We start from the raw sequence: 115343 nt of genomic DNA, 5'->3' as shown, positions 1-115343 counted from the left end.
CGCCACCCGCGCCGACTACCAGGTGGGGCCCGTCTTTCTGCCGCTGGTGACCGCCACCGCGATGGAGAACAAGCAGGGGCGAAAAGGCGGCCGGACGGAGGTGAAGGACATCGCGGTGGCCCTCGGCCTGCCCCCGGACATCACCGGCCTCACCAACCCGACGACGGTCACGCTGGGCCTGGCGGGCGCGAGTCCGCTGCGGATGGCCGGTGTTTACGCCACGATCGACAGCCACGGCAAGCGCGTCACACCGACCATCGTGAAGTCCGCGCGGCGCGGTGACGAGACGGCCGGGCCGCCGGGAGCCGTCGGCGACCAGGCGGTCACCCGCGCGACCGCCGACTTCCTCACCGCCGACCTCGTGAAGAACGACGAGGGACCACGGGCGGCGCGCTCCCTCGCCCGGCCCGCCGCGGGCATCTCCGGCACCTCCGACGACAAGAAGGCCTCCTGGTACGTCGGCTACACCCCCGACCTGGTCACGACGGTCGCCTTCTTCGGGGAGGGCGCGAAGAGCCGGAAGCAGATCCGGCTGAAGGACACCGGGACGGAGGTCCCCGAGAAGGTCTGGAGCACCTATACGCGGGAGGCGCTGCGCGGTACGCCCGCGTCGGGGTTCGACCTGGAGGAGGCATTTCCCGCGGTGGCGGAGCCGGATCCGGTGTTCCGGCGCTGATCCCGTGCCCGCACCGCCAGCCGGGCGGGTCATGACCCGCCCGTCACGTCCCGCCCGGCTGGCAGTGGGGGCACCAGGCGGTGGTCCGCCCGGCCATCCGGCTGCGCCGCAGCGGGCTGCCGCACCGCGGGCAGTGCGGGTCGGGGTCGTCGCGGCGGCCGGTGAGCCAGGAGGGGCTGGTGGGCACGTGCCCGGCCTGGACCGAGGTGAGCAGCACACCGCGCATCGCGCGCTCCAGCCGGGCGCGTTCCTCGGGGGTCAGCTCGTCGGTCCGCCGCGCCGGGTTGATGCCGGCGCGCCACAGGATCTCATCGCCGAGCAGATTGCCGAGCCCGGCGACGACGGACTGGTCGGTGAGGGTCGCCTTGACCCGTCCGTGCCGCCCCGCCAGCCGTTTGTCGAGTTCGGCGCGGGTCACGGACAGCGCGTCCGGGCCCTGGTCGCCCATGATCCGGTCGAGGTCGGCGTCGGTGGCGGCCAGCCACAGGCCGCGCAGCTTGCGCTGGTCCCGGTAGCGGAGGTCATGGCCGTCGTCGAGGACGATGGTGACGCGGTCGTGCGGATGAGGCGGGTCGTCGTGCACATGGCACGTCAGATCTCCGGTCATCCCGAAGTGCAGGAGTACGGTGGGACCGTCGGTGCGAGCGATCAGCCATTTGCCATGCCGCTCCGGTGCGTCGAAGCGGCGGCCGGTCAGCTCCCGCCGCAGCCGCTGAGATGTCACCCCGCGCAGCACCCCGGCGTCGCCCACCTCGACTCCCTCCACCCGGCGGCCCTCCGCACAGGAGGCCAAAACCCGCCGAAAACCCTCCACATCCGGCAGTTCAGGCATAGCGCTACATTACGCCCGAATGGCCGACCTTACCCCTCAAGACGCAGGACATGACATAGGGCCCCCGCACTCCACCCGCCTTCCATGATTCACTGCCTTTACCGCCCGTTAACGCCTGAACGTGCAGTAATCCGATTAAAGTAGCTGGTTATGCGATTCCTCCGCTCTTCAGCGGACCGAGGAGCCAACGGCCACAGCCGTAAGCTCTTCGTGATTGCCCGGTGCCTGCCCTTCGTGGCCCTGGTGGCCGTGGTCACGATCGAGCTGTCACCGGTGCACGTGGTGTACACGGGCCCCCTGCTGTCCCCGGCCCCGGCCCTGGCGGCGGTGACCATGGGGCCGCTGGGCACCAGCGCGGTGGCCGGTCTTGCCCTGCTGGTGAGCTCGACCACCGCGACGGTCAACCACGCCTGGGGCACCCAGCAGGTGTACGCCAACATGGCCGCGCTGCTACTGGTGGCGATCGCGAGCGTGGTGAGCAGCGCCGTACGGGTCCGCAGAACGCGTGAGCTGACGCAGGTGCGGCGGATCGCCGAGGTCTCGCAGAACGTGGTGCTGCGGCCGCTGCCCACCCGGATGGGCATGGTGATGGCCGCCAGCGTGTATCTGGCGGCCGAGCGGGGCGCGCAGATCGGCGGCGATCTCTACGAGGCGATGGCCACCCGGTTCGGGGTGCGTCTGATCGTCGGGGACGTACGGGGCAAGGGGCTGGCGGCCGTGCGGTCGGCCGCCGCGGTGCTGGGAGCCTTCCGCGAGGCGGTGCACTACGAACGCGACCTGGCCGAGGTCATGCACCGCTGCGCGGCCGCGCTCCAGCGGGAGTACGCGCTGCTGGACCGGACGACCGATCCGAGGGACTGGGAGGAGCAGGCCGAGCAGTTCGTCACCGTACTGCTGGCGCAGGTGCCGGACGATGCGACCATCCAGCTGATCAACCGCGGTCATCCGCCGCCGCTGATCGTTCAGGGCGGCTGCGTACGGACCCTCGACCCCACCCGCCCGCTGCCCCCGCTCGGCCTGGAGGAGTTCCTCACCGGCCCGCCCATCGCCACCGAGACCTACCCGTTCACCGCGGGCGAGCGGCTGCTGCTGCACACCGACGGGGTGCTGGAGGCGCGCAACCGCTCCCACGAGTTCTTCCCGCTGCCGGAGACCCTGGAGATACTGGACGGCGCCACCCCGGAGGAGTATCTGGACCGGCTGCGCCAGGCGCTGGTCCGGCACGCCGACGGGCATCTGACCGACGACGCGGCGATGATCCTCATCGAACGGACCGATACGGCCCCCGGGATCGTCCTGCCCGGCGCCCCGTAGGCCCGGCCCCGGCGGGCTCGGGCCGGGGCCGGGCTCGGAGCCGGTGATGGCTCAGCCGGGGGCTCAGTCGCCGGCTCAGCCGGCGGGCACCACCGCCCGTCCGTAGGGCACCAGGCGGACCGGCCCGATCAGGCCGTACCGCTGCCGCTTGGCCGCCCCGAACTCCGCCGGGCGGACGGTCCGCAGCCGGTTCAGCAGCGTGGTGGCCACCTCGACCTCGATCGTGTTCTCACCGCGCCGCAGCAGGCCCCCGAGGTCCACCACGCCCGTGACCTGGTCCACCGGGCCCAGCGCGGTGCCGTTGACGGTGACCCGGTAGGTGTCGAAGACCTCCCCCAGCTCCAGCCGGGCGCCGGTGGCTCCGGTCCAGCCGCGCCCCAGCCGTACGGTGGCGCGGTAGCGCCCGACGCCGGAGACGTCCTCCAGACCGGGGAGGTCCGGCCAGGCCGCGAGGGCGTCGAGGTCCAGCCGGTGGTCCACCGTGACATGGCGGTCGGGCGTGCGGCCCGGCCGCCAGTCGGCCACCCGCAGCGACCAGCGGTCCAAGGTGAGCGGCGCGGGCAGCTCGCCGATGCGCGCGACGACCTTCCGGCCGTCGCTCAGCACGGTCTCGCGGGCCCCGGGCCGGGTGTCGAGCACCTCCAGCACACCGTTCGCGATCCGCGCCGACTCGGCGTCGGTGCTCAGCGCATGGAGCGGTCCGGCGCCGCGCGCGAGCGCGACCAGAGCCGTGGCCCCGGGCGCCAGGGTGATCCGCAGCGTGACCCGGCCGCCGTCGTCGCGGTGGACGGCGAGGGGCGCCACCTCGCCGGTCCAGGCGTCGAGCGCGTACGGGGTGGCCTTGGCCCACGGCGCGGCGATGGCCACCTCGTGGTCCACCGCCGCGGTCGCCGAGCCGTTGGCGAAGAAGTGGTAGGCCACGTCCCGCCCCGCCCGGTGGGCGTGCAGCAGCGGCGAGCGCGCCGCGTACGCCACGTCGGGCTCGATGCCCAGGTCGGCCAGGGCCGCGGGGATATCAGGCCGGTCGGCGACGCGCCGCACCCCGGGGACGGCGAGCAGCCGGGTGATCAGGGCGCCCAGCCGCTCGTCGTCGCCCTCGTGCGGCAGCCCGGGCACATGCCCGTCCGACCAGTCCCCCACCACGATCATCGGCAGGCCGTCCTCGGCCAGTTCGATCAGTTTGCGGGCGGTGTCCAGCTCCAGGGTGTGCTCACGCCCGATCATGACGTCGCCCTCCAGCACCAGGACCTTGAAGGCGGGCCCGTCGGGCGCCAGCCGCCCGCCCCGCACCACGGCGCTCGGCAGGCCGAGCGAGCGCGGGCTGAGGAAGGTGTGCGTCCAGCCGAGCGGCACCCCGTCCGGGGTGAACCAGGGCGCGCCGAGCCCGGAGCCCGCGTACCCCTTCTGGCGCAGCACGGCCACGTCGACCCGGTGGGTGCCGGACTGGAGCACCCCCTGGATCCGGCCGAGGTATCCGGCCACGTCGGACACATGGCGCCAGGCCGGGGTGCGCGGCCCCCACGCCTCGCCGTATCCGGGGCCGCCGTGGTACGGGGAGAAGGCGGCGAAGCCCGGCCAGGCGGCGCCGGGCGCGGTCGCGTAGCCGAAGCCGTGCAGCACCGCCTGGTTGACGCCCGCGCAGTACTGGGTGACCAGCTTGCGCAGCGTGGCGTCCCAGGTGGTGGCGTACGCACCGCCCGCCGTGGCGCCCGCCTCGTTGGACAGCACCCGCCCGCCGCCCATGTCCCGGCCACCGGCCAGACAGCGGAAGTCGTCGAGATTCTTGAAGCCGAGCGATTCGCCTTCGGGGATGTCCAGGAGCGAGGCGCTGTGGATCGCGTCGGTCTCCAGGCCGTACGGCTGGACGCGCAGGGCGAGGCCCAGCGAATGGGCCCAGTCGCGCAGCGGCAGCAGGTGGTGTTCCAGATACAGATCGGTGATGACCTGCATATAGTCGCGGCGCACGGCCTTGTTGGTGGCGGCGTCGAAGGCGAAGACGTATTTCTCGTCCTTCTCGATCACCGCGGCCAGATACGGCAGCAGGGGGTGGCCGATGCGCCGCTCGAACTCGTCCGCCAGGCCAGGGGTCCACAAGGTGGCGTCGGTCTCGATCTCCAGGGAGTCCTCGAACAGCGCACCCCCGGCCCGGCGCAGCAGTTCGCGCACCCGGCGGGTGAGGATGTGGCGCTCCCAGAAGTCGGTGACCTCGCGGGTGCCGGCGGCGCTGAAGTGGTCGACGACATAGGCGAGTGGGGAGGTGTGGGCGGGGCCCTCGGGCCGCTGCCCGGAGCCGCGCTCCCAGTACGAGATCAGCGCCCACTGTCCGTCGTCGGGCGCGGTCCACTGGAGGGCGCCGTCGCGGACCAGCGCGGTCAGGTCGGTCACCGAGTCCCGGTCCAGCTGCAGTGGCGCCGGGGCCGCGGCGGCCGCGCCGACGCGGGCCGCCTGCACCCACAGCAGCCGCCGGTCGGTCACGCCCTCGGCCGCGGGCACCACCGGCGGCGGCACCGGGCCCGCGTAGGAGCCCTGAGACCCCTGGAAGACGACCAGGCCGTGGGCCAGCTCCGAGGCCGCCGCCGCGCTGTCCGGGGTGACGGTGGGCACGGCGGCGGGCCAGGCCGGGCCGATGGTGACATCGACGGTGAGGCCCCGCCGGTCGGCCTGGCGCAGGGCGCTCTCCAGACCGGCGACCCAGGCCGCGGTCCCCCAGCCGTAGCGCTCGGCGTCGATCGGTTCGCTCAGGCTGTGGGTGACGGCCGCGATCTCCACCCCGCCGAACCCGGCGTCGGCGATCTGGTCGACCTCCCGGGCCAGCTCGGCCGGGTCCACCAGGCCGTCCGGCCACCACCAGCGGAACTTGGGCCGCACGGCGCGGCCCGGCGAGGCGAACGCGGCGGCGAAGCCGGGCCGCGGGGCCGTGCCGCGCGCCGCGGCGGCGGGAGCCGCAATCGCCGCGGTCGTCGGGAGGACCGCCGCCGCCCCGGCCGCGGCGCCCAGGCCGAGCAGCGTCCGGCGGCGCGGGCCGCCTCTGTTGTCTCTCATGCGTCGCTCCCGGTCCGCGGCTCGGATACGGATTGGTATACGGACGTGAAGCTCCAGGTCCCGGAGGGCACTTCGTACACCCGCACACCGTCGTCCGTGCGCAGCGGCCGCGCCCCGTCCGGCGCGCCCACGGCCCCGGAGGTGGCGGGCACCCGCACCTCGGCGGTGGTCCCGGCGGGCACCGTCACGGTCAGCCGGTACGCGGAGCCGTCGCGCCGCCAGGAGCTGCGAGCGGGGCCGTACGGCGTGGTGTACGAGGCTGCCGCCGAGGTCAGATCGCCGACGACGGCGGGCGCGAAGAGCAGCCTGCGGTAGCCGATCGAGTCGTCGGTCTGCCGGATCCCGGCGAGGGAGCCGGTGAACCAGCCGTCGATCACGCCGAGCATGAAGTGGTTCTGGGACTGGCCGGAGCCACCGTCCCAGGTCTCGCCGAGCGTGGTGTTGCCGTGCTGGACCTGGTAGCCGTAGCTCGGGCTGTCGGTCCTGGTGGCGATCCGGTAGACCACGTCGTCGCGCCCGGCGGCGGAGAGCACCCGGAAGGCGGCGGGCAGCGAGATCTCGCCGAGCACCAGATGGTCGCCGGCCTGCTCGACGCTGTGCACGAAGTGGTCGAGCAGCCGCTGCCGCTGTCCGTCGGGCACGGCCCCCATGTCCAGCGCGAGCGCTTCCGCGCCGTGTCCGCCGCCGCCGAAGGTGCCGGTGGTGGCGTCGTAGTACTTCGCGGACAGGGCGGCGACGGAGGCGTCGGCCTTCTCCCGGTACGCGGCGGCGTCCTCGCGCTCGCCGAGCACGCCGGCGATCCGGCCGAGCGCGTCGACCACCCGCCAGTAGCCGTAGGTGCCCGCGACGGCGCGCGGGAAGGTGCGGTCGGGGGTGATCCAGTCGCCCAGGCCGTAGTCGAGGATGCCGTCGGCGACCTGCCGCTCGAGGAAGGCCGCGTACTCCTTCATCCTCGGGTAGTAGGTGCGCAGCGTCTCCTGGTCGCCGTAGGTGGTGTAGAGCTGCCAGGGGACGAGGACGAACGCCCCGCCCCAGTTGGCGTCGTTGCGGTAGGCGCCCGGCAGCAGGGTGTAGTCCGGCACGGTGCTGGGGATCAGGCCGTCCGAGGTCTGTGCGTCGGCCATGTCCCGGACGATCTTGCGCAGTTGGGACTGCATGTCGTAGTTGGCGGCCAGGGCGGGGAAGACCAGCTGGTCCTGCTCCAGCCAGCCGAGCTTTTCGCGGCTGGGGCAGTCGGTGAGGACGCTCATCATGTTGCCCTGGATGGCACCCCGGATGAGTGAGTGGATGCCGTTCAGCAGCTCGCTTCCGCTGCTGAACTCCCCCGCGGAGGCGTTGTCGGTGTGCAGGACGAGGCCGCGTACGGACACCTCGGCGCCCTCGGGCAGGCCCTTGAGCTCCAGATAGCGGAAGCCGTGGTAGCTGAAGCGCGGATGCCAGGTCTGCTGCGCGGTGCCGGCCGTGGTGTAGCTGTCCCACAGCGGCGCGCCGACGTTGCTGATGGACTGGTGGGCGTGGCCGTCCTTGAGGCTTTCGGCGGGGTGGACGCGTACCGCGGTGCCCTCGGGCGCGCGCACGGTGATCTCGGGCCATCCGGCGATGTTGCGCCCGAGGTCGAACACCCGGCTGCCCTGCGGGGAGTTCGCGACCTCGGTGCCCTTCAGTGTCTCGGTCACCCGGATCGGCTCGGTCTCGCGGGCGCTGACCTGGGCCGGGTCGGTGGCGGTGCCGGGTGCGGCAACGGCGGTGGCGGCGCGCCAGCCGGTGCGGTCCCCGCCGGGCCGGTCCCAGTTCGGGAGCTCCCGGCGGGCGTCGTAGTCCTCTCCCCCGTACCAGTTGGAGGAGGTGGTGGGGCCGAGCGTGGTACGCCAGTCGGGGCCGCTGGCGATGCGCCGAACGGTGCCGTCGGCGAGGGTGATCTCCAGCTGGGCGAGCAGCTTGGGGTCGCTGAGGTTGCCGTAGAGCTTGCGGTAGCGGTCGGCGGTGCTCACGACGTTGGCCATGCCGTTGCCCAGTTCGACCCCGATGGTGTTGGCGCCGCGCCGCAGCCGCTTGGTCACGTCGTAGGTGGCGTACTGCACACGGTCGGCGAAGTCGGTGTTGGCGGGCTCCAGTACGGCGTCGCCCACCGGGCGGCCGTTGATCCGGGCGTCGTACACGCCGAGGCCGGTCAGGTAGAGGCGGGCGGAGCGGATGTCCTTCAGGACGGTGAAGTCCTTGGCGAACAGCGGGAGTCCGGCCGGGAGATACGGCTTCGGCGGCGTCTGCCCGCTGACGCGGGTGGCCTCGGTGAACGGGCCGGTGGCCGCGTCCGCGGTGGCGACGGTGTAGTCGACGGGGAAGCCCGGCACCCGGCCGTCGGCGGTGAGGACGTCGGCGCGCGGGTAGAGCAGCACCCGGTCGAAGCGGGCGGTCTGTTTGAGGTCCAGGGTGAGGGTGATCGGCGTGGCGGACACATCGGCGTCGGGGTGCGGTTTGCTCGCGTATCCGGCGGCGGTCTGCGCCCCGCTGTTGGTGAGTCCGTCCACGGCGAGGGCGGGCTCCCAGGTCTTGCGTACGGTGTTGCTCTCCGAGGCGGTGACCGCCGCGCCCTTGGCGAGGTCGGGTCCTTCGGGGTCGGCGGAGTCGCGCACCTCGACCTCGGCCAGTTGCAGCCGCCGGGTGAGGGCGGGGAAGTCGCCTTCGGCGAGCGGCAGTCCGAGCCGGGTGACGTCGAGCCGTACGTAGCGGGCGGTGGTCTTGGGCAGATCGACGACCACGGGCGTGACCCGACGGCCGCTCAGCTGCCAGTCGGGGTGGCCGATCCACTGCGCGGACCAGTCCTTCGGTGAGGTCAGCCCGGTCTCGAAGACGGACGGGGCGCTCCAGCCGGACGCCCGGCCCGCGCCGCCGCCGGCCCACACCTTGACCCGCCAGTACACGCGGGTGCGCGGGCCGAGCCGGTCGCCCGCGTAGCCGGCCCGCGGCGCGGCGGAGCCGACCTTGCCCGAGTCCCACAGGTCGGGGCGGCCCGCCTCCAGCCGGGCCGCGCTGGTGGCGGCCTGTATGCGGTAGGCGCGTTGCACGGTGTCCCTACCGGTGGTGGTGGGCCGCCAGCTGAGCTCGGGCGTGGTGTCGTCGATGCCGAGCGCCTGCCGCAGGGCCCCGGTGCGCAGCGCGGTGGGGCGGCCGGCCTCGCTCGCCTCGGCGGGGGCCGCCGAGGGCAGGGTGGTGGCCAGGGCGGCGAGGGCCGCGAGGGCGGTGGTGGCGAGCCGGGCCAGAGGTCTGCGGAGCAGCGGTGGCCGCGGGGGTCGGAGGGTTCGGTCCATGGGTTCTCCATGAGTGGTCGGGGGCCCGGCAGGGAAACGGGCAGAAGTCGGGCACGCTCGAACGCGAAACGGGCGTCAGGCGGGCGCGGGGCGGTCCGCGGCCGGGCCCGGGTCAGGCGGTGCGGATGAGCCGGACCGTCAGCGGGCGCAGCGGGCGCAGCGCCACCGGCCCCAGCAGCCCGGACGGCAGCGCCTTGCCGCGCTCGTTGGCGAGGGTGTTGGCGACGCGGACGGCGATGGTGTTGACGCCGGGGCGCAGTTGGTCGGTGACGTCCACGGTGTACGGGGCCCACAGCGCGGGCGGCAGCGCGGCGCCGCCCACCGTCACCCGGGCCACCTCGCGCACCTCGCCGAGGTCGAGGTGGATGCGGCGGCCGTCCAGGTCGGCCCGGGTGAGGGTGATGTCCTTGGTGTAGGTGGCGCTGCCCGAGAAACGCGGGTCCAGGTCGGTCCAGCTGCCGAGCGGCCGTACGACGGGCTCGGCGCCGTCCCGCTCCAAGGCCACGGTCCAGTCACCGTCCAGCGGAATCGCCCGCAGCGGATCGGTGACCTCGGCCTCGCCACCGTAGGCGTGGCGCCCGTCGGTGCCGCTGAACACGTACCGGCCGGGGGCGTCGGCCAGCGCCTTCGCCAGCAGCCGGCCGCCCTCGGCGGTCACGGCGGTGACCGGAAGGTCCGCCCGGGTCAGATGGGGGCGGGTCGTGGCGCCCGCGCGGAACACCACGGCCAGCGTCTCGTACGGGCGCAGGCGCAGCGGCACCCGGGTGGCCTCGGCGCCGGGCCGGCCGGCCGACTCGTGGACGGGGGCGGCGGTGACCGCGCCGGTGACCGGGTCGCGCAGCTCCGGTGCCCCGCCGACCGGGAACACCACGTCGGTGACGACGGTTTCCGCGCTCTCGTTGTTGAGCAGGAAGGCCGTGTCCCGGCCGGAGGTGGTGCGCAGCACCAGCACCGAGGCGGCGGGGGGATCGAGCACGGCTGCCGCGGCGCCCGCGGTACGGGCCGCCTCGCCCAGGCCGGCGGCGTCCGCGACCCGCACGGCCCGGCCCCGGCCGACCCGGCGGCTGCCCGGGGCCTGCTCGGGGAACAGGGCCCGCAGGGCGCGGCGCAGCGCGGCGTCGTCGCCGCCCGCCTCCTGGTCGGGCAGTTCGCCGACGGCGAGGACCGTGCCGCCGCCGCGGGCGAATTCGGCGAGGGTACGGACGGTGGCGGCGTCCAGGACCGGGGTGTCCGGCAGGACCGCCACCTCGTAGCGGGCGTGGCCGACGGCCAGGGTGCCGCCGTCGGTCCTGGCGTGGTCCCGCAGGCCCCGGTCGCCGGACAGGGCGCCCTCGTGGACGAGGTCGAAGTCGGTCTGGGCGCTCTCCAGCGCCCGGGCCGCCGCTCCGAACGCGGTGTCCAGCGCGGTGCCCTGATCGGTGCCGCGCCACTGCTCGGCGGCGCGCTGCGGCTGGATCAGGGCGGTGCGGGCGGCGGAGGTGCCGCGGACGGACTCCATCACCCGCCCGGTCCAGTCCGCCAGCGGGCGCATCGCCCACCACCACGGGGCGCGCGGGCCGAACGGCGGCGGGAAGTAGACCCGTGTCTCGTCGGTCCACAGTGCGTGCAGCACGGTCAGATTGACGCCCCGGGCGGCGGCCGCGCCCAGCAGTGCGTGGGCGAAGGCGGGCGCGACCTGCCAGCCCATGTTGCCGAACGCCTCCAGCAACACCCGCTCGCGGCCCGACTGGTGGGCGGCGCTGGCCGGGTTGCGCGGGATCATGGTGGGCTTGCCCGCCTCGTACTCGGCGGTGATGATGTCCCCGCCGGGGATCTGCGCCCACTGGTTGATCTTGTGCAGATCGCCGGTGGAGGCGATGCGCTTGGCGGGGGCGGTCTCGTCGTAGAGCGGGTTGGTGATCAGCGCGACGCGCCGCTCGGCGTACCAGCGGGCCTGTTTGCGGAAGGCGAGCGCGAACCGGTCGGACACCGCCTGCCAGAAGCGCCCGCGCAGCACCCGGCCCTCCCGGCCGAGCCCGTCGTCGAAGAGCGCGGCGTACGCCCGGCCGGGCTCGGCGCCGACCGCCCGCAGGGCCGCCTCCAGTGTGGGCGACCAGGGCAAGCGTTTGAAGTGCGGTTCGGCGGAGGCGAAGAACGGCTCGTCGTCCCAGAAGCCGGGCACGACGCTGCCGAAGTAGCGGCCGAATCTGCGGTGGTACTCGCCGGGCACCATGTCAAGCAGCAGCTCGATGGGTTTCTCGTCGAGCAGGTCGATGTAGGCGCGGCTGTAGCCCTGGGTGTCGTCGGCCAGGACGGTCCCGCCGAACACATCGATCTGCCACCGCCCCGCGGGCACCTCCCAGCGGCGGGTGGTCCGCAGCCGCTCGGTGAGCTCGACCAGCCGCGCGGCGTCGTCGGCGCCGACCGGGCGGGCGACGGCCGCCACCGGCGCGGCGGTCCCGGGTGCGCGGCGCGTGGCGAACTCACCGGGGGTGGCCGGGTCGGCGAAGTCCTCGCGGTAGAGGACCGTGCCGTCGGCCGCGGTGACGGTCAGGTCCTCCCACAGGGCGCGCTGGGTGCCGGTGGCGTGCACACCGACGCTGCCCGCCGGGTGGGCGTCATCGGTGACCGTGCCCTTGTCCTTGTCGTCCAGCCGGACGGTGAGCGTGGCGCCGCTGACGGCCACCCGCAGGGTGTGGAACTTGGTCCGGTTGAATCCGTCCGTGCGGGTGCTGCGGGCGAGTTCGGTCCGCTCGCCGCCGCTGCGCCGGGAGATGGTGACCACCCCGGTCTGATCGAACTCGACCAGATAGCCGTCGTCCCCGGTGGCGGAGGCGCGCAGCAGCAGACCGGCGGCGCTCGTCTCGGCCTTGACGCTGCCGGTGACCGTACAGTCGCCCCAGCGGGCCCCGCGGCGCAGCACGGCCGCGCCGCCGAGCACCGCGGCGTCCGCCACCAGCCGTCCGCTCTCGACGCCGACGCCCGTGGTGTCGTACAGATCGACGGTGGCCGGGCCCTCCACCACGGTGGTGGACCGCCACAGCGCCTTGAGCCGCAGCTCGGGGCGGGCGGGGTAGTGGCGGGTCCCGACCGTGCCGCCGTTCACGATCAGCCCGGCGGCGCGGCCACTGGGGAAGTGGTTGTCGTTGAACACCCACACCCGCATCCCCGTGCGCTCGGCGACGGCCAGGACGTGTCCGACCACGTCGAACCAGTCCTCGCTGAAGAACACCGGGCTCATCTCGGCGTTGTCGAAGGGGAAGACGACGACCTCGTACATGCCCTTGTCGCGCAGCTCGGCCAGTTGCCGGTCGATCAGCTCATGGGTGACCGGTCCGTTCCAGTACCAGTAGACCGTGGGGCGGCTGTCGCGGCGGGGGTCGGTGAAGTGGCCGGCGGGGAAGCCGGCCGCGGACTCCGCGTGGGCCGCGGGCAGGCCGGTGCCGAGTGCGGCGACGACCGCCCCGGAGGCCACGACGAAGTGGCGCCTGGTCGGTCGGATCGGTCTTTCGGGCTCTGGGGTGCCGGTTTCAGACATGGGGGTGCTCCCGTAGGGACAGGGTGTGCGGGCGGGGGTGGAGGTTCGGGGGTACGGGTCAGCCGTTGGTGCGGTGCAGCGCGGCGACCTCGGCGGCGGTCAGGGCGTGTCCCAGGACGCGGAAGTCGGCCACGGCGCCGTGCAGGTAGGGGTGGGTGGGGTTCTGGGAGCGGCCGAGGTAGTTTCGGGTGGTCGCGCCGAGCAGCAGCGGTCCGGACACCACCGCGTCGTTGCGCCCGGCCTCCGCGCCGTCCACGTACAGCACGCCGCTGCCGCCGCCGAGGGTGAGCGCCAGATGGGTCCACCGGCCCGGCTCCAGGGCGGCCGAGGCGTCGATGTAGTCCTCCGCCTCCATGCCCGCGATCTTCCACGCCGCGCGGGCCTTGCCTGCTCCGGTGCGCGGGGTGAGGAACAGATAGGTGTTCTTGTGAAAGCCGAGGTCGAAGACGCGGGCGGAGTTGACCACGCTGTCCAGGAACACCCTTACGGAGAGGGTGAGTTGGGGCAGGCCCGTCAGCAGCCCCGGTGGCAGCGCGATATGGCCGTCCTTCCCGTCCAGCGCCACCGCCCGCGGCCCCGCGGTGGTCCAGGTGGCGCCGCCGGCCAGCCGGGCGTCCGGGAAGCGGCGCAGCGCGTCCGCGCTGGTCGCCCCGGCGCCCTCGGCCAGCGGGAAGTGGGCGATCTCGCGCCGCCCGGGGCCGCGCGGCGGAACGGCGAAGTAGACGTTGTAGCTCTGGTGGTGCACCCGGTGGAAGGGCAGCAGCGGCACCTTCTCCCCCTCGGCCACGGCTGTGAACTCCGGCCCGCCACGCCCCGCCATCCGCTGCACTGACGACGGCTCGATGTCCGGGATGGTGCGCGGGCCGTGCTCCCCGTACGCGCCGGCCAGCACCAGCGGGCCGTACGACACCGCCTTGATGTGCGGGTTGTCCGGCGCCGGGCGCCACACCAGCTCGCGCGGGAAGGTCAGCTCGACGGTGTCACCGGTGCGCCAGCGCCGGTCGAGGGTCAGATAGCGGCCCGGCACCGGTGTGGCGGCCGGGTCGAGCAGGGGGTGCCCGCCCACCAGCACCCGGGCCCGACGGCCCCCGTCCGCCAGCCAGCCGGGCACCCGCACCTTGAGCGCGAGCCGCCCGCCGCCTTCGGTGACGGTCAGCCGGACGGTGTCGGTGTCGGGGTAGCCGGACCGCTGGACCAGCCGGAATCCGCGCTCGGCCCACGTCACTTCGGAGGGGATGAAGAGGTTGACGTACAGGGCGCCGGCGTCCTCGTCACGGAAGTAGATGGTGTCCGCGAACTTGGTGTGGGTCTCCATCCCGGTGCCGTGGTCGCAGGAGAAGTTGTCGTAGTCGCCGCTGTAGCTGCCCGGCGCCGAGCCCAGGCCGCCCTTGGGCTGCCGGCGCGACCCGGCCCACAGACCGGTGTAGTAGGTGACGAAGCCGTGGTCGGAGTCGGGGTCCTGCTCGCCGAGCATCTGGTTGTACAGGGTCCACTCGTAGTGGTCCATGTACGCCGCCCTGCCGGGCTCGTGGAGGAACAGCTGACGGCCGATCTTGAGCATGTTGTAGCTGTTGCAGTTCTCGCAGGTGTCCTCCGACAGCCTGCTGACGATCTGCCCGGGCGGGCCGAAGAACTCCTGGTTGGAGTTGCCACCGATGACATACGAGTGGTCGCGCACCACGATGTCCCAGAAGTTCCGCGCGATCCGCAGATAGCGCGGGTCCCCAGTGGCCCGGTACTCCTCGCCCGCGCCCACGATCTTGGCGATCTCGGTGTTGGCGTGGCGCCCGTCGAGCTCGTCGCGCCCCTCGTCCAGCGGGCCGTAGAGCGACTGGTGGTCGAAGCGGCGCGCGGTCCGCAGGTGGACGGGGTCGCCGGTGACCAGGTACAGCCCCGCCAACACCTCGTTCATACCGCCGAACTCCACACCGAGGAGCCGCTGCATGGTGGCCTCGTCGAGCGGGGCGGTGCGGGAGTCGACCCAGGCCGCCATCCCCCGCAACACCTCGAGGGCCTGGTCGTTTCCGCTGAGCCGGTGCTGGTCGAGCAGCCCAGCCATGATCTTGTGGATGGTGTAGTACGGGGCCCACGGCTTGCCGCCCGCCTCGAGGTCGTCGAAAATCCGCTCGGGGAACGCGGACAGATATCCCGTCCGGTAGCCCGCACCGGGCGAGGCGGCCTGACACTCGGCGAGCGCCGCCACGATTCCGCGCGCCTTGTCCGCGTACGTCTGCTCGCCGGTGTTCGCATGGGCGAAGGCCAGCGCGGAGAGCAGATGCCCGGTGCTGTGGCCGCGCAGCAGCACGTTCGGCGCCTCCCAGCCGCCGCACGGCTGGGCGGTGGAGGGGAGTTGGACGTTCAGCCGGAAGGTGTGCAGCAGCCGCTCCGGGTCAACGAAGCGCAGATAGGACAGGGTGCGCCGCATATTGGCCAGGAACGGGCTCTCCAGCAGCCGTACGGCGGAGAGCGGGAAGGGCGCCAACCGGGCGGGGGCGGCCTCGACGTCGGTGGAGGCGGGGTCGGGGGCATCGGCGAAGGCGGGGGTGGGCAGCCCCACGGCCCATGCGGCGGCGGCCGCGCCACCCGCGGCCAGCGCCCGTCTGCGGCTCATACGGGGCCCTGCGACTGATCCGGATCCGGTCATGGCGTGCGTCTCCTTCGGGGGCAGGGCGGTCCCCGAGTCGCGACCTGCCTGAAGTTGAAACGTTTCGATTTGATGGCCAGGAAGCTATGGGCGTACGCGGCCGTGCGTCAAGGGTTGTGCCACCCAAAGAAGTTGACACGATTCATCCATGGCACCGACACTGGCCGACAGACCGGTCGATGGACCAGCCGACAGACCGGTCGACCGCCTGGCCCGCCCACCGGACCTCGAGCCCCGCGCCCGGGCGGCGGTCATCGGCACGGGAAATCCTCCCCGTGTGTCGGATATTGAGCGGTACGACATTCGGTGCGAATTTCTCCCGGAGGCGCCGTCCCCCGGGAAATCAAACCACCATCTGTTTACGCATCATGCCTATCCCTCGTGTATGCGGGCCGAGTAGCCTGTTCTAGCTTTGGCTACTGTCGTGCTTGGGAGGCTGAGAGCCAGTGATCGTGCTCGGTTACAACGGATTCAGCAGAGGCGCGGAGCTTTTCGGACGTCTCTACGGCGCGACCGGTGTCGGCCGTAATCTTTTGGTGGGCCATGACGCCGCGGCGGCTCTTGTGATCGACGGCGAGTTGGTTGCGGCAGTCGAGGAGGAGCGGCTGAGCCGGGTCAAGAAGACCTCCGATTTTCCGGCCCAGGCAATCAAGTGGTGCCTGGACTCCGCCGGTGTCGACCTCGATCAGGTGGACGTTTTCGCTTTCCCCTGGCGATTTTCGCCCGCCGTGGCCGAGGAGATGATTTCGCAGATATGTGACTCCGACCTGCCGGTCACGGCCAAGTTCGACGCCCTGCGCAGCGCCGGCGAGGTCTACACCGGCATGTTCAGCCGCGAGGCGGTGTACAGCGACTTCGTCCAGCGCACGGGCTATGAGCTGGATCCCAACAAACTCACCCTGGTGCCCCACCATCTGGCCCATCTCATGTGCGGGGCCTACCTGGCCGGCGGGGGCGACGCCGCCTTCCTGGTGAGCGACGGCCGGGCGGAGACCCTGTCCGCCGTCATGGGCGAGCTGCGGAACGGCGTGGTCAGCCTGTTCGAGGGCGGCACCGTGCCCATGACCAGCTCGCTCGGCGTGGCCTACGGGCGGATCACCCGCTATCTGGGGTTCGTACCCAACAACGACGAGTACAAGGTGATGGGCCTGGCCGCGTACGGCCCGCCGCCACAGCACAACCCGCTGCTCGAACGCGTGGTGCGGCTGCACGAGGACGGCTCGTACACCATCTCCATCCCCATGGACATCGGGGCCTACTACGCGCTGTTCGACAGCCTCTTCGGCGGCGACAGCGAGAAGCGCGAGCAGTTCGACTTCCGGGTCAAGGTCGCCGGGCTGGCCCAGCACATGGTCGAGGCCATCACCGCTCATCAGCTGCGGACGCTGACCGCGGCCTCCGACCTGGACACCCTGCTCTTCGAGGGCGGTCTGGCGCTCAACTGCGTGGCCAATACGAAGATGCTGGAGAGGTCGTCGTTCACCGGGATGGAGGTCAGCTTCGGGGCCAGCGACCCGGGCGTCGCCATCGGCGCGGCCGTGTACACCGCCGGCCTCAGGAACCGGCCCGCCGACGCGGTCACCACCCCCTATCTGGGGCCCTCATACGACGAGACGCAGGTCCTGGACGCGCTGGCGGAGTACGCGGATCGAGTCGAATGGCAGGAGGAGCCCGACGCCGCCGCGGTCGCCGAGCGGACGGCTGAGCTGCTGGCCGGGAAGAACGTCGTGGGCTGGTTCCAGGGCCGCGCCGAGTTCGGCCCGCGCGCCCTGGGCAACCGCAGCATCCTCGCCAACCCGGCCTTCCCCGACATCAAGGACATCATCAATCTCCGGGTGAAACACCGGGAGCCCTTCCGCCCGTTCGCGCCCGTCGTCCTTGAATCCGAGGCTCCGCGCGTCTTCGAGCTGGGCAAGAAGACCTCATCCCCGTATATGACCTTCGTCTTCCCGGTGCGGAAGGAGTACCGGGAGCGGATCCCCGGCGCCTGTCATGTGGACGGCACGGCGCGGATCCAGACGGTCGACGAGCGGCAGAACCCCGAGCTCGCGCGGCTGCTGCGGGCCTTCACGGCGCGTACGGAGGTGCCCTGCCTCCTCAACACCTCGTTCAATGTGGCCGGTGAGCCCATCGTCTGCTCACCGCGGGACGCGCTGGAGTGCTTCCTCGCCACCGAGATCGACTACCTGGTGATCGACCGGTTCGTGATCACCAAGAAGGAAGGCTGAACGGTCGGCCCGCAGGGCGGTTTCGCCCTGCGGGCCGGTACGTCTCAATCCTCTTCAGAGCTGAATGGGCTCGTTGGGCCCGCCCTTTGTCTCGATGGTCAAGAACGACAGAACCTCATCGCCGATGTTCTTCAGATCGTGCAGGTGATATTGCCCCTCGGGGCAACAAAAATGCCGGGTCTGGCCGCGGACATAGGAAATCTCCCGCGTACTGCCATCGCTGTTGTGCTGACGGGCCAGGCCGTCTGTGAGGGCTATCCAGTGGTAGTCCAGGACATGCCGGTGGACAGGAATCCGCTCTCCCGGCTGGAGATGGGTCTCCCAGATGCGCAGCGAATCGGTCTCTTTCAACAGTGACTGACCAACGCGGCCGTTATGGGCGTTGTTGTCGAATTCCTTCTTCAGCTCGGGGCTCCAGCGATCGAACCCTTCGGCGACGACAGTGCTGGAAAGAGGGGAATCGGAGCAAGAATCGCTACCCACGACCGGATCCTTTCGGCTGAACGATATGGCTCACAGAGCAGAGGAGAGTGCTTCGAGCAGGGCGGCGTTCGCATGCTGATCGCCGATGGTGATGCGGCAGGTATCGGGGACGAGACGCCCCACGTCGGCGACGAGAATTCCCGCACCGCTGAGCTGATCCACGACGCGTTCGTGCTTGTGAAACCGGACCAGCAGGAAGTTGGTCTCCGAGGGGAACACCCGGTCCACGGCGGGGTGGTCGGCCAGTACCCCGGCCATCCGATCACGCTCGGCGCGGATGCGCCGGATGCCGTCGAGCACCGGTTGGGAGTTGGTCAGCCGGTCCCGTGCGGCGCGCTGCGATGCGTTGGTGAACCCGAAGGGCACCTGCACCCGCCGCAGTGCCTCGATGATGCCGGGGTCGGCCAGGGCGATCCCGCAGCGCGCTCCGGCCAGGCCCCATGCCTTGGAGAGCGTCCTGAGCACGATGAGGTTGTCGTGCTGGGCAACCAACCCGGCATACGAGGGCTTCTCGCTGAATTCGACATAGGCCTCGTCGATCACCACCAGTCCACGGCCGCGTGTCACCAGGGCATGCACCTGTGCGGGATCGATCCTGGTGCCAGAGGGGTTGCCCGGATCGCACAGGAAGGTCACCCGCGGATCTGCCGCCAGGATCCGCTCGGTGTCGACCTGGGACAGATCGTCGCCACCCAGCGGCACCTCGGTGACGGGCAGGCGCAGGACGCGGGCGAAGTGGCTGTAGAGCGGAAAGGTGGGGGGCGTGACGCAGACGCCCTCGCCCGGCGAGGCCAGCGCCGCCAGGAGCAGCAGGACGCCGTCCACCGCCCCGCTGGTGAACAGCAGGTGTTCCGCCGTCAGCGCATCGACGCCGTCGTGACCGGGCAGCTGCGAGATGGTCGTCAGATATGTGTGGGCAAGCTCTGCCGTGTCCAGGTCGGGATAGTTGCCATCGGTACCCAGAAACGGGTTGGTGTTACTCGACAGGTCGATCTGGTCGAACCGCGGCACAGCTCGAAAGCGGGCCGGACCCGGGACCGGGACCGCCGCGACGGGGGGCGTCGCGAACTCCGACAGCGCCTGCTCCTCCGCCTTCTCCGGGGCCGCGAGTCCGGGAGCGCGGAGCCAGTGGTCGAGGGGGACGAAAAGGTCCGCCCCGAGGCGCCGCATGTGGTGCGCCTCCCCCCGGCCGAGGTGGACCCAGTCCAGGCCGGAGTGTCGGGCGTGGAGGTACAGCCGGTACGCGGACGCCAGGGAGAAGTCGCGGCGCGCATCGGGATCGTCGTGGCCGAGGGCCTGGGTGAGGACGTAGAGCCCCCTGCCGTTGTGGGACCTCGTGATGAGCCCGGCCCCGGCCACGGTGTTCTCTCTGCGGCACACGAACATCTCGGTGCGGTCCGCCAGCACTCCCTGTGCCAGTACGTCGAGGGCGTCGGCGTTGTAGAGGTTGTCGTGGCCCTCGTCGCGCTCGGCCTGGCGCTGATGCAGCTCCACGAAGGCATCCCGCGCCCAGGGCTTCCCGTCGAGGTCACTCAGCGGGATGTGCTCCCAGGTGACGTCACGGGACACCTCCTCGTGGCGGCGGCGCAGTTCGCCGAGTTGCTGGGTGCCAAGGCGCTCCCGCAGGACATCGTCCAAAGCGCCCGCCGCCGGCTCCCTGGGCAGCCGGACGACACACTCGCTTTCGGCGGCGACGGGGACGAGCCCTGCCGCCCGCAGCGGGCCGGTGTCATCACTGCGGCGCACGCCGGGCACCAGGATCTGGGACACGTCCAGCGCCTCGGCGCGGCGGAGCAGTTCTTCGAGGGCATGAGGGGTGGGGGCGGGGCTCGTCGGAAGGTACGGGGCCCCGCCGGCGACGAGAGTGGAGCGCTCGAGCACCGCAGGGTCCAGGTCGGCGAACGCGCGGGCACCTTGGCCAAGGCGGGCCAAAGAGCACACAGGCGCGCGGGAGCCGAGGGCTGCGCACAGTACCTGCTCAAGCGCGTCGATATCTGCGGACCTGCGCATGCTCGAATCCCCACTCCTCTTCGTCACTTGGATGTTCCGTGTGCGGCGATGTGCTCGTCGATGCGGTCGCGGTACTCCTCGAACAGGTCGGACAGGGTGCGGGCGATACCGGTCTTCCAGCCGATGGAGCAGTCGCCGATCAGGCCGCGGCGGACGTCGTGGTCGAAGATCGCCGTTTCCCGGCTGTAGTCGCCGCGGTCCAGTCGCACCGGCACTCCGGTGAGCTCGGACATGTACTCCAGCAGGTCGGTGATGCCGACCTCCTCGTCGCCGCCCCAGTTCACCACCCGCGCGGGCGCCTGCGCGACGCCCCACAGCAGCGGTACTTGGCGGACGACGTCATCGGTGTGCAGCAGGTTGCAGTAGTTCTGCCCTTCGCGGGGCACCGCGCACGCCTGTCCCCTGCGCATCTCCCTGAACAAGATCATGGGCACGCCGCCGTGACCGTACGGACCGTAGGCGATGTTGAGGCGGGCTATCACCGTCGGCAACCTGAGTGTTTCGGCCAGGCCGCGCACCACCCCTTCGGCCGTGATCTTGGCGACGGGGTACGTCGGCAGCCACGGCGCCGCCCCGCCCAGCGGGTCGCTCTCCCGGTATCGATGTGTCCGATCGGCCCGGTTGTAGACCACGCCGGACGAGACGTACAGGAACGACTCGGCCTCGGAGCAGTGGGTCATCAGCCGTGCCGTGCCGACGGCGTTGATGCGCGTGGTCTCCTCGAAGTCATGGCCGTCGCCCCGGTGCACCGCCGAGTGCAGTACGTGGGTGAAGTCGCGCGGCAGGCCCTCCAGATCGTCGGTGGCCATGTCCCAGGTGGCGGTGCGGACGCCCAGTTCTTCGAGGGCCTTACGGGCGTCCGCGTCGCCGAACCGGCCCAGGCACCACACCTCGTTGTCGGAGGCGAGCGCCTCGGCGACGGGCCTGGCGACCTGTCCCGTTCCACCGGTGATGAGAATCTTCTTGCCTTGCATGTTCAGCGGCTCCTGGTCGTATGAGCGGTTGCCTCTGCCGGTCCTCAGCCGAGCGTCGGTTCCTGCCGGGCACCGGTCCTCAGCCGAGCGCGCGGGCCAGTTCCTGCCGCAAGGTCGCCTGGAACGTGTGCACATGCTGCGGACTCATCAAGGTGTAGTGCTCCCCGTCGACCTCGATAAAGGTGTTGGCGCCGCGAGTGAACTCGTTCCAGTGGCTCAGCTGGTCGTCCAGCCACTCCTGTTTGGTACCGCGCAGCGGGGTGCAGTAGAAGACCTTGACCTGCCCGACCGACCCCGACGGCTCGTAGTCGCGGCCCAGGTGCACCATGCTCTGGGCCAGGTCGACCCAGGCGGTGAACCGCTCGAGGGTGAGGTCCAGTTCGGTCAGCCGGCGCTTCGGCGCGTGGTCGATCAGATAGGCCAGCTGATCGGGCTCGGGCAGCGGGCGGAGCGTGGCGGTCAGCTCCTCGATATCGGCGGCGTTGATCAACTCCAGGAACAGCGCCAGGTTGATGGCGCCGTCGGTGAAGCTGATCTCGTTCATACGGCCGGAGATCCGCGGCGGCAGGTTGAAGACCCCCACGAAGTCGACCTGGTCGCCGTCGGCCTCCAACCGCTTGGCGATCTCGAAGGCCACCGCCCCACCGTAGGAGTACCCCGCGACGGCGTACGGGCCGCTGGGCTGCACTCGCCGGATGGCCTCCACATAGGTGGACACCATTTCGTCGAACGATGCGAAGTGGGTCTCGCCCTGGCCGAACCCGCGTGCCCGCAGCGCGTAGAACGGCCGCTCGCCCGTGAAGTACTTGGCGAGGTTGATGAACACCAGCACCTCCCCCAGGCCGGGATGGACGCAGAACAGGGGCGTCCCGTCCCCGGTGACCTGAAGCGGCACCAGCGGATCGTAGGCGGAGTCCCCGGCAGCGTCGACGACCCGCCCGCCCCGCAGGCGGCCGGCCAGCGCTCGTACGGTCGGGGCCTGCAGAAGCGTCGACATGGGCAGATCGTCGATGCCGAATTCGAGCTGAGTCTCCAGTTTGAGCCGCAGCACGTCCAGCGAGGTCCCGCCCAGATCGAAGAAGCTGGCGGTCGCCGGCACCTTCTCGGTGTTCAGCACGCGGGCGTAGATAGCGGCCAGGGCGGTCTCGACGTCGCCCTCCGGCGCCACATAGCCGCCGAGGAACCGGGTGCTGACCTCGTCCGACCGACGGGCCGCCGCGTCCAGGCTGCCGTCTTCGACGGCCGCGCGCAGCCGCGACCGTTGGATCTTGCCGAGGTTGCCGCGGGGGAGATCGGCCTCGGCGACGGGGAGGATCAGCTGCGGGCGGAACCCCCAGTGCATCACCGTGGAGCTGCGGATCGACACGATGGCCCGGTAGACGGCCGTATCATCGGCGGGGTCGCCCGCCGGTACGAACGCGACGGCGAGCTGTTCGGAGTCGGCCCCCTCCGGCCGGATCGGGAAGGCCGCGACCTGCCCGCGCTTCACCCCGTCCAGCTCGTCGAGGACCGCTTCCAGGTCGTGGCTGTAGTAGTTGACGCCGCTGACGATGATGGAGTCCTTGGTGCGGCCGACCAGCATCAACCGCCCCTCGGAGTCGAGGTATCCCAGGTCGCCGGTGCGGAACCAGCCGTCGGGGGTGAAGGCTTGGGCGGTGGCCTCCTCATTGCCGAAGTAGCCGGCGGAGACCATCGTGCCGCGCAGCTGCACCTCGCCCGGCTCGGCCGACGCGGGCTCGTCGGTGGAGGCCAGCACCGCGCCGTCGCCGCCCGTGATACGGATCCGCAGGCCCCGCACCGGGCGGCCCAGCGGGGGGAACTCCGTCTCGAGGTCCTGGGTGGCGAAGTCGCGGTTGAAGATGGAGCCCGCGCATGTCTCGGTCATGCCGAACGCGGGCACTATCACGTCCTCGCGCAACCCGTAGCGGGCGAGCGTACCCAGGAATGTCCGCACGGTGGCGGTCACGGTGGCCTCGCCGCCGGAGATGATGTGCCGCACCCCTGACAGATCCAGCTCCTCCGGCGAGGGCTGCCGCCCGGAGAGGGCCTGGTTGATCTGTCCGAACAGGAAGTTGGGGGTGAAGGTCACGCGCACCCGATGAGCCGCGACCAGCCTCAGGAACTCCACGGGGTCCGCCAGCACCGTGGCCGGAGTTGTCATGACCTGATCGGCCCCATTGAACATCGGCAGCAGATGTGCCTCGATCGCGGCGATGTGATCGGCCGAGATCCAGTTCAACGACTTGTCTTCGGGCCCCAGTTCCAGCGCCCCCGCCTTTCCGGCCTGAGCCGCCAGCAGATTGGCGTGGGTGAGCCTGACCGCCTTGCTCGATCCGGTGGATCCGGAGGTGAGCATCAGCAGGGCGAGATCGTCCGGGGCGGGCGTATGGAGCTGATCGTGCTCGGCCGAGGCATGGCTCAACTCCTCGACCGTCACGGTCCGCAGCCCGATATCGGGCAGGTCTCCATGGGCCGACTTGGAGACGACCATCAGCGGGTCGCCCAAGAGGGTGCGCAGATGCTCCAGTTGGGCGCGCCATCGGGAGGGGTCGGCCGGCGGTGCGATCGGGCACGGCACGACACCGGCGAGCACACACCCCCAGAAGGCGCGGAAGAAATTCTCCGGATCATTGGCCTCGATCAGCACCCGGTCGCCCGGGGCGGTGCCGTAGTCGCGCAGCCCTTGGGAAATCCGGCAGGCGCACTCCCGCAACTCGGCGTACGACAGGAACGGACCACCAATGAATGTAACGCCGTGCGTGGTGTCGGACGAGGCACGTTCAAGCAGCTGAGGGAGCGTCGCAGCAGGAAGTCGATCCGGCATGGGGAAGTCCTCCGATCGGAAGTCACGGAAAACAAGAGGGAGCAGAGGCTCGGGCGCGGCGTGTCGCGAACGACACGGGGCCTGGCGCTGAATTCCCATCACGGACGGATGGTTATGGGGACCCTGGGGATGTCACGGATCTTGGGCGGGTCACAGGCGGTGAGTCACAGGTGAATGCGGCCGGGGCCGGACGCGGCGTGGCGCCCGCGGCGCAGAGGAGCGCGGCGAGGTGATCTCATGGGCGCCGGACGTTCCGGGCCGACGGCTCGCTCCGGGGGGGCCGGCGGATCAGGTGGACCCGGTCTCGTTGAAGCGCACGATGTCCTCGATCTTTTTCTGCAGTTTCAGCTCGTCCGGGTCGGATACGATTGCCTTGCCGACGAGGCCGTATGGCCCGATCGGCGCATCAGGAGATGAATTGTAATCAATCTCATCGAAGACGAAGTTGCGTTCGAAGTCCGCTTGGGTCAGCTTGCCGCCCTTGCCGGGGCGCAACAGAATGCAGCCGTGGAATCGATCCGGCGTCCTGTTCTTGCTCAGTTCTTGAGATGCCCCTTCCCCGAGCGCGAGGCTGATTTCGACGTCGAAGAGGTCGACGCCGAATGTCAACTGGGTCATCTGCGGGGTCAGCCCTCCTGGAATACGGATGGCACACTCGCCGAAAGTCAGCCCCGCCTCCGTGGTGAAGATCTCCAAGTGGAATACGCAATCAGGCGCATTCAGGCTGGTGAGTACCTGGTCGGCGAGTGTCTCCGACTCATGGAAAAGTGCCGAATGCCGCCTTTTGTCCAGTAGATAGGCGGCCATGATGCCGCCTTGCGCGGCCGTCAGCGGTGATACGTGGTAATTGCTCATGGACGACCATCGGAGATCGCCGTTCTCCCAGACCCCGTCGATATAAACTTCCGGGGCGTCTATGAAGGATTCGGCGACGATCTGGACATCCGAGTGGCCCGGGAACGGCTCCAGGGCTCGTGAATACTCCCCCGGGGAACGGACGATGCTGGTGCGGAGCGAGCCGGCGCCGGTCGCCGGCTTGACCACGAAGACGCTCCCCAGGTCGTCGGCGAGATCCGCGAACGAGGTGTCCTGTGACACGTATCGACAGCGGGCCCGCTTGATATGAGGCGGCAGCTTGCTCTTCTGAAGGTACTTGTCCCGGAAATAAAGAGCCGTCTTTGAATCTGTATTCCCGGGCAGATTCAGCTGCTGCCGCAAATAGATTGCCCCGAATACGCCCATTTCATGGACGCTCAGCGCCCCGACCACGTCATCGATGCCCGCGGAGAGCACCGCCCGCAATACTTCCTGGACGTTCTCGATGTCGATGACACGCTTGAATCGTCGATCCTTCGGGGGGATCGCCGGTTCCTGCGCGATATAGAAGGGATCCAAGCCTCGGCGCCGCAGAGCCTGGTCGAGATCGGGTCTATATCCGATAACAATCACCGTCGGCATTTCTTGCCTCCCCGTATGACGGCCGACCAAAACGCTTAGTCACTTCGTCGAGGCCAACACTGTGGCATCGTCGCACAGGGATACAGAGTTGTGATCCTTTGCCGATGGGCTGTGACGCAAGTCACAAGTTGGGCCATGGGTGGGAATGGAATCGTTTAGTCCATTCCTGCTCCACGGGGTGCATTTTGCCGACCTCAACCGAAACGCGCAGGCGAGGGCCTGTCGTCAATGGGGGCGCCGAACTCCCCCATCGCCTGCCGGACGATCTCCTCCAGCCGGGCGTGGTGCGCGCCGCGCCAGTACACGCGCTCACAGACCGTGCACTGGGCGAAGACGTCATAGGTGCGCCGCGTGCCGTGCTCCAGGCGCTCGCGGACGGCGTCCTTGTCGGCGTCCTCGAGCGGGCCGTTGCACGCGGTGCACCGCGTCCAGGGGGCGAGCTGCGGGGTGAACCGGCCGAGCACATCGCGCAGTTGATCGTCGGGGCGGTCGCTGTAGACGAACGCGCCGGCCCACAGTTCGCGCCGGCGCAGCAGCCCCCGGTCCCGGGAGAGCAACACCCGCCGCTGAGCGGCGGAGAGCGCGGCCAGGGCGGGGTCGCCGATGTCCTCGCTCTCGTACGCCGCGTCCACGCCCAGCAGCCGCAGCCGCCGCGCGAGCGTGCCCAGGTGCACATCGAGCAGAAAGCGCAGCGGTGCGCCGGGCACCCGCTGCGGCCGCACGACCGCGCGCACCTCAACGGACTCCCCCGCACGGGGCACATGCGACACCGGAGTCTCGCGGCCGTCCACGAACAGCCCGCCGACCTCGGTGAGCGGAACGCCCAGCGACTCGACGACGTGTCCGAGCGTGGATGCCCCGTCGGTGCGGACGGCGGTCCGGTCCCGGCGTCGCTCGGGGACGGCGAACATCCGCAGTTCGGGGGCCAGGCTGACATGGATCTCCGGTCCGTTCACATGGCCAGCATGCCAGGCCGCGGGCCGGAAGAAAATCCAATAACTCCCGTCACTTCCGTCGCTTCCCGCCACTCGCCGGCGAAATACAGAAATGATCGACACGCGGAGCACAAGGGCCTCTCGGGCGTCATTAAATCGACGGGAGGAAAATGGCGTGAATAGAGTGCCCGCTCGGGCACCCCGATCGCCTACCATCCGGATCGCTTTGTTCCTGTTGACACTTCCGACCGACCGCCCCAATGCTGTGAGGGTTCGGCCGATCTGCCGCACAACCCATGCCCGCCCTTGCGATGGGAATACGCCATGCCCCCATCGTCCGGCGCGCCCGAAAATCAGGGCCGGCCTGTCCGGGAGCGGGTATCCGCAAGCGCCAATCGCGAGAAAGGATGAATCATGGAAAGTCCTGTCTGGGTGAAGCCGGAAATGCTTCCGATCGAGTTCGACATCGACCAGCCGTGCTCCTGCGACTGTTCGGGCGGTGCCGGCGCCGGGTCCGGTAACGCGGAGTCCGAGCCGAGACTCGAGATCTGACCGACGGCTGTCGGCAGTCCCCGTCAGCCGGCAGGCGGGGCCCGGCGCGCGGCCGGGCCCCGCCTGCTCATGGGAGGTGCAGGATGAAGCTACTGGAACAGTGGTCCGACCTGATCGTTCCCGAAGATCTCGTCTATTTCCGGCACTCGGAAAGGCGGCTGGTCGCCAACCCCGAACTGGCCGCCTGGTGTGTGCTCACCGAACCGGAATCCGCCGTGCTGAAAGCGCTCAGCCGCGGCCAGGAGCCCCCGTCGTCCGACAGCGGATCCGCCGAGGTGGAGCGTGTCCTGGCCAAGCTCGTGCTCAAGTGGATCGTCTATCTGCCCGGCCATCGCCCGGCGGTGCGCCAGCCCGAGCCGAGCCTCACCACCGTCTATTACGCGATCACCGACGGCTGCAATCTGCGCTGCCCGTACTGCTATGCCTCATCGGAGAAGTGTCTGCCCGGGGAGTTGTCCACCGAGGAATCGCTCGACCTCGTCGACCAGGCGGCGGACCTGGGCGTGCGGCAGATGATCTTCACAGGCGGCGAACCGATGCTGCGCAAGGACCTGTTCCTGGTCGCATCGCACGCCCGCGAGCGCGGACTGACCGTCAACATGATCACTAATGGCACGATGATCCGCACGGCGGAGATCGCACGGCAGATCTCGGAGATCTTCGGCACGGTGACCGTGAGCGTGGACGGCGGCACCGCGGAGATACACGAGCGGACCCGCGGCAAGGGCACGTTCGCCCGGACCGGCAAGGGTCTGGGACTGCTCAACGAGGCGGGCGTCGTCCCCGTCATCAATCATGTGGTGACACCGGAGAACGTGGACGCCCTGGAGAAGGTCTGCGAATTCGTGGACGATCTCAAGGTGCGCCGGGTGCGCCTCATGTACCACTCGGACCTCGGCCGCGCGGCGACCGACGGATATGAATTCGGATGGCGGGACTTCCAGAAGATCCAGACATTCTTCTGGACCAATCCGATGGCCGACAAGCTGCTCCCCGACGGCCCCAAGGCCAGCAAGCCCTGCACCATCAGGGGAAACTGCGGCATGGGCGGCAATGAGATCTATATAAATTCACTGGGCGATGTGTATCCGTGCAAACTCGTCACCGAGCCGGTGCACAAGGCCGGTAATGTACGGGAGCACCGGCTGACCGAACTCTTCGCGGCCCCGGTGCTGGCCGATATGCGCGGCAACAGCGTATTCAGCGGCGAGAACCTGAAGGACTGCCGCCGCTGCTACATCCGGGCGGCCTGCGGCGGTGGCTGCCGGGCGTACCACATGGCGGAGAGCGGCGATGTGCACCGCAACGGCCGCCATCTGTGCCGGATGCTGCGCCACTCCATGATCTCCAACTGGTGGCGGGCCGCCGGGGTGTCCGGACGCGAACTCACCGAGCACCAGGACCAGCTGCTCCAGCCCCACCTGGTCCGGGACGACACGGTCCACCCGGTGTACGAGGACTGGAAGACCCCGGGCCGTCGCCTCCTCCCCCTCGTCAACTGAAGGGATACGTCCATGCGCTACCGGATCGCCCCCGACGTCGTCTGGATGGCCGACGACGGCGAAGTGCGGCTCTACGACGGCCATTCAGGCGAGTTCCAGACCCTCAACAGCACGGGTGCCGAGCTATGGCTCCTCGTGTCCGAAGGAAATCCCGCCGACGCGGCCGGCATCGCGTCTCAGATGGCGCAGCGGTACGCCGCCGAGGACACCGGGCAGGCGGCCGTGGTCGTGCGGGATGTGCGCGAGTTCCTGGACACGCTGGCGGGACAGGGACTTCTGCTGACCGACACGGCCGACGTGGCCGACGTGGCCGACGTGGCCGACGTGGCCGACGACGTCGCCGCGTCCGGGGCCGCGGGCCCGTCGGCATGACGCCCGCGGTCCATGCGCACGAGCTGGTCAAGCGGTACGACGGCATGGCACACGACGCGGTGAGCCATCTGTCGTTCGCCATCGAACCGGGCGAGGTCATCGGTCTGCTGGGCCCGAACGGGGCCGGGAAGACCACGCTCATCAAGATGATCTGCGGGGCCACCGTCCCCACCCGGGGCGCCGTCGAGGTGTTCGGGGCCGACCCCGCGGGGCCCACGGGGGCGGTCAAGCGCGGGATCGGCGTCGTCCACCAGAGCGGCCCGTTCGACATGATGCTGCCCGCCCTGGACAATCTGCGGACCGCCGCCAGATACAAGGGGCTGCGCTGGCGCGACGTCCGGCGCCAGGTGGACGATCTGCTCACCGCCTTCGGACTGGACGGCAAGACCGGCCAGCTCACCTTCACCCTCTCCGGAGGGGAGAGAAGGCGCCTCCAGGTCATTCGGGCGCTGCTCGGCGATCCACCGCTGCTGCTGCTCGACGAGCCCTCCGCCGGGCTGGATGTGGGCGGCCGCCGCCAGGTGTGGTCGCTGCTGCACGAACTGCGCCGCCAACGTGGGACCACCATGCTGTGGACCAGTCACTATGTGGAGGAGGTGGAGCGCAACTGCCGGCGGGTCCTGGTGGTCGACCACGGCAGGCTGGTCGAGTTCGCGGCCCCGCGCGAACTCGCCGAGCGGTTCGGCGGCCAGGTGGCATTGGTGCGCCCGGAGCGCCCACAGGACACCGACGCGTTGCAGGCCGTGCTCGGCCGGGCGCAGCCACCGCTGCGGATGACGGCCGGCGAGGGCGAGGTCGAGGTCAGGGGCCACGGCATACGGGCCCGCCTCCCCGCGCTGCTGACCCGTGCGGAGGCGCTGGGGATCGGCATCGGGGCGGTCGAGTACCGCACACCGTCACTGGAGGACGCCTTTTTGACCCTCGTGGGGGCCGGACATGACGGCTGACCTCGTATCGGGACCGGCCACGGGACCGACGCTGCTGCGCGGTGACATCGCGGCGACGATGTACCGCGAGTATCTGCTGCTCACCCGCAACCGCACCAACCTGCTGCTCGCCATCACCCCGAGCGCCGTGTACCTGCTCCTCTTCGCCACCTCCCTGTCCCGTCTGATCGGGGACGTGCGGTACGAGGGCCGTCTTGTCAGCTACCCGGAATTCGCCGTCCCCGCCCTGCTGCTCTCCTCGATGCTCGCGGCGGCCACCACCGCGGGCACCTCCCTCTTCCAGGAGCGTCTGGGGCGGATGGACGTGGAACTGTGGTCCTATCCGTTGCGGCGCGGCAGCTATGTGGCGGGAAAGCTCATCGTCAGTACGCTGCTGATCCTCGCGCAGAGCCTGGCCGCGCTGGGGGTGTCCCTCCTCGTCTTCACCTTCCGCTGGCCGCCGAGCCACTGGGTGGCGATCCTGTGCGGGATCGCCGTCGCGTCGATGGCGTTCAACGGTCTGTATCTGCTGCTCGCCACCTTGTTCAAGGATTTCCAGCGCTTCACGGTGACCATCAACGTGCTCGCGCCCACGCTGCTGTTCGCCAGCCCCTCGTTCTATCCCGCGCCACAGATGGCGCCCGTGCTGCGCTGGCTGTCCTGGGCCAATCCGGTGACGTACGGGATCCGCTGCATCCGGGACGGGGCGCTCAATGGGTTCGGCTCCGCCTGGCCCTGGATGCTGACGCTGCTCGCCTTCGCGGCCGTGGCATGTGCTCTCATCGGACGCTCTTTGATGGCCCGCGCCCGCGAGATCTGACACCGGCGGACCCGGGCCGCGCTCTTCGCGCCCGGGTCCGCCGTACGAGCGTGTTCCGCTGTTCAGGGGATGAGGTGGACGACGATCTCCGTCTGGGCGGCGCCCGGGTTGACGGCCTGGATGAAGCCGTGTGCGGTGCGGTAGACGCCCGTACCTCCCGTGATGGCCAAAGTGACGTCCGAGGGGCCACCGGCCATGATCGTGAACCGTCCCTGGAAGGTGATCTGGCCCTGCGGCAGCACGAGAGTGCCCTCGCACAGCAGGTCGCTCTCGTCGGGGGGCGCGACCCGGGTGATCGTGCACACCTCACTGAACGTGCCCACCTGTTGGCTGTTCTGCAGCACGTTTCCGCTGATGATGAGCTCGTCTCCCTGGCTCGGCCCGAGGCCGTCGAGGTCCAGGTAGCTCTGGTCGACCGGCTGTGTGGTCAGATGGAAGAGGGTCTCTCGATGGGACGGGTCGTAGTTGTCGTCCCCCACGGCCGATGCCGGGGCGGCGCAGGCCAGCAGGGCGGCAAGCCCGGTGGCCGCGCTGAGGCCGGCACGCTTCAGGTGATGCATGGCGCTTATCTCCTCTGCAAAGCACAGGGCCGACAATGCCCATGTGTCATGTAAGGAGAGGATCCGACCAAGATCGTGGCGCCGCGACAGATCCTGGCCATCCGTGTGACCAGCACCCCGTACGGTCAGCCCTTCCCGTGTCGGCGCCGGTTCGTCATCAGCACCCACTCCTCGTGCAGCAGCCTGCCGAGGAGCGCCCCGCCGAAGACCACGAAGCCGACGCCGACCAGCCAGGACTGGACGACCAGGACCGTGCCGACCGGGCCGTACGAGACGGCGCTGGAGGCGATCAGCGGGGAGAACACCAGCCGGGAGAAGATCCGCAGGCCCAACAGCCCGAGCCCGGTCGCCAGCGCTCCGGGCAGCAGGGCGCCCCAGCCGATCCGCCCGCCGAGCAGCACGCGCTGCGACCACCAGAAGAACGCCACCGTCCCCACGATCCCGATCCCCAGCCGCCACCCCGGCCCCAGGTGCGAGGACAACAGGAGGTAGCCGATGAGCACCGCGAGCCACACCAGATGGCGCCAGATGGTGTGCCAGCGGCCCGGGGGCAGCTCCCACACCTTCTCGTAGCCGGTCTGCACCGCGGCGCCGAACCGGAGGCCGAACACGCACAGCGTCGCCAGACCGAACGCCGTGGTGGTCTCCAACGCCTGCCGCGGCGGAGCGAACAGCCGCCGCACCTCGTCCCGCGACCCGTCGGACACCCCGAGCCCTTCGGCCAGCCATTGGGCGAACCCCTGCCGGTTCACCGGGTCGGCCGCGGCGACCACGATCAGCAGCGGTACGAGGGTGAGGAACCCGAGCGCGGCAAAACCCATGGCGCGGTGGAGCAGTTCGAACTCGCTGCCGCGCCGCCATCCACGCCCCATCGGGGAGGCGTGGAAGGCCTCGTGCAGCCGTTTGAAGGGGGATTCGTGGTCCCGCCGCGCCCGTCTGCCGCGCGGCGGTTCGTCGTCTCGCGGTGATCCGTCGTCCCGCGGTGTGGGCCCGCGCACTCAGCAGACCGTACCAACGATTCATCGCGGCACCGCTGTGCCACACTGTGACTGAGGAGAGCCGACTCCATGAACGGGCCCGAGAGGCAGCACTCAACGGTGGAGGAGCTGTTCGCCGCGGGCGGTTCGCTGGGCAGCCTGATGAGCGGCATCGACTGGGCGGCGACCCCCCTGGGGCGTACGGACACGTGGCCTGCCCGGCTGACCGAGGCCCTGCGCATCACCCTCGGCTCCGAACAGCCGATGGCGCTGTTCTGGGGCCCCGAACTCCGGATGCTGTACAACGCGAGCTACGCCGCCGTCATCGGCAGCAAGCACCCGGGGGCGCTGGGCGAGCCGTGCAGTGAGGTGTTCCCGGAGAACTGGGAGACGACCACGGGGCCGCTCTTCCGCTCCGTGGTGGACAGCCGCAAGCCGATCATGGTCACGGACATGGGCGTCACGCTCATCCGGCGCGGCTTCCTGGAGCAGTCCTACTACGACGTCTCCTTCCAGCCGATCATGCAGCCGGACGGCACGGTGGGCGGTGTGCTGCACGTCGTCACCGAGACCACGGCCCGGGTGCTCAGCGAGCGGCGGCTACGGCTGCTGGCTGCCCTCGGCTCCAGGACGGCCGGGCTGCTCACCCCGCAGGACGTCGCCCGTACGGTCGCGGAGGTGCTGGACGGCCACCGCGAGGACGTGCCGTTCACCGCGGTCTATCTGGCGCCAGGCCCCGGAAGGCTGCGGCTGTCCGCCGCCACGGCCGTGGCGGCGGACGCCGCCGGACCGGCCGAGGACCTACGGCTGGAGGAGCCCGCCGAGGAAGGCGGGCTCGCGGCGCGGCTGGCCGCGGTGGTCGAGGGCGCCGCCCCTGCCTGGCTGCCGGGTTCGCTGCTCGGGTGGCCGGGGCAGAAGGCGCTGGTCCATCCGCTGCTCCGCTCGGACGAGGTGGCGGGCGTACTCGTCATGGGGGTCAACCCCAAGCTGCCCGTCAACGCCTCCTACCAGGACTTCTACGATGTGCTCGCCCGCGGTGTGAGCGCGGCGCTGGCGGCGGCGCACACCCAGCAGGAGCACCGTCTGCGCGCGGAGGCGCTGGCCGAGCTGGACCGCGCCAAGACGACGTTCTTCGCCAACGTCAGCCATGAGTTCCGCACCCCGCTGACCCTGCTGCTGGGGCCCGTGCAGCAGGCCCTCTCGGTGGAGGACCGGCCCGAGCGGCGCAGACAGCTCGAACTCGCCGAGCGCAGCGCGCTGCGCCTGTTGAAGCTGGTCAACACGCTGCTCGATGTCTCCCGGGCGGAGGCCGGACGGCTGAGGGGCCACTTCGAGCCGGTGGATCTTTCGCGTGTCACGGCGGAGCTGGCGGCGGTGTTCCGCTCCGCCTTCGACCTGGCGGGGCTCAGCCTGCGGGTGGAGTGTCCCCCGCTGCCCGGACCGGTGCATGTGGACCGGGAGATGTGGGAGAAGATCGTCCTCAATCTGCTCAGCAACGCGCTCAAGTTCACCTTCGCGGGCGGGGTCACGGTGCGGCTGGCCGCGGCCGGGGACCGGGCGCGGCTGACCGTGGCGGACACCGGCACCGGGGTGCCCCCGGAGGAGCTGCCGTATCTCTTCGACCGGTTTCACCAGGTGCGCGCGGCGCGCTCGCGCTCGCACGAGGGCAGTGGCATCGGCCTCGCGCTCGTCAAGGACCTGGTCGAGCTGCACGCGGGCACCGTCTCGGTGAGCAGCAGGCCGGGCGAGGGCAGCACATTCACCGTAGAGGTGCCGTTCGGCACCGCCCATCTCGCGGCGGGCACTACCGGCGCCCCTCTCGGTCATGACGGGACCGCCCGGCAGGAGCGCATCGCTGCCTATGCCGGGGAGGCGCTGCACTGGCTGCGCAGCGACGCGGACCTGACCGCGGACACCGCCAAGGACACCGCCGCCGCCCCGGTCCCCGCCGAGGAGTGGATCCCGGTGGCTTCGCCCGAAGGTGACGGCGCCCGCCGGCCGCTGCTGCTGGTCGCCGACGACAACGCCGATGTGCGCTGCTATCTGAAGGAACTGCTCGGCCCGGACCACGATGTGCTGCTGGTCGGGGACGGCCGGGCGGCGCTGGATACCGCCCTGTCGCGCCCCGTCGACCTGGTGCTGACCGATGTGATGATGCCGCGGCTGGACGGATTCGCGCTCGTACGGGCGCTGCGCTCGGATCCCCGGACCGCCCGCCTGCCGATCATCCTGCTGACCGCCAGGGCCGGGGAGGAAGCGACGGTGCAGGGCCTGCGGGCGGGCGCCGACGACTATCTCGCCAAACCCTTCTCCGCCCGCCAGCTGCTCGCCCGGGTGCGCGCCAACCTGGAGCTGTCGCGCCTGCGCGAGCAGGTGCTCACCGACAGCCGCCGCCACGCGGCCGCGCTCACCTCCCTGGCCCAGGCGAGCATGCTGTTCTCCGACAGCCTCGACCCGCCGCAGGTGCTGGAGACCGCGGCGGAGGTGCTGATTCCGGCCCTCGCCGACGAGATCCGGATCCGGTTCACCGACCCGCGGGCGGAGCAGTCCGTGTTCGTCTCGGGCAAGCGGACGGTCGGACCGATGGAGTTGGAGCGCGCCCTCGGCGAAAGCCTCGGCGCCGGCCGCGCCCGGACGCCCCCACCCGACACCGTGCTGTCCGTACCGCTGGTCGCCCACGGCCGGAGGCTCGGGGCGCTGGCCGTTGCCAGGCGCGGGCCGGCGTACCGCGAGGGGGACCGGAGGCACCTCGAATCCCTCGCGGGCAGGCTGGCCCTCGCCTACGACAACGCCGCCCGGTTCCGCAACGAGCGCCGGCTGGCGCTGACCCTGCAGCGGGCGCTGCTGCCCCAGCACCTGCCCCAGGTGCCCGGACTGCGCACCGCGTCCTACTACCGGGCCAGCACCACCGGTACGGAGATCGGCGGCGACTGGTACGACGTGATCGCGCTGCCCGGCGGGGCCATGGGGCTGGCGATCGGCGATGTGATGGGCCACGACGTAGACGCCGCGACCGTGATGGGCCGACTGCGTCCCGCCCTGCGCGGCTTCGCGCTCGACCGCGCCGCCCCGGGCACGCTCCTCGCCAAGCTGGACGCGTATCTGCGGTCGCTGGACGTCGAACACTTCGCGACGTGTCTGTACGCGGTGTACGAGCCGCGGACCCGCCGGCTGCGGTGGGCGTCGGGCGGACACCTTCCGCCGCTGGTGGTGGCGGGCGAGGCCACCGATTTTCTGCAGACCCGGCCGGGCGCCCCGCTGGGGCTGGCGCAGGGGGCGCCCGAGAACCACGCGACGCGGCTGCCGGCCGGCGCCGGGCTGCTGCTGTACACCGACGGTCTGGTGGAGAACAGCAGGCTCTCGGTCGACGCGGGGCTGGCGGCCCTGCGGGCGACCTGCGCGGGGCTGTCCGAATCGGAGCGGCTCGACCCGCAGCGGATCATCGACCGGTCCATGGGCCTGCTCCACGCCCCCGGGCGCGTCGACGACGACACCGCCCTGCTCGCCGCGTCGTCCGGGCCCTAGTCAGACCCTGGACTCCTGCCGGGGAGCGGCCGGGTGGGGGCCGCCACCGGCTCTCCGGTGTCCGCGTCGACGACACCGACGCGGACCGCGGGCTCGGCCACCGTGTCCAGGCTGGCCGCGGCGTCCACGGCGAAGAGCACGAAGACCGGCCTGGCGCCCTGGCCCCCGCCGTGCACCCCGGAGTACTGGAGGACGCGCCAGCCACCGTCGTCCCAGTGGTCAAGCAGCGCGGACCGCACCACCGGGGCCGCCGCCCGCCAGGCCAGCGAGCGCTCCAGCAGCTCGACCGTGGCGGCCACCGGGACCACGCCGCCGTCCATGGGCCCGGCGAGCGGCGGCGGCCCGGCGCCCCGCCGCCGAAGGCCACGCGCCCGAACGCCGCGCCACCACCAGCCCGCACGGCCGTCGGCCGAAAGCGCCACGAGGCCGATCGCGCCGCCGCCGACCAGGCACAGCGAACCGACCGGCCGCCGCGCCACCGCGGCCCACCAGGGCTCCCCCGCCGACGCCGCCACGGCCGCCACCGCGCCACCCGCGGCCAGGGCGGTGGCACGGGCGAAGGCGCGCCAGGTGACGGGGGCCGCACCGCTCCCCGTACAGCCGCAGGACGAGCCCGGTGCGGCCCGGCGGGCGTAGCCCAGATAGCCGGTGAAGCCCACGCCGAGGACGGCTGCCGCCACCCCCGGGGCCACGGTCCCGGGCAGCGTGAGCAGCGCGATGGCGAGCAGCAGTTCCAGTACGCCGAGCAGCCGCAGGGCGAGCGCGGCCGGGCGGGCGCCGTGCGACAGCCGGACGAGCGCGGCGGGCGGCGCCGGGCGGGTCAGGCGGCGGGACCACAGCTTGGCCACGCCGGTCCAGCCGAGCAGCCCGGCGGTCAGCAGCGGGGCCGCCCCGGCGGGCGGGGCGATCACCGTACTCTCCGCGGCGGGGGCCCGACCGAGACCCGGACGATGTCCACGGCCCCGTCCGCGGGCCGCCACGCGCCGAGCACCTGGGCGCCGTCGCCCACCCGCAGCCGGGACAGATCGGAGGTGGGGGCGGTGCGCGCGTACGAGGCGCTGGTGGTGGCCGGGGACAGATGGCCGACGATCCGGTGCGCTCCGTGCGTCAGATGGAGCCGGTCCTGTTCGATGCCGCGGACGGTGGCGTAGAGGTTGACGATGTTGACCCACACCGCGTCGGCGGCGACGGTGCCATCGGGCATCGGGACACCACGGGCGTACAGCCCGTCACCGGCCTCGATCTGCTCGGCGGTGGCGACCCCCGCCTTCCAGACGCTGGTGGCGTTGGTCAGCCGTACCCGCGCCCGGTCGCCGTGGGATCCGGCGATGTCCAGCACACTGCCGTCGATCCGCTGGATCCGGCCCTCCACGAAGGCGCTCCGGGCGACGGCCGGGTCCAGGGGTTCAAGGGGCGCGGTGAAGGCGGCGTCGGCGTCGACGGCACCCAGCGAGGTCGCGCCGACGATGGTGGCGCCACCCAGGGCCACGGTGGTCAGAAACCGCCGTCTGCCGTGGTCCGCAGGGTCGTTGAGGCGGCCGGGGGCCGGTCGGGGCGGGGTCATGGCCGGGTCCTCCGTCACTCGTCGATCAGCACCGGCAGGGTGCCGGAGCTGAGGCTGCCGAGGGCGGAGAAGGCCGCGGGCGTGAGGTCGATGACCCGGTTGGTCCGGCAGACCCCGTCGCAGCAGGTCTTCTCGGAGCAGAAGCTCTTGGTGCGCGGGCCGCAGTCGGTGATCGTCACGCACACCGACGCGTCGGAGCACTGGTGGCGGACGGTCAGTACGCTGCCACAGCCACGCTTCGGTATGTCCTCCCCGCACAGGTCCGGCCGGGTGATCTCCCAGCACTCCCGCGAGGCGTGCGGCCACGCGGCCTGTAGCTCGCCGGACCGGCAGGTGCCACACGCGCCGCCACCCGTGCTCGCGCACGGGCCCCAGGAGTTGCCGCAGCAGAACCAGCTGGCCTCGCCGGCCCACAGGGGCGTCGATCCGCGAGATCCACAGGCCATGACGCCGCTCCCTTCGTCTCTCTTTCCGCGCGTCTCCTCCAGCGTGCGGGGAACATCACCGGGCGGCGATCGCGCATGCGCCGACTGCGCGGTGGCCGCAGGTGGCGGCCGCATGGGCGCCCTTGCGGCCGGACGTACAGTGGGGAAAGGCGTGGTGTCCACGGTGCGCCCGCCACCAAGCGGCCGGTCCGTGACACGGACAGACACGGGTAAGGAATGCCGCCATGGCCGACCCGAAAGGCTTTCTCTCCACACCTCGCCGGCTTCCGCCGCGCCGCCCGGTGGCCGAGCGGGTGCGGGACTGGAACGAGGTGCAGGTGCCCGGCGGTCTGCTGCCGATCGTCGGCGCGCAGGCCGGGCGCTGCATGGACTGCGGCATCCCGTTCTGCCACGAGGGCTGCCCGCTGGGAAACCTCATCCCCGAATGGAACGAGCTGGTCTCGCGCGGCGACTGGCGGCGGGCGAGCGAGCGGCTGCACGCGACCAACAACTTCCCGGAGTTCACCGGCCGGCTGTGCCCGGCGCCCTGCGAGAGCGGATGTGTGCTGGCCATCAACCAGCCCGCGGTGACGATAGAGAACGTCGAGCGGGCCATAGTGGACCGGGCGTGGGAGAGCGGCTATGTGACCCCGAAGCCACCGGAGCGGCTGTCCGGGAAGACCGTCGCGGTCATCGGCTCGGGCCCGGCGGGCCTGGCCGCGGCCCAGCAGCTGACCCGCGCCGGACACACGGTGGCGGTGTACGAGCGGGCCGACCGGGTAGGGGGTCTGCTGCGCTACGGCATCCCCGAGTTCAAAATGGAGAAGCGCCACCTCGACCGCCGGCTGGCGCAGATGCTCGCGGAGGGCACCAAGTTCCGTACGGGCGTGGGCGTGGGCACCGACGTGGACGCAGCCGAGCTGCGGGCCCGTTACGACGCGCTGGTCATCGCGGTCGGGGCGACGGCGTGGCGGGAGCTGTCGGTGCCGGGGCGGGAGTTGGCCGGAATACACCAGGCGATGGAGTATCTGCCGCTGGCCAACCGGGTCCAGGAGGGCGACTTCGCCCGGCCGCCGATCACGGCCGAGGGCAGACATGTGGTGATCGTCGGCGGCGGGGACACGGGCGCGGACTGCCTGGGCACCGTGTTGCGCCAGGGCGCCGCCTCCGTCACCCAGCTGGACATCCACGTCCGGCCCGGGACCGAGCGGCCCGAGGACCAGCCCTGGCCGGTCCACCCGAAGATCTACCGGATGTCCGCCGCCCATGAGGAGGCCCAGGAGCTGGGCGCGTCCCCGGACGCCGATGTGGACGCGCGGCTGTTCTCGGCCGCCACGATCCGCTTTGAAGGGGCGCGCCCTGGCCCGGGAGGCGCGACGGGCGCTGTCCGGGCGCTGCGGCTGGTCGGGGTCAACGCGGACGGGCGGCCCGAACCGGGCTCCGAGCGGGTGCTGCGGGCGGACATGGTCCTGCTGGCGCTGGGCTTCTCGGGTCCCGAGCGGGACGGCGGTCTGATCGCCCAGCTCGGCCTGGAACTCGACGCCCGGGGCAATATCGCCCGGGACGAGGGGTTCGCCACCGGTTGCGAAGGCGTCTTCGTGGCGGGTGACGCGGGCCGCGGCCAGTCGCTGATCGTATGGGCCATCGCGGAGGGCCGCTCCGCCGCCGCGGCCGTGGACCGCTATCTCGCGGGCTCCACGACGCTCCCGGCCCCCGTCACCCCGGCCGACCGGCCGATGGTGGTCTGAGCGCGGCGGCCCCGGCTGGATCCGGCGCGGCGGGGCCGGGGCGGCGGACCCGGGGCGGCGCTGTCAGACCCGGTGGATAACGTTCTTGGTAGCGGAGCCGGTCAGGGCCGCGCCGGAACGCGGCATGCGGAAAAGCGGCATGCGGGATGAACGTGCGGGATAAAGGGGGGCAAGTGGCACGGGTGACGGGGGAGAGCCGGCATGCCGCGGCGCGGGGGGTGATCGACCTGCGCGACCGCCGGGCGCTGCTGGAGTGTCAGGTGGCGGATCCGGCGGTGGCGGAGGAGGGCCGTCGGCTCAAGGAGGCGGCGCTGCTGGACTTCGGGGTCAAGGACAGCGTGGTGGGCTCATGGCTGTACGCCAAGTGCCACCACCAGATCGCCACCGCGGCGGTGGACACGGCGGCGGTGGTGGCCGTGGGCGACGGCAGCTGCCTGCTGCTGTACAACCCTGAGTTTTTCGTCCGGATCGGGCCGAGCGGCGTGCGGTTCGTGCTGTTCCACGAGGCGCGCCATCTGATCCACCGCCATCTGTACGTGGACGAGGAGCTGCGCGCCGACCCGGTCTTCGAGTTGGCCGCCGAGGTGGCGATCAACCATGTGGCCATGGTCCGTCTTGGGCGTACGGAGCTGCCCGCCCAGGAGGTGCCGGACGGCCTCGGGGGCACCCGCCGGGAGCCGGTGGGCGTCGACCCGCGCGAGGTGCACGGGCAGTATGTGGCCGATCTGTCCGAGCAGGGCCTGACGCCGCTGTCCTACCGGGACTTCGTCGACACCGACCTGGGGGTGTACGGGGAGCTCAAGCGGATGCGCCGGCCGCCCGTACCGCCCGCGGTGTGCATCCATATGCAGTTGGCCGGGGCCGAGCAGGGCCAAGGGGCGGGCCGTAGCCTGCCGATGGACGAGGAGACGCTGTCCTCCATCGTCGACGCCACCTTGAGCGAGGCGATGCGGGCGGCGCTGCGCGGCGAGGGCATCGCCCGGGAGGAGATGCTGGCCCTGGCGGACCGCACCGCCGGGGGCGGCAAACGGCTGGAGCGCATGTGGGGCCGGATGGGCCTGGCCGCGCTGCGCGGTGAGACCCCGCGGACCCGGCGGGTGGAGTGGTGGCGGCGCTGGCTCTCCGATGTGCTGGCCTCCAAGCTGCGCGAGGGCGAGCGGCTGGTCTATCCGAAGAAGCAGGGGGCCGTGCTGCTGGCGCTCGGCCATGACCCGATGCTCTCCCGGCGGGGCGCGGAGCGCACCAAGGTGGTGGTGGTCGCGCTGGACACCTCGGGTTCGATGCCGCAGCAGGTGGTCGACTGGATCACCTCGCTGGTGGGCCGGACCGACGGGGTGGAGAGCCACTGGCTGAGCTTCGACGGCGCCGTGATGCCGTTCGTCCCCGGGGAGCGGGTGCTCGGCGGCGGCGGGACGAACTTCCAGCTGGTCGTCGACTATGTCGAGGGCCGACTGGAGGTGAACGGGCGGCGGTTCGAGGAACGGGCCGACGCGGTGATCATGGTCACCGACGGCTATGCGCCCAAGGTCACCCCGGCCCACCCCGACCGGTGGATCTGGCTGATCACGGACGGCGGGGACGACTGGCCGGAGCGGCACGATCCGCCGATGGCCTGCCACCGGGTGGTCACCGGTGACAGCTGACGGCCGACTCGTCGGCTGACCGTTTCGCACATCGACAGACACACAACGAGGGAACAGACCACTGTGAGCAGCGTGGAGACGACGGCACCGACCACGGAGGACGGGTCCGCCGACCGGGCGGGGCGGACGGCGCGGCAACCGCAGAAGACGCCGAAGCCACAGAAGACGGCGCGGCGGACCGGGCCGGGCAGCGGCGCCCGTCTTGAGCAGTTCATCAGCGCGATGATCGCCATGGGGCAGACCGGGCAGGTCTTCGGCGAGCACGGCATCGGCAAGACGTCGACGTTTCTCTCCTACGTCCCCGAGGCGCACCCCGGCACCGAGGTGATCCTGGTCCCGGCGGCCAATCTGACCCCGGACGATCTGCTGGTCAACGCGCCGGTGCGGGACGAGCACAGCGGTGAGCTGGTCCTCACCCAGCTGATTATGCGTCAGCTCACCCCCGGTAAGCCCTTTGTGCTGCTGATCGACGACTCGCTGCAGGCCGGTGAGACCATTCAGTCCCAGCTGATGCAGATCGCCTGCAACTGGACGCTCGGCGAGCACGATCTGCGCAAGCTCGGCTGCGTCGGCGTCTTCCTCGCCGACAACGAGTCGCTGGCCGAGACCAGCGCCCGGCGCAGCGATCTGGCCGTGCTGGACCGTATGGTCACCCTGCGGGTGACCGCCAATGACACCGCCTGGCGGCAGAACCTGGCCGAGCGCTACGAAAACTGGGACCTGACCGAGGTGTTCCGGCTCTGGGCCGGGCTGACCCCGCGGCTGCGCTCGCTGCTGTCGCCGCGCACCCTCCAGCATGTGCTGGACTGCGCCCGCGCCGGGTTTCCCTTGTCCTGGGCGCTGCCGCTGGTCGGCGGTCAGCGGCTGCGCCTGCGGGATATGAAGTCGGACGGCAAGCCGGGCCCCGACCGCACGGCGGAGATCCTGGACGGCATCGCGGCCGCCGTCGGCTGCCCGAACCCCTCGACCATCGCGGATCCGGTGCGCGCCATTTTGCGCACCGCCGTCCGGGAGAACTGGTCCGTGCTGCTCCAGGGCCCGCCCGGCTGCGGCAAGACGGAGATCACCAAGGCGGTGGTCCGGGAGGAGACGGGGCGCGACCCGGTCTATTTCTCGCTGCCGGTGACCAATGTCGAGGACCTGTGCGTGCCGATCCCGACGCCCGACGGCACCCTGGACACGCTGCTCAGCCGCTCGCTCATGGGGCCCGAGTCCAAGGTGATCGTCTGGGACGAGTACAACCGGCCCAAGGACAAGGCCACCTTCGCCAAGCTGATGGAGATCACCCAGGAGTGGTCGCTGGCCGGCCGGCCGATTCCGGGGCTGTGCGCCCAGATAGCGCTGCAGAACCCGCCGTACCACCTCGGCCGCAAATTGCTGGTCAGCAGCAACAACGTGGCGCAGGCCAGCCGTTTCACGGTCAGCTACGAGGTGAGCCCGCAGGACATCCCCGCCAATCAGTGGCTGATCGACACCTATGGCGAGGTGGCCGAGACGGCGCTGGAGTGGTGGAAGAGCGATATCGACGACGAGGGCCGGGAGTGGATCACCAAGCGGACCCTGGAGCGGCTGATCAAGCTGCATCTGGCCGGGCAGCCGCTGGAGACCGGGCTGATCTACCTCGGCGACGGGGAGTACGCCCCGGTGCCGCTGTCCCAGCTCGAGGCGCGGCTGTCGGAGAGCCTGGGGCAGAAGGTCATCGGGCTGAAGGAGCTGGCGCGCGATGTGGCGGAGTGGGAGGCCAGGCTGGCGGCGGCCTGTGAGAGCTCGTCCGAGGGCACCAATGACACCGATCTGGTGCACCAGGTGTTCGCCAACGCCGAGGTCTCGCAGCTGAAGCGCCACGCCGAGGTGGTCGCGCGGCTGTTGCGCCATATGCCGCCGAAGCTGCGCGCCGCTCATCTGGTGGGGCAGACCCCGGAGCGGCAGCGGTTCTGGATCGGCGCGCTGTCCAGGATGTCCGAGCTGTCCGCGACCCCCTGAGCCCCCTCTTCCCGTCCCTCCCCCTTCTTGCTCCCCTGCACTCTTCTCGACGATCGGAGAACACCCGGCGTGGCGACCCTCGACGAATCCCTGCTCTCGGCCACGTTCCGGCTGGCCGGCCCCGCACTCGCCCCGGATCTGATGGCCCGGCTGCGCGAGGAGGCCATGGCGCTGGTGGCCGGGCGGGAACCGCTGCCCGACTATCTGGTGGACGAGATGTTCGCCACCGGCGACGCCGAAATGATCTGGGCCCTGTCCGGGTGTCCGCTGACGCCCGAGCGCGAACCGGTGCTGCTGCGCCTTGCCTCGCTGGGCTATACGGCGCTGGGCCCACGGCTCTATCAGGGGTACGGCGACCGCCAGACACTGCAGGCCGCGGTGGTGGAGGGCGCGAAGCGAAATCTGGACGACCCCGACTGGTATGAGCCGGACGGGCTGGTGGAGTATCTGCTGAACGCCACCGGCCCGAAGCTCCTCCCCGCGCTGCGCGCGCCCTTCCCCAGCGTCGTGCGCCACGCCCTGAAATCCCTCGGCGACCGGGCAGGGCTGGACGATCAGCTGGCGGCCTGCCGGGCGATGCTCACCTACGGCGGCGTCGCCGAGCTGGCCGAGCTCGCTGAACTGCCCGCGCTGCGCCCCGTGGTGGCGGAGCTGGTGCGCCGGGCCGTGGCCGCGCCCGACCCGGCGGCCGTGCTGGAGAGTGCCTCGGTGTCCGAGGCCACCGACGAGACCGCCGCGCCCGCGCCCGCCTCAAGTGCCCCGGCACTGTCCGGGGCGGCCCTGGTGAGCCGGCTGCGCGAGGTGAAGTGGACCCGCGACGAATTCCCTCTGGGCCACGTGGACTGGGAACCGCTGCTGGCGGAGCACCGGCGGGAGCCCCTGCCGAACGGCGCGCTCCTCATGCTGGCGGCCCGCCAGGACTGCCCGGACGAGATCGTGTTGGCGGCCTACAGGGAGGCGCCCCGCCATCTCCCCGGCACCTCCCCGCTGCCGTGGCAGCTCCTCACGGATGGCGACTGGAACGACTCCTACTCCCGCTTCAACCTGGCCAAACTGCTGGGCCGGGGCATCCACAGCGGCGAGTATCAGGTGACACGGGTGCTGGCGGAGATCCGCCCTGCCCGCACGGTCCTCAACTCGCTGCCCCACGACGAGGCTCCCGTCCGCGAGGCACTGGCCCGCCTGGTGGCCGAGCTGGGCGACGACTTCGCCGCCTGGCGCGCCCTGTACTCGCTGCTGCCCCGCTTCGCCGGAACACCCACGGAGCTGGTCGCCGCGGCCCGCGAGCAGACGGCCAAGCACCGGAACAAACCCTGGCCCCGGCCGCTGGCCCCCGAGTACCCGGTGAGCGCGCCGGAAGGCGCCCGGGCGGTGTTCCTGCAGCTGTACCAGCTGGCCACCGAGGACGTCCAGCTGGCGCTCGCGGAACACCTGGACCAGCGCACCGTCCAGCATCTGCTGGTCCACCACCAGCCCTCGGCCGCCCTGCGCGACCGCTTCATCGCGCTGCACGGGGTGTCCGTACTGGCAGGGCTCGCCTCCAGCTGGGAGCTGCCGGAGGACATCATCGGGGAGCTGCTGCTCCACGACGACCCCGAGATCAACGCCAAGCTGTACATCAACACCCCGCTGACCCCGGGGCAGCGCCGACAGATCCTGTCCGGCCGGCGCAGCCGTCCCGACAGCGGTGAGGGGCCGCTGCCGCTCACCGAGGAGGTGTTCATCGAGCTGCGGAACAGCGGGCGCCGCCACTGGCTCCTGCCGATCGTCGAGGCCGGCGATCCGCGGCTGGCCCGCATCCTGCTCGGCAAGATCAAGCTGCATACGCTCGCCGGGCAGCTGCTCCTGCTGGTGCGGCTGTGGGAGCGGCACGGCGCGGAGGAGGTGCGCGCGCTGTTGGACGAGACCGAGTTCCCCGAGCGGCGCAGCAAGAAGCACCCGCTGCCGGCGTCCACCCAGAAGATCGTCCGATCCGCGCTCGAGGCGCCGGACGGCCTGGCCGAGCTGCGCGACCGGCTCGCGCATGCCCAGTCGCCCGCAAGCCAGGCGGGGTATCTGCGCGGCGCGGCCGAGGGGCGGCGCGATCAGCTCGCCGCGGCGCTTGAGCGGCTGTCCGAGGAGACCGGCCCGGACCTCCCGTGGCCGGAGCTGCTGGCCGAGCACGGCCGCGATCCGCTGCCGGACGCGCTGCTGGTCGAGCTGGCCAAGCGGGACGACTTCCCGGAGGAGCTGCGCCCCGACTGGCGGCTCGCGGAAATGCGCCAGGGGCACCCTGCCCATCCGCACCGGCTCACCGGCCCGCGCCCCACCGCCCTGGAGCTGCTGCGCCACCACCAGCTGCCCGCGTACATCCAGCAGGACTGGCTGAACACGGCGGTGTCCTACGGGCAGCTGACCCTGTCGGAGATCCTCCACGAGGCGCGGCCGGCCCGCGTGGCCGCGACCTACCTGGCGAAGTACGCGTCGAACCGCCCCCAGGAGTCGGCGGACGGCATGGATGAGCAGCTGTGCCGGGTCCGCCAGGAGGCCGTGGATCTGATCGCCGCCCATCTGGGCAAGGATCCGGAAGGCTGGGCGGTGGCCATGCGGCTGATGCCCGAGTTCACCGGCACCCTCCCGGAGCTGCTGGCCACCACGGCAGCGGTGATCAGCTGAGGGCGAACACGGAGGAGAGGGACGCCGCGGAGGGCTCGAAGGGCAGCGTCTGCTCGGTCCAGATGACCTTGCCCCTTCTGGTGTAGCGGGTGCCCCAGCGGTCGACCATCTGGGCCACCAGGAACAGCCCCCGCCCGCCCTCGTCGGTGCTGGCGGCCCGCCGCAGATGAGGTGCGGTGGTGCTGCCGTCGGCGACCTCGCAGATCAGGGCCCGGTCGCGGAGCAGGCGCAGCCGGATGGGGCCGGAGGCGTGGCGGATGGCGTTGCCGAGCAGTTCGCTGACCACCAGCTCGGTGGTGAAGGCCGCCTCCTCCAGGCCCCAGTCCGCGAGGGTCCGGTCCACGGCGGCCCGCATATCGGCGACGACCGCGGGGTCCGACGGAAGGTCCCAGGACGCGATGTGGTCCTCGGCCAGGCCGGTGGCGCCGGCGACGAGCAGCGCCATGTCGTCGGTGGGGTGGTTCGGCGGCAGGGCCTCCATCACCGTTCGGCAGGTGCGCTCGGGGTCGGGGTCGGCGCGCGCCAGCGCGCCGAGCAGCCGGTCGAGACCGGTGTCGACATCCACGCCGCCGGCCTGGAGGATCCCTTTGGTGTACAGCACCAGGCGGGTGCCGTCGGGGAGGTCGGCCTCGGCGGTCTCGAAGGGCAGCCCGCCCAGGCCCAGCGGCGGTCCGGCGGGCAGGTCCAGCACGGTCGCCGCGCCGTCCGGGCGCACCAGGGCGGGCGGCGGGTGGCCGGCCCGCGCCAGGGAGCAGCGCCGGACGACCGGGTCGTAGATCGCGTACAGACAGGTGGCGCCCGCGACCCCGGCGCCGGGGGACGCGCCGTCCGCGACGGCCTCCTCCTGGTCCAGGTGCTCCACCACCTCGTCGAGGGCGCTCAGCAGTTCGTCCGGGGGCAGGTCGAGCGAGGAGAAATTGTGCACGGCGGTGCGCAGCCGGCCCATGGTCGCGGCGGCGTGCAGACCGTGACCGACGACATCGCCGACGACGAAGGCGATACGGGCCCCGGACAGCGGGATGACGTCGAACCAGTCCCCGCCCACCCCGCCGTGCCCGGGCACATAGCGGTGGGCGACCTCGACGGCCTCGTGCTCGGGCAGCTCGCGGGGCAGCAGGCTCTGCTGCAGCGCCAGTGCGGTGGCGTGCTCGCGCCCGGTTCGGCGGGCGTTGTCGATGTACGCGGCCGCCTGGCTGACCAGCTCCTCGGCGAGGGTGAGATCGTCGTCCTCGAAGGGCGCCGCGCGCGCCGAGCGCCAGAAGTCGGCCCGGCCCAGGATGACGCCGCGCGCGGTGAGCGGGACGGTCACCGAGCCGATCGGCTCGCCCATCAGGTTCGGCGGGCAGTCCTCACGACCGCAGATCGCGACGCGGCGCATCCGGGTGTCGGAGAGGTCGGGCTCCTCGCCGCGCAGGACCGACTCCATCAGGTCGACGGTTACGCAGTCGGCGAAGCGTGGCACGGCGACCTGGGCCAGCTCCTGGGCGGTGTGCACCATGTCGAGCGTGGTGCCGACCTCGACGCCGGCGTCGTACAGCAGCGCCAGGCGCTCCCGCGCCCGGTCGGCCTTGTCCGTCAGGAGCTGTAGCTCGGTGGTGTCGCGCAGGGTGGCGACGCTGCCCCAGGGCTGTCCGCGCCGACAGGCCGGGCGCTGGTTGACCGCCAGCAGCCGCTCCCCCACCTCGTGGATCTCATCGGTGGCCGGCCGGCCCGAGGCGAGCAGGGCGGCGGTGTCCCGCGGCAGGCCCACGTCGGTCACCTGCTTCCCCTGGGCGTCGGGCGGCAGGGTCAGGAGCCTGCGCGCCTCGTCGTTGGCGAGCAGCAGCCTTCCCTCCCCGTCGACGATCAGCACCCCTTCCCGTACGGCGCGCAGCACGGCGTCATGGTGCTCGTACATCCGGGCGATCTCGGCGGGCCCGAGGCCACGGGTCTGCAGCCGCAGCCGTCGGCTCACCAGCGCGGCCCCGCCGGCGCCGAGCCCGAGGGCCAGGCCCAGGGATCCCAGTACGACGGGCAGCTGGCGGTCGACCGAGCTGCGTGCGCTCGGGATCGTGATCCCGGCGTTGACGATGGCGATCACCTTTCCGCTGGCGTCGGTGACGGGGACCGCCGCGCGGATGGAGGGGGCGGCGAGGGTCACGCCGGGGACCTTGTCGGTGAAGGCTCGGCCCACCGTGGCCGGGTAGAGGGGGCGGTCGACGTGCTTGCCGATCTCGCGGGGGTTGGGGTGGGTGTAGCGGATGCCGCTCGGGCTCGTCACCACGATGTAGTCGACGCCGGCGTCCCGTCTGACCTGCTGGGCGAAGGGCTGGAGCGTCGCGCTGGGGTCGTGGGACCTGAGGGCGGCGAGGACTCCCGGGGCGCGGGCGAAGGAGTGGGCGACGGCGAGCGAGCGGCCCCGGGCCTGGTTCTCGCCGCTGTTTCGGGCTTGCAGGACCAGCGCGACGCCCGCGGAGACCACGAGCAGCGCCATGATCGCCAGCAGCAGGGCGAACGCCTGTCCGGCGACACTGCGGGAGCGTAGCGCCGAACCCACCTTCATCTGGCCTTTTTAGCATATTTGGAACATATGCACCGCCGCTGACAGCGTGACCAGGACCTGCCCCGGGCGGCTCACATATTGATCATGTGCCCGGCGAGGCCGTGCACGGCCTCCTTCACCGCCTCGGAGAGCGTGGGATGGGCATGGATATTGCGCGCCACCTCGTGGGCGGTCAGATCCCAGCGCTGCGCCAGCGTCAGCTCCGGCAGCAGCTCGGTGACCTCAGGGCCGATCAGATGGCCACCCAGCAACTCGCCGTGGCGGCCGTCCCCGATCAGCTTCACAAAGCCGGCCGGGTCCCCGAGCCCCTGCGCCTTCCCGTTCGCGGTGAACGGGAACTTGGACACCCGCACATCGAAGCCCAGCTCCCGGGCCTGGGCCTCGGTCCAGCCGAAGCTGGCGATCTGGGGCTGGCAGAAGGTCGCCCGCGGAATCATCACGTACTCCAGCGCCATGGTCTCCGCGCCCGCGATCGTCTCGGCGGCGACCACGCCCATCGCCTCGGCCGCGTGGGCGAGCATCAGCTTCGCGGTGACGTCCCCGACCGCGAAGATATGCGGCACGCTGGTGCGGCAGTACGCGTCGACGGCGATGGCGCCACCGCCGCCGGCAGTTCCAGTCAGCCGGACGCCGGTGTTCTCAAGACCGTATCCGGTGACCCGGGGCCGGAAGCCGATCGCCTGAAGCACCGCCTGGGCCTGCAGCGTCTGCCGCTGGCCACCCGTGGTCACCATGACCTTCACCGAGGGGCCCGCGTCGTTGATCGCCTCGACCCGGGTGGAGGTGAGCACGTCGATGCCGAGCCTGCGGTAGCGGCGCGCGAGCTCCGCGGAGACCTCCTCGTCCTCCAGCGGGACGATCCGGTCCAGGAACTCCACCAGCGTCACCCGCACCCCGTAGCTGCGCATGATGTACGCGAACTCGACGCCGATGGCGCCGGCCCCGGCGATGATCACACTCTCGGGCAGCTCCGGGCTGAGGATCTGCTCCTCGTACGTCACCACCCGCTCGCTGAGCGAGGTGCCGGGCAGCAGATTGGTGACCGTGCCGGTGGCGATCACGCAGTGGCCGAAGGTGAGGGTCTCCGTTCCCCCGGCGGTCAGGTCGATCCGCAGCGTACGGTCGTCGGTGAAGGTGCCCCGGCCGTCGTACTGCGGGATCTCGTTCTTCTTCATCAGGTAATGGATCCCCCTGACGCGCCCGTCGGCGACCTTGCGGCTGCGCTCGTAGGCGGCCTGGTAGTCCAGGATCACCTGCCCGTCCACCCGGATGCCGAAGGTCTGGGCCTCCTTGGTGAACAGATGGGCCAGCTCGGCGTTGCGCAGCAGGGCCTTGGAGGGGATACAGCCCACGTTCAGGCACACCCCTCCCCAGAACCGCTCCTCCACGATGGCGACGGACAGACCGAGTTGCGCGGCGCGGATCGCCGCGACATAGCCGCCCGAGCCCGCCCCCAGGACCACGACGTCAAAGTGTGCGCTCATGCGTCGCACCTTAGACAGCAATTCCGGATATAGCAGGACGTACCGCCCTGGACGGAGCCGATAGAGTCAGGACATGGCTTCAGGCATGGCTTCAGACAACGCGCCGGTGCGGGTCGACAGCTGGATCTGGTCCGTACGGCTGACGAAGACGCGGTCGCTGGCCGCCACGGCCTGCCGCGGCGGCCACGTCCGCGTCAACGGGGAGCGCGTCAAGGCCGCCCACGCCGTGCGGCCCGGGGACGAGGTACGGCTCTTCCACGCCGGACGCGAACGGATCGTCGTGGTGAAACGCCTGGTGCGCAAGCGGGTCGGGGCGGCCGTCGCGGCCGAGTGTTTCATCGACAACTCCCCTCCCCCGCCGCCGCGCGAGGAGCTGGCCGCGGTCGGCCATCGCGACCGCGGCGCCGGCCGCCCGACGAAGCGCGACCGGCGCGATATGGAGCGGCTGCGCGGCCACTGAGCGGCCCGGCCCCCACCGCGGCTGAACGGCCGGACCCGCGCCATGGCCGCTGAGCGGCCGGGCCCCCGCCGCTCAGCGCCATACGTGCCGAACCGTTTCAGCGCAGGGCGGCGGCGGGCGGGTGCTCGCGCTGTGCGCCGTACGCCAGGAAGTACGCAGGGGCCCGCTTCAGCCAGGGCGCCGCGTTCAGCACCCGCACCATCCCGGGCGGCCGGGACCCGTCGCCGAGCAGGGTGCGGCCGGCCAGCACCGGCTCGATGACCCGGGCGTGGGCGATCCGCTGCAGCGTCTGCGTCGCCGCGGCGGTCGGCCATCTGCGGCGCTGCACCTCGCGCACCTCCCGCAGCCCGACCCCGTCCCCGCCCGCTGCGAGCGGCCCGGCGAGGATGCGGGCGGCGGCCACGGCGTCCTGGACGGCGAGGTTGATGCCGATCCCGAACACCGGCGACATCGCGTGTGCCGCGTCCCCGATGCACAGCAGCCCGGGGCGGTGCCAGCGCCGGAGCCGGTCAAGACGTACGTCGAGCAGCTTCACCTCGTCCCAGGACCGCAGGGCATGGGCGCGGTCCGCCAGCCATGGGGCGGCCGCCGCGAACTCGGCCATGAACCGGTCGAGACCGGCCGCGCGCCGGGCCGCGTCGGTGCCCTTGGGGATCAGCGCGGCGCACTGCCAGTACTCCCCGCGGTCGATCATCGCGGTCAGAAAGCGGTCACCGGCGTTCCCCACAAGACCCCGCGGGTCGCCCTCGTGCCGCGGCACCCGGAACCACCAGGCGTCCATCGGGCACGGGAACTCCCGCAGCCCCAGCTCGGGCAGGTGCCTGGCCAGCGATCCCCGGCCGTCGCAGGCCACGGTCAGATGGGCCCGCAGCTCGCCGGTGCTCCCGTCCGCGGTGCGGTAGCGCACCCCCGCGACCCGGCCGCGCTCCATGAGGAAGGAGGTCGCCTCGGTGTTCATCCGCAGCCGGAAGGAGGGCTCCCGCGCACCCTCGTCCGCCAGCAGATTCAGCAGATCCCACTGCGGCACCATCGCGACGTAGTTGTACTTGACCGGCAGCGCGCCGATGTCGCCCACGGTGAACAGCGAGCGGCCCGGGCCGATGGGCAGCTGGATGGTGTGCACATGACGCTGCGGCAGCGCGGCGAACCGCTCGGCGAGGCCGAGTTCGTCCAGGAGCGACAGCGTGCTCGGATGCACGGTGTCGCCGCGGAAGTCACGCAAGAAGTCACCGTGCTTCTCCAGGACCGTGACCTCCACCCCGGCGCGCGCCAGCAGCAGCCCGAGCACCATCCCGGCCGGCCCGCCGCCCACCACACAACAGGTCGCGCGTTCCATCGTCTCGACTCCCTTCGCTCCAGGCCACGGTATCCGTGGGCGTGGCGCGACCGACAAAGACGTCTCCGGTTGAGTCTCCCGGGCCTCCCGTCCGTATCTCATCTTGATGGTCTCTACGGTCCTGACCGCCCTGCCGGTCCTGACGGCGCGGCGCAAGAGGAGGTCTGTATGGCTGCCGGAACCGATCCCGAACGGCCCACCGGGCGGCAGGTGATCGAGCCGACCCGGATCTTCCGTGCGGTTGCGAAGCCCGACGGGGAGGGCGGCCCGCCGGTCGACGGCTGGATGGAGGACCTCGACCTCTTCCGTCCGCTGGTCTCGGGGACGCCGCCGCGCGCGTACGACCTCGGCGACGCGGACACCGAGGAGTTCGACCTCGGTCTGCGGACGGCCACCGAGGCGTCGGCCTCCGCGGCCCCGGACGGCTCAACAGGCTCAACCGACTCTTCCGCCGCGCACGCCGCCCCCGCCGCGCCGCCGTTCTGGCGCCGGTCGCGCCCCGCCGCCCTGGCCGCCGCGGGGGCGGTCGGGGCGGGTCTCGCGCTCGCGCTCGTGCTGCTCGTCCCCGGCGCCGACGGATCCACCGCGGCGCAGCCGGATCCGGGGAGCGGCACCCCGTCCGGCCGTACGTCGGCCCCCGCCGCGCCCACCGCCTCCGCCGCCGCGCCGAGCGGCGACGGACAGGGGGGCCAGGGCGAGGGCCAGGGCGCGGTGCTGTCCCTGGGGGACAGCGGCCCCGAGGTCTCCGAGCTCCAGTCCCGGCTGCTGCGGATCCCGGACGTGTACGCGGGCGGTTCGGTCAACGGCCAGTACGACCAGAGCCTCGCCTCCGCCGTGGCCCGCTTCCAGCTGTGGTACGGCATCCGCGGCGACGAGGACGGGGTGTACGGCGACGACACCCGGCGCGATCTGGAGTCCCGTACACGCGACCTGGAGTCCCGCACCTGAACCGCGGGCCGCGCCGGGGGCGCTCACCGCACGGCGGCCGGGTGGCGTCGCGCGCGGTGCGGACGAGCCATCACTTGACGAAGTCCTGGACGACCTTCGGGGGCCAGGAGCCCACTTCGAGCACCCCCATGGAGTAGGCGCGGGAGACGAGGGCGGCCCGGTTGGGGACCCGCAACTTCCGGAGTAACCGCGTCACGTGGTACTCGACCCCCTGGCGGCTGAGGTAGAGCCGGGAAGCCAGCGGGACGGTCGAGACCCCGGCGGCGATGCCTTCCAGGATGCGGGCCTCGATCTCGGTGAGGACCTTCTTGTGCGGGGTGACGACATCCGCGTCCTCGAAGCCCGCCGCGGAGCGCATCACGACCAGGATCGAGGCGACACGGGAGGTCTCCCCGCGCACCGGGACGGCCGTGAGCGCGCTGGTGAACGGCATGCCCTCGGCCGCGAAGGCGACGACATGGGTGGCGAACCGGCGGCGGGTGCCGTCGACGAGCCGGCCGAGCTGATACCGGAGCGGCTGGCGCAGGCTGGGGTGGGCCAGATCGCAGAAGGCGCGGCCGCACACATCCGCGGAGGAGCCTCCGAACTGCCGGAAGAACTCCTGATTCGCCTGCTGGACGAGCAGGTTGGGGTCGAGGCGGGCCACACACGCACCTGGCTGGTCGAATTGCCCGAGGAGATCGGCGTACTCGAGCTGATCACGTCCTGCGTCGTGGGATATCACTGTGTCTGCGGGCGCGGGAATCGCCAATGGCCTGCCGTCCCTTCAGGGATCCGTTCCCCCGGAAATCACGGGAACGAAATGCTGGTCGTGCAATTTGATATTTCAGTTCGGAGACTAGGTAGCCCCGGACGGGCGAGTCAACGTCCGCTGACGGCGCGCCGCAAATCCTGTGGTGCGTACGGCCGATGGTTCGGTCCGCGGGCCACGGTTTCGGTGGTTCGGTTCGGTGTCGCCGCCGGGCGCATCGAACCATATCTCAACGCCCTGACCTGGCAAGGAGGTTGCCTCCCCGAGACATGGCGGGCGCCGCGCCGGATACGGGGGCGCAGTCCCCGCACCCCGGGTGCGGGGGCGCCGCGCGAGCCCCTGGGAGCCGGGGCGGCGTCACGGCGAGCGGCGGAGCATTAGCGGCGTTAACTTCCTTTGACCGCCTGCAGCCGCGGCAGGGCGGCGATGAGTTCACGCCGCCCGGATACGTTCAGCTTGCGATAAGAATTCGTCAAGTGCTTCTCGACAGCGCGGGATGTGACGCCCAGCTCTCCGGCGATCTCTGAATTGGTGAGTCCCCGGCCGGCCAGGGTCACCACCCGCCGCTCGGTGCGGGTCAGCGCGTCCTCCAGCCGGACGGTGCCGTCCCCGCCGCCGCGGCGGGCCCGTTCGACCAGCCACGGCGCCTCGCATGCGGCGGCCAGCTCCGCCGCCTCCCGCAGCAGGTCATCGGCCTCCGGACGGCCTTCGAGGCGCCCGCCCAGCTGCAGCAGGGCGCGGGCCAGTTCGAGTTCGTTGGCCGAGCCGCGCAGCACGCCGACCGCCTCGCGCAGCAGGTCCTCGCCCGTCTCGCCGCCCAGCAGCATGCCCTTGAGCCGCAGCGCCCGGCCCATGGCGACCGGCGCGCCCCACTCCTCGGCCCGCAGCCGGTCCTCTTCGGCGAGCGCGAGCGCCGAGCGGGGGTCGCCGAGACGCTGGTACAGCCCGGCCGCGCGCAGCCGCCAGGGGAACAGCACCGGGTTGCGCCAGCCCGCCGACTCCAGCCGGCGGCCGCAGGCCATCAGGGTCTCCACGGCGGCGGCCCAGCGGCCGCGGTGGGCGTCCACGGACGCGCCGAGGAACTGCACCGCCACCGCCAGGGGCAGACAGGAGGAGGTGCGCCGCGAGGCCTCGTCCAGCACCCGCTCGCTCAGCGCGGGGTCGCCGATCTCCAGGGCCGTACGGACGAGCGCGATGGTGGCCGCGAGGCCGAGTTCCTGCCAGTGGGCGTCGGACAGCCGCAGGGCGCGCTCGGCATGGGCGTGGGCCAGGGTCGGCCGACCGCGCGCCATGAGCACCATCGCCTGCTCGAGGTGGCCAAACCCGTCGACGACGGTGCCGACGGTGCCGACCGTGTCCGCAGCGCGCGACCGGCCGATCCGCTGCTCGACGGACAGCCAGGAGCCGACCGCGTCCACGGAGTCGGCGGCGACCAGCGCGACGGTGGCCAGCGGCAGCGCGGAGTACACCCGCGCCGACCCGACCGGTTCGCGCTCCAGAAGGCGCATCGCCAGCCGGGTGACCTCGTCCGCGGGCAGTCTGCAGGTGAGTGTGGCGGCGCTGACCAGCACCGCGACCAGTTCGCGCTCGGCGGCCGTGGCCGTCGGCGGCTCCTCCCCCATCCCGTACAGCCGCTCCACCGCCGAGGTCAGCTCCGCCGGGTCGTCGATGCCGCTCTGGCGCAGCCGCGCCTCCAGCCGCAGGGCCATCTCGCGCGCCGCTCCGCCCAGCGCGTCCGGCGGGCCGAGCTCGTCGGCGACCTGCCGCAGCAGATCGACGGCGGAGGGCCGCAGCAGGCCCATGACGGCCGGGGTGAGCCGAAGCGCCGCGGCGGCCCGGTGGCCTGGCGTGGGGAGCAGCGGGATCGCCTGGGAGATATGGCGTTCGCACGCCACCGGGTCGAGGCCACGCTCCGCGGTGGCCAGGTCGATCAGCAGCCGCGACCGACCCTCGCCCGCCAGGGAGGCGTCCAGCAGGGCGCGCCGCAGATAGCGTACGGCGACCTCGGGGGCGCCCCGGCGCAGCGCGACGTCCGCGGCGGCCCGCAGCACGCCGGCCGACCAGTCGTGGCGGGAGGTGACGCCCGCCATCAGCTGGGCGGCGACCTGTTCGTCGGAGCGCCCGGCGCGGTACAGCAGCTCCGCCGCGTGGTCGTGCAGCCACTCCCGCTCCGCGACGGACAGCGACGACTGGACGGCGTCCGCCACGACGGGGTGGACGAACCGCGGCTCCCGCTCGTCGGCGGCCAGCCCCAGCGCGCGCAGGTCGCGCAGCGCCGCCGCGTAGTCGATCGGGTCCAGGCCGGCCAGCCGGGGGACGAGTGCGGGGTCGCCCGGTTCGCCGAGGGCCGCGATCGCGGCGGCCAGGTGGCGTACCGGCGCAGGCTGCAGACGTACGCTCCTGGCCAGCCGCTCGCGCAGGTCCGCGGGGCGGGCCGCGCGGACCGCGCCGGCCCGGTCGGCGGTCGGCCGGTGACCGGCGGCCGCCAGGTCCAGCAGCACAGCGGTCAGCGACAACGGGCTGCCGGCGCAGGTCTCGTGACAGGCCCGGATGAACTCCTCGTCGCCCGGCTCGCCGAAGTGGTCGCGGATCAGCGCCGCGGTGCCCGCGGACGACAGCGGGCGGGGGCGCAGCCGGTGTGTCGCGGCCTCGACGACCTCGCTCAGCAGGGGGTGCCGGGCGCGGGGTTCCCCGTCGCGCAGGGTGCACACCACGACGGCGCGCAGCCCCCGCAGCCGCTTGGCCAGGTAGGCCAGCCAGCACAGCGAGGGGGTGTCCACCCATTGGAGGTCGTCGACCAGGATCAGCAGCGGGCCGTCGGCGCTGACGCTTTCCAGCAGCGAAAGCAGGCCGCTGAGCGCCGGTTCGTAGGCGGCGGTGGGGCGGTCGCCGGCGGGCATGTCCTCGTCGGCGAGGGCCAGGTTGGCGAAGCACGCGCTCTCGCGCGTCCAGCGTTCGCTCAGCTCCCCGGCGGCGCCCGCGAGCAGGCTGTCGAACAGCTGGCGCACCACGCCGAAGGCGAAGTCCTGTTCCACCGGGGCGGCGTTGGCGCGCAGCACCCGCACGTCCTCGGCCTCGTTCACGGCTCGCGCGGCCAGTCGCTGGAGCAGCGCGGACCGGCCGATGCCGAGCGGGCCGGTCAGCAGGACGAGGGACGGCCCGCCCTCGCGGGCGGTCCGTAACGCACCGGAGATCCGCGCCAGTTCGGCGCCCCGCTCATGCAACATCCGTGTCGTAGCCCTCCATCGAGCGCACCATCTCGCGCAGTTCGGCCCGGCCGCTGATCCGCAGCTTCTTGTACGCCCCGCTCAGCCGCAGCTCCACCGTGCGGGTGGTGACCGAGAGCATGTCGGCGATGTACCGGTTGCCGTGTCCGAGGCCCGCGAGGGTGGCGGTGCGCCGCTCGACGTCGGACAGCGCGGCCCAGGCGGGGTGCAGTCCGCGGACCGCGGCCGACGGAAGTCGGCCGAGCCGCTGGGCGAGTGCGCGCGCCCGCGCGGCCGGTCTGCTGTCGGGCTGGGCCGAGGTGAGCCGGGACACCTCGGCGATCAGGGGTTCCGCGGCCCGCCGCCGCCCCGCGTCCAGCTCCACGGTGGCCAGCTCCATCAGCGCCCCGATGTAGGCCATGTTGGCGGGGGTGGCTTGGAGGGTACGCACGGCCTCGCGCAGTCTGGCGGCCCGTCCGTCGTGGGCCACTCGTCCGATGCCCAGTTCGGCCCAGCCGATCGCGCTCGGCGCGCCCCAGCGCCGGGCCAGCGCGAGCTCTTCGCGGCTGAGCCGGTGTGCCTCCTGGTCGTGGCCGAGCGCGTGGCAGGCCCGGGCGGCCATGGAACGCCAGGGCAGCAGGGCCGGGTTGACGTACTGGAGGCGCAGCAGCCGCCGGCCGGCGGCGAGCAGCAGATCGATCGCTTCGGCCGGTTTGCCGTCGGCGATGTCCACCAGGGCCCTGGCGAACAGCAGATGGGCCCCCGCCATGGTGTTCCACGACGCGTCGGGGTCGGGCAGGGCCATGAGCGCCGCGGTCTGCTTGCGGTCGCCGCTCTCCAGCGCGACGAGGATCCGTACGGCCCGCGCGTAGGGGGCGTAGAGGGGGTGCAGATGGGTGTGCGGCAGGGCCCGCTCGGCGGCGGCGACATCCCGCTCGGCCAGATCGGGCCGGCCCCGGCGCAGGTTCATATCGCCGCGCCCGGTCAGCACCAGCGAGGCGGCGGCGCGGGCATGGTCGCGCCGGGCCTCGGTGAGCAGCTCGTCCAGCCGCAGCCCGGCCTCGTCCGTCTCGTCGGCCAGGCACAGCGCCCGGCACGCCGCCAGCCGGGGCAGCAGCAGCCCACCCTCGTCGGCGGGGCCTGCGAAGGCGCTGCGGGCCAGCGCTCTGGTGGTGAGCAGGTCCTCGCCGAGCAGGGCCAACTGCCAGGCGCGCGCCCCGGCCTGGGCGGGCGAGGACGGATGGGCGGGGAGCGGGGGGACCTCGTGCAGCAGCAGATCGGTGTCGTCATGGCGGCCCAGTTCGGCGAGCCAGAACAGGGCGGTCAGGGCGCTGCGTTCACCGCCCCGCGCGGCGGGCAGCGCGTCCGTCAGCGCCCGGCGTACGACATCGGAGCCGCCGCGGGCCAGCGCCAGGTCCGCGGCGCGCAGCCGTGCGTCGGCGAGCTCCGCGCCCGGTGACCGAAGGATCTCGGCGAACCGGCGGTCCCCGGCCTCCGGCGCCTCCAGCACCTCGGCCGCGGCCAGCCGAAGGCTCAGCCAGGTCCGCTGCTCGCGGTCCAGCGGCTCCTCCAGCGCGCGGGCCAGGGAGGCGACCGCCCGGCCGTGGTCGGCGGCGCGCAGCGCGGCGCCGCCGGCGCGGCGCAGTACGTGGACGGCCCAGGGCGCCCCGATCGGGCGGGCGGTGAGCAGCAGCCGGGCGATGTCCGCGTCGTCCACGGCGGCCCGGTGGGCGAGTTCCGCCGCGCGCGCGTACAGGTCGGCCCGCTCGTCGGCGGGCATCTCCTCCAGCACCCGGGCCCGCACCTCCGGGCCGGTCAGCCGCAGCGCCGCGCCCGGGCCGGGGGCGGTGAGCCCGGTCGCCTCCAGCGTCTCGCGCAGCCCCGCCTCGTACTCCGGGCGCGGCCGGGCGAGCGTGCTGACGAGGGGGAAGTCCAGCAGGTCGCCGCAGACGGCGAGGGCACGCAGCACCGCGACCGCCGGGGCGGGCAGACCGCGCAGCGCGCGGGTGGCGTGATCGGCGGTGGCGGCGGCCGCGATCGCGCGCAGCTGGGGCACCCGGTCGTCGGCCGGTTCATGTCCGGTGTCGGCGAAGCGGCGCAGCGCGTCGTGGAGCACCGCCGGGTTGCCCCTGGTGGTCTCGGCCGCCGCCGCGGTGAACCGTTCCTGCCCCTGGCCGCCGCACACCAGGGTCACCGCGGCGGCGACCTGGGCGGGGCCCAGCGGCGGTAGCACCAGCCGGGACACGGCGAGCGAGAGCGGGGAACCGCCGCGCGACAGCGGGGAAACGGCAACGGGCCCCGGGAGGGCATCGGCCAGCGGTACGGGGCCGATGGCGCCGGCCAGCACCACGATCGGCGCCCCGGGCAGCCGCCGCACCAGCGCCTGGAGCCAGTGCAGCGAGTCGGGGTCCAGCCACTGCAGATCCGCCACGGCCAGCAGCGTCGGCCGGTCCCATGCCGTGCGCAGCAGCTCGGCCAGGCCCGGGAACGGCCCGTCGCGCCCGGACGGGCCCTCGGATACGGCGTCGGCGGACGCGGTGTCGGCAGGCGGGCCCAGCAGTTGGGTCACCGCCGCGTACGGCAGATCGCTCTCGCCGGGGGTGCCCCGGGCGCGCAGCACGCGCAGACCGCGGTCCTCGGCGAGCCCGGCCGCCCACCGCAGCAGCGCGTTCTGCCCGAAGCCCGCCGTACCGCTGAGGGTGACCACCGCCGGGCGCCGCACGGTCAGGCCGCTGACGGCCTCGGCCAGAACCTCTTGTTCAGGTTCGCGCCCGAGGAGCGGGAGGCCGGGGGGCTGCATGTCGCGCACTATACACCGCGTTTATAGCCGGGGCGACCCCGGGCGCCGGGGCTCACCGCTCAGCGCCTGCCGCGGGACGCGGAGACCCAGGCGGGCGCCTGGGGGCCCGGGACGGTCGGGGAGCGCAGCGCGGCGCCGAGCTCGGCGCGCTGGCTGACGCTCAACTTGCGGTAGACGCCGGTCAGATGCATCTCCACGGTACGCACCGTGACGAACAGCGACTCCGCTATCTCGCGGTTGCCCGCCCCGGCCGCGGCGAGATTGGCGACCGTACGCTCCATACCGGTCAGCAGATCGACCGGTGAGGTGGTGATCTCCCGCATCCGCCCACCGGAGGCCACCAGCCGCCGCCGGGCCTCCCGGGCGAGCGCGAGCGCCCCGCAGCGCCAGGCGAGGTCGGCGGCGGTCCGCAGATGCTCCCGGGCGCCGCGCGCGTCGTCCGCCTCCAGCAGCGCCCCGCCCAGCAGATACTCGGCCCGGGCGTGCTCGGCCCGGGCGGGCGAGCGGGACAGCAACTCGACCGAATCGGCGAGCAGTTCGACACCCGGGCGCCCCTGGGTGGTCACCCCCCGGGCGAGCGCGGCCAGCCCCAGCGCACGGGAGGTCCCCCAGCGGCGGGCCAGCCCGGCGCCCCACTCGACGAGATCCCCGGCCTCCTCGGGGCGTTTGAGGTCCGCGAGCAGACAGGCCGCCTCGGCCCACCAAGGCGCGAACGCCGGGTTGGTGATCCCCGTCTCCTCCAAGGACCTGCCGCAGTCGAGGAACAGGCCGAGCGCGGTCTCGCCGTCGCCCAGCGCCCACCGGGCCCGCGCCCGCGCCATCAGATACCAGTGGTACTCCATCACGAAGCCGTCCAGGTTCGGCCGGGCGATCCGCTCCAGCAGCGCCTCGGCGCGCTCCGGCTCACCGCGGTCGACGAGCGCGGTGGCCAGCGCCGTCTGCGGCATGGTCACATTGCCGCTCCACCGCTCATCGGCGATGATCTCCACCGCCGTCTGGGCGTCCGCCAGGGCGTCGGGGATCTCGCCCATCGTGTGCAGCATCACGGAACGGGTGGAAAGACCGAGCACATACGTCCACACCGCCGCGTTCTCCTGGCTGTAGCGCAGCGAGAGATCCAGCGCCTCAAGCGAGCCCTGGGCGTCGTCGGCGAGGCCGAGGGTGAACGCGGAGAAGATCAGCGGCAGGGTGCCGGTCGCGGCGTCCGACGCCCGCTGCGCACGCCGGGCCTGCCGCACCGCCCGCTCCGCCGAACGCCCGTCCATCGCCGTCAGCACGCTCATCATGGCCAGCGTCTGCCGCTGCGCCGGGGTGTCCCCGGCCGGGGCGGCCATCCGCGCGAAACGCCCGCGGACGGCGGCGATCGTCGCCTTCTCGTCGCATCCGGTGATCAGCAGCACCGACTGGACGAGGGCGCGCAGTTCGCGGGCCGCGAGGTCGGGGTGGGGGTCGGCCCCCAGTTCGGCCTCCAGCGCGTCCAGGACCTCGCCGAGCACCCGTACGGCGGCGGGCGCCTGCTGCACGGTCAGACAGGCGAACCCGAACTGCACGGCGAGGGTCGCCTTCACCCGTACGTCCTCGGCCAGCGCCAGCGCCTCCCCCAGCAGCGCGATGGCCTCGGGCGGGTTGATCTCCGCCAGCGATCTGGCCAGTTGGGCGCGCACCGACACACTGTGCGGCTCCGCCTCCAGGACCCGGTACAGATAGCGGATCGCCGCTTCGGGGGCGCCCCGGGTCTCCGCCCCCGCCGCCGCCTCCCGCAGGACCCGCCGCATCCAGGGCTGGTCCACCACGGGCACCAGCAGAAGCTGGCCCGCGACCTCCTCTGCGGGCCGCCCCGCGTCGCTGAGCAGCAGGGCCGCCCTGGCCCGCAGCTCGCCCAGCTCCTCGGTCGCGGACGAGTCGAGCACCGCCGAGCGCACCACGTCATGCGCCAGGTCCACCCGGTCGGGGGCCACCACCTCGGCGCCCCGCAACACCGCCACCGCCTCCTCGACCAGCGCGACGGGCACCCCGGCCAGCGCCCCGACGTGCTCAGCCCGCTTTGAGTCCACCTCGCCGAGCACCGCGATCGCGGTGGCCACATCGCGCACCCAGGGGGCCAGGCGGCCCATCAGAGCGCGTACGGACAGCGCGACCACGCCCTGGCCCACTTCGGCGACCGCGCCCAGGCTCTTCTCATCCGGCGAGGCCCCCATGGACCGCAGTTCGCTGAGCAGCTTGGCGAGCATCAGGGGGTTGCCCCCGGAGACGGCGGCGGCGCGCTCGACGAAAGCGGCGTCGAGGGCATGGTCGGGTGTCGGGAAGACCCGCCCGACCATCTCCCCGACCCCCTCGTCGGTCAGCGGCTCCAGACGGATCGCCGTGGAGCGGGACTGGGCCGCGATATCCGCGAGCGCGCCTGGGGCGGTCGGTTCGGCCTCGGTGCGCTGGGCCAGCACCACCAGCAGCGGCAGATCGTCCGCGCGGCGCAGCAGGAAGTCGATCCAGCGCAGCGACCGCTCGTCGCACCAGTGGGCGTCGTCCAGGACCAGCACCAGCGGGCCGCGCGCCGTCAGGTTGACCGTGAGCCAGTAGAGCCCATGGAGCACGGGATAGACGGTCGCGGCCGTACCCGGCTCCTCCTCGGCGGGGGCGGGCCGCAGGGCGGGCAGCGCACGGCCGGCGCTGCCCTTCAGCAGCGGGGACTCGTGAACGCCTCGGTCCCCGGACTCGGTGAGCCCCAAGCTGCCGAACAGGGCCCGTACGCCGCCGTAGCCCGCGTTGGTCACGACCTCGCCGCACCGGCCATGGAGCACCGTCATGCCCTGGCACGCCCCACCGTTCACAAAGGCGTGCAGCAAAGTCGTCTTGCCGATACCGGCCGGGCCGGAGAGGATCACAAGACCGGCGCGCCCGGAGCGCGCCGCCTCGGCATGATCCCTCAGCGCCGCCAGTTCATCGGCGCGCCCGATTAAGGTGCCTGGTAACCAGGAGTTGTCGGTCCGGTCCATCACAGTAGCCCCCTCACGCCCCAACTCGCTGCGATAAGCCGGAAAGTGTGCTACTCACTGCAATGGTGAGACTACACGAGTGATACAAAGGTGATCAACCAATACGACAGTGATTGGTGATGTCCCACGGAATCGGTGTTCGCGCTACAGCGGGTGCGGGCATGCCGAGGCCCGGGGACGGAAGTCGCGGTCGAGGGCACTCACCTTCCGGTCCCCGGGCCGTTTCGGCATCACGGAGTGCGTGTATGCGCTGTAGCGTCCGATGGCATCTCCTTTCGTCGTAGGTCAGATGTCGGCGTGCCGATGTTGGCCGGCGCCGGGGCGGACGTGCAGTTCGAACCACACGGTCTTGCCCGTCCCGGTCCGGTGGCTGCCCCATGAGCGGGCCAGCAGATCGATCATGTAGAGGCCTCGGCCGCCCTCGTCGTCCTCGCAGGCCTGGCGCGACTGCGGAAGCGTGGGGTCGGCGTCCTCCACCTCACAGCGCAGGGTGCCGTCCGCCGGACACAGGCACAGCGTCAGCCGGACCGCCCCGCCGGTGTAGCGCAGCGCGTTGGTGACCACCTCGCTGACCAGCAGTTCGGCGTCGTCCGCCGATCCAGCGAGCGCCCATACGGCCAGCTGCGACAGGACCAGCCGACGGGCGCTGGGCACCGAGGAGGGATGGCGCGGCAGCACCCAGGAGATCCCACGGTCGGCGACACGGGCACCACGCCGCGCCGGGCGGCGGAAGGTGCCTGGCTGCGAGGCCAGGGCCACTGTGGAGGCGTTCATGCGGCCTGGTCCGGACAGGTACGGGGGGCGGGGATGACGCGTCCGTCGGGGAGCAGTTCACCCGTGTCCGCGAAGACCACCACGCCATTGCACAGGAGGCTCCACCCTTGTTCGGGGTGGGTCGCCACGAGACGCGCCGAGTCGTGGTCTGTGGCGTCGGCGGGCGGACAGGGGGGCTGATGATCACACATGGCTGGGGCCTTCGATCTTCCGCCGGCTTCCGGCGGAATCCGGAATCGAGACGACCACCAGCATGCGTCCGGGCGGATCTCCCGGGGAGGGGAGAAATCCCCGCATGGGTACCCGATCCGCGTGCGCGGAGCCCCGCCCCCGGGGCTCGCGGCCCCGGGGGCGGCCGCTGCGGTCTCGGCCCCCCGGTCGCCCCTTCGCGGGGACATGTCCCCGCGAGGCCCGCTGCACGCGCCGACACCGCACCGCGGTCCGGCGGGGCGCGGTGGCCTGGCGGGGCCCGGGCGGTCCCGTGAAGGGGGGCGCTTCGACCACCCCTCGCCGCGCGGGCTGCTCACGCGTCGGCTGAGGCCGCGCGAGAGCTATGCGGGTGCTGGAGCCTGACGGAACCCACCCGCGCCGAGCCGACGGCTCACGTGCCGGTCCAGGCCACGCAACGGCCACGGGCCCAAGGGCGAGGCGGGGTGACGGCTACCTCGCACCGGGCCGGCCGCTCACACACCGGTCATGCCGCGCGACGACCGCGAGCGCGCGAGCCGCGCCACGGCCCGCCCGTCCAACGGGCCCGGCGCGGCCCGCCCGCGCCAAGCCAGCGGCTCAGGCACGCCGCCGCCGCGCGACGACCGCGAGCGCGCAGGGCCCGACGGAACCACCCCGCCCCAAGCCGGCGGCCCACGCACCAGTCCAGGCCACGCAACGGCCACGGGGGCGGGCAGGAGAGCCGCCCCGCGCCACGGCCCGACAGCCCAACGCTGCCCGCCGGGACCCACCCACGCCAAGCCGGCAGCTCACGCGCCGACCGAAGCCGCCGACGACCGCGGGACGCGGAGCACGACGGAACCACCCCGCGCCGCGACAGCGGCTCACGCTTCGGCCGAAGCCGCGCGACGGCCGTGGGGGTGGAGGCGGGGCGGGTCGTGCAGGGCGGTGGCCGCCGCCTCGTCGGCCGTCAGCCGGGCCCCCGCCCGGTACGCGGCGGCGTACGCGCGGGTCCCCAGGTCCGTGCGGAGCCGGGTGGCGACCTCGTCGTGTACGGCGGCCAGGTGCCGGAACCCCGAGGGCGAGGCGCCCAGGGAGCTCCACATCGCGTCCGCCGCGCCCATCAGCCGCGCGCCGTGCCCGGGCTGCCCGCCGAAGGCCGCGCTCCAGGCCAGTACCTCGAGGCACAGCGCCATCCCCCACCCGTCGCGCACCACCCAGCGGGTCCGCAGTGCGTCCCGTACCAGCGCGGTCGCGCGCCGCCGGTCGCCGCGGTGCCAGGTGTGCAGGCCGAGCGCCCACAGCGCGTACGAGCGGGCCCACTGGGCCCCGGCCGCCTCGCACAGCGCCAGGCACTCCTCGCCGTAGACCGCCGCGCGGGCGTCGCCGGACAGGGCGCAGGCCATGGTCAGCTGGTAGAGGGCGGTCATCATGCCGTTGCGGTCGCGGGCCGCGCGGTGGCCCTCCAGCGCCTTCTCGATGAGGCGGACCGCCCGCGGGAAGTCGCCTTCGTACAGCGCGAGGGCGCCGCGATGCTGGGTGGCGCGGACCAGGGTGGGCTCGTGCCCGAGCCGCAGGGCCAGCTCCCGGCATTCGTCGAGCCGGGGCAGCGCCGAGGCCGTGTCCCCCTGGAGCGCCGCGAGCCACGCGTCCACCCACAGCGCCATGCCGCGGGCCACGCTCTCCTCGGGGGCGAGCCACAGCGCCTGTTCGAGCCAGTGGCGGCCCTCGGCGAGGCTGCCGCCGCAGATCCAGTGGGGCCACAGCCCCGCGGCTATCTCCAGCCCCGCGCGGGCCTCGCCGGGCTCGGCGCAGCAGAACTCCAGGGCCGTACGGAGGTTCGCGAGCTCGCCGCGCAGCCGGGTCAGCCACTCCTCCTGCCGCGCGGTGAGCCACTGCCCCTCGGCCTCGCGCACCAGGGCGCGGTACCAGTCGCGGTGGCGCCGCCGCAACGCGGCCACCTGCCCGTATCCGGCCAGCCGCGCCCGGCCGTACCGCCGGATTGTCTCCAGCAGCCGGTAGCGGACCTCGTCGCCGCGCTCCTCCCGCACCAGAATCGACTTGTCGACCAGCCCGGCCACCAGGTCGAGCACGTCCTCGCGCTCGAGGCCATCGCCGGCGCAGACCTCCTCCGCCGCCGGCAGGCCGAAGTCCCCGGCGAACACCGACACCCGGGCCCACAGGGTCCGCTCGGCCGGGGAGCACAGGTCGAAGCTCCAGTCGACGGCCGCGCCCAGGGTCTGGTGGCGGGCTCGGGTCGCACCGGCTTCCCCCGCTGTGCACTCCCCCGCCGCGGGCTCCCCCGCCATGGGCTCCAGCCACTGGTCCAGCTGGTCCAGGACCTGATCGGGGCTGAGGGTCCGCAGCCCGACCGCTGCCAGTTCGATGGCCAGCGGGAGGCCGTCGAGCCGCCCGCACAGCAGGGCCACGGCGTCGCCGTTGTGCGCGTCGAGGGTGAACGAGGGCGACACCCGCGCCGCGCGGGCCACGAAGAGCTGGACCGCCGGGTAGCGGGCCAGCGCCTGGGGGCTGTGCCGTCGATGCGGCTCGGGGACGGGCAGCGAGGGCACCCACAGGACCGTCTCCCCCTCCACCCGCAGCGGCTCGCGGCTGGTGACCAGCAGACACAGCCGAGGCGCCCGGCGCAGCAGGCGGTCGGCGAGCAGCGCGCAGGGCTCGATCAGGTGCTCGCAGTTGTCGAGGAGCAGCAGCGCCCGCTTTTCGCGCAGATGGTCGCCCAGCACCTCCATCGCGGACCGGGCGGCCTGGTCGCGCAGCCCCACCGCGCTCGCGACGGTCTGCGGGAGCAGGCTCGGGTCCTCCAGCGCGGTGAGCTCGGCGTTCCACACGCCGTCCGGGAAGTCCCCGCGCACCAGGTCGGCCACGCCGAGCGCCAGCCGGCTCTTGCCGACCCCCGCGACGCCGGTGAGGGTGAGCAGCCGCGTATGTCCGAGCAGCCTCCGGGCTTCGGTCAGCTCGTTCGCCCGCCCCACCATACGGCTCAAATAACTCATTAATACTATTCTCCCCATTTCATGCCGACCTCACGCAATGCCGCCTAGGGTTCGTCTTCGCTGGGGGCGTCCGGCCGCGAGCGGCGTCCGGCCGGGGGCACCTCCCAGCGGTAGCTGGGGGCGCATCGCAAGGCGGAGGATCGCCCTCGTACTGGGCGTACTCGGGCGACTCCGACAACGCAGCGAGATGCCGTGCCAGGCGTCGTGAGCAGGGCGCCCCCTTTGAAGACGGCCCCTAGGGCCCTGCGCGCCCCTTAAACCCCAGGGCATAGCCTGGAAGCGTCGGCCCGGTCGCGCGAGGCCCGAGGGCCGGGACTGGTTCGAGGCATCCATGAGCGCGGTGGTATCAGGCACCTCGAACGGTCGGCACACCGGAAGGCTGCCGGCCGAGGTGACCAGCTTTGTGGGACGTCGGCATGAAACGGCCGAGGTCAAGCGGATGCTGTCCGCCTCACGGCTGGTGACCCTGACCGGCGTGGGCGGGGTCGGCAAGACCCGGCTGGCGCTACGGGTGGCCGAGGACGCGCGCCGGGCGTTCCCGGACGGGGTGTGGCTGGTCGAGCTGGCCGCGCTGGCCGACCCCGGGCTGCTGGCGCAGAGCGTGAGCGAGGCGCTGGAGCTGCGGGACCACTCCTCCCGGCCCGCCGTCGAGGCCCTGGTCGACCATCTGCGCGACAAGCAGGCGCTGATCCTGCTGGACAACTGCGAGCAGCTGGTCGAGGCGTGTGCGCTGCTCACCGGCCGGCTGCTGCGCGAGGCCCCGCGACTGCGCGTCCTGGTCACCAGCCGGCAGGCGCTGGGCACGGCCGGCGAGCAGACACTGCCCGTCCCGGCGCTGGCGCTGCCGGACGCCGAGGGCCCCCGGCTGTCCATCGCGGCCCTGGCGCAGTGCGACGCGGTGCGGCTGTTCGTGGAGCGGGCCGGCGCCATCCTGCCCGGGTTCACCGTCACCGAGGCCAACCGGGACGCGGTGGAGGGGGTCTGCCGCCGGCTGGACGGCATTCCGCTGGGCATCGAGCTGGCGGCCGTACGGCTGCGGGCGCTGTCCGTACAGCAGCTGCTCGAGCGGCTGGACGACCGGTTCCGGCTGCTCACCACGGGCTCGCGGGCGGTCCTGCCGCGCCACCAGACGCTGCGGGCGCTCGTCGACTGGAGCTACGACCTGTGCACCGGCAAGGAGCAGCTGATGTGGGCCCGGATCTCGGTGTTCGCCGGGAGCCTGGACCTGGAGGCGGCCGAGGCGGTGTGCGGCGGGGACGGGATCGACCGAGACGAGGTTCTGGACCTGGTGGCCGGTCTGGTGGACAAGTCGGTGCTGATCCGGGAGGACCACCCGGAGGCGGTGCGCTACCGGATGCTGGACACCCTGCGCCACTACGGCCGGGAACGGCTCGCCGCGGCCGGGGAGGAGGCGGAGCGGCTGCGCCGCCACCGGGACTACTACCAGCGGCTGGCGGCCACGGCGCGCGCCGAGCTGTTCGGCCCCTCACAGGTGCCGTGGTTCACCCGGCTCCAGCAGGAACACGCCAATCTGCGCGCCGCGCTGGAGTACAGCTTCGCCGAGCCCGGGCAGGCGGCGGCCGGGCTCGGCATCGCGACCGATCTGCTCTACCACTGGATCACCAGCTACTACCTCACCGAGGGGCGCGGCTGGCTGGACCGGGGCCTGGCCCTGTGCCCCGACCCGACCGAGGTGCGCGCCCGCGCGCTGTGGACCGACGGCTGGCTGGCCATCATCCAGTCCGATATCGACGCGGCCGCCGCCATGCTGGACGAGTGCCGGGAGCTCGGCGCCCGGCTGCGGCAGGAGGCGATCCTCGGCTATGTCGCGCTCTACTCCGGGATGATCGCCATGTGCCGGGGCGACACCGAGTCGGCGATCGAGCTGTACCAGGAGGCCGTGGCGCGCCATCGCGCCGCCCGCGATCCGGTGGGCCTTGCACTCGCCCTGATCCGGCTCTCCCTGGCGCATTCGTTCCTGGGTGACTCACCGCGCGCCATCGCGGTGGGCGAGGAGTCGCTGGCGGTGTGCGACGCATACGAGGAGGGCTGGCACCGGGCGTACGCGACGATGGCGCTCGGCGTCGAGGTGTGGCGCCAGGGCGACCACGAGCGCGCGGCCGCCCTGGAGCGGGAGAGCCTGAACTTCAACCGCTCGCTGGACGACCCGCTGGGGGTCGGGGTCAATCTGGAGGTGATGGCCTGGATCTCGGCCGCGCAGAGCCAGTACCAGCGGGCGGCCAGGCTGCTGGGCGCCCTGCGGAACATCTGGCACCACATCGGCGCCCCGCTGTCGGGTTACGGCCACCTCGTCCGCTACCACGAGGGCTGTGAGGCGGACACCCGCCGGTCCCTGGGCAAGCAGGCGTTCCAGGCGGCCGTGAAGGAGGGCGCCCGGCTCTCCTACGACGAGGCGCTGGCCTACGCGCTCCAGGACCAACTGCCCACCCGGGCCCCGGCCGGGGAGGGTGAGCAGCCCTCTCCGCTGACCCCGCGGGAGACCGAGATCGCGCGTCTGGTGGCGCGGGGGCTGAGCAACAAGGAGATCGCGGCCGCGCTGGTGATCGCCCAGCGCACCGCCGAGGGTCATATCGAGCGCATTCTGAGCAAGCTCGGGTTCAATTCCCGGGCTCAGGTGGCAGTCTGGGTAGCCGGACAGAACCGGTCCGAACAGGATGTTGAGGCGGAATGATAACCGCTCACTTGTTCCCTTGTCCCGAACTTCTCAAACACCCCACGAAAATGCTCAGTAGACCAACGTCTGCGGGATCATGCAGCAGGCTCTGGAGACAGAGCAGCAACGGTCGTGTCCGCACGGCCCCGTGACCGAGGAGGTCCTGCTGTGACTGTTGCCGCAGTCGGCAATTCCGGGAATGCCATGGAACTGTTCCGTGGCACCAACCACAGCCCGTCGTATTTCTCGCTCTCCCGGGCGGGAGTGGGACAGGACGTCGTCGACTTCTGCATCCCCTGCAACCCGTACTTCCCCACGCCCGCGATGTTCGCGGTGCTGGCGGTCCGGCTGCGGGACATCCTCACGTACTACCCGAGCTCCGCGGACACCATCACCGCCGAGCTGGCCAGCCTGCTCGGGCTGCAGCCGCAGACCATGGCGATGGGCAACGGCTCGACCGAGCTCATCACCTGGATCGACCATCTGCTGGTCAAGGAGAGCCTGGCGGTGCCGATCCCCACCTTCGGCCGGTGGACCGACCAGCCGATGGAGACCGGCAAGCGCGTCGACATGTTCCAGCTCCCGGAGATGGACGGCTTCCGGCTCGACCCGGACGCCTTCGTCTCCTTCGTGAGGTCGAGGGGTTCGCGGGTCGCGGTGATCTGCAACCCCAACAACCCCGACGGCGGACTGCTGCCCCGGCACGCCGTCGTCGCCATGATGGACGCCCTCGCCGATCTCGACCTGGTCGTCATCGACGAGTCCTTCCTGGAGTTCGCCGACTCGGAGGCCTATCCGAGCGTCGTGGACGAGGCGGTGCTGCGGCCCAATGTCATTGTGCTGCGCAGCCTCGGCAAGAACTTCGGACTGCACGGCGTCCGTTTCGGCTATCTGGTGGCCAATCCGGCGCTCGCCGTCCAGATCCGCTCCCGGTTGCCGAAGTGGAATCTCAACTCCTTCGCCGAGGTCATCGTCTTCATGCTGAAGCGATACCAGCCGGAGTACGCGCAGAGTCTGCGCATGCTCAGCCGCGACCGGCAGGAGATGACCGCCCAACTGGCCAATCTGCCCGGGCTGACGGTCTATCCCTCCCAGGGCAACTTCGTCTTCGTCAAGCTCCCGGAGGGTGCGGACGGCGCCCAGGTGCGCGACCGGCTGCTGTCCGAACACGGCGTGCTGGTCCGTGAATGCGGCAACAAGCTGGGCAGCAGCAGCCAGTTCATGCGGCTGGTGGTGCGCTCCCAGCCTGATGTGCAGCGACTGCTGACCGGGCTGAGCACGGTGCTGTACGGCACGGCCTGGTACGCCCCGCAGCCCTCCCTCGATCAGCAGCCGTCCTACGCGCTGGAGCAGCCCTCGTACGCCCTGCCCCAGCAGCCGTCGTACGCGCTGGAGCAGCCCTCGTACGCCTCGTACGCCCTGCCGCAGCAGCCCTCGTACGCGCTGCCGCAACCGGTGACCGAGCTCCAGATGCTGCTCGCGTCCGCGCAGCAGCAGCAGCAACAACAACAGCAACAGCAACAGCCGCAACCGGCCCTGTACCCCGCCACCCCGCTCCAGACGGCACAGGACACCTACGGGGGCTACGCGGCGCAGCAGGCGATGGCCGCGGCCTTTGCGCAGCCCCAGGCGCAGCCCATGGCCGAGCTGACCCCCGCCGCGTACACCCCCGCCGGCCAGATGCCGCTCTACCAGTCCCAGCAGACGACGGGCGCCTACGCCCGGCTGCAAGCCATGCAGCAGGCCCTGCAGCAGGCACCGCAGTCGCTGCAGGAGGTGCAGACACCGCAACCGAGCGCGCCACAGCCCGCACAGCCCGCGCGGCCTGCGCAGACCGCGCAGCAACAGCCCTCGGGTGGCGGCCGGATGACGGTCTACGCGCCGGACCCGGCCGCCGTCGCGGGGGACATGTCGATGGACGACACGCTCATCTACATGCCGACGGTCGTCACCGACTCCGCCCCCGACCCGGCCCCGGCCACTCCGGCCGAGGCCACTGCGCCCGCCGCGCTGCCCTCCATGGACAGCGACGACCCGCCCGGCGGGGGCACCATGCGCCGCTATCCGCGGCCCGCCGCGTATCTGCAGACCGACAACGGTTCCTGACGGCGGGTACGGGGCTCCGGGGTCCGGCCCTGGCTGGACGGACCCCGGACAGGTGGGGCGCCGGGCGAGCCGCGGCCTCTGACGGGCCCGCCGGAACGTTACGGCCCCGGCCGGGCCGGCCAGGCCGGGGAGACTCCGGCGACCGCGCACACGGCTATATGCAGCACCAGCGGATGGGTGTACGGCACGGTGCCCTCGGGCCGGTGGATCAGCCGGGGCGCCTCGGCCACCGGATCCGGCCGGCCCGGCGGCGCGTCGGACACCACCGCGCCGACCGAATACAGAGCGATCGCGGGCCAGTTGAGCCCACAGTCCGACCGCGGTGGAACGATCCACCACCATCGGCCGACGGCGGAGTAGACACAGCCCGCCCTGGGCAGCAGCTCCATGACCTGACGTCCATGCCGCTCCGGCAGGGCGATGGCGTCGTATCCGGCCTCGGCGAACAGCGTGGGCGGCAGCTCCAGACGCTGTCGACGGCCGGGCCTGGGCGGCGCCGCGGGAGTTGACGGGATCACGACGCCACTATGCGTAACGCCTCGTGCACTTGGCAAGGGGCACTCTGAAAAGTGCAGAGTCGCAAGTGCAGTGTGTCCGCTCCATTCAGGGCATGACACACTGCGGGCATCAGCTGCGGGAGGTAGAAGTGAGTGAACCGCGGTCCGCCCCGACCGTGGGCCAAGTCGTGCTTGGCAAGCGCCTGCGGGAGCTGCGCGAAAGAGCGGGTCTCAAGCGCGAACAGGCCGCCAAGGTGCTGCATGTGGCCCCCGCCACCATCCGCAGGATGGAGACCGCCGAGGTCGCCCTGAAGATCCCGTATGTGCGGATGCTGCTGGACGCCTACGGCGTCACCGGCGGCGAGGCCGAGGCGTTCATCACCCTCACCGAGGACGCCAACCGGCCGGGCTGGTGGCAGCGGTTCCACGACATCCTGCCGGACTGGTTCAGCGTGCATGTCAGTCTGGAGGGCGCCGCCGCGGTCATCCGCGCGTACGAGCCGCACTTCGTCCCCGGCCTGCTGCAGACCGAGGACTACGCCCGGGCCATCATGCGCACCGGCGCCGTCGGCCAGGTCGACCCTGAGGAGTCCGAGCGGCATGTCGCCCTGCGCATGGAGCGCCAGACGCTGCTCACCCGCGAGGACGCCCCGCATCTGTGGGTGGTGTTGGACGAAACCGTCCTGCGCCGCCCCGTGGGCACCCCCGAGGTCATGCGGGGCCAGATCGACCGATTGCTGACGGCCACCGAGCGGCCCAATGTCACCCTGCAGATAGCGGAGTTCTCCTCGGGACACCACCCGGGCACCTACGGGCCCTTCGTCCTCTTCCGCTTCGCTGTACCCGAACTGCCGGACATGGTCTACGTCGAGTACCTGACCGGCGCCGTCTACCTCGACGAACGTGTCGAGGTGGCCTCCCATCTGGAGGTCCTGGACCGCATGGCGGCCCAGGCGGCAACCGCACGACGCACAAAGGAAATCCTCCGCGATTTCCGCAAGGAGCTCTGAATGGATCGCATTTTCAACGGCATGCGCGCGGCCGACCTCGGCACCGAGGGCTGGCACAAGCCGTGGAGCGGCGGCAACGGCGGCAACTGCGTCGAGGCCAGGAAACTGGACGACGGCCGGGTCGCGCTCCGACAGTCCACCGATCCGGAGGGCCCGGCGCTGATCTACACCCGCAGCGAGATCATCGCCTTCATCCAGGGCGCCAAGGCCGGCAAGGCCGACTTCCTGGTCTCCTGACACATCCGCACCCGCACACCGGCACCACCGCGCCGACCCCCATGGAGCGCACCATGTCAGCATCCGGGCCAGAGCCCACCAGAATCGACACCAGCAGGCCCCACCCGGCCCGCGTCTACGACTACATACTCGGCGGCAAGAACAACTACCCCGTCGATGAGCAACTGGCCGTGCAGGTCCTCGACATCGACCCGACCGTCAGAGACTCGGCCAGGATCAACCGCCTCTTCATGCACCGCGCGACCGAGTGGCTGGCCCGCTCCGGCACCCGCCAGTTCCTCGACATCGGCACCGGGATCCCCACCGAGCCCAACCTCCACCAGATCGCCCAGCGGATCGCCCCCGACTCCCGCGTGGTCTACACGGACAACGACCCCATCGTGCTGCGCCACGCCGAAGCGCTGCTGCGCAGCACCCCGGAAGGCGCCACCCACTACCTCGAAGCGGATGTGCGCGAGCCCGGGAAAATCATCGAGCTGGCCACCGATGTACTCGACCTGAGCCGGCCGGTCGCCCTCTCCCTCATCTCGCTCATGCACTTCATCCCGGACGAGGACGGCGCCTACGACCTGGTGCACGGCTTGATGGACGCGCTCGCCCCGGGCAGCCACCTGGTGTTCTCGCATGCCACCGCCGACGGCAGCGAGGAGGAGGCGGAGCGAGTCGTGTCCCTGTACCGCCAGGGTGGCGTGACCCTGCGGCCACGCACCCGGGCGGAGGTGGCGAGGTTCTTCCACGGCCTGGAGCCCGTCGGCCCGGCGCCGGTCCTGGTGTCGCACTGGCAGCCGGACGCCGCGGAGGAAGAACTCGCCCCCGACGACCCGCCGGTCACCGTCTACGCGGGCCTGGCGCGCAAGCCCTGAGCCCGGCCGGCGGCGGTCCCGTCTCGTGCCGGTAACGGTCCCCGCTCGTCGGCATCGCCCGCTGCCGCCCCCCGCGGCGGCGGGCGAGCGGGCCCGGCCCGGTGTTCGACGGGCGGTCGGCGGCATGCGACGGCGCAGCGTGCGCCCCCTGGGCAGGCGTCCAGCGGCATGGCGTACGCATGGATACGACACATCACGTACGGCGGCGAGCGACGATGACCGCCGTACGCCGTAGGCGCGGTGCGCTCCCCAGGCGGTGCGAGCCCGGCCGCGGGCCCTTACCGCTCACCGGGGACGGGACCCTGGATAAAGAGGGACTGGTGCCCTCGCGGGTCCCGACCGGGCGGCGGGGAGAGTTGATTATTCACAAACCGCCCCGGCGGGCGGTCTGCGGAGGAAGTCGATGTGATTGACATGGTATGCGCGGCGGCACGCCTCCCGCTATACGTGGACCGCCTGATTCTCCGCCAGTTTCCGGGCCCGGGCGGCGATCGCCTTTTCGGGAGAAGCACGGCGGTGCGGCGGATCTTCTCCTATCCCGCCGCTCATCCCGGCCCTCGCGGGCGGCATCGTTTTGCGGCTCCGGCCCGTAGCACCGGCTCGGCCCCGCGCCTCGGGCCGGACCGGAGCCTCGCACGACAGAGCGGATATCGCACGGCCGAGAAGGGACGGTTCACGCACAAGGTCGATTTTACGGCCCGGCCACGTAGCGGCGGGTTCCGCCTCCGTCCCACTCCGTCCCAGGCCCGGCCCGCAGGCCGAACGCCCCACGGTGCGCCGCAAATCCATCCGACCGGGTAAGGAACCCCTCAGTCGACAGGCTCCGTCCCACGTCCCGGGCCGGGGCGGAGTCCGCGGATCGAGGATGCGGTAAATCGATACGGATGAGAAGGGGCGCCTCGCCCGCGGGGCACCGACGACAGCGATATAAGGACTCGCCGCGCAGCCGGCGCTCCTCGTCGGCCCGGGACATGAGGGGGGATCCGCCCCGGCTCGGAGACGGGAACTCCACACGGCGCCCCTCAGACGGGGCCTCGCGCATCCATACCCCCAGGAAGGAGCGGGTCCGCGGGCGGCGGTCCCCGCCCGGTCCCGGCCACGAGGAGACGCCGCCGCAGGCCCCGGACCGGGCCGGTGACCTCCGCTACGACGAGCTGTCCGGGGATACCGCCGGGAAGGGGCGATTCGCGGCCCGCGCCGATAGTCGCCATACGGCCCGCCTCGTACGACAAGCTCCGCTCCGGGACCCGGCCCTGCGATCGAACCGAGCACCAGGGAGCGCAAATGCATCCGCCCAGCACGGAACGGATCACCCTCGTGTCCGGATCTGATATGCCGTGCGCGGCGACTCGATGACGACCTGTCGAAACAAGTGCGACGTCGCTTCGCGCGCGGGGCGTTGCCCGAGGGCTACGGTCGGCTACGGTCGGCGCGAACGCGCAGGCCCGGCCGCTACCGCCCGCATGACGCCTCCGTACTTCTTCTCCCCTTCTTCTCTCCTTCTCCTGCCCTCCTTCTCTCTCGCTTCCCTCCCTCTTCTCCCCCGCTTCTCCCCCGCTCTCCGGCGGATGGGTTCGGCTGCCCCGCGGCGCTTTTCCCTCTCCTCCCGGCCGGATCCCCCAGGGCGGGAGCGGGGGACCGGCTCGGCGCGGGGGCCGGCGGATTCCGGGCGGCGGCGGAGTGCCGGGCCCGGTGCCGCCCGATCTCCCTCGTACCGCGCGCATTTCGTCCCCCATCGCGGCCTGCGGTGCCGATGGGGCGGGTAAACCAATCCCGAGGATTACCCGGTCCGGTCCGCACCGGGAAAGAATCATTTCCCGCCCCCGCCCGGTCGCCGCGGAGCTCGGCCCCGTCGCCGGGCCGGGCGCGACGGAGGCCCGCCGCGTCCAGGCCGCCGCCGGCTACGGGCCGAGCCGTGCGCCCCCGGTCCTCCACGCGCCTTGCCGTGCGGGGCTGATGGAGCATCAGCTTCCGTGGGGGTGGCGTTCGACGGCGCACGGCCGTCCGTGAGACCCCCAGCGCCTTGTGACCTGCGCCTCCCGGCTGCGGTACTCGTACAGCCCGCCGGGGCTGCCGGTGGGCGAGTCGAACGCTCGTGGAGGGAACAGGCCCATGGCCCAACGAGGAAGTCACCGCCGTTCCGCACCGCCCAGCCGGATCTCGCCCCTGTGTGCCGCCCTCACCGTGGGCAGCGTGAGCATCGTCCTGCCGCTCCTGGGCGCCGATGTGGCCGTCGCGGCCCCCTCGGAAACTTGGGACAAGGTCGCCGAGTGCGAGAGCGGTGGCGACTGGAACATCAACACCGGCAACGGCTACTACGGCGGGCTGCAGTTCTCCCAGCACACCTGGGAGGCCTACGGCGGCACCAAGTACGCCGCCCGGGCCGACCTGGCCACCCGGGCCCAGCAGATCACCGTGGCCGAGGCGGTACTGCGCCGCCAAGGTCCGGGCGCGTGGCCGGTCTGCTCGGTACGGGGGCGGCTGACCCGCGACAGCCGGCCCGCGTCCGGCGCGAACCGCGGCGGCTCCGGCCACTCCGCGGGTTCCGGACACTCGGCGGGGTCACGCAGCTCCACGGGGTCCCGCCACCACTCCCCCGCCCCGCGGCGGCACGCCACCGGCTCCGGGCCGTACCGGGTGGTGCCCGGGGACTCGCTGTCGCGCATCGCGCAGCGCGAGTCCGTAAGCGGTGGCTGGAAGGCGCTCTACCGCGCCAACCGGCGCACCATCGGCTCCGACCCGGACAAGATCTACCCCGGTCAGCGGCTCGCCTTCCCCTCCCGCACCGGCGCGGCGCGCACGGCGGCGGCACACGGGAAGCAGCCGCAGGCAAAGCAGCCGCAGGCAAAGCAGCCACAAGCAAAGCGGCCACACACGAAGCAGCCGCGCTCCGCGCGAAGTAGTCACCAACAGGCCGGCAAGGCGGGGGCCACGACATCGGGCACCTCGGCCCACAGCGCCCGCCGGTCCTCCGCCCAGCGCCGCCACATGACCCCGGTCAGCGGCCCGCTCGGCACGTCGTACGGCGTCCGCGGCCCGCGCTGGGCCAGCGGCCACCACACCGGGGTCGACTTCGTGGTGCCCGTCGGCACCGGGGTGCGCGCGGCCTCCGCGGGCGTCGTGGTGACCGCGGGCTGGGGCGGCTCCTACGGCTACGAAGTGGTGATCCGCCACTCCGACGGCCTCTACACCCAGTACGCGCACCTGTCCTCGCTGGCGGTGCGCCCCGGACAGACGGTGGACGCCGGCCTGCGGATCGGCCGCTCCGGCGCCACCGGCAACGCCACCGGACCGCACCTCCACTTCGAGGTGCGCACCGGTCCGCGCTACGGCTCGGACGTCGACCCCGTCGCGTATCTGCGCTCGCGCGGAGTCGCCATCTGACGCCTGGCCGGACCGGCGAACGGGAGGCCGCCCGGCGGAGGGGGCCGGGCGGCTTCCCGCTTCCCGCGCTTCGCCCCGTACCGGAGCCCCGTACCGGAGTGGGCTGTGTCGGCCGGACGCGGTCGGCACAGCCCACTCCGGTCAGTACACCCGCTCCGGTCAGTACCAGATGGCGACCGGGAGCCCGTCGCGCGTCGTCTCGGGCGGGTCGGGCAGGCTCACCGCGGTGCCGAGGGCGATCCGGTGCGCGCTCCAGGCCGCCGCCGCGGCGTCCAGGACGTCGTCGGGCGGCACCCGGCCCGCCGGGCCGAGCTCGTCGGGCAGGGCGATGCCCTGCTCACCGAGCAGCCGCCGCCGCTGGACCTGGCCGTTCCAGCTCTTCTTGCTCGAGGCCACCGGGTGGCCGCCGTTCATGGCCGCGAAGGAGACCTCGGGGTGCACCTCGTACAGGCGCCGCTCGCCGCCGTCGCGGCAGGCGTTGGCCTCCCGCAGCTTCGTCACCAGACCCCAGGACTGACGGGACAGCCCCGAGCCCGTGAGGCGCCGACAGCGCTCGTTGGCCGCGCCGTAGTCGGGCTCCTCCCACACCGGGCGCGGCGGCACCGGGAAGACCCGCGAGCGGTGCGGGGCCACTCGGCAGAGCGCCAACTCGTCCGCGCGCCGCCGCCCCGCCTCCAGCAGCCCCAGCGGAATGTCGACCGCCACCACGGCGCCCGCCGGCACCCGCGTCAGCAACGCCGCCAGCGCCGCATCCATATCGGCACCCGCAAACCGGCCGCCCCGCAGGGCCACCGCCACCCAGCCACCCGGGCAGGCGTCCACCCCCACGACATGCGGTGCCGCGCCACCGGCGGCGGGAGAGGTGTCGACAACGTCGCTTTCGGAACCCATGCGCCGTATCCGACCACGCACCGGGCCGCACCGCACAGCACCATTTCGGCAGATCGGCGCGACGGGCCTAATTCGCTGGCAACCCACGGCCCACACCCGCCACCCTGGTGGCCATGCAAGAACCGCGACATCAGATCCGCGCGCTCCACACGGAGTCCACGGTCACCGTCTACCAGGCGTACGCCCCGCATCTCGGCCTGCCCGCGGCCCGCGACGGCCGCTTCCCGGTCGCCTGGAAGCGGGACCGGATGACGTGGATCAAGCCGTCGTTCCTGTGGATGATGTACCGCTGCGGCTGGGGTGCGAAGGAGGGGCAGGAGACCGTTCTGGCCGTCGAGATCACCCGCGAAGGGTTCGAGTGGGCGCTCGGCCGGTCGTGTCTGTCGCACTACGAGCGCGGGCTCCACCCCGACCAGGCCGCCTGGAAGCGGGCGTTGAAGGCCGCCCCCGCGCGCGTCCAGTGGGATCCGGAGCGGGATCTACGGCTGCGGCCGCTGTCGTATCGCTCGCTGCAGCTCGGGCTCTCGGGCGAGGCGGCGCGCCGTTACGCGGACGAGTGGACGGTCGCGATCACCGATGTGACCCCGCTGGCGCACGAGGTCCACGCCCTGGTGCGCCGGGACGAGCTCGACGCGGCGGCGAGGCTGCTCCCCGAGGAGCGCCCGTACCCGGCCGGGGACGAGTTGCTGAGCCATCTGCGCGCGCCCGCGGCGTGCTGAACGAGGAGAAACCACTGATGGGCGCGGGCAGAATGCACGCTGACGAGTTCGACATCGACGTACCGCTGGTGCGGCGGCTGGTGGCCGCGCGGTTCCCGCGGTGGGCGGATCTGCCCGTGGAGCGGTTTCCGTCGGACGGCACGTCGAACGCGATGTTCCGGCTCGGCGACGGGATGGCCGTGCGGCTGCCCCTCGCCGAGCGGATGGTGGGGGATGTGGAGTTCGAGCACCGGTGGCTGCCGCGGCTCGCCCCGCTGCTGCCGGTCGACATACCCGTGGTGCTCGAAGAAGGGCTGCCCACCGAGGACTTCCCCTGGCCCTGGTCCGTCCACCGCTGGCTCGACGGCGAGAACCCGGCCGTCGGCGGCCTCGCCGACCCCGCCGGACTCGCCACGGACCTGGCGGCGTTCATCGCCGCGGTGCGCCGGATCGAGCTCACGGACGGCCCGGCCGCCCACCGGGGTGGGCCGTTGACCACGCAGGACGCCGAAACCCGCGCCGCCATCAAGGAGCTGAACGGCGTCATCGACACGAGGGCCGCCACCGCGGCGTGGGAGGCTGCCCTGGAGGCGCCCGAGTGGTCCGGCCCGGCCGTGTGGGTCCACTCCGATCTGATGCCGGGCAATCTGCTGGTCGCCCGAGGCCGGCTGAGCGCGGTCATCGACTTCGCGACGGCGGGCGTGGGGGATCCCGCATGCGATCTGATCGTCGCCTGGAACCTCCTCCCCGCACAGGTGCGGAACCGCTTCCGCGCGGCCGTCGACGCCGACGACGCGACCTGGGCGCGCGGCCGCGGCCGGGCCCTGTCCATGGCGCTCATCCAACTCCCCTACTACCAGCACACAAACCCGGGGATCGCGGCCAACGCGCGCCATGTGATCCGGGAGGTGCTGGCGGACCACGGGCGGTGCCCGGGGTGAAGGGGCTGAGGGTGGCGCCGCCGCGCCACCCTCCCGCCCCCGCCCCGGGCACCGCCCGGCGATCCCGCTGGAGCGCCGCCCTCTCGCCCGCGGATTCCGGGGTTGTCAAGCTGTCCCTGGTTACCGGAGCCTGTCCCTGGTTACCGGAGGCTGTCCCTGGTTACCGGAGGCTGTCCCTGGTTACCGGAGGCTGTCCCTGGCTACCGGAGGCTGTCCCTGGCTACCGGAGCTTCGAGGCCGTCTCCGGCTTCCAGGGTTTCCCGCGACCACAGCCGCCGCATCTCCGCGCAGCCCTCCAGCAGTTCGTCCAGCGTCCCGCGGCCGGCCACCAGGCCCCGGTCCAGGACGACGACCTGGTCGGCCCGGGCCAGTACGGCCGGCCGGTGGGAGACGACCAGCAGCGTGGCGGCGCCGGTGATCCGCTCCCACAGCAGCTGTTCGGTCTCCACGTCCAGCGCCGAGGACAGATCGTCCACCACGAGCAGGTCGGGTGAGCGGACCAGGGCCCGGGCGACGGTCACCCGCTGGGCCTGGCCGCCGGACAGCCGCATGCCCCGGGGGCCGACCACCGTGTCCAGGCCGTCGGGCAGCGCGGCCAGGTCTCGGTCGAACGCCGCCGCCCCCACCGCCCGCTCGATGTGCTCGGGATCCCGGCCGAGCAGCAGGTTCTCCCGCAGCGTGGCGGAGAACAGCCGCGGCACCTGGCCGACGTACGCGGCCCGGCCGGGCACCAGGTATACGCCGGGGTCGGCCACCGGACTGCCGTTCCAGCGGATCGTGCCGGCCACCGGCGGTTCCAGCCCGAGCAGGGTGCGCAACAGCGTCGTCTTGCCCGAGCCGACCGCGCCGGTGATCACGGTGAGGGTGCCCCGTTCGATCTCCAGGTCCACCCCGTGCAGGCCGTGCCGGGCGGCCAGCCCCCGCGCCTGAAGTGTCTTCAGCGGATCGTCGTGGGCCGCCGGTTCCGGGGCGGGGTAGTCCCGGTGGAACCAGACGCCGCTGTCGCGGGACACGCTGTCGTCCGGGCCGGTCATCCGGGTGAGCCGTTCGGTGGAGACGGCCGCCTGGGGCATCCGGGCGAGGATCGAACCGACGGTACGCGGCAGCGCGGTGAGCCAGCCGATGTACGTGGTGAACAGCGCCAGGTCGCCCGCGGTGAACTCGCCGCGGCGCATGGCCGGGGCGGCCAGCAGCAGCACGAGGCCGACGCTGATCTCGACGCTCGCGCCGGTTGCGGTGGTCAGCAGGTCGGTGGCGAGCCGGTCCTTGACCGCCGCGTCGCGGCGCAGCCGGTTGTGGGCCCGCAGCCGTTCCAGCACCGCCTCCTCGGCCCCGGCGGTCTTGATGGCGAGCACGCCGGTGAAGATCTCGCCGAGGTGGCCGGTGACGGCCGCGCCGCGCGCGGCGGCCTGCCGGTGCAGCCGCCCGGTCAGCCGGTTCAGCAGGCGGCTCGCCACTCCGATCGCGAGCGCGGGCACGATCAGGGCGAGGGTGGCGGCCGGGTGGATGGACACCATGATCGCCAGCGCGGCGGCGCTGAAGAGCGCGGCTCCGGCCAGCGGCACCGACTCGTCCACGAACTCCACCACGTCCGCGGCGTCGTCGCGCAGCCGGGCCAGCGCCTCACCGGACGAATGCGGCACCCGCCCCTTGCCGCTCAGGATCGAACGCAGCACATTGCCCCGCAGCAGGGCCGCCGCCGCGCTCCACCAGTAGTCGCCGTACGTCCAGGCGATGACGATGGTCAGGCCGCGGACCAGCTCCACCCCCACGAAGGCCGCGCACAGCAGCAGTGGCACCCGGCCCACGGTGAGGTGGTCGAACATCCGCTGCAGGATCAGCCCGCCGATGAGCGGCAGGGCGCTGGCCGGCATCCACAGCAGGCCGCCGATGAGGTAGCGGCGCAGATCGAAGCGGACCAGGGTGGCGGTGACCGCCGTGAGCAGGCTCATCGGCGCACCCCCGCGAGCATCCGCGCGAACCGGCTGCCGGGGTCGGCCAGTAGCTCCTCCCGCCGGCCGTACTCGACGACCCGGCCGCCGGACAGGACCGCGATCCGGTCCACGTGGGACAGCGATTCGAGCCGGTGCGCGATGAGCACGCCGGTCCTGCCGGTCAGCAGCCGGGCCGTGCTGTGGCCGATATGGCGTTCGGTGGCCGGGTCGAGCCGGCTGGACACCTCGTCGAGCACCACGAGCCCGGGGTCGGCGAGCAGGGCCCGGGCGAAGGCCAGCAGCTGCGCCTGGCCCGCGGAGACCGTGCCGAGGGGGGCGTCGAGGTCCCAGTCGGGGAGCCCCACTTCGGCCAGGACGGCTCTCAGCCGGTCGTCGTCGTATCCGGGGCGGAACAGGGTGAGGTTGTCCCGGACGTCGGCGGCGAACAGCTGCACGTCCTGGGTGACCACGGCGACCCGCTCGCGGAGCGAGGCGGTGTCCACCTCGCGCAGGTCAAGACCGCCGACCCGGACGGCGCCGGCCGTCGGGTCGTACAGCCGGGCCACCAGGCGGGCGATGGTGGTCTTGCCGCTGCCGCTGCGGCCGACCAGGCCAAGGGTCTCGCCGGGGGCGAGGGTGAGGGCGATGTCGCGCAGCACCAGTTCGCCGCCTTCGCCACCCCTACCCTTCTCATCGCCGTACGAGAAGTCGACGCCGTCCAGTTCCAGCCGCAGCGGCCCGCTCGCGGGCAACTGCTTGGCGGTGGCCGGGACGGTCAGCGTGCGGCTCTCGGCCAGCAGGGAGCGGATGCGGGCCACTCCGGCGAGGGCGGTCTGGTAGTGGCGCAGTTGGTCGATCAGTCGCTCGAACGGGGTGCGGACCATCAGCGTGTACTGGAACAGCAGCACCGCGGTGCCGATGCTGAGGGTGCCCGAAAGACCGGCCATGAGCGCTGTGCCGGTCGCGAACGCCACGCTGGTGGCCGCCAGGACGGCGCTGCCGACCGCGCTGGCGCGCAGCCCTGCGCGCCACAGTGTCGCGCTGGCCTGGTGGAAGCGGCGTACGGTGTGCTCGCCTGCCGCGTTGGCGCGCAGGTCCTCGGCTCCGGCGAGCCGTTCTTCCAGGAAGCCGAAGAGCGCGGCGTCGGCCGCCCGGGCGCGAGTGGCGGAGGGTACGGCCAGGCGCTGAGCGCGGACCATGCCGAGGCCGATCAGCGCGCAGTAGACCAGCAGGGCCGCGCCGATGCGCGGGTCGACCGCGCACACCACCGCGATCACCCCGCAGAGCAGCAGCACCCCGGCCACGACGTCCAGCAGGAACGCCACGACGAAGTCGGCGATGGCGGACACATCGCCGTCCACCCGCTCGATCAGCTCGCCGGGGGTGTGCCGGCCGTGGAAGGCCAGGTCCAGACCGAGGGTGTGCTCGGCCAGGTGTTCGCGCAGCCGGTTGGTGCGGTCCCAGGCCGCCTGGCCGGCCAGCCAGGCGGTGACGGTGCGGGCGCCCTGTCCGGCGACGGCCAGGGCGAGGTAGATCAGCGCGGTGAGGGTGAGTGTGCGGGTGTCGTCGCCGGCGTTCGCGCCGTCGACGAGCCGGCGGGTGAACTGGGGTGCCGCCAGCGGCAGGGCGGTGGCGGCGGTGATGGTCAGGGCCAGGAGTACGGCGGCGCCGCGGCCTGGCAGGAGGAAGCGGAGTACGTGCCTACCGGAGGTCGTCCTCCTTGTGGCGGGCAGGGTCGATGAGGTCGACAAACGTCATGTCCTTCGCGCGAATGGCCGGGGTGGGGTGAATGGACATGAACGTGTGCCTCATCGGGCCTCCTCGTACGGCGGATCTACCGGCGGTGAGTAGAGCAGGGGGCTCACCGGGCGGGCAACCGATTTTCACCGGGCTCGTTTTCACCGGGCTCCTTTTCACTGGCCCCGTCAGGGTGTGCCGTTCCTTCGGGACTGGGCCGCGCGGGGCCGCATGATGAGCGCGGCGACCAGGTAAACGCACGGCACGCGCGCGGGGTTGGCGTAGCCGTGGGTGACATCGGCGGCGAAGTACACCGAGTCGCCGGCGTCGAGGTCCACCGTCCTGTTCGCGAGGGTCAGCCGCAGGGTCCCCGACTCCACCACGACGAACTCATGGGAGCCCGGGGCGTACGCGGGGAACCGGCCCGCGTCGCAGCCGGGCGGCAGTGTGGTGCGGATCCACTCGAAGTTCACGGCGGGCACCACGGGGGTGAGGATGGTCCGCCGCCACCCTCCGGGCTCCTCGACGGTGTCCTGGTCGGCCGCCCGGCGCACGATGACACGGCTGTCCTCAGGCTCGGCGACCAGGTCGGCGAGTGGTACGCCGAGTCCGTCGGCGATGCGGGCGAGGACGAGGACCGTGGGCGCCTTCTGGCCGCGCTCGACCGAGGACAGCATGCTCACGCTCACCTCGGCCGCTTCGGCCAACTGCTGAAGGGTCAGGCCCCGTTCGTGCCGTAGTTCCTGGACACGGGTGCCCAAGGTCAGGAGATCCAGCATTCCCCTATAATAGCAACGTATTCCTCTATAGCGAAAAGAGCCCGCGCCCATGACGCCCCCGCCCCCGGAAGCGACCATCCGCCCCGCGGTCCACGCCGATCTGAAGGCCGTGGCCGACATCTACGCGCACTACGTCCGCCACACCGTGACCACCTTCGACGAGACACCGCGCTCCGCCGCCGAGTGGGAGCAGCGGCTGGACGATCTCACCGACCGTGGCCTGCCCTTCCTGGTCGCCGAACTCTCCGGCGCCGTGGCCGGGTTCGCGTACGCCGGGCCGTGGCGGCCCAAGCCCGCGTACCAGCACACGGTGGAGGACACCATCTACCTCGCCCCCGACGCCACCGGCCGGGGGCTGGGCACCGCCCTGCTCGGCCCGCTGATCGCGGAGGCCACCCGGGCCGGGCGACGGCAGATGATCGCGGTCATCGCGGACACCGGCAGCGACGCCTCCGCCGCCCTGCACCGCCGCTTCGGTTTCACCGACGCCGGCCGGCTGACCGCCGTGGGCCGTAAGCACGGCCGCTGGATCGACACGCTGCTCATGCAGCGGCCCCTGTCGGAGCCGGGGCCCGATCACGAGCCCGGCCTGCCGCCCACAGAGCGACGGTGATGAACAGAAGCTGCTCGGGAATCGTCAACTACCCTTCGCTCAAGCGAGGGGCTTGCACAGCGGGCGTCACTGGCGGTGGCGGTTCGCTTGCGTCCAGCCCCAGCCCAAGCACTTCAGCTCCGAACGCCAGTTCACCCGCACGCACGACCTCATCACACACATTCGCCCTCACCGGCTCCGCCCGGCTGCGATGCCAGCGCTCCGCACCCGGCAGAGACGAGGGCCGCGACGCTCCGCGCGCAATCGCGGGATGATCGGGGAGGAGGGCCGGTTCTCCCGGCCCTCCCCACACCACCGGACATGCGGGGCCGTATCCGGCGGTTCGTTCAGCTGACGCCGCACCAACGCGCGGGCGAGCGCACGCAGGCCCGTCAGGTCGCGACCTGACCCGACAGGTCAGCGGGTCGGAATCAGCCGTCCGCCGGCGGCTGGAAGAGCTCCGCCGGAACGGTGTGCTCCGCCTCGACGTCGAGGCGGACGCGGGCCTGCTCGGGTACTCGGCGCAGTGCCTGCTCTGGCTGACCATCGCCCCCGCCCGGCTCGGCGGCATCGCCCGGACTCTGGCCACCGACCCCCAAACGGCCTTCGTCGGCATGACGACCGGCGCCCACAACCTGCTCGCCATCGCCGTCTGTCGCCACGCCGAAGCACTGCACGCCTATCTCACCGACCGCGTCGGCTCCCTGGAGGGGGTCGGCCGTATGGAGACGGCCATGATCACCGCCTACGCCAAACGTGCCGCCCCGGCGCAGTGACGTACGGCGGGCCGCCGCCGTGACGGCTCCGGCTCGGGCCCGAAAGGATCACCGGGAGCCCGAAAGGATCGCCCGGGTCAGGCATCCCTCCGGGAGCCGCCGCGCCGGGCGGTCTCGCGGCGCGGGCGTACGGGCGCGTCCTGGTCGCTGAACAGCTCGGGGTGGCGGGCCCGGATCTTCTCCACATCGCTGAAGACCAGCCGCAGATGCGAGCACAGCGCCTCGTCGGCCCGGTCCAGATCGCCCGCCTCCAGCAGTTCGACGATCTCGCGGTGCTGGCCCGCCAGCCGGGTCATCTGCGCCGTCAGCGGCAGCGACAGCCGGCGCGCCCGGTCGAGCTGGGCCTTGGCCTCGCTGACCACCGGCCAGGCGGAGCCATGTCCGCTGACGGCCATCAGCCGGGCGTGGAACTCCTCGTCGAGCCGGAAGAAGCCCTCCCGGTCGGTCCGCCGGTCGGCCTCCTCCTGGGCGGCGAGCAGCGCCTTCAGATCGGCGATGTCGCGCTCGGTGGTGCGCCCGACGGCGTCGCGCAGGGCCGCGCGCTCCAGCGCCTCCCGGATGAACTGGGCTGAGGCGACGTCCCGTTCGCGGATGCGCGAGACGAACGTCCCCATCTGCGGATAGATGTCGACGAGACCTTCGTCGGCGAGCAGGATCAGGCTCTCGCGCACGGGGGTGCGGCTGACGCCGAGCTCGGCCGCAAGGTCGTTCTCCGAGATGGCCGTCCCGGGCTCCAACTCCAGGCTGACGATGCGCGAACGCAGCGCCTCATGAACCAGTTGCCGGGTGTTGCGTCCCCGGGAACGAGCCGCGTGCAGTCCTTCCACCCGTGTCATCGACCCCCTCCCCGTCCCTTGACCCGCTCGGCTGCCATACTTGTATGGTAGTCAGCCTGGTCGACCAGCTGAGCCCCCAAGGATCCATGGCCCCAAGGAGCGGCACATGGCCACGATCACCGAGGCGACGGTCATCGTCACCTCGCCCGGCCGCAACTTCGTGACGCTGAAGGTGACCACGTCCGACGGCGTGACCGGACTCGGTGACGCGACCTTGAACGGCCGCGAGCTCGCGGTCGCCTCGTATCTGCGCGACCACCTCGTACCGCTGCTGATCGGCCGGGACCCCGCCCGTATCGAGGACATGTGGCAGTACCTCTACAAGGGCGCGTACTGGCGCCGCGGCCCGGTGACGATGACCGCCATCGCGGCCGTCGACACCGCGCTGTGGGACATCAAGGGCAAGGTCGCCGGCATGCCCGTGTACGACCTGCTGGGCGGCCGGGCCCGCGACGGGGCCATGGTCTACGGCCACGCCAGCGGCGGCGACGTACCCGAACTCCTCGACGACGTCGCCCGCTTCCGCGACCTCGGCTACCGCGCGATCCGCGCCCAGGCCGCCGTCCCCGGTTCGCCGGGCAGCTACGGGGTGCGCAAGGGCGTGGTCTACGAGCCCGCCGCCGCCTCCCTCCCCGACGAACAGACCTGGTCCACCGAGGACTACCTGGACTTCGCGCCCCGCCTGCTGGCCTCGGTCCGCGAGCGCTTCGGCTTCGACTTCCACCTGCTGCACGACGTCCACCACCGGCTGACCCCCACCGAGGCGGGCCGGCTCGGCCACCAGTTGGAGGACCTGCGGCTGTTCTGGATGGAGGACCCCACCCCCGCCGAACTCCAGGAGTCCTTCCGCCAGATCCGCCAGGTCACCACCACCCCCATCGCGGTCGGCGAGGTCTTCAACTCCATCTGGGACTGCCAGCAGCTCATCACCGAGCGGCTCATCGACTACATCCGCGCCTCCGTCGTCCACGCCGGCGGCATCACCCACCTGCGGCGGATCTTCCACCTCGCCGAGCTCTACCAGGTCCGCACCGGCTCCCACGGGGCCACCGACCTGTCCCCGGTGTCCCTGGCCGCCAACGTCCACCTGGACGTCACCGTCCCCAACTTCGGCGTCCAGGAGTACATGTCCCACGACCCGCTCACCCACGAGGTGTTCCACCCCGGCTACGAACTGCGCGACGGCGCCCTCTACCCCTCGGACGCCCCCGGCCTCGGCGTCGAACTCGACGAGGAGGCGGCCGCCCGCTTCCCGTACGACCCCAAGTACCTGCCGGTGAACCGCCGTACCGACGGGTCGGTGCACGACTGGTGAGCACCACACCCCACGACCGGGCCACACCCGCCCCCGGGCGGCTTTCCGCGGCGACCCTGCGCGCCGTCCCCGCCGAGAGCCGGCCCGCGGTCGACCCCGGCGCGCTGCGGCCGCGCATCGTCCACCTGGGCATCGGCGCCTTCCACCGGGCCCATCAGGCCGTCTATACGGAGCAGGCCGAGGTGACCGCCGGCGGCGGGTGGGGAATCGCCGGCGTCACCCAGCGCAGCAGGGCCGTCGTGGACGCGCTGCGCCCCCAGAACGGGCTGTACTCGCTCACCGAGCGCCACCCCGACGGGCCGCTCACCCGCGTCGTCGGCACGGTGACCGAGGTGCTGCACGCGGCGGACGACGGCGCCCGCCTCACCGAACTGCTCGCCTCCCCGGACGTCACCGTCGTCACCCTCACCGTGACCGAGAAGGGCTACCGCCGGGACCCCGCGACCGGCGGCCTCGACCTGACCGGGCCGCTGGTCCGCGGCGACCTGGCACAAAGCGACCGGGTAGGGGACAGCCTCGCAGGCGCGCTGGCCCCGGCGACCGTGGTCGGGCAGCTCGCGTACGGGCTGCGCGCCCGGCTGCGCTCCGGCGGCGCGCCCCTGTCGGTGGTCTCGTGCGACAACATGGCCGGCAACGGCGCGGTCGTACGCCGCCTGGTACGGGACTTCGTCTCCGCCACCCGATGGCAGGAACGCGAACGCCTGCTGGAGTGGACGGCCACCGCGGTCGCCTTCCCCTCCACCGTCGTCGACCGCATCGTCCCCGCCACCACCGAGGGCGATCTGCGCACCGCCGCCCGCGCCCTGGCCCTGCGCGACGAGGGCGCGGTGACCGCGGAGCCGTTCACCCAGTGGGTGCTCGAGGACACCTTCGCCGCCGACCGGCCGCGCTGGGAGGCCGGGGGCGCGCGCTTCGTCACGGACGTCGCCCCGTACCAGCTCACCAAGCTCCGGCTGCTCAACGGCGCGCACTCGCTCATCGCCTATCTGGGCATGGCGGCCGGCTGCGAGACCGTGGCCGATGTCATGGCCACCGGATGGGGCGAGGACACCGTCCGCGCCTACTGCGCGGAGGCCGCCGCGAGCCTGCCCCCGGCGGACGGCCTGGACCTCCCCGGCTATGTCGACAGCCTCGTACGCCGCTTCGCCAACCCCTCGATGCACCACCGGATCCGGCAGATCGCCGCGGACGGTTCGCTGAAGATCCCCGAGCGGTGGCTGGCCCCGCTGCGGGAGCTGCGCGCCACCGGCCACGACACCCCGCAGCTGGCCGCCGCACTCGCCGCCTGGGCCCGCGCCACCCGGGACACCCCCGCCGAGGACCCGGCGGCCGAGCAGTTGCGCCGCGCCTGGGACCGGCCGGCCCCGGACGCCCTGCGGGCACTGCTGCTCCTGCTCGGCGCGGAGGACCTGGCGGAGGACACCGCCCTGGTCACGGCGGTCCACCGGGAGCTGAACTCCCCAACCGTCCCACCACTGTGAGCGCGCCGCTCCCCGCCCCGGGCCCCAGGGCGGGGAGCGGCGCGCGCCCCGTCACAATGGGGCCATGTCCCGACGCGCACGACGCCCGCAGCCGCCCCGCCCGGCGCCCTGCCCCTGCGGGCTGCCCGCCGCCTACGAAGACTGCTGCGGCAGACTGCACCGCGGCCAGGCCCGGGCGGCCGCCCCCGAGCAGCTGATGCGCTCCCGCTACAGCGCCTTCGTCCGCCAGGACGAGGCGTATCTGCTGCGCAGCTGGCACCCCGACACCCGGCCGCCGCGCGTCGACTTCGACCCCGCGCTGCGCTGGCGGGGCCTGGACGTCCTCGCCACGACCGAGGGCAGCGCGTTCCACACCACCGGCACCGTCGAGTTCCGCGCCCGCTACACGGAGCACGGGCGCGCCGGCGAGCTCCACGAGACCAGCCGCTTCGTACGCCACGACGGGGACTGGGTCTATCTCGACGGCGTCATCGACGCCTGAGCGCCCGCGCCGCGAAGGGCGTCGCACGCCGGTTCACACCGGCTCGCACGGCGTGGTGCGCGCCGCGATGTACGCCGGTTCGCGCACCGCCGTGCGGGCCGTGACCCGCGCCGCGATGTTTCCCAGGATGTTGCCGACGACTCCTGGCGCAAGGTCAACTCCCCCCGGGATGCTGGGGCGCTGTGCGTGTGAACCACGCGAAGCCGAGGGTTTCTGGAGTTGCCGTGCCCCCTGTCGCTCTCGTCAGACCCGTGGCGGTACTGGCCGCGGTGTCCGCCCTGTTGCTGGGCGCCGCCGGTCAGGCCGCCGCTGACAACCCCCACTCCCCCGCTCCCGAGCCGCTGCCCCGGTCCTCCGCCGAGATGCTGCGGCCCATCGCGCCGCCAGCCGCCAGCGCGCGCGGCGACTCTTCGGTGCGGTCCGTCGTCGACGGCGACGGGATCGAGACCGCCCGCAGCTCGCGGCCGGTCGCCCCCGGGGTGAAGCTGACCTCGTACGACCGGCTGGAGTCCGACAAGTGGCTCCGGGTCGACTCGCTGTCGGTGGACCTGGCGAGCGGCACAAAGGTCGACTACCTCCACCCGGACAAGGTGGCCGCCCGCGAGCCCGTCTCCGAGCTCGCCGCCGAGCACGACCCGGGGCCGGGCCGCCGTACGGTCGCCGCCATCAACGGCGACTTCTTCGACATCAACCAGACCGGCGCCCCCGAGGGGACCGGTATCAGCGCGGGCCGGGTGGTCAGTTCGGCCTCGTCGGGCGCGGCCGGGGGCCGGGCGGTGGGCATCGGACCGGCCGACGCCGGCCGGGTCCTCCAGCTGTACTTCGACGGTACGCTCACTCTCCCCGGCGGCACCCGCCCACTCGCCGCGCTCAACTCGGCCAATGTGCCGGCCCAGGGCATCGCCGCGTACACCGCCCAGTGGGGGGAGGCTGACCGCGCCCAAACCGTCGACGGGGCCGGAGCGAAGCGCACCGCCGAAGTGGCCGTCGTGGACGGCAAGGTCACCTCCGTGGCCACCACGCCCGGCAAGGGCGCGATACCCCCCGGCACCACGCTGCTGATCGGCCGCGACGCGGGAGCCGACGCGCTGGCGAACCTGGCCGTCGGCGACGCGGTCTCATGGGAGTACCACCCGCGCCCCGACAGCGGCGACGTGCCCGACACGGCCGTCAGCGGCCGGGAGTTGCTGGTCGTGGACGGCGAGGCGGTCGGCCATGACGGCGAGGGCAACAACACCGCCGCCCCGCGCACCGCGGTCGGCTTCTCCCGCGACGGCCGTACGATGCAGGTCCTCACCGTGGACGGGCGACAGGCCGACAGCGGCGGCGTCACGCTCACCGAACTCGGCGTGATGATGAAGGACGCGGGCTCCTACAGCGCCCTCAACCTCGACGGCGGCGGCTCCTCCACGCTGGTGGCCCGCGTGCCCGGCAGCGATACGGCGCGGGTGGAGAACAGCCCGTCCGACGGCAGCGAGCGCACCGTCCCCAACGGCCTGGCCTTCACCGCCCCCGACGGCAGCGGCCGGCTCAAGGGCTTCTGGGTGGAGACCGCGGCCGCCGCCGGAGCGGCGCCCACCGTCGACCCGGTCAAGGGCGGCCATCCCGAGCGCGTCTTCCCGGGGCTGACCCGGCGGCTGACGGCCGCCGGATACGACGAGACGTACGGCCCCGCCGAGGGCACCGCGACCTGGCACTCGGCCGACCCGCACATCGGACGGGTGAGCGCCGACGGCACCTTCACCGCCCAGCACAGCGGCGACGCGCAGGTCACGGCCCGCCGCGGGGCGGCGAAGGGCGATATCGAGCTGACCGTCCTCGACGACCTGGACCGGATCCAGCCCACCACCCGGCTGATCGGCCTGAAGGACGCCGAGGCCACCGGCCGCTTCGGGGTGGTGGGCCTGGACGCGCACGGCACCAGCGCGCCCGTCGAACCCTCGGACGTCCGGCTCGACTACGACCACGACCTCTTCGACATCACCCCGGACCAGGACTCGGGGGACTTCACCGTCAAGGCCCACGGCGGACAGGGCGCGGGCCAGATCAAGGTCACCGTGGCGGGCACCACCACCCGGCTCGCGGTCACCGTGGGGCTGACCGAGCGGCAGGAGGCCGCCTTCGACGACGCGGGCGAGTGGAAGTTCAGCCAGGCCCGCGCCTCCGGTTCGCTCGCGGCCACGCCCGACGGGCACACCGGCACCGGCCTGGAGCTGACCTACGACTTCACCCAGTCCACCGCCACCCGCGCCGCGTACGTGAGCCCGCCGCAGCAGATCGCCGTGCAGGGCCAGCCGCAGTCGTTCGGCCTGTGGATCAAGGGTGACGGCAACGGGGCGTGGCCCACGCTCCACCTCAAGGACGCGGCGGGCTCCGACCAGCTGCTGCGCGGCCCGTACGTCACCTGGACCGGCTGGCGCCACGTCGACTTCGCCGTCCCGGCCGGGGTCTCGTATCCGCTCAAGGTCAATCGCTTCTATCTCGCCGAGACCGGCGCCACCCGCCAGTACACCGGCCGCATCACCATCGACGACCTCACCGCACAGGTCCCGCCCGCCGTCGACCTGCCCGAGCAGACGGCGTATCCGGACCCGCTGATCAGCACCGCCGCGCGCGCCGAGGGCCGGGACTGGCGGTTCGCGGTGATGTCGGACGCCCAGTTCGTGGCCCGCGACCCGGACAGCGCGATCGTCACTCAGGCCCGCCGCACCCTGCGCGAGATCAAGGCGGCGCGCCCCGACTTCGTGGTCATCGACGGGGACCTGGTCGACGAGGGCTCTCCCGCCGACCTCGCCTTCGCCCGTAAGGTCCTCACCGAGGAGTTGGGCTCTGGTGAAGGGGCCGTGCCCTGGTACTACGTGCCGGGCAACCATGAGGTGATGGGTGGGAAGATCGACAACTTCGAGGCCGAATTCGGCCCCGCACACCGCGTCTTCGACCACCGCGGCACCCGCTTCATCACCCTGGACACCTCCAGCCTGAGCCTGCGCGGCGGCGGCGTCGACCAGATCCAGGAGTTGCGCGCCCAACTCGACGCGGCGGCGAAGGACCCGGCGGTCGGCTCGGTGATGGTGATCGAGCATGTGCCCCCGCGCGACCCCACCCCGCAGCAGGGCAGTCAGCTCGGCGACCGCAAGGAGGCCGCGCTGCTGGAGGGCTGGCTCGCCCAGTTCCGCCGTACGACCGGCAAGGGCGCGGCCTTCATCGGCGGCCATGTGGGGACCTTCCACGCCTCGCGGGTCGACGGCGTGCCGTACCTGATCAACGGCAACTCGGGCAAGAACCCGGCCACCCCGCCCGGCCAGGGCGGCTTCACCGGCTGGTCCATGGTCGGCGTCGACCAGGTCTCCAAGCATGAGCAGGCCCGTGCCCGGCAGGCCCCGTGGACCGGCGGGCCCGACTGGGTGTCCGTACAGACCCGGGCTCATGTGGACGGGCTGACCGTCACCGCCCCGGCCGAACTGCCCGCCGGGCAGCACGCCGAGGCCACCGCGACCGTGCTCCAGGGCGAGGGCGCCGACCCCCGCCGGGTGCCGGTCGGCTTCCCGGTGAGCGCGGACTGGGCCGGATCGCCGAACCTCTTCATCGGCGACCCGGACGACGCCGCCCGGCACCGGCCGCGCTATGTCGCCGCGTACGACCCGACGACGGGCCGGCTCACCGCGCTGCGGCCGGGGTCCGCGACCCTGGCGGTGACGGTGAACGGGGCGGTGGCGAAGGCGAGCTTCACGGTCACGGCCCGCGCCGCCGGGGGATCCGCCTCGGCGGCGTGACGGGGCGGAGCTGAGGGGACGCGGGCCTACGGAGCTGAGGGCCGCAGGGCCGGACCGTACGGGCGAGGGGCGGCGGGTGACTGCCCGAAGGGGCAATCCCCGCTGCCCCTCCCCGGCGGGGCCGAACCTGGACGACACCCGGCCCCTCCCGCGACGCTGGGAGCGGACCTCCGCTATTCCCCGGGGAGCGGCAGATGCGCACACACGACCACGGACATGAACAAGAGCACGAACATGAGCACGACGAGTCCTTCAAGACGCCGGAGCGAACGGACCTTCAGCAGTCGGCGGACCTCCCCCACCTGCTGAAGGCCGTCGCCACCGGCCATACGGAGGTGATCGGCCGCTCCGGGATGGGCACCCTTCAGCGGACCATCGGCAACGCGGCCCTCGGATCGGCGATCCAACGAGACACCGGCCCGGCAACCCCAGCCGCCCCGTCCTCGGACCCGGCCCTCGCCTCGGACGAGGACGACCAGCGCTCGAGCGTCCACGACGTGATCTCCTCCGGCGGCGGACAGCCCCTGGACACCGAAGTCCGCACCGACATGGAGACCAGGCTCGGGGCCGACTTCTCCGGGGTGCGGCTGCACACGGACTCGGCGGCCCACGAATCGGCCAAGGAGGTCGGCGCGCGGGCCTACACCGTCGGCGAGAACGTCGTCTTCCAACGGGACAGCTACGACCCGGCCTCGCACCAGGGCCGCACCACGCTCGCCCATGAGCTCACCCATGTCATGCAGCAGCGCAGCGGCCCGGTGGACGGTACGGAGGCGCCGGGCGGGATCCGGGTGAGCGATCCGTCCGACCGCTTCGAGCAGGAGGCGTCGGCCAACGCGGAGCGGGCGATGGCCGCCCCGGCCCCCGCCCCCGCGCCCGCACTGGCCGAGGCCCCCACCCCGGCACCGTCCGCGGCCCCGGTGCAGCGCCAGGCGGAGGACGAGGACGAGGAACCGGCGGACGTGCAGGGCTCCTTCGTTCAGCGGGCGCCCGAGGCGGGGGCCGAGGAAGAGGAGGAGTCCCCGCCCGAGGCGTAAGACCCGTACGTCAACGAGCCCGGGTCAGCTGCCGGCCTCAGCCATTGGAATCAGCCATTGGTCTCCTTGCCCGGGGCGAGCTTGCCGCCGAGGAACAGCGACTCCGAACACTGGGACGGCGTGGGGGCCTTGACCGGTTTGCCGACCTCCCGGCAGCTGACGGAGATCGTGACCGTGCCCTTCGCCCGCACCTCGATGGGGGTGACGAAGTGGTAGTCGGAGTCGCGGAAGTTCTCGAGTGCGAGGTTGAGCAGTTGCCCGTCGTCGCTGGAGATGACCAGGGTGCCGGCGTCGCCCTGCGGGTTCTGGACGACGATGTCGGTCAGCTGGAGCGTCTTCCCCTCGGGGACCTGGTACGCGGTCTCCTGCGCCGAACCGCCCCCCACCCGGTCCCGCACCTGTACCCGGGCGCTCGTCGGAATGGCGGACCCGCCCCCGCCGCCGGGCTCCGCGCTCGCGTCGCCGCCCGGGGACCGCGACGCATCGCCCCCGGAACCTCCCGAGCCGCCCTGCTGGGAATCCCCGCCGCCGCCCGCCCCCTTCTGGCCGCCGCCCTGTTGCCCGCCCTGCTGTCCGCCCTTCTGCTCCTCGGCGTTGCGTTCCTTGTCCGCTTGACGCGCGGCGGACTCGACCGCCTGGGGGGTGATCGCCTCCCGGGCCGCCGACCGTACGGTGGGCCGGAGCAGCGCGAACCACAGGCCCACCAGCACGGCGGCCACCAGCACCGCCACGGCCAGCACCCGGGGCAGCCAGCGCGGGAGGATGGCCTGCTGCTCGTACGAGCCGTCGAGGACCACCGGCTCGTACGGGTCGTGCCCCTCCTCCGCCCGCGGTGTCACCATCACCTGGAAGGGATGGGTGACCGGTGTCCCCCGCCACAGCCGCTTGGCCGGGCGCACCTTGAGGGCGGCGAACTTGGCCTGGCCGGGCGGGATGGTCAGCTCGGTGGCCTCGAAGCCCAGCCGCGCCCGTTCGGTGGCTCCCCGTGCGCTCAGCCCCACCGTGACCGGTGTGTTGCCCCTGCTGTCGATCGCCACCTTGTGCCGCCCGCGCAGGATGCCGGCCGATCCGCGCGGCACCAGTTCCGAGGTGACCTCGGTGAACGGCAGGATCGTCACACCGCGTTCGAGCGCCACCGGCTGATTCCGGTCGCTCGTCGGCACGACCCGCAGCCCGAGGGGGGTGTCCCCGGGGGCGATCTCCCAGCTGCGCGGCGGGCGAAGGGTGATGGTGGCGGTGCCCGTCGCCCCCGGATAGAGCGACAGACTCGCCGGCTCCACCGTGGTCCAGGCGGCGCACGGCCCCACCACCTCGAACCGGCATTCCTCGACGGTGTCCCCCGAATTGAGCACCTGTAGGGCGATATCCGCCTCACCGCCGGGCTGGGCGGTGACGGTGGACTCGTCCAGGCTCGCCGAAACACTCATGCGGCGCACCGTAAACTCCGGCATCACATCCCGGCACCGGCCGCGCAGGAACACTTTCGGGCAATCACCGTTGCCCGGGAACGCACGTTCAATTCCCTTGGAGAAGCAAGAGCATTACTGTGGTTGCCCGTTACAGGGAGGGGAATGTGAGGAAATCGTGATGTCATGTGCATGATCTAAGTGCATGCCATGTGCGTCACCGCGCAATTGTCACGCCACCTCCCTCATCAGTCGCCCGAGGGGAGAGAGCGACGTGCAACAAACGAACGGAGAACGCATCACGGTAGCGCTGCGCGCCCAAGACCCGGTATCCCAAGCCGGAGTTGCCAGCCAGCTGCGCACCCGGCCAGAAATTACGATCATCGACTGGGACGAATCGGATGCGCCGCAGGTGGCCGTGGTCGTCCTGGACGTTCTCGACGACGACGCACACCGTGTATTGCGCCAGATCCAGCGGACCAGCACCGCGCGGGGGGTACTGGTCATCACCCGTATCGACGAACAACAACTCGTGGACGCCGCCGAATGCGGCTTCGTCGGAATCGTCAGACGCGCCGAGACCACCCCGGAACGCCTGGTCCAGGTGATCAGCTCCGTGGCGCAGGGCGAAGGGCACGTCCCTCCCGATCTGCTGGGAAGCCTCCTGGAACAGGTCGGAAAGCTCCAAGGCCAGGTCCTGGCACCGCGCGGGCTCAACTTCACCGGGCTCGCGGCCCGCGAGATCGAGGTGCTGCGGCTGGTGGCCGAGGGATACGACACCGCCGATATCGCCATGAAGCTTTCCTACTCCGAGCGGACGATCAAAAACGTACTGCACGCCGTCATGACGCGGCTGAATCTGCGTAACCGCTCACACGCCGTGGCATACGCGCTGCGCCAGGGTCTGATTTAGGAAACGCGCCACCCCGTGGGCCGCGCTCCGTCCGCGCCCCGTCCGCGCTCCGTAGACCCCACGGTGCCTCATAGGGCAGCCGGCCCTTCCCGAAGGGCTGGCTGCCGCCCCGGTGCGCTTCCGCATTCCGACCCGCGACAGTGGAACACCGCACGCCGATGCCGAGTGGAGTGTTCTGTGCGTTCCATACGGGGGTTCCTTCGCTTACGGTCGCGGACCGGCACGGGCGCCAAGGCGCATGCCCGCGCCCTGCGCATCGGCGCCCTGACCGCCGTACTGTCCCTGACGATCAGCGTCCTTCCGGGCGCGGCGGCGGGCAAGCGGGCGCCGGCGCCAGAACCCACGGTGACCCCCGCGGTGGTGGACGAGCCGCTGGACCCGGGCGACTCGCTCGCGGTCGACAAGAAGGTGCGTACGCCCGTGATCCCGCCGCGGCCCGATGTGGTGCTGCTGGTCGACGGGACGCGAAGCATGCAGCCCACCATCGACAACGTCCAGGACAACCTGGACCGGATCACCAACAGGGTGCGTGAGGAGCAACCCGACTCCCGCTTCGCGGTGGCCACCTTCGGTGACAAGGTCGACGGCGACCGGGTCTTCACCGTGCTCCAGGGGCTCACGGACAACCTGGACGAGGTACGGCGAGGAGTCGACGGCCTCGCCTCCGACCGCGGTCTCGGCAGCCCCGGCCCCGCAGAGGACTGGATCAACGCCCTGTGGCAGATCGGCAATGGGGCGGGCGGGAAAACCGTCTTCCGCGAGGGCGCGAGCCCCATCGTCGTCCTGGTCGGCGACGCCTCCAGCCACGACCCCAGCATGGACCACTCGCTGGGTGACGGCATCAACGCCTTGAAGAGCGCGGGGGTCCGGGTCCTCGGCGTGGATGTGGCCACCGAACTCGGCGACGGCCTCAACGGCAACGGCGACAACGGCAACGGCCCCGGCCAGAACCAGGAACCGACACACCAGCCCGACCAGGCGAGCAAGGTCATCCAGGCCACGGGCGGCAAGCTCTTCCAGAACATCGACGCGGACCAGGTGGCGGACACCATCGCGGAGGGGCTGAGCAACCTGCCCACCACGGTCAGCTACCAGGCGGTGGCCTGCGACCCCGCCCTCTCCGTCTCGCTGACCCCGGCGAGCAGGGAGGTGACCAGCGGTGCGGTGGCGGACTTCAGCGAGACCATCAAACTGGCGGACGACGCCCCACAGGGCGCGACGCTCAGCTGCACCGTCCAGTTCCTGCTGAACGGCCAGGTGCCGAGCGGAGAGATGCCCGCGGATGTGCCGCCCGCGCGGGTGTTCCGTGACCAGGGGAAGGGGACCAGCAACGGCGGCACCGACCACGGGAACTCCGGTTCCGGCGGAACGATCGCCGGGGCGATCGGCGGCGCGGTCGGCGGAACCGACGGCGGGCAGAACGGTGGAGTCATCGGCGGGGCGGCGGGTGGCGTGTCCAGCGGATCCGACGGCTGCGGCGGCGGAACCATCGCAGGGCTGGCGGTGGGCGGGGTCGGCGGATACGACAGCGAACGCAATGGCGGCCTGATCGCCGGGGTGCTGGGCGGCGCGATCGGCGGTTCCGACGACGGCTGTGGCGGCGGGGCCTCCGGCAATGGGTCGGGCAACGGGTCGGGCAACGGGTCGGGCGGTGGAACCATCGCCGGGGTCATCGGCGGCTTGATCGGTGGAGTGATCAGCGGCGCCTCCAGCGGAACGGGCGGTGAGGACGGAGGCCAGACAGCCGGACCGGGTGGGGACAACACGGGCCAGAACGGCGGACCGGGTGGGGACAACACCGGCCAGAACGGCGGACCAGGCGGAGACAACACCGGCCAGAACGGCGGACCAGGCGGAGACAACACCGGCCAGAACGCCGGCCAAAGCGCAGGACAGAACGCAGGCCAGGACGGAGGCGGAGGCGACGGAGACGGGGACGGCAACGGGAACGGGGACGGCAACGGGAACGGGGACGGGGACGGGGATCCCACTCCAGAGGACTACCAGCAGCACATCACCATCACCGTCAACGACGTAACGGCCCCGGTCGTCGCCGTGGACGACCGCGTCGTCGAGGCGACCGACAAGAACGGCACCAAGGTCGACTTCACCGCCACCGCCGAGGACGCGGTCGACGGCGATCTGCCAGTGACCTGCGACCCCGCCTCCGGTTCACGCTTCCCCGTAGGCACAACAGAGGTCACCTGCACCGCTACTGACTCGTCGGGCAACACCGGAACCGACACGGCCACCTTCACCGTCAGCCCCGCCCCGGTGCCGAACCAGGCGGACATCGCCGTGACGGCGACCGCCGGCCCCTCACCCCGCTACGCGGGGCAGCGGACCGGCGTGCGCTTCACCCTCACCAACGCGGGCCCCAAGACCGCGAAGAACATCGCGCTCACCACCACCTGGCCCCGTACCAAAGACGCCAACAAGCGCAGCCTCTCGGCCCTCTCCGGCTGCACCCGCGCCGCCACCTGCTCCCTCGCGCCCGGCGAGCGCCTGACCGTGACGCAGTCCGCGGTCTACCGCACCGCCGTCCGAGGAGACATCCGCGTCTCCGTCACCGGCTCCCCACGCGACCCCAGGCGCGCCAACAACACGGACACCGCCCGTATCCGCGTCCTGCAGCCCAAGTTGACCGTCACCCCGAAGGTCGCCAGGCCCGGCGATGTGGCGGTGGCGCGGGGCAAGGACTTCCCGCCCGGCGCCACGGTCGCGCTCACCTGGAAGCCGGGCATCACCGCGGCCCGGTCGACCGTACGCGCCGACGGCGACGGCACCTTCGAGGCGCAGGTGCTGGTCCTGCGTAAAGACCAACTCGGCCCGCGCAAGCTCCGCGCCACCGTACGGGGCCTGGACCGGCTGGAGAAGCCGGTGCTGATCGTCCAACGCAGCCTGCAACCGCCCGACTTCGCGGGCCGGAGGTGACGGCGCCGGTGATCCACGAGGTCGACGAGGCGCTGCGCGCGATGTTCAGGACGGAGGCCCTGGCGGGCGGCGCCCAGGTGTCGGTCGTCTTCGACGCCCCCACCCGCGACTGGGCCGCCAAGGTCAACGCCCCCACCGTCAATCTGTATCTGTACGACATCCGCGAGGACATGCGCCGGCGGGAGCGCGGTCTGCTCAATGAGTACGACGAGCGGGGCACGATCGTGGCCCGGCGCCGCCCGCCGCGCTACTTCAAGCTCTCGTATCTCATCACGGCGTGGACCAAGCGCCCCGAGGACGAGCACCGTCTGCTCTCCTCGCTCCTCTCCTGCCTGCTTCGCTACGAGGCGCTGCCCGCCGAACGGCTCACCGGCACGCTCGCCGAACTCGGGGTACCCGTCCCCATGACGATCGCGCTCCCGCCTCCCGAGGACCGTTCGTTCGCCGATGTGTGGAGCGCGCTGGGCGGGGAGCTGAAACCCTCCCTCGACCTGGTGGTGAGCGTGCCGGTCACCGAGTCGCCGGTCTACCCGGCCGGCCCGGAGGTCGGCGAGGAGGGCCTGCGCGTCGGCTTCTCCGACGTAGCGGCGGACGCCCGGACGCCCACAAACCCTGCGTCGGGTCCAGGGGACCTCCCCGTGTACGGCACCCCAACCCCGAGGCCTGAAGGACGGAACAATCGCCCCAAACGCACCGGCGTGTCCTCTCAAGTATCAGAAGATCAAACCGAATGACGGACACTCCAGCCGAACCCTCCTCCCCCTCCCCCTCCCCTTCCCCCGATCCGAGCCTGCGCCACCTCCTGGACCGGGCCATCCTCATCGAGCAACGGGTAAGGCGGGCCGTCCACGCCCGGCAGCAGACCGACCCGGCCCCCGATGACGCCTTCCGGGGCCTGTATCTCACCGACGAGACGATCCACCACCTCCTGGAACACGGCCGCCAACTCAGGGTCACCGCCCCCGACGACACCGACGCCGTATTCCTGGCCGAAGCAGAAGCACGCGCCGACGCCGCCATCCGTTCCGGCCACCCATCCCGACTGCGTACCCTCACACACGACTTCGACCTAACGGCCCTGGACATCGAAATCCTGCTGATCGCGCTGATCCCGGACCTGGACGACCGCTTCGAGCAGTTCTACGGCTATCTGAACGACGACGTCACCCGCCGCCGCCCGACCATCGGCCTGGCACTCGGCCTGTGCGGCCTGTCCCCGGCCGACGCCGGAGCCCGCGCCCGCCTGGCCCCGCAAGCCCCCCTCCGCTCCGGTGGCCTCCTCCTGGCAGAGGAACCGGACCGCCCCTTCCTGGCCCGCGCGCTACGCGTCCCCGACCGCGTCACCGCACATCTCCTTGGCGACGACACCCCGGACCCACGCATCGTCGACCTCCTCGCCCCCTGGCAGAACGCACCAACGCAGCTGGGCAACCCGGCCCCACTCGCCCGCTCACTCGCCTCCGGCGTCCGCCTGGCATACCTACGCGAGGACCAGGGCGGCGCGGGTACAGCCCTGGCATCTGCCGCCCTCACGGGGGCGGGCCATGGCGTGCTGGGCGTGAACTTGGAAGCTCTGGCCCGCGATCCAAACCCCACCGAAGCGGTAAGAGTCGTCACCAGGGAAGCCCGCCTGACGGCCTCCGGCCTGGTGTGCACCCCCATAGACGCCCTCACCCGCGACAAACCCGAGGTCATCCGCGCGGTGTCGGACATCCCGCTCCCGGTCGTCCTGGTCGGCCGCGCCCCCTGGGACGCGGCTTGGTCAACCCACCCGCCACTGCTGCTCCACGCCCCGCGCGTGGAACCGACGGCGCGGGCGGCGCTGTGGTCGGCGGCATACGAAGGCGAACGGACCAGGGGCCGCACAGCGGCCCGAGCCGAGCCGCCAGAAGGCGTGGCAGCCGATCACGAGCAGCCGCTGAGCAACATCCCCCCGAACCTGGACATCACCCGCCTCCTCTCCCCCTTCCTCCTCACCCCGGACCAGATCACCCGGGCTGCCCAAGGCGCGGCCCAGACCGCGATGCTGGACGGCGGCACCCTGCGCCCGGACCATGTCCGCGCCGGAGCGCGCGCCCAGAACGCCGCGGGCCTCGACCGCCTGGCCCGCCGTATCGAACCCGCGGTGGCCTGGCCCGACCTCGTCCTCCCACCGGACACCCTCGCCCAACTCCGCGAACTCACCGCCCGCGCCCGCCACCGCGACCGGGTGCTGGGCGAATGGAGCATGCGGCCGGGCGGAGGCAGGGGCCGGGGCGTCACCGCCCTCTTCGCGGGCGATTCGGGCACCGGTAAGACGATGTCCGCCGAAGTCATCGCCGCCGACCTGGGTCTGGACCTCTACACGGTCGATCTGGCGACCGTCATCGACAAATACGTAGGCGAAACGGAGAAAAACCTGGAGCGCATCTTCTCCGAAGCGGCCGGAATCAACGGCGTCCTGCTCTTCGACGAAGCCGACGCGATCTTCGGCAAGCGCTCCGAGGTCAAGGACGCCCACGACCGCTACGCCAACGTCGAGAGCGCGTACCTACTCCAGCGCATGGAAACCTTCGACGGCCTGGCGATCCTCGCCACCAACCTCCGCGCCAACCTCGACGACGCCTTCACACGCCGCCTCGACCTCGTCATCGACTTCCCCCTCCCGGACGCCCCCCAACGCCGCACCCTCTGGGACCGCTCCCTGGGCCCCACCCTCCCCCGCGCCGCCGACCTCGACCTGGACTTCTGCGCCGACTCCTTCGAACTCGCCGGCGGCAACATCCGCTCGATCGCGGTCACCGCCGCCTACTTCGCCGCCGAGTCAGGGCATCCCGTGACCATGTCCGACCTGATCCACGCCGTACAGCGGGAATACCAGAAGCTGGGCCGCCTGACCCTGGCTTCGGAGTTCGGCCCCTATATGTCACTGCTGTCCTGAGCCGCCGGCCGGTTATCCACAGGCTCACACGCGATCGGGAACTCCACGCCATAGTGCAGCATGACGATCAGCGGCGAAGTCCTCCAAAATGTCCGCGCTTTGGCCGCCGAGCAGGACTGGGTGGTGACCACAGCACAGCTCCGCGCGACCGGCGCCGAGCGAGCGGACGTCCGCCGCATGCTCCGGGCGGGCCAGTGGGTGCCGCTCACCCGGGGCAGCTACTGGCTCGGGCGGGACGCCCGGGGACCATCGCTGCGGGCCCAGGTCCGGGGCCTCCTCCTCACCTGCGGCTCACAGGCCATGGCGGCGGGCCCCACGGCCGCCCGGCTGCTGGGCATCCAGGGCCTCCCGCCGGACGACGGCACTCTGCACCTGGCCACCCCGCACGACACCATCCGCAACCGCCAAGGCGTCCATATCCACAGGACCCTCGTACCCGACCATGCCCACACAACGCTGCGCGGCATCCCCTTGACCACCCCCGCCCGCACCTGCGCTGACCTCCTCCTCCAACTCCCCCGCGCCGAGGCGGTGAGCATGCTGGACTCCGCCCTCCACCAAGGCGTACTCACCTCTGCCGACCACCTCACCCTCCCGGCCCACTTGTCCGGCCGCCCAGGCGCACGCCGGGCCCGCGCCTGGGTCCCCTTGGCCGACGCCCGGGCCGAATCCCCCCTCGAAACCCGCATCCGCCTGATCTGCCTGGACGGCGGCCTGCCCCCACCCCTCCCCCAGTGGCCCATCCCCGACCCCGAGCGTGGCCGAGTCCTCCGTATCGACCTGGGCTGGCCGGCCCAGCGGGTCGGCATCGAAGCCGACGGCCATGGCCCCCACGACACACCCCAAGCCCTCTACAAGGACCGCCGCCGCCAGAACCGCCTGGCCACCCTCGTCCCCGGCCTGACCCTGCTCCGCTTCACCTGGTCCGACACCTACCGCCCGGACAACATCCTCATCCCCCTCCGCCAGGCCCTCCAGCGCTCATGATCCCCACGAGCGCGACGCCAGGCCCACCCTGCAACGCCCGAGCGCGGGCCCAACGCCTCAGCGGACGCGGCACCCTGCGCCGCGTGGAGCGGGTCCGGAGGTCATCGGCGTGACGTCGTACAACCGGCCCGCGTCACTGCTTCACCAGTTTCGCCAATTTCGCCAGCCATGGATGTCCGGGGTGCACGCGCCTCAGCCACCCGCCGAGATCGTCGCGCCGCGCCTGGCTCAGCAGCGGCAGGACCCCGTCGAAGTCGGTGTGATCCTTGGGTCGTGTCGCCTTCGCTTTGAACAACAGCACAAGCTCCGGCACCAGGTACGGGATGCCGTCCGCCGTCCGTTCGATGATCGCGTCGTACGGCAGCCGCAGGCTCTCGTCCCGCCGGCAGATCCACATCCCGCCCTCGTGCGGCTCGCGGAAGACGTCGAAGAGGAACTGACCGCTCGCCGGATCCCGCAGCCAGGTCTGGTACGTGGCCGCGAGCGCCTCAGCTCCTGGACTTGCCCAGATGCGCCCCGAGCCCACCGCGTCAAACATGTACTCGGGGAAGCGGTCCCGAACCTCCGCGAACCCCGCCGCGGGCACTGCGATCTCCAGATCGCCGTGTGGCCGCGACTGTCCTCCGCGAAACAAATCCAGCGCCCACCCGGCCACGATGCACCAGGGCGCGCTGATCCCGTCCAACCGCTCCGCGACCTGTTCCGGCCTCCAGGCGTCCGCCCACCGGCCATGCAGTTCGTCCGCGTCAAGGACGGTGCCGCCGGGCGGCAGAGAATCGGCCATCGGAACAACTTACTGCCGCGGTGGCTGCGTTCGCGGATCTCCAGGCAGAGGCGGGTGCCGCTGACCTGGCCGTGCGCCTCGGTGAAGCGGGCGTTGAGATGCCCCTTGAACGGTTCCAGGACGCCGTTGAGCCGGCAGTCGCGGGCGGCGAGCAGCGGCCAGGCATCATTCACGGCAGCATGAGCAATCACCAAGGCGTGATCCATTGACCGAGAGGTACTGATGAGGCTGCTGCTGAGCTCCTGGTTTCTGACCCCCGACAGCCGCCCGTCGGCGCTGCCCAGCACCTTTCGCACCGGCAGAGCAGGTATCGTCTTGAACGCGCTCGACGGGTACGGCCCCTCACGCGCTCGCGATTATGCCCGCGAGAGGCGCACGCTTGAGACCTTCGGCTACTCCTGCGAAGAACTCGACCTCCGCGACTACTTCTCCGCCCCCAAGGAACTCCCCAAGCGCCTGGCCGACCTCGACCTCGTCTGGGCTCTGGGCGGCAACGCGTTCGTCCTGGCCCGCGCCATGACCCAGACCGGATTCCGCGATGCCCTCCATGAGCAGCGGCATCGTGCCGAGTTCACCTACGGCGGCTACTCAGCGGGAGCCTGCGTCGCCGGACCGGACCTCAAGGGCATCGGGATGACCCAACCGTCCTGCCCGAAGGGTATCCGCCGGCCACCGCACCGGAGTGCCTCCTCCTGGTGCCCTACCGGATCGTTCCCCACTGGCGATCCGAACACCCCGAAGCGGAAGGCGCGGAGCGAGCCGCCGCTCATCTCGCCGAGAGCGGGCTGCCGCACCGATGTCTACGCGACGGGGAGGCGGTCAACATCCACGACACCACCGGGCCAGTCAGCTGACCGCCGAAAGAGCCGCACCTTGTACGGATCGCCGGCAAGCCGATCGCGCTCCACTACCGCAACGATCAGCAGGTGTTCGAAGCAAACAGGAACGACGCGGGTGTGGAGATGGCGCCCGACGGTGACGAGGACGGCGAGTCGCGAACTATGAATCTTCTGGCCCCGAGAACGGGCGTCAATTTCAGCGAGGAATACCTGCTTGGGCCCGTGGAATGCGAAGTTCACGCTCTTCACTCTTCACGATCGACTGACTGGTTCAGCCCGTTGGTCCTGAATCATTGACAACACGCAAGCTGCGTGTTCCTCGCCCTGGCCACCGACCGGGTACGGGCCCTGATCGACCGACGCCCCACCTCCCGGAACACCCCTGATCCAATGATCCCGAACGCCGCAACGCGGCCGGGATACCCGAGACGGTGCAGTTCGCCACCAGGCCCTGTCTGTCCATGGTGATGATCACAGCCGCGCCGCAGACCGCAATCACTGCTTCCTGAAAACGAGCGACAAGCCTCCGGCCAGGATCCGCAGCCCCATGCCGCACCCGAAGCACGCGGCGTCGGCTACGTGCTGGCCATCGCCTGCTCGCCCCGGGGAGGAATCCACCACAGCCACTCCCCCAACCGCGCGGATACCACCCCCAGCAGCCCGTCCGCCCTCACCCCCGGCCTGACGCTGCTCCGCTTCACCTGGTCCGACCCCTACCGCCCGGACTCCATCCTCATCCCCCCTCCGCCAGGCCCTCCAACGCCCATGATCCCCACGAACGCGACGCTAGGCCCACCCTGCAACGCCCGGGCGCGGGCCCAACGCCTCAGCGGATCGGGTCTTCGGCGCCACAGGATGGCGGCCGGAATCACTCAGGAAACCCTGGCGCATGCCGCGGGGCTCGCACCCTCCACTGTCGCGAAACTGGAGCAAGGCGGAAGCGTCCGTATCGAGACGCTGAACAAAATCGCCCGCGCCCTTCACGTCAAGACCTCTCAGCTCATGGCACTGGACACTCCCGATCCCGCCAACGAAGACAGTTCCCGGCTTGGGCTCGTCGAGTTGCGAAACACTCTCACACCTCCAATCGGCCTGACAGACCCAACGCGTCAAACAAGCGAAGAGCCCTACTTGCCCGCGCTCCTGGGGGTGATCAGGAACGGGGCAGCAGCGTACGACACCTTGGGCTTCAGGGCACTCGCGAAGAGGGTTCCGAAGGCTATCCGTGACGCTGACTCCGCCGTGTGCTATTTCGATAGCGGAGAAGAGCGAAACCGAGCACTGGCCACACGGGCCGAGGCGTACCTTCTTGGAGGCCGCTATCTGACGCAAGTTCGGCAGTACGATCTTGCATACCATGCCCTGTCCGGCGCAATCCGTGACGCTCGCGAGATTGGTGACACCAATACGGCAGCGTTTGCCATTTCGATCATGTCATGGCTTCTGTTGCGGCAGGGCCGCCTGGATGATGCTGAGCGCGTCGCGGTAGAGGCGGCAGACCACGTGGAGCCGCGTATCTCAACGGCGGAACCGGAACGGTTGGTTGTGTGGGGTTGGCTGGCCCTTGCGGCTGCTGCCGCCGCCGTACGGAACAACCGGGATGACGAAGCGGGAGAAGCGGGCCGGATTGCCGCGTCTGCTGCCTCCGCGCTGGGTGTGAAGCCCGTCGGCGTTCAGCGCTTCGCTGGGTTCGATTCGACTGTAGTAGGTGCTGTGTTACTGAGGCGCCACCCGGAGCACAGCAAGAGGCTTGCTGCCGCCGGAAGGGGGCACGCATGATCGGCGACACCTCCGCGACCTACGACACCACCGACGACGTCTCCCGGCTGCGGAGGGAGGGCAAGCACTCCTTCGGCACTCACCTCGCCGAAGGTACGCGTGGACGCCGTCACCGGCGAGGTGCGGGTCTCCCGACTCTTCGGCATGTACACGGCCGACCGTATCCTCAACCCGTGCAACGCCCGTTGCCCAGTTCATCGGTGGCATGACGATGGGCATGGGCATGGTCCTGCACGAGGAGGGCGTGCTCGACCCGGCCACCGGCGCCTGGCGCAACCACGACCTCGCCGAGTACCACGTGCCCGCCCACGCCGACGTGGAGTGGATCGACGCCGTCTGGCTGGACGAGGACGACGACCAGCTCAACCCGATGGGCACCAAGGGCAGCGGCGAGATCGGCATGTGCGGCTCATCCGCCGCCACTCTCAACGCGATCTGGCACGCGACCGGCGTCCGCGTTCGAGACCTCCAGGTCCGCCTCGACAGGCTCCCGCCGCGGCTCTAACCGATCAAGCGGCGGCGAGACGAGCCGCTCGGTAGGTGATCGGTTCGGTGTCCAGCGCGTTCAGCGCGTCCAGGAACTGTTCGGTCGGCTCGGCACCGGGATTTTCGACGGCCCTCACCAGCCAGCCGTCCCCGAGCGCCTGGGAAGCGTACGCAGGCAGGGCCGCGAGTCGAACGCGAACCTGGTCGGTGAGCCCCTTACCGGAGATATAGGTCCACGGTCCGAACTCTTCCGGCAGGTTGGAGCGGGACCGAAGGCGCTCGGACGGATAGATCTCCCCGTAGCCGTCAAGGTGCCATGCCGTCAGATGCGCCAGGCTCGGGCTTAGGCCTACCACGAGCTGTGATGTCAGGGCGACAGCCATCTCCCATTCCTGCTTGAGAACGTCCCCCGGCTCGTCCAGGTGGACCGTCAAGAAGAGCGTGCCGCCGCCATCCGGCTCGAAATCGCTGAGACTCACATGAACCCAGGAGTTGAGTGCCGAGTGAGCAGGATGTTTGAGGGCGACCCTCCTAGCCCCGCCCTCCCCGTTGAGGAAGCGCGTACTGCGGGCACCTTTCGGCTGAAAGCCTTCGCCAGCGAACTGGCCCAGCGCGGCAACGGCTCTGCGCAGCACGGTGCTCCTGGTCTCGTCGGACGCCTCCATCCGAAGGACCAGCTCGCTGCCTGCCGCGTAATCATCCATGGCCATCACCCCTTCCATATCACGTCGACGCCCATCGTCGCACCCTCCGCCTTGACGTCCTCGATGACCTCAAGGAAATCTTCTTGTGAATCTGTGTCGAGGCCGCTGAACTCAGGCCAGTCGATGATGTACCTGGTGTACTTTCCATGACCGCCTGCTATGTGACCGGTGAGCTGGGTCGTCAATTTGGCCACCAACTCTTCCCGGCGTTTGTTGCTGAGCGTGCCGGTCACGTGCTTGTACTCGATCATGACGTTTTGCGTCCGGCCGTCGATGCTCATCCGAGCCGTGTAATCGACGCGCTTCTTCCCGACCTTTACCTCGACGCCGGTGAGATCTCCACCCTTCTGGAGGAAGTTCACGATGGCTTCCATCTGCTTACGGATGCCCATGTTGAATGGCCGTTGCTTGTTGGCGCCCGTCTCGAGCTGGTTCGCGAGCCCGTCGGGATTACCCTCGAGATCCGGCGCTTCGTCGAGCTTCAGCTTGTCCCGGTGGGTGGCGATCGCGGCGCGGTACGCCTCGATTACCTCCATGTCGGCCCGCAGGATGCCCGCGCCCTTCTGCACCAGTGCATCCTGGTCAACGTGCACCATCGGGAAGCTACGCTCGTCGGCCGATCCGAACCCGCTTGCGCGTTGTATCTGCAGGTACGAGTAGCTCTTGTCGTACAGGAACGTTCCACTATCCGTCCGCACGTCGTAGCCGAGCAGTCCCTTCGGTACATCGTCGACCGGCTTGCCGAGCCAGGGCTCGATGGAGTTCTTCTGCTCAAAGATCTCCTTGAGTAGGTCGGCAAGCTGTTTTTGTTCGCCGGAGAGCTCCGCCTGCTCCTTGGACATCTTCTCCTTGGCCGCCGCTTCCCCATTCGCAGGGACGTGCACCGCAAGCTTCGCGATCTCGTTCGCCTGACCACCGGTGGTCGTCGCCAGCTTGAGCGCGTCCTCAGCCTTCTGCTTGACCTCCGGAGTGGTCCTCTCGTCGGCGATGACGCGGTCGAGATAGCTCACGACCGGCTGTTCCGTGCTGGCGACCATGAGCGTCGCCTTGCCGCCGGACGCGGCGACGAAGAGCCGATGCGCCTGGCCATCCGCGGAGAAGTTGACGGTTTCCCAGTCCGGTTTCAGGGTGTGGCCTTCGCCCGGCCGCTTTTGATCCGGCCCAGCCTTGCCCTTGTCACCCTTGAGCTTGGACTTGAGTTTGGCCCAGATCTTCTTGCCCGCCTGCGCGATCTTGGCGGCGATTTTGTCGATGGCTCGGTTGACCGGGCGGGAGACTTTTTGGAAGACCTGCTTGATTTTGTTGGCCAGGCCGCCGATGCCCAGGAGGGAGGCCAGGAGGCCGATGAGGAGGGGGATGCTGGCCGCCAGGGCGGTTTCGACCATCTTCGGGACGCCGGCGGAGCCGCCGTTGGCGATGGCTATGACTGCGTCCAGGACGGCGTTGACGAATTCGACGATCTGGGCGCCCTGGTTCACGATGAACGAGACGATGTCGATGATCCCCTTGACCGCGCGGACGAAGGCCGAGGCGGGGTTGAGGAGGGAGAGGATCCAGGTGATGCCTGCGATGATGACGGTGGGGATGAGGTAGGACTTCAGGTCGTCGAGGATGGTGGACTTGAGGTCACCGGTCTCGGCGGTGATTTCTTTTGCGGCGCCGGCCGGGCCTTCGGTGGCGAGGGCCTTGGCTACGGGGACGGATTGTTCGGCCGCGTTCATGGCCTGGTCGGGGACGCCCTGGCGGGTGATGCGGGCGCGGATGTTGGCCCAGGTCAGGCCGAGTAGAGAGGCGATCAGTTGGATGATGCCTTTTAGGTCGAACTTGGCGGGGATTTCCAACCCTGCTTTGGCCGAGGTGCCCAGTAGCCAGGAGACCAGGCCGGTTTGGAGGTGGGTGCCGATGTTGGAGATGAACTGCTGAAGGCCCGCGCCGACGGCTCGGACGAGGTTGCCCAGGAAGCCGATGGGGTCTTTGATGATTTTCATGATGGCGCTGGCGGCCTTGGCCAGGATGCCCATCAGGAGGTCCTTGAGCTCCTTGATGGTCTTGATGACACCGACGACGGCGTCCACGGCCTTCTGGACAAGGCCCTTGTTCGCTTCCTGGAGTTTTTTGATCTCCTCGTCGACCGCGTTGAGGGCCTGGGTGTACTTCTGGGCCAGGGTCTGGACCAGTTGCTGTGATTTGTCGTTGACTTCGGATTCCAGGTCGTCGAACTTGCCCGCGAAGTCCTTGGCCGCCTCCTGGCCGTACTGCTTCAGATCGGCGGGGAGCTTGTCGACCTCGGTTTTGATGTCCGCGCGGCCCTGGGCGATGCGGGCCTTGGCCTTGCCTAGTTCAGCGCCGATGGTGTCGGCGATGGACGAGATGACGCCCTGCATCATGTTGACGTAGAGCTTGCGGGACTCCTGGAAGAGCTGGTTCGCCTCCTCCGGCATCCCGGCGATTTTGTCCTTGGCCCACTTGGCCGGGCCCCAGAAGCCGCCGTAGCGCTTGTCCTTGTACGCCTTCATCCGGCGCTTCTGGTCTTTGTTGAAGGCGTCCCGGGCCTTCTTCTCGCCCTCCTCGAACTGCTTGTCGACCTTGCCGTCCAGGCCCTCCAGGATTCCCTCGACGTCCTTCTTCGTGGCGTCGAAGACCTTCTGCAGCTTTGCGGTGACCTCCTCCCGTTTCTGCTCGTCCTTCGACTTGGCCTCGCCCTTGCCGCCGTCGACCTGTTTGCCCGCGCCCGCGCGGGTGGCGGTCAGGGCGGACATGGCCTGGGTGCCGGCCGCGGCTGCGTTCGACTTGGCGGTGGCCAGTTGTTGCTTCTCCGCTCCCCGGGCCTGCGCCGGGGCCTGCGCGGAGTGCTGCTCGGCCTTCTTCTTCTCCCCCAGGGCGTCGGTGAACTCCGGTTCGTTGCTCTTGGCCAGCTGCTCCTCGGTGACCTCCGCGTCCGCCATCTGCTGGTCGGTCTTCTTCGGGCCCTCGGAGAAGTCCGTGACCTCGGGCGGCTGCTGCTGCGGCGTGGCGTCGGCGGCGTTCGGCGCGCCCGGGTTGGCCGGAGGCTGGTCCGGCTTCATCGGGGTGACTTCTTTTTCCTTGGCCTGCGAGGTGTCCGGGGCGGCCTTGGTGGTGGTCTCGATGTCCTTCGACGACGCGTTCTTGCCGTCCGTGACCTTGCCGTCGACCTCGCCCTTGATCTTCTCGGCCTTGCCGGAGCCGGAGAACTTGTCCGCCTCGTCCAGGTTCTTCGGCGCCTGGTCCGCGATCGCCTTGTTGACGGCCTCGATGAACGCCGCCTTGTTGAACTCCCCCGGCTTCGCGTCGTTCATCTTCTCCGCGTTGGCCGCCTTGCCCTGCGCCTCCTTGTCGTCCGGCGGGGCCACCGCCGCGTCCTGCGCGGACTGGGACTCGCTCGCCGCCGGGTTGTGCTGGGACAGCTTCTGCTTCTTCGCGGCGACATCCGACTGCACCTTGCGGAAGCCAGGCGCCTGCGACGGCGGGGGCTTCACCGGGGCCGTATAGCGCTGCGCCACCAGGCGGGACACCGCCGCGTTGCCCGCCATGCCCTGGAGGCGTTGGAGGTGGCGAGGCGTCAGGCCGGGCGTTTGTTCCGGGGGCGCTGCCGCTTCGGGTGTGCGCTGTGTCGGGGTCGCGCGGTCTTCCTTCGCGGCAGGCTTCGTGGCCTTCTCCGGGGCAGCCTTCACCGGATCACCCCGTCACCGGTCGGCCGGCACTGCGTCCGCGGCATGTCTGTCAGGGTGCTGGGCGCAGGGGCGCCGGAGCGCTGACGGCGGGGCAATGGTGGGGGCAGAGCTTTCTGCCCGATAGGGAAAGAACCATTGCTGCCCCTTCGGGCACCCGGCTCTGTACGCGGGGGCGGCCGAAAGCCCTTTCCCATTGATCCTTTGCCCGGGAAGAATCGCTTCGTTTCCCCGGTCGAGGAGAGTGGCATGCCGTCATACCTGTCCCCGGGTGTCTACGTCGAAGAGGTGGAATCCGGGTCGCGGCCCATAGAAGGGGTCGGCACTTCCGTCGCCGCCTTCATCGGGTTCGCGCAGAAAGGGCCGTTCAACGAGCCGACGCTCATCACCAACTGGACCCAGTTCACAAGCGTATTCGGCGACTTCGTCGAAGGGACCTATCTCGCCTCCTCCGTCTACGGCTTCTTCGCCAACGGCGGCGGCATCTGCTATGTCGTACGCATCGGCGGAGGCGGTCAGGCAGATCAGGCGGAGCAGGGAAAAGCCGGTGCGCCCAAGGAGATCGGCGGCGGGACCACCGCTCAGCTCGGGCCCTACACCGTACGAGCTCTCCCCGGCGTCACCGGGGAGATCACCGTCGAGGTGGCCGACCCCGAGGGGGAGGACCCGCCGCAGGATGTCTTCACGCTGGTGGTCAAGCGGGACGGGGCGGTCGCGGAGACCTATCCGAACGTGACCACCAAGCGCAGCAAGGAGAACGTGGCCACTCAGGTCAGGGCGCGGTCCCAGGTGATCAGGCTGGAGGAGCCCGGCAAGGGCGCCGCGCCCGCGCGGCCCGAGGCGCAGTCGGTGACCCTGGCGGGGACGCAAGGCGTCGGGCCCGGGGCGGCCGTGCCCGAGGCGCTGTCGGCGGACTCGTACGTCGGCGACCCCGACCAGCGCACCGGGTTCGGCGGCCTGGAGGCGGTCGAAGAGATCACGATGGTGGCCGCGCCGGACCTGATGAGCGCCTATCAGCGCGGGCTGCTGGACCTGGAGTCCGTGATCTCGGTGCAGCGCGGGCTGATCACGCACTGCGAGGCGATGGGCGACCGGATCGCGATCCTCGATCCCCCGCCCGGTCTGAGCCCGCGGCAGATCAAGACCTGGCGGGAGGAGACGACCGGCTTCGCCTCCAAGTACGCCACCCTGTACTACCCGTGGATCAAGGTCTTCGACCCGGCCGTCGGCCGCGATGCGTTCGTACCGCCGAGCGGGCATGTCGCCGGGGTGTGGGCGCGCAACGACGACTCGCGCGGGGTGCACAAGGCCCCGGCGAACGAAGTGCTGCGCGGGGCGGTCGCGTTGCAGACCCAGATCACCAAAGGCGAGCACGATCTGCTCAATCCGATCGGCCTGAACTGCATCCGGGCCTTCCCCGGCCGCGGCATCCGGGTGTGGGGGGCGCGGACGCTGGCCGACGACCCGGCCTGGCGCTATCTCAATGTGCGGCGGCTCTTCAACTACCTCGAGGAGTCGATCCTCGCCGGGACCCAGTGGGTGGTGTTCGAGCCGAACGACGACGCCTTATGGGCCCGTGTCCGGCGCACGATCTCCGCGTTCCTGGTCAATGAGTGGCGCAAGGGCGCGCTGTTCGGGGTGACCCCGGACGAGGCCTTCTATGTGAAGTGTGACCGCGAGACCAACCCGCCGGAGAGCATCGACGCGGGGCAGGTCATCTGTGAGGTGGGAGTGGCCCCGGTCAAGCCCGCGGAGTTCGTGGTGTTCCGGCTCGCCCAGCTCTCCGCCGGGACCGGCGGGGTCGACGAGTGACCGAATGGCCAACCACGACTGGCTGACTGACTGACTGACTGACCTGAGGAGGTCTTATGCCGCTCGCCGAATTTGACAGTTCCGTCGGCCATTCCTTCGGACTGGAATTCGACAGCGTTCTCATCCGGCAGATCACCGAGGTCAGTGGTCTGAAGATGGAGCAGGACGTCATCGAGCTGAAGCAGAACACCGCGGACGGAAAATACGCCATCAAAAAGCTGCCGGGCCGGCCCAAGGCCGGTGAGGTCACCGTCACCCGCGGGCTGACCGAGGACAACAGTTTCGAGCAGTGGATCAAGGATTCCCGGTTCGGGAAGATGGTCAGCGCCCGCCGCAATGGCTCGATCATCGTCTACGACTACGAGGGCATGCCGATCAAGCGCTACAAGCTCATCAACGCCTGGCCCAAGTCGCTGGAGATCAGCACGCTCAAGGCCGGGGACACCTCCGTACTCACCGAAAAACTGTCGATCACCTACGAGAGTGTGGAAGTCGACTGATGCGGCGCGCGTTCGCCCCGTCCGCGCGGCAGGAGGAGGGCACCTTCCAGGAGCCCGGTAGCGGTACGGCCCGGGATGAAAGCCGTGAGACGCTGCGGACCGAGTTCGCCTTCGAGCTCCCGCGCGGATACGTGGACGAGTCCGGCACCGTGCACCGCAGCGGTGTGATGCGGCTGGCGACCGCCCGCGACGAGCTGATTCCGCTACGGGACGACCGGGTCCGGGAGAACTCCGCGTATCTGTCCGTCGTGCTGATCTCCCGCGTGATCACACGTCTGGGCACGATCGACGATGTCCACCCGGGCGTCGTGGAGGACCTGTTCGCCTCCGATCTCGCCTTCCTCCAGGACTTCTACCGCAGGATAAACGCCGAGGGACACACCCGCGCCGCGGTCACCTGCCCCTCCTGCCACGAGAACTTCGCGGTGGACCTGTCCGGCGGTGGTCGCCTGGGGGAATCGTGACGTACGCGACCGACCGGATCTACGAGGAAGTCGCGTACCTCGCCTACCACTTCCACTGGCCCCTGGACCAGATCCTCGACCTCGAACACCCCGACCGGCTGCGGTATGTCAACCACATCGCCCGGCTGAGTGAGCGGTGAGGGCGGATGGGATTGCTGTCCTGGTGGAGTGGGGTTCGGCACGGTGGTTCCCGGCCCGGTCCGGCCGCGACCCCTACACCTGACGCGCCTGACGTGCCGGTCGCATCCGCCGCGCCCGGGTGGCTGGAGCTGCCCGCCCTGCAGCGTACGGTCGCCGAGCCGAAGTTGGTGACCGACCCCAGCGGATTCCGCGACTCCCTGGACACCTGGCGGGACTCGTCCTTCCTCACCCCGCTTGGCCACCTGGTCAGCCCCGAGGCACCGTCCGGCCTGGGGCACGGGCTCGTCACGCCGGACGGTACGGTCAGCGGCGCGCCTGATACGCCGACGGTGAGTCGAGTGTTCGACCTGCCCCGGAGCGGCGGTGGCGGTGGCGGCGACGCGCGGCCGTCCGGCACCCCCTCCGTGGCCTTGCAGCGGGCCGCGGACTCGAACGTCGTCGAGCCGCTGATCTCCGCTCGGCCACCGGCCATGCGGATACGCCAGCTGCCCGCGCTGCCCGTCGCACCCGTGCAACGGGCCCGACCAGATACGGACACCACTCCGCCCGCCGTCCAGCGGCGCTCCGCGGCGACCACGCCTCCCCGGCCGCACACCGTCGGTCTCGGCGAGCCGCTGGCCGGGCTGCCGCCCACCGCGCAGCGCACACCCGCCGCGAGCACCGGCGCCGCCGTACCGCTGGACGACGCCGACGATGCCGTCGGCGGTGCGGCGGAGGCGGAGGCGGAGCAGGCCGAGGTGTCCAGGCCGCTGCTCGGCGACGATCCGCTGGAGGTCCGTACGGCCGACAGCGGGCCGGTGCCGCCCACGTCACCCGCACCACCCGCACCGATACCCGCCGCGCCCCAGCCCCAGCCCCAGCCCCAGTCCGTCGCGGACCGGCCGCCGGTCCCGATCCAGCGGGCCACGGCGGCCGGGACTCCGGTGGCGGAGGTGCCGCCCGCACCGGCCGCGGGGCCGGTGGTGCCTCT

The 115343-nt window shown here is 71.6% G+C and carries 80 protein-coding genes and 1 pseudogene (2 of these 81 cut by a window edge); 44 read left to right on the top strand and 37 right to left on the bottom strand.

Annotated elements, in window-relative coordinates; genetic code table 11:
• Positions 1 to 676, top strand: the final stretch of a protein-coding gene (locus tag ACH4U7_RS34755) for a transglycosylase domain-containing protein (RefSeq protein ID WP_398531759.1). The gene continues 1163 nt to the left of window position 1, outside the view; the window shows 676 of its 1839 coding nt (coding positions 1164-1839); its start codon lies off the left edge, out of view; it ends in the stop codon at positions 674 to 676.
• Positions 677 to 719: 43 nt separating this feature from the next.
• Here ACH4U7_RS34755 and ACH4U7_RS34750 read toward each other — a convergent pair whose 3' ends face one another.
• Positions 720 to 1508: an Fpg/Nei family DNA glycosylase gene (locus ACH4U7_RS34750; protein WP_398531758.1), complete on the bottom strand. Its 789-nt coding sequence runs from the start codon at positions 1506 to 1508 to the stop codon at positions 720 to 722.
• Between the two features lie 150 nt (positions 1509 to 1658).
• On the opposite strand from ACH4U7_RS34750, the gene ACH4U7_RS34745 reads away from it, so the two are divergent.
• Positions 1659 to 2822, top strand: a complete 1164-nt coding sequence (locus ACH4U7_RS34745; protein WP_398531757.1) for a PP2C family protein-serine/threonine phosphatase — start codon at positions 1659 to 1661, stop codon at positions 2820 to 2822.
• A gap of 75 nt (positions 2823 to 2897) precedes the next feature.
• Here ACH4U7_RS34745 and ACH4U7_RS34740 read toward each other — a convergent pair whose 3' ends face one another.
• The 4 genes from ACH4U7_RS34740 to ACH4U7_RS34725 form a co-directional block, all read right to left on the bottom strand.
• Positions 2898 to 5864, bottom strand: a complete 2967-nt coding sequence (locus tag ACH4U7_RS34740; RefSeq protein ID WP_398531756.1) for a glycosyl hydrolase — start codon at positions 5862 to 5864, stop codon at positions 2898 to 2900.
• Positions 5861 to 9172 carry a family 78 glycoside hydrolase catalytic domain gene (locus ACH4U7_RS34735; protein WP_398531755.1) on the bottom strand — a complete coding sequence of 1104 codons (3312 nt, stop codon included), beginning with the start codon at positions 9170 to 9172 and terminating at the stop codon, positions 5861 to 5863. Before ACH4U7_RS34735 ends, ACH4U7_RS34740 begins: the two co-directional genes overlap by 4 nt.
• A gap of 112 nt (positions 9173 to 9284) precedes the next feature.
• Positions 9285 to 12689, bottom strand: coding sequence for a glycosylhydrolase-like jelly roll fold domain-containing protein (locus tag ACH4U7_RS34730; protein WP_398531754.1), 3405 nt, complete (start codon positions 12687 to 12689; stop codon positions 9285 to 9287).
• Between the two features lie 58 nt (positions 12690 to 12747).
• The gene (locus tag ACH4U7_RS34725) at positions 12748 to 15333 is read right to left on the bottom strand and encodes a beta-L-arabinofuranosidase domain-containing protein (RefSeq protein ID WP_398531753.1); all 2586 of its coding nucleotides are present in this window, start codon (positions 15331 to 15333) and stop codon (positions 12748 to 12750) included.
• 446 nt (positions 15334 to 15779) lie between these two features.
• Between ACH4U7_RS34725 and ACH4U7_RS34720 the strand changes: the two genes are divergently transcribed.
• Entirely contained in the window at positions 15780 to 17561 is a 1782-nt protein-coding gene (locus ACH4U7_RS34720) for a carbamoyltransferase (RefSeq protein WP_398531752.1), read from the top strand.
• A gap of 54 nt (positions 17562 to 17615) precedes the next feature.
• Here the strand turns inward: ACH4U7_RS34720 and ACH4U7_RS34715 are convergent, their stop codons facing one another.
• The 6 genes from ACH4U7_RS34715 to ACH4U7_RS34690 all read right to left on the bottom strand — a co-directional run bounded on the left by ACH4U7_RS34715 (position 17616) and on the right by ACH4U7_RS34690 (position 26266).
• Complete coding sequence (locus ACH4U7_RS34715) at positions 17616 to 18044, bottom strand: hypothetical protein (protein WP_398531751.1); 429 nt, start codon at positions 18042 to 18044, stop codon at positions 17616 to 17618.
• A 30-nt stretch (positions 18045 to 18074) separates the two neighbouring features.
• Positions 18075 to 20054: an aminotransferase class I/II-fold pyridoxal phosphate-dependent enzyme gene (locus ACH4U7_RS34710; protein WP_398531750.1), complete on the bottom strand. Its 1980-nt coding sequence runs from the start codon at positions 20052 to 20054 to the stop codon at positions 18075 to 18077.
• Positions 20055 to 20077: 23 nt separating this feature from the next.
• Positions 20078 to 21028: an NAD-dependent epimerase/dehydratase family protein gene (locus ACH4U7_RS34705; RefSeq protein ID WP_398531749.1), complete on the bottom strand. Its 951-nt coding sequence runs from the start codon at positions 21026 to 21028 to the stop codon at positions 20078 to 20080.
• Positions 21029 to 21107: 79 nt separating this feature from the next.
• On the bottom strand, positions 21108 to 23852 hold the full coding sequence (locus tag ACH4U7_RS34700) for an alpha/beta fold hydrolase (protein WP_398531748.1): 2745 nt from the start codon (positions 23850 to 23852) through the stop codon (positions 21108 to 21110).
• Positions 23853 to 24140: 288 nt separating this feature from the next.
• The gene (locus tag ACH4U7_RS34695; RefSeq protein WP_398531747.1) at positions 24141 to 25310 is read right to left on the bottom strand and encodes an acetyl-CoA carboxylase biotin carboxylase subunit family protein; all 1170 of its coding nucleotides are present in this window, start codon (positions 25308 to 25310) and stop codon (positions 24141 to 24143) included.
• A gap of 194 nt (positions 25311 to 25504) precedes the next feature.
• A complete protein-coding gene (locus ACH4U7_RS34690; RefSeq protein ID WP_398531746.1) occupies positions 25505 to 26266 on the bottom strand; it encodes a Mut7-C RNAse domain-containing protein in 762 nt (253 codons plus the stop codon).
• A 393-nt stretch (positions 26267 to 26659) separates the two neighbouring features.
• Between ACH4U7_RS34690 and stsA the strand changes: the two genes are divergently transcribed.
• From stsA to ACH4U7_RS34665, 5 genes are all read left to right on the top strand, one after another.
• Positions 26660 to 26797 (top strand): StsA family sactipeptide RiPP, encoded by a 138-nt coding sequence (stsA, locus tag ACH4U7_RS34685; protein WP_370656695.1) that lies wholly within the window; start codon positions 26660 to 26662, stop codon positions 26795 to 26797.
• A gap of 83 nt (positions 26798 to 26880) precedes the next feature.
• Entirely contained in the window at positions 26881 to 28299 is a 1419-nt protein-coding gene (gene stsB / locus ACH4U7_RS34680) for a StsB family radical SAM/SPASM domain sactipeptide maturase (RefSeq protein ID WP_398531745.1), read from the top strand.
• A 12-nt stretch (positions 28300 to 28311) separates the two neighbouring features.
• Positions 28312 to 28671: a PqqD family protein gene (locus ACH4U7_RS34675; protein ID WP_398531744.1), complete on the top strand. Its 360-nt coding sequence runs from the start codon at positions 28312 to 28314 to the stop codon at positions 28669 to 28671.
• Positions 28668 to 29618, top strand: a complete 951-nt coding sequence (locus tag ACH4U7_RS34670; RefSeq protein ID WP_398531743.1) for an ABC transporter ATP-binding protein — start codon at positions 28668 to 28670, stop codon at positions 29616 to 29618. Before ACH4U7_RS34675 ends, ACH4U7_RS34670 begins: the two co-directional genes overlap by 4 nt.
• Complete coding sequence (locus ACH4U7_RS34665; RefSeq protein WP_398531742.1) at positions 29608 to 30417, top strand: ABC transporter permease; 810 nt, start codon at positions 29608 to 29610, stop codon at positions 30415 to 30417. Before ACH4U7_RS34670 ends, ACH4U7_RS34665 begins: the two co-directional genes overlap by 11 nt.
• A 62-nt stretch (positions 30418 to 30479) precedes the next feature.
• Here ACH4U7_RS34665 and ACH4U7_RS34660 read toward each other — a convergent pair whose 3' ends face one another.
• A complete protein-coding gene (locus ACH4U7_RS34660) occupies positions 30480 to 30977 on the bottom strand; it encodes a hypothetical protein (RefSeq protein ID WP_398531741.1) in 498 nt (165 codons plus the stop codon).
• A 125-nt stretch (positions 30978 to 31102) separates the two neighbouring features.
• Complete coding sequence (locus ACH4U7_RS34655; RefSeq protein ID WP_398531912.1) at positions 31103 to 31849, bottom strand: ribonuclease BN; 747 nt, start codon at positions 31847 to 31849, stop codon at positions 31103 to 31105.
• Between the two features lie 195 nt (positions 31850 to 32044).
• On the opposite strand from ACH4U7_RS34655, the gene ACH4U7_RS34650 reads away from it, so the two are divergent.
• Complete coding sequence (locus ACH4U7_RS34650) at positions 32045 to 35479, top strand: SpoIIE family protein phosphatase (protein ID WP_398531740.1); 3435 nt, start codon at positions 32045 to 32047, stop codon at positions 35477 to 35479.
• Here the strand turns inward: ACH4U7_RS34650 and ACH4U7_RS34645 are convergent.
• The 3 genes from ACH4U7_RS34645 to ACH4U7_RS34635 are packed head-to-tail and all read right to left on the bottom strand — an operon-like array spanning position 35476 to position 37489.
• The gene (locus tag ACH4U7_RS34645) at positions 35476 to 36390 is read right to left on the bottom strand and encodes a MauE/DoxX family redox-associated membrane protein (RefSeq protein ID WP_398531739.1); all 915 of its coding nucleotides are present in this window, start codon (positions 36388 to 36390) and stop codon (positions 35476 to 35478) included. The two genes, ACH4U7_RS34650 and ACH4U7_RS34645, sit on opposite strands and share 4 nt — an antisense overlap.
• A complete protein-coding gene (locus ACH4U7_RS34640) occupies positions 36387 to 37043 on the bottom strand; it encodes a cell wall protein (protein WP_398531738.1) in 657 nt (218 codons plus the stop codon). Before ACH4U7_RS34640 ends, ACH4U7_RS34645 begins: the two co-directional genes overlap by 4 nt.
• A gap of 14 nt (positions 37044 to 37057) precedes the next feature.
• Positions 37058 to 37489, bottom strand: coding sequence for a septal ring lytic transglycosylase RlpA family protein (locus ACH4U7_RS34635; protein ID WP_398531737.1), 432 nt, complete (start codon positions 37487 to 37489; stop codon positions 37058 to 37060).
• Between the two features lie 224 nt (positions 37490 to 37713).
• Between ACH4U7_RS34635 and ACH4U7_RS34630 the strand changes: the two genes are divergently transcribed.
• From ACH4U7_RS34630 to ACH4U7_RS34615, 4 genes are all read left to right on the top strand, one after another.
• Entirely contained in the window at positions 37714 to 39216 is a 1503-nt protein-coding gene (locus ACH4U7_RS34630; RefSeq protein ID WP_398531736.1) for a glutamate synthase subunit beta, read from the top strand.
• A gap of 218 nt (positions 39217 to 39434) precedes the next feature.
• Positions 39435 to 40859 carry a hypothetical protein gene (locus ACH4U7_RS34625; protein WP_398531911.1) on the top strand — a complete coding sequence of 475 codons (1425 nt, stop codon included), beginning with the start codon at positions 39435 to 39437 and terminating at the stop codon, positions 40857 to 40859.
• A gap of 63 nt (positions 40860 to 40922) precedes the next feature.
• Complete coding sequence (locus ACH4U7_RS34620) at positions 40923 to 42842, top strand: AAA family ATPase (protein ID WP_398531735.1); 1920 nt, start codon at positions 40923 to 40925, stop codon at positions 42840 to 42842.
• Positions 42843 to 42911: 69 nt separating this feature from the next.
• Complete coding sequence (locus ACH4U7_RS34615) at positions 42912 to 45497, top strand: hypothetical protein (RefSeq protein WP_398531734.1); 2586 nt, start codon at positions 42912 to 42914, stop codon at positions 45495 to 45497.
• Here the strand turns inward: ACH4U7_RS34615 and ACH4U7_RS34610 are convergent.
• Together ACH4U7_RS34610 and lpdA are read right to left on the bottom strand one after the other, a co-directional pair.
• On the bottom strand, positions 45490 to 48039 hold the full coding sequence (locus ACH4U7_RS34610; protein WP_398531733.1) for a SpoIIE family protein phosphatase: 2550 nt from the start codon (positions 48037 to 48039) through the stop codon (positions 45490 to 45492). The genes ACH4U7_RS34615 and ACH4U7_RS34610 overlap by 8 nt on opposite strands.
• Positions 48040 to 48110: 71 nt before the next feature.
• Positions 48111 to 49523: a dihydrolipoyl dehydrogenase gene (gene lpdA, locus ACH4U7_RS34605; protein WP_398531732.1), complete on the bottom strand. Its 1413-nt coding sequence runs from the start codon at positions 49521 to 49523 to the stop codon at positions 48111 to 48113.
• 85 nt (positions 49524 to 49608) lie between these two features.
• On the opposite strand from lpdA, the gene ACH4U7_RS34600 reads away from it, so the two are divergent.
• The gene (locus tag ACH4U7_RS34600) at positions 49609 to 49983 is read left to right on the top strand and encodes an RNA-binding S4 domain-containing protein (RefSeq protein WP_398531731.1); all 375 of its coding nucleotides are present in this window, start codon (positions 49609 to 49611) and stop codon (positions 49981 to 49983) included.
• A 97-nt stretch (positions 49984 to 50080) separates the two neighbouring features.
• Here the strand turns inward: ACH4U7_RS34600 and ACH4U7_RS34595 are convergent, their stop codons facing one another.
• Positions 50081 to 51319: an FAD-dependent oxidoreductase gene (locus tag ACH4U7_RS34595; protein WP_398531730.1), complete on the bottom strand. Its 1239-nt coding sequence runs from the start codon at positions 51317 to 51319 to the stop codon at positions 50081 to 50083.
• A gap of 168 nt (positions 51320 to 51487) precedes the next feature.
• On the opposite strand from ACH4U7_RS34595, the gene ACH4U7_RS34590 reads away from it, so the two are divergent.
• On the top strand, positions 51488 to 52267 hold the full coding sequence (locus tag ACH4U7_RS34590) for a peptidoglycan-binding domain-containing protein (RefSeq protein WP_398531729.1): 780 nt from the start codon (positions 51488 to 51490) through the stop codon (positions 52265 to 52267).
• A 70-nt stretch (positions 52268 to 52337) separates the two neighbouring features.
• On the opposite strand, the gene ACH4U7_RS34585 is transcribed toward ACH4U7_RS34590, so the two are convergent.
• From ACH4U7_RS34585 to ACH4U7_RS34555, 7 genes are all read right to left on the bottom strand, one after another.
• Positions 52338 to 52991, bottom strand: a complete 654-nt coding sequence (locus ACH4U7_RS34585; RefSeq protein ID WP_398531728.1) for a LuxR C-terminal-related transcriptional regulator — start codon at positions 52989 to 52991, stop codon at positions 52338 to 52340.
• Positions 52992 to 53404: 413 nt separating this feature from the next.
• Positions 53405 to 56245, bottom strand: a complete 2841-nt coding sequence (locus tag ACH4U7_RS34580; RefSeq protein ID WP_398531727.1) for an ATP-binding protein — start codon at positions 56243 to 56245, stop codon at positions 53405 to 53407.
• Positions 56235 to 59024, bottom strand: coding sequence for an AAA family ATPase (locus ACH4U7_RS34575; RefSeq protein WP_398531726.1), 2790 nt, complete (start codon positions 59022 to 59024; stop codon positions 56235 to 56237). Before ACH4U7_RS34575 ends, ACH4U7_RS34580 begins: the two co-directional genes overlap by 11 nt.
• Before the next feature lie 59 nt (positions 59025 to 59083).
• Entirely contained in the window at positions 59084 to 62017 is a 2934-nt protein-coding gene (locus tag ACH4U7_RS34570; protein WP_398531725.1) for an AAA family ATPase, read from the bottom strand.
• A 285-nt stretch (positions 62018 to 62302) separates the two neighbouring features.
• The gene (locus tag ACH4U7_RS34565; RefSeq protein ID WP_398531724.1) at positions 62303 to 62791 is read right to left on the bottom strand and encodes an ATP-binding protein; all 489 of its coding nucleotides are present in this window, start codon (positions 62789 to 62791) and stop codon (positions 62303 to 62305) included.
• Entirely contained in the window at positions 62788 to 62982 is a 195-nt protein-coding gene (locus tag ACH4U7_RS34560; protein WP_398531723.1) for a DUF5999 family protein, read from the bottom strand. The genes ACH4U7_RS34565 and ACH4U7_RS34560 overlap by 4 nt, the downstream gene beginning before the upstream one ends.
• Before the next feature lie 861 nt (positions 62983 to 63843).
• A complete protein-coding gene (locus ACH4U7_RS34555) occupies positions 63844 to 65973 on the bottom strand; it encodes an ATP-binding protein (protein ID WP_398531722.1) in 2130 nt (709 codons plus the stop codon).
• 403 nt (positions 65974 to 66376) lie between these two features.
• Between ACH4U7_RS34555 and ACH4U7_RS34550 the strand changes: the two genes are divergently transcribed.
• Together ACH4U7_RS34550 and ACH4U7_RS34545 are read left to right on the top strand one after the other, a co-directional pair.
• Positions 66377 to 68665: an ATP-binding protein gene (locus ACH4U7_RS34550; protein WP_398531721.1), complete on the top strand. Its 2289-nt coding sequence runs from the start codon at positions 66377 to 66379 to the stop codon at positions 68663 to 68665.
• A 186-nt stretch (positions 68666 to 68851) separates the two neighbouring features.
• Positions 68852 to 70753 (top strand): pyridoxal phosphate-dependent aminotransferase, encoded by a 1902-nt coding sequence (locus ACH4U7_RS34545; protein ID WP_398531910.1) that lies wholly within the window; start codon positions 68852 to 68854, stop codon positions 70751 to 70753.
• Positions 70754 to 70851: 98 nt separating this feature from the next.
• Here the strand turns inward: ACH4U7_RS34545 and ACH4U7_RS34540 are convergent, their stop codons facing one another.
• Positions 70852 to 71271: a hypothetical protein gene (locus tag ACH4U7_RS34540; RefSeq protein ID WP_398531720.1), complete on the bottom strand. Its 420-nt coding sequence runs from the start codon at positions 71269 to 71271 to the stop codon at positions 70852 to 70854.
• Between the two features lie 128 nt (positions 71272 to 71399).
• On the opposite strand from ACH4U7_RS34540, the gene ACH4U7_RS34535 reads away from it, so the two are divergent.
• The 4 genes from ACH4U7_RS34535 (at position 71400) to ACH4U7_RS34520 (ending at position 76744) form a co-directional block, all read left to right on the top strand.
• On the top strand, positions 71400 to 72260 hold the full coding sequence (locus tag ACH4U7_RS34535) for a helix-turn-helix domain-containing protein (protein WP_398531719.1): 861 nt from the start codon (positions 71400 to 71402) through the stop codon (positions 72258 to 72260).
• Complete coding sequence (locus tag ACH4U7_RS34530) at positions 72261 to 72497, top strand: DUF397 domain-containing protein (protein WP_089508268.1); 237 nt, start codon at positions 72261 to 72263, stop codon at positions 72495 to 72497.
• A gap of 53 nt (positions 72498 to 72550) precedes the next feature.
• On the top strand, positions 72551 to 73360 hold the full coding sequence (locus tag ACH4U7_RS34525) for an SAM-dependent methyltransferase (protein WP_398531718.1): 810 nt from the start codon (positions 72551 to 72553) through the stop codon (positions 73358 to 73360).
• A 2112-nt stretch (positions 73361 to 75472) separates the two neighbouring features.
• Positions 75473 to 76744, top strand: a complete 1272-nt coding sequence (locus ACH4U7_RS34520) for a transglycosylase family protein (protein WP_398531717.1) — start codon at positions 75473 to 75475, stop codon at positions 76742 to 76744.
• A gap of 159 nt (positions 76745 to 76903) precedes the next feature.
• Here the strand turns inward: ACH4U7_RS34520 and ACH4U7_RS34515 are convergent, their stop codons facing one another.
• Positions 76904 to 77635, bottom strand: a complete 732-nt coding sequence (locus tag ACH4U7_RS34515; RefSeq protein ID WP_398531716.1) for a DUF429 domain-containing protein — start codon at positions 77633 to 77635, stop codon at positions 76904 to 76906.
• A 113-nt stretch (positions 77636 to 77748) separates the two neighbouring features.
• Here ACH4U7_RS34515 and ACH4U7_RS34510 point away from each other — a divergent pair, with 113 nt between their 5' ends.
• Together ACH4U7_RS34510 and ACH4U7_RS34505 are read left to right on the top strand one after the other, a co-directional pair.
• Positions 77749 to 78354 (top strand): DUF4291 domain-containing protein, encoded by a 606-nt coding sequence (locus tag ACH4U7_RS34510; RefSeq protein WP_398531715.1) that lies wholly within the window; start codon positions 77749 to 77751, stop codon positions 78352 to 78354.
• A gap of 17 nt (positions 78355 to 78371) precedes the next feature.
• A complete protein-coding gene (locus tag ACH4U7_RS34505) occupies positions 78372 to 79274 on the top strand; it encodes an aminoglycoside phosphotransferase family protein (RefSeq protein WP_398531714.1) in 903 nt (300 codons plus the stop codon).
• A gap of 200 nt (positions 79275 to 79474) precedes the next feature.
• On the opposite strand, the gene ACH4U7_RS34500 is transcribed toward ACH4U7_RS34505, so the two are convergent.
• From ACH4U7_RS34500 to ACH4U7_RS34490, 3 genes are all read right to left on the bottom strand, one after another.
• Positions 79475 to 81226, bottom strand: coding sequence for an ABC transporter ATP-binding protein (locus tag ACH4U7_RS34500; RefSeq protein WP_398531713.1), 1752 nt, complete (start codon positions 81224 to 81226; stop codon positions 79475 to 79477).
• Positions 81223 to 82959: an ABC transporter ATP-binding protein gene (locus ACH4U7_RS34495; protein ID WP_398531712.1), complete on the bottom strand. Its 1737-nt coding sequence runs from the start codon at positions 82957 to 82959 to the stop codon at positions 81223 to 81225. Before ACH4U7_RS34495 ends, ACH4U7_RS34500 begins: the two co-directional genes overlap by 4 nt.
• A gap of 174 nt (positions 82960 to 83133) precedes the next feature.
• Positions 83134 to 83724 (bottom strand): helix-turn-helix domain-containing protein, encoded by a 591-nt coding sequence (locus ACH4U7_RS34490; protein ID WP_398531711.1) that lies wholly within the window; start codon positions 83722 to 83724, stop codon positions 83134 to 83136.
• A 49-nt stretch (positions 83725 to 83773) separates the two neighbouring features.
• Here ACH4U7_RS34490 and ACH4U7_RS34485 point away from each other — a divergent pair, with 49 nt between their 5' ends.
• Together ACH4U7_RS34485 and ACH4U7_RS34480 are read left to right on the top strand one after the other, a co-directional pair.
• The gene (locus tag ACH4U7_RS34485; protein ID WP_398531710.1) at positions 83774 to 84337 is read left to right on the top strand and encodes a GNAT family N-acetyltransferase; all 564 of its coding nucleotides are present in this window, start codon (positions 83774 to 83776) and stop codon (positions 84335 to 84337) included.
• Positions 84338 to 84789: 452 nt separating this feature from the next.
• Positions 84790 to 85092 (top strand): Lrp/AsnC family transcriptional regulator, encoded by a 303-nt coding sequence (locus tag ACH4U7_RS34480; protein WP_398531709.1) that lies wholly within the window; start codon positions 84790 to 84792, stop codon positions 85090 to 85092.
• A gap of 77 nt (positions 85093 to 85169) precedes the next feature.
• Here the strand turns inward: ACH4U7_RS34480 and ACH4U7_RS34475 are convergent, their stop codons facing one another.
• A complete protein-coding gene (locus ACH4U7_RS34475; RefSeq protein ID WP_398531708.1) occupies positions 85170 to 85928 on the bottom strand; it encodes a GntR family transcriptional regulator in 759 nt (252 codons plus the stop codon).
• Between the two features lie 106 nt (positions 85929 to 86034).
• Between ACH4U7_RS34475 and manD the strand changes: the two genes are divergently transcribed.
• The 5 genes from manD to ACH4U7_RS34450 all read left to right on the top strand — a co-directional run bounded on the left by manD (position 86035) and on the right by ACH4U7_RS34450 (position 94015).
• The gene (gene manD / locus ACH4U7_RS34470; RefSeq protein ID WP_398531707.1) at positions 86035 to 87243 is read left to right on the top strand and encodes a D-mannonate dehydratase ManD; all 1209 of its coding nucleotides are present in this window, start codon (positions 86035 to 86037) and stop codon (positions 87241 to 87243) included.
• The gene (locus ACH4U7_RS34465; protein WP_398531706.1) at positions 87240 to 88724 is read left to right on the top strand and encodes a mannitol dehydrogenase family protein; all 1485 of its coding nucleotides are present in this window, start codon (positions 87240 to 87242) and stop codon (positions 88722 to 88724) included. Before manD ends, ACH4U7_RS34465 begins: the two co-directional genes overlap by 4 nt.
• A 64-nt stretch (positions 88725 to 88788) precedes the next feature.
• Positions 88789 to 89205, top strand: coding sequence for a YchJ family protein (locus ACH4U7_RS34460; protein ID WP_398531705.1), 417 nt, complete (start codon positions 88789 to 88791; stop codon positions 89203 to 89205).
• 251 nt (positions 89206 to 89456) lie between these two features.
• Entirely contained in the window at positions 89457 to 92978 is a 3522-nt protein-coding gene (locus tag ACH4U7_RS34455) for a phosphodiester glycosidase family protein (RefSeq protein WP_398531704.1), read from the top strand.
• Positions 92979 to 93172: 194 nt separating this feature from the next.
• A complete protein-coding gene (locus ACH4U7_RS34450) occupies positions 93173 to 94015 on the top strand; it encodes a DUF4157 domain-containing protein (RefSeq protein ID WP_398531703.1) in 843 nt (280 codons plus the stop codon).
• 50 nt (positions 94016 to 94065) lie between these two features.
• Here the strand turns inward: ACH4U7_RS34450 and ACH4U7_RS34445 are convergent, their stop codons facing one another.
• Positions 94066 to 95442, bottom strand: coding sequence for a hypothetical protein (locus ACH4U7_RS34445; protein ID WP_398531702.1), 1377 nt, complete (start codon positions 95440 to 95442; stop codon positions 94066 to 94068).
• Between the two features lie 253 nt (positions 95443 to 95695).
• Here ACH4U7_RS34445 and ACH4U7_RS34440 point away from each other — a divergent pair, with 253 nt between their 5' ends.
• From ACH4U7_RS34440 to ACH4U7_RS34420, 5 genes are all read left to right on the top strand, one after another.
• Positions 95696 to 96334 carry a LuxR C-terminal-related transcriptional regulator gene (locus ACH4U7_RS34440; RefSeq protein ID WP_385614919.1) on the top strand — a complete coding sequence of 213 codons (639 nt, stop codon included), beginning with the start codon at positions 95696 to 95698 and terminating at the stop codon, positions 96332 to 96334.
• Positions 96335 to 96511: 177 nt separating this feature from the next.
• Entirely contained in the window at positions 96512 to 99268 is a 2757-nt protein-coding gene (locus ACH4U7_RS34435) for a VWA domain-containing protein (RefSeq protein WP_398531701.1), read from the top strand.
• Positions 99269 to 99276: 8 nt separating this feature from the next.
• Complete coding sequence (locus ACH4U7_RS34430) at positions 99277 to 100002, top strand: DUF4255 domain-containing protein (protein ID WP_398531700.1); 726 nt, start codon at positions 99277 to 99279, stop codon at positions 100000 to 100002.
• Positions 99999 to 102188, top strand: a complete 2190-nt coding sequence (locus ACH4U7_RS34425; RefSeq protein WP_398531699.1) for an ATP-binding protein — start codon at positions 99999 to 100001, stop codon at positions 102186 to 102188. The genes ACH4U7_RS34430 and ACH4U7_RS34425 overlap by 4 nt, the downstream gene beginning before the upstream one ends.
• Before the next feature lie 60 nt (positions 102189 to 102248).
• Positions 102249 to 103175, top strand: coding sequence for a type IV toxin-antitoxin system AbiEi family antitoxin domain-containing protein (locus tag ACH4U7_RS34420; RefSeq protein WP_398531698.1), 927 nt, complete (start codon positions 102249 to 102251; stop codon positions 103173 to 103175).
• A gap of 133 nt (positions 103176 to 103308) precedes the next feature.
• Here the strand turns inward: ACH4U7_RS34420 and ACH4U7_RS34415 are convergent, their stop codons facing one another.
• A complete protein-coding gene (locus ACH4U7_RS34415) occupies positions 103309 to 103959 on the bottom strand; it encodes a nucleotidyltransferase domain-containing protein (RefSeq protein WP_398531697.1) in 651 nt (216 codons plus the stop codon).
• Between the two features lie 20 nt (positions 103960 to 103979).
• On the opposite strand from ACH4U7_RS34415, the gene ACH4U7_RS34410 reads away from it, so the two are divergent.
• Together ACH4U7_RS34410 and ACH4U7_RS34405 are read left to right on the top strand one after the other, a co-directional pair.
• Positions 103980 to 104168: a hypothetical protein gene (locus ACH4U7_RS34410; RefSeq protein WP_398531696.1), complete on the top strand. Its 189-nt coding sequence runs from the start codon at positions 103980 to 103982 to the stop codon at positions 104166 to 104168.
• Between the two features lie 13 nt (positions 104169 to 104181).
• Positions 104182 to 104532, top strand: a pseudogene (locus ACH4U7_RS34405) (hypothetical protein); the annotation flags it as partial.
• A 227-nt stretch (positions 104533 to 104759) separates the two neighbouring features.
• On the opposite strand, the gene ACH4U7_RS34400 reads toward ACH4U7_RS34405, so the two are convergent.
• Positions 104760 to 105038 (bottom strand): hypothetical protein, encoded by a 279-nt coding sequence (locus ACH4U7_RS34400; protein WP_398531924.1) that lies wholly within the window; start codon positions 105036 to 105038, stop codon positions 104760 to 104762.
• Between the two features lie 525 nt (positions 105039 to 105563).
• Between ACH4U7_RS34400 and ACH4U7_RS34395 the strand changes: the two genes are divergently transcribed.
• Positions 105564 to 106577 carry a helix-turn-helix domain-containing protein gene (locus ACH4U7_RS34395; protein WP_398531695.1) on the top strand — a complete coding sequence of 338 codons (1014 nt, stop codon included), beginning with the start codon at positions 105564 to 105566 and terminating at the stop codon, positions 106575 to 106577.
• A gap of 205 nt (positions 106578 to 106782) precedes the next feature.
• Complete coding sequence (locus ACH4U7_RS34390) at positions 106783 to 107082, top strand: hypothetical protein (RefSeq protein ID WP_398531694.1); 300 nt, start codon at positions 106783 to 106785, stop codon at positions 107080 to 107082.
• Positions 107083 to 107086: 4 nt separating this feature from the next.
• Here the strand turns inward: ACH4U7_RS34390 and ACH4U7_RS34385 are convergent, their stop codons facing one another.
• Together ACH4U7_RS34385 and ACH4U7_RS34380 are read right to left on the bottom strand one after the other, a co-directional pair.
• Positions 107087 to 107767, bottom strand: a complete 681-nt coding sequence (locus ACH4U7_RS34385) for a hypothetical protein (RefSeq protein WP_398531693.1) — start codon at positions 107765 to 107767, stop codon at positions 107087 to 107089.
• 5 nt (positions 107768 to 107772) lie between these two features.
• Positions 107773 to 111318: a hypothetical protein gene (locus ACH4U7_RS34380; protein WP_398531909.1), complete on the bottom strand. Its 3546-nt coding sequence runs from the start codon at positions 111316 to 111318 to the stop codon at positions 107773 to 107775.
• A gap of 387 nt (positions 111319 to 111705) precedes the next feature.
• Between ACH4U7_RS34380 and ACH4U7_RS34375 the strand changes: the two genes are divergently transcribed.
• From ACH4U7_RS34375 to ACH4U7_RS34355, 5 genes are all read left to right on the top strand, one after another.
• Entirely contained in the window at positions 111706 to 113268 is a 1563-nt protein-coding gene (locus ACH4U7_RS34375) for a phage tail sheath family protein (RefSeq protein ID WP_398531692.1), read from the top strand.
• 56 nt (positions 113269 to 113324) lie between these two features.
• A complete protein-coding gene (locus ACH4U7_RS34370; RefSeq protein WP_014181557.1) occupies positions 113325 to 113768 on the top strand; it encodes a phage tail protein in 444 nt (147 codons plus the stop codon).
• Positions 113768 to 114232, top strand: coding sequence for a hypothetical protein (locus ACH4U7_RS34365; RefSeq protein ID WP_398531691.1), 465 nt, complete (start codon positions 113768 to 113770; stop codon positions 114230 to 114232). The genes ACH4U7_RS34370 and ACH4U7_RS34365 overlap by 1 nt, the downstream gene beginning before the upstream one ends.
• Entirely contained in the window at positions 114229 to 114372 is a 144-nt protein-coding gene (locus ACH4U7_RS34360) for a DUF6760 family protein (protein ID WP_089508240.1), read from the top strand. Before ACH4U7_RS34365 ends, ACH4U7_RS34360 begins: the two co-directional genes overlap by 4 nt.
• A 93-nt stretch (positions 114373 to 114465) precedes the next feature.
• Positions 114466 to 115343 carry the 5' portion of a hypothetical protein gene (locus ACH4U7_RS34355; RefSeq protein WP_398531690.1) on the top strand. Its footprint extends 727 nt past the window's final position, so the window shows 878 of its 1605 coding nt (coding positions 1-878); the start codon lies at positions 114466 to 114468; its stop codon lies beyond the right edge, outside the window.

The sequence above is a fragment of the Streptomyces sp. NPDC020845 genome (genome assembly GCF_044334165.1).
Classification (GTDB): Bacteria; Actinomycetota; Actinomycetes; order Streptomycetales; family Streptomycetaceae; genus Streptomyces.
The sequence above is the reverse complement of the archived record's forward strand: the minus strand, read 5'-3'. Positions and strand labels throughout refer to the sequence as shown.

Excerpts from the sequence above, each read along its gene's own strand:
- ACH4U7_RS34750 (WP_398531758.1), bottom strand. The coding sequence starts at position 1,508 with ATGCCTGAACTGCCGGATGTGGAGGGTTTTCGGCGGGTTTTGGCCTCC.
- ACH4U7_RS34745 (WP_398531757.1), top strand. The coding sequence starts at position 1,659 with ATGCGATTCCTCCGCTCTTCAGCGGACCGAGGAGCCAACGGCCACAGC.
- ACH4U7_RS34740 (WP_398531756.1), bottom strand. The coding sequence starts at position 5,864 with ATGAGAGACAACAGAGGCGGCCCGCGCCGCCGGACGCTGCTCGGCCTG.
- ACH4U7_RS34735 (WP_398531755.1), bottom strand. The coding sequence starts at position 9,172 with ATGGACCGAACCCTCCGACCCCCGCGGCCACCGCTGCTCCGCAGACCT.
- ACH4U7_RS34730 (WP_398531754.1), bottom strand. The coding sequence starts at position 12,689 with ATGTCTGAAACCGGCACCCCAGAGCCCGAAAGACCGATCCGACCGACC.
- ACH4U7_RS34725 (WP_398531753.1), bottom strand. The coding sequence starts at position 15,333 with ATGACCGGATCCGGATCAGTCGCAGGGCCCCGTATGAGCCGCAGACGG.
- ACH4U7_RS34710 (WP_398531750.1), bottom strand. The coding sequence starts at position 20,054 with ATGCGCAGGTCCGCAGATATCGACGCGCTTGAGCAGGTACTGTGCGCA.
- ACH4U7_RS34705 (WP_398531749.1), bottom strand. The coding sequence starts at position 21,028 with ATGCAAGGCAAGAAGATTCTCATCACCGGTGGAACGGGACAGGTCGCC.
- ACH4U7_RS34700 (WP_398531748.1), bottom strand. The coding sequence starts at position 23,852 with ATGCCGGATCGACTTCCTGCTGCGACGCTCCCTCAGCTGCTTGAACGT.
- ACH4U7_RS34695 (WP_398531747.1), bottom strand. The coding sequence starts at position 25,310 with ATGCCGACGGTGATTGTTATCGGATATAGACCCGATCTCGACCAGGCT.
- stsA (WP_370656695.1), top strand. The coding sequence starts at position 26,660 with ATGGAAAGTCCTGTCTGGGTGAAGCCGGAAATGCTTCCGATCGAGTTC.
- stsB (WP_398531745.1), top strand. The coding sequence starts at position 26,881 with ATGAAGCTACTGGAACAGTGGTCCGACCTGATCGTTCCCGAAGATCTC.
- ACH4U7_RS34675 (WP_398531744.1), top strand. The coding sequence starts at position 28,312 with ATGCGCTACCGGATCGCCCCCGACGTCGTCTGGATGGCCGACGACGGC.
- ACH4U7_RS34670 (WP_398531743.1), top strand. The coding sequence starts at position 28,668 with ATGACGCCCGCGGTCCATGCGCACGAGCTGGTCAAGCGGTACGACGGC.
- ACH4U7_RS34665 (WP_398531742.1), top strand. The coding sequence starts at position 29,608 with ATGACGGCTGACCTCGTATCGGGACCGGCCACGGGACCGACGCTGCTG.
- ACH4U7_RS34660 (WP_398531741.1), bottom strand. The coding sequence starts at position 30,977 with ATGCATCACCTGAAGCGTGCCGGCCTCAGCGCGGCCACCGGGCTTGCC.
- ACH4U7_RS34655 (WP_398531912.1), bottom strand. The coding sequence starts at position 31,849 with ATGGGGCGTGGATGGCGGCGCGGCAGCGAGTTCGAACTGCTCCACCGC.
- ACH4U7_RS34650 (WP_398531740.1), top strand. The coding sequence starts at position 32,045 with ATGAACGGGCCCGAGAGGCAGCACTCAACGGTGGAGGAGCTGTTCGCC.
- ACH4U7_RS34640 (WP_398531738.1), bottom strand. The coding sequence starts at position 37,043 with ATGACCCCGCCCCGACCGGCCCCCGGCCGCCTCAACGACCCTGCGGAC.
- ACH4U7_RS34635 (WP_398531737.1), bottom strand. The coding sequence starts at position 37,489 with ATGGCCTGTGGATCTCGCGGATCGACGCCCCTGTGGGCCGGCGAGGCC.
- ACH4U7_RS34630 (WP_398531736.1), top strand. The coding sequence starts at position 37,714 with ATGGCCGACCCGAAAGGCTTTCTCTCCACACCTCGCCGGCTTCCGCCG.
- ACH4U7_RS34610 (WP_398531733.1), bottom strand. The coding sequence starts at position 48,039 with ATGAAGGTGGGTTCGGCGCTACGCTCCCGCAGTGTCGCCGGACAGGCG.
- lpdA (WP_398531732.1), bottom strand. The coding sequence starts at position 49,523 with ATGAGCGCACACTTTGACGTCGTGGTCCTGGGGGCGGGCTCGGGCGGC.
- ACH4U7_RS34600 (WP_398531731.1), top strand. The coding sequence starts at position 49,609 with ATGGCTTCAGACAACGCGCCGGTGCGGGTCGACAGCTGGATCTGGTCC.
- ACH4U7_RS34595 (WP_398531730.1), bottom strand. The coding sequence starts at position 51,319 with ATGGAACGCGCGACCTGTTGTGTGGTGGGCGGCGGGCCGGCCGGGATG.
- ACH4U7_RS34590 (WP_398531729.1), top strand. The coding sequence starts at position 51,488 with ATGGCTGCCGGAACCGATCCCGAACGGCCCACCGGGCGGCAGGTGATC.
- ACH4U7_RS34580 (WP_398531727.1), bottom strand. The coding sequence starts at position 56,245 with ATGTTGCATGAGCGGGGCGCCGAACTGGCGCGGATCTCCGGTGCGTTA.
- ACH4U7_RS34575 (WP_398531726.1), bottom strand. The coding sequence starts at position 59,024 with ATGCAGCCCCCCGGCCTCCCGCTCCTCGGGCGCGAACCTGAACAAGAG.
- ACH4U7_RS34570 (WP_398531725.1), bottom strand. The coding sequence starts at position 62,017 with ATGGACCGGACCGACAACTCCTGGTTACCAGGCACCTTAATCGGGCGC.
- ACH4U7_RS34565 (WP_398531724.1), bottom strand. The coding sequence starts at position 62,791 with ATGAACGCCTCCACAGTGGCCCTGGCCTCGCAGCCAGGCACCTTCCGC.
- ACH4U7_RS34560 (WP_398531723.1), bottom strand. The coding sequence starts at position 62,982 with ATGTGTGATCATCAGCCCCCCTGTCCGCCCGCCGACGCCACAGACCAC.
- ACH4U7_RS34555 (WP_398531722.1), bottom strand. The coding sequence starts at position 65,973 with ATGAGTTATTTGAGCCGTATGGTGGGGCGGGCGAACGAGCTGACCGAA.
- ACH4U7_RS34545 (WP_398531910.1), top strand. The coding sequence starts at position 68,852 with ATGGAACTGTTCCGTGGCACCAACCACAGCCCGTCGTATTTCTCGCTC.
- ACH4U7_RS34530 (WP_089508268.1), top strand. The coding sequence starts at position 72,261 with ATGGATCGCATTTTCAACGGCATGCGCGCGGCCGACCTCGGCACCGAG.
- ACH4U7_RS34525 (WP_398531718.1), top strand. The coding sequence starts at position 72,551 with ATGTCAGCATCCGGGCCAGAGCCCACCAGAATCGACACCAGCAGGCCC.
- ACH4U7_RS34520 (WP_398531717.1), top strand. The coding sequence starts at position 75,473 with ATGGCCCAACGAGGAAGTCACCGCCGTTCCGCACCGCCCAGCCGGATC.
- ACH4U7_RS34515 (WP_398531716.1), bottom strand. The coding sequence starts at position 77,635 with ATGGGTTCCGAAAGCGACGTTGTCGACACCTCTCCCGCCGCCGGTGGC.
- ACH4U7_RS34510 (WP_398531715.1), top strand. The coding sequence starts at position 77,749 with ATGCAAGAACCGCGACATCAGATCCGCGCGCTCCACACGGAGTCCACG.
- ACH4U7_RS34505 (WP_398531714.1), top strand. The coding sequence starts at position 78,372 with ATGGGCGCGGGCAGAATGCACGCTGACGAGTTCGACATCGACGTACCG.
- ACH4U7_RS34500 (WP_398531713.1), bottom strand. The coding sequence starts at position 81,226 with ATGAGCCTGCTCACGGCGGTCACCGCCACCCTGGTCCGCTTCGATCTG.
- ACH4U7_RS34490 (WP_398531711.1), bottom strand. The coding sequence starts at position 83,724 with ATGCTGGATCTCCTGACCTTGGGCACCCGTGTCCAGGAACTACGGCAC.
- ACH4U7_RS34485 (WP_398531710.1), top strand. The coding sequence starts at position 83,774 with ATGACGCCCCCGCCCCCGGAAGCGACCATCCGCCCCGCGGTCCACGCC.
- ACH4U7_RS34475 (WP_398531708.1), bottom strand. The coding sequence starts at position 85,928 with ATGACACGGGTGGAAGGACTGCACGCGGCTCGTTCCCGGGGACGCAAC.
- manD (WP_398531707.1), top strand. The coding sequence starts at position 86,035 with ATGGCCACGATCACCGAGGCGACGGTCATCGTCACCTCGCCCGGCCGC.
- ACH4U7_RS34460 (WP_398531705.1), top strand. The coding sequence starts at position 88,789 with ATGTCCCGACGCGCACGACGCCCGCAGCCGCCCCGCCCGGCGCCCTGC.
- ACH4U7_RS34450 (WP_398531703.1), top strand. The coding sequence starts at position 93,173 with ATGCGCACACACGACCACGGACATGAACAAGAGCACGAACATGAGCAC.
- ACH4U7_RS34445 (WP_398531702.1), bottom strand. The coding sequence starts at position 95,442 with ATGAGTGTTTCGGCGAGCCTGGACGAGTCCACCGTCACCGCCCAGCCC.
- ACH4U7_RS34425 (WP_398531699.1), top strand. The coding sequence starts at position 99,999 with ATGACGGACACTCCAGCCGAACCCTCCTCCCCCTCCCCCTCCCCTTCC.
- ACH4U7_RS34420 (WP_398531698.1), top strand. The coding sequence starts at position 102,249 with ATGACGATCAGCGGCGAAGTCCTCCAAAATGTCCGCGCTTTGGCCGCC.
- ACH4U7_RS34415 (WP_398531697.1), bottom strand. The coding sequence starts at position 103,959 with ATGGCCGATTCTCTGCCGCCCGGCGGCACCGTCCTTGACGCGGACGAA.
- ACH4U7_RS34395 (WP_398531695.1), top strand. The coding sequence starts at position 105,564 with ATGATCCCCACGAACGCGACGCTAGGCCCACCCTGCAACGCCCGGGCG.
- ACH4U7_RS34390 (WP_398531694.1), top strand. The coding sequence starts at position 106,783 with ATGACGATGGGCATGGGCATGGTCCTGCACGAGGAGGGCGTGCTCGAC.
- ACH4U7_RS34385 (WP_398531693.1), bottom strand. The coding sequence starts at position 107,767 with ATGGATGATTACGCGGCAGGCAGCGAGCTGGTCCTTCGGATGGAGGCG.
- ACH4U7_RS34380 (WP_398531909.1), bottom strand. The coding sequence starts at position 111,318 with ATGGCGGGCAACGCGGCGGTGTCCCGCCTGGTGGCGCAGCGCTATACG.
- ACH4U7_RS34375 (WP_398531692.1), top strand. The coding sequence starts at position 111,706 with ATGCCGTCATACCTGTCCCCGGGTGTCTACGTCGAAGAGGTGGAATCC.
- ACH4U7_RS34370 (WP_014181557.1), top strand. The coding sequence starts at position 113,325 with ATGCCGCTCGCCGAATTTGACAGTTCCGTCGGCCATTCCTTCGGACTG.
- ACH4U7_RS34365 (WP_398531691.1), top strand. The coding sequence starts at position 113,768 with ATGCGGCGCGCGTTCGCCCCGTCCGCGCGGCAGGAGGAGGGCACCTTC.